The following is a 115,343-nucleotide window of genomic DNA, read 5'->3' as shown; positions in this document are numbered from 1 at the left end:
TTATTGGTGACCAACGTTCGCAATGACTTACCTGAAGACATTCACCTGATTGTGGCGCACAAAGGTGCAAAACAACTGTATTTGTTCAACAAACAAAACCAAATGGTCGGCTCATTCCCAGCAACCATTGGCAGTGCAGATACTCCATCGCCAACAGGTACTTATAAAGTGACAGGTGTTGCACCAAACCCATGGTACAGCTATTCACCAAGTAACTTTATTCAGGGCAAAAACTTAAAACCGCTGTCTTTACCACCAGGCCCTAACGGCCCTGTGGGGAATATCTGGATTGGTTTAAGTAAAAAATCATTCGGTATTCACGGCACACCAAACCCATCGACCATTTCAAAAACGGCGTCGCATGGTTGTATCCGTTTAACCAACTGGGATGCAAACGATTTAGGTCGTAAAGTACGTTCTGGCGTGACTGTAAAATTCCTTGAATAATCAGTGATCGCTTTAAACCGCAAAAGACCCACGTTTTTACGTGGGTTTTTTAATGCCGCGATAAAACTCTAAAATGTCTAGGTTCTGCAAAAAATCTACACATGTTGCAATTTTAGAACGGCATGTTGCAGTTCGCCTCTAGGTCGGCTGCGGTGAAAAGATTAAGATTAGTTCAAGTTAAAAAAATGATAGGAGCATTATCATGAATGCTTATTTACACCGTAGTGAAGATCGTGGTCATGTGAAAATGGGGTGGTTAGACACCAAACATAGTTTCTCTTTTGGTAATTGGTATAACCCGAAATATATGGGTGTTAGTGCCTTACGTGTCATTAACGATGACCGTATTGCCGCACATAATGGTTTTGGTACTCACCCACACGACAACATGGAAATTTTGACTTGTGTATTAAGTGGTACGATTTCCCACCGCGACAGCATGGGCAATGAACGCCATATTACTGCAGGTGAATGGCAGTTAATGAGCGCAGGTACAGGCGTTCAGCACAGCGAAATTAACAATGGTGATGAAGAAGTACACATGCTGCAAATTTGGATTCAGCCGAATGTACGCGATGCAGAGCCGACGTATCAGCAAATTCAACGTGACCCAAATACAGCACCCAACCAGTGGCATTTAATTGTCGGCCCGAATGACAATTCCCCAATGCACATTCGTCAACAGGCAGAAGTAAAAGCAGCTGTTTTAGAAACTGGACATCGTTTAGAAGTTACAGCAACACAAGCGGTAAACTATGTGCATGTAATTCGTGGTGAAATCACCATTGGCGAGCAAACAGTTAAAGCGGGCGATGCTTTGTTATTTGCTGATAATGCTGTGATTGAAGCAAAAGAAGACAGCCAGTTCATTTGGTTTGATTTACCAAAACAGTAAGTCCTGACTGTCACCTTATTATGATTGAGCATCTTTAATTTTTTGAGTTACCCTCTTGCCCTCTTCTACAGAGGGCTTTTTTATGGCTGAAATTGCATGATTCATTTTTTAAACACAGTTTTTGTCACGTTAATGACTTTACGCTGTTGTCTGCAAATACGCAGCAATTTGCTCTGCCACATTCCGTGCGGTTCGGGAAACACCAATTAAAGTTGCCGAGGCTGCGCCTGTCCAATCGCCATAACCAACCAACCATAAATTTTGCTGTTGTAACGCTCGATTTTCTAACACATCGACTGTGCCTTGTGCATTAACCACATTCAAACTTTGTAAATGCGACAATGCTGCCTTAAAACCTGTGCACCAAATAATGGCATCAATTTCCTGTTCGCGCCCATCTGCCCAAACTGCACTATGTTCGGTTAAATAGTCAAATGGCGGCAGACCATGTAATACATCACGTTGCCGTGCTTCTTTGACACTTGGAATCATCACAATATCGCCCAAACCACCGATCGGTTGTTCAATACTGCGACCTTCCTGCTGGGCTTTTAAGCGCTCCGTGGCACGTAAAAATAAAACCCGTCCATCTACATCGTCGGCTAAAAAACTTGGCGGTTGCTGTGTAACCCAAAAAGTTTCGGCCACTTTAGACACTTCTGCCAAAATTTGTGCGCCTGAGTTACCCCCGCCGACAATCATGACTCTTTTGCCCTGAAAAGCATTGGCATTGCGGTAATGAGCCGAATGAATTTGTGTGCCTAAAAAGCGTTCGCGTCCTGTATAAGCAGGAATAAAAGGCTGACTCCACGTTCCAGTAGCACTCACAGCGGCTTTGGCTCGCCAGCTTTGCTGTGCCGAACACACAATTAAATCATTGCCTTCCTTCAGGACTTTTTCGACCTGCACAGGACGCAGCACAGGAAATTGATAGCGTGTTTCATACGCTGTTAAATAGTCAATCACTTCTAATCGTTTCGGATATTCCTGTTCGGTTTTTGGCATTAACCAGCCGGACAAAGAACTCCATGTATTTGGAGAGAACAGCTGTAAAGAATCCCACGCATGTTGCCACGCACCGCCCGACTGCGTTTGATTATCCAAGATCAGAAAATTGATTTTTTGCCGTTTTAAAAAGTAAGCCGTGGCCAATGCTGCTTGTCCGCCACCAATAATAATTACATCGGCATCCATTATTTGATTCAAAATGGCTCTCCTGCTCGCAATACGCACCCTGTTGCTATGCCTAATCTTAGCGCATAAGTGCAACACGTGAGAGATTAAAAATTCAGTCCACCAAACTCAACTTATGGAAGCACGTAATTAGAAGCAAGCCATCTTGAAAAATGATGCTGCAAAAAAGCCAAGTCTTTCAACTTGACTTTGTTTTGTAAGATAGCTTGATGTGCAACACTGCAGAATCAGGTTCGGGCTTTAAAAAGCCCAAACCAATTTCAAAGTCGAAGAGTGTCCTTCAGGACGATGTTCCACTTCGGTTTCTTTCAAAAACTTTGCTTCCAAAGACCAATTATCACGTTTGTATTGAATCGCGGGACCAAAAGATAGAGCCTGTCCTTTATTGCCAATACTGACACCATTCACTTCATCATCTGTGGTTTGTTTAAATACATAACCTTCGAGTGCCAATTTGACTTGATCATTCAATTGATAACCGATTGCATAATCTCCAGCGAAATAATCCCCCGACTGATAATTTGTGTCGTCATTTTCACTGTTGAAGCTATAAGACATTTTGGTGGAAAACTCCCAACCTTGCGGCTGCAAATAAGAATACGCAAAGATAGGACGAATGGTGTTGTAGTTCTTACCTAAGTTGGCAACTACAGGACGTTGTGGATTGGCATCTTCATAATCGCCTGTTGCGAGCACACCTTCTAAAGCAGCTACACTGTGATGATTGCCTTTATGCCAACCCAACATGCTGCCAATAATCAAATCGCCCAAACCACTGTTAGAGTCTGACATGCCCATCACATTTAAACGCAAATCGACCAAAGGCTGTGCAGCATATAAACCCAACTGACCGCCTGCAATGTATTGGGGGGTCATCCATACCAAACGTGGAATATAGACATTCACATCGGCATGGAAATTGTCTGGGCCGTCTTTAAACTCACTGGCATGATAGTTCTGATAGTAGTTGAGTAAGTATACCCCAGCTGGTGGTAAAGCCCCTGCTGCAATGCCTTCTGCGCCTAATCCAAATGTATCTAAACCGTTTTCTGTTGCATTGACGTGTGTCGCCATGACACCCAAAAGCATGAGTGCCCAAATTTTGTTATTCATAGAACATCCTATTCAATAGAAGTTTTGATGAAGTCTGCCTGCTGCGCCTGAATCATTCATGCGCGAACAGCCGACTTTTAAGGGCAGCATCAACAAAGAACTTGCTGATGCTGTATTGGCGAACGTGTTAAAACTTTGTGTTTTAAGGTGTGGGATTAAGCACTTGCACGACGACGTTCAACTTCAGTCGATGGTGCATTTGCAGTGTCTTTGACTAATTCAAAGTTAAAGGTGATGTGCTTAAATGGTTTGTCTAAACCACGGCGCTGAATTTCTGCAGCATCGGTCACATCTACCGCTGTTGCAACCAGACCTTCACGGGTCGCAAATGCGAAGTCATCCCACAGGTATTGATCACCTTCAATGTTAAATTGCGTAGTGAGTTTGCGGTAACCTGGTGCAGAAATGAAGTAATGCACGTGAGATGGACGGTTGCCATGACGACCTAGTTTGTTTAATAAAGCTTGAGTCGTGCCGTCTGGTGGGCAGCCATAACCGACTGGCATGGTCGTTTGCGCCACATATTTACCATTGGCATCACTGAAAATAGTACGGCGTAAGTTAAAGTCAGACTGAGATTTATCAAAGAATGAATAGTTACCTAAACCGTTGGCATGCCAAACTTCGACTTTGGCATTTTCAATGATATTGCCATTGGTGTCAGTGACTGTACCTTCAATAATTAACGTATCTAAATGGTCTGATTCTGAACCATCATCCATACGCGCAAAACCGACTGATTCAGGCGCACCTGCAACATAAAGTGGCCCTTCAATGGTACGTGGTGTACCGCCTGTTACGCCTGCTTTGGCATCGGCTTCATCGGCACGTAAATCTAGATAATGTTCTAAACCCAAACCTGCTGCAAGTAAACCAAGTTCATTGGCTTTGCCTGCATCGGTAATATATTCCAGACCTTTCCACACTTCTGAAGGCTGAATGTCTAAATCTTCAATGGCTTGAAATAAATCTGCCACTAAACGCACCACTATTTGCTGCACACGCTGATCGACAGGGCGTGTAGCGGTGTCTACGTTCATTTCCTTCACTAAAGTATCAATTTGTTGACGGTCCATGTAACTCTCCTTGGCTATTTTGGCTTTGCTGGTTGTCGCATTGCTATTTTGGCTTTTGACACTGCCTTACTGTGTTGATGATGGTGTCAGTGCTGAGCTAAATGCCTCAACACTGACCGACTTCCTTGGAAACTTTTTATCTATTGCAATTCGATAGGCTCAGTACAATATTGCAGCACCTATCCACTTTTAAATATGTTTAAACAATGCTGAACGTGACTGACCACTTGCACCATCGGCAGCACTCAAGAAGCGTTCAGTGTGAATATCACGTTCAAACAAACGGCTTTGCATTAAGGTCGAAATTGCTGCATCAATCATGACTGGTGGGCCGCATAAATAGGCTTTGTGTCCACCGCAACGCTGCTCAAAATAATCGGCAACCGCTTCATGCACATAGCCTGTAAATCCTGTCCAATGGTCTTCTGCTTTAGGTGCATTTAATGCGGGAATGTAGCGGAAGTTTGGATAGTCTTTGACTAACTGCTCAAACAGTTCTCGGTTATATAATTCCGCAACATCACGCGCACCTTGGAATAGGTAAATGGTGCGGGTATCACCCGACTCTAGTAAGTCTAAAATCATAGATTGCGGGCTAGATAAACCTGAACCACCTGCAATAAAAATCGCATCCTGATCATCCGATTTACGTACAAAGAATTGTCCGTATGGCCCTGAAATTTCCAGTGCGTCGCCTGCCGCAAGCTGCTCATGCACATAGGTCGTAGCACTGCCGCCCACAACATGACGAATATGCAATTCAATAATGCCTAGTTCGCTTGGTGCATTGGCAATTGAGAAGGCACGAGTGCCTTCAATACCCGGGAATTGCACGTTAATGTATTGCCCTGCCTGAAACTCCATCGGGCGGTCTAACTGCAAGCGCACACCTTTAATGGTTGGAGATAAGTCCTTTACCTCAAGGACTTTGGCCTGATAATCCTGAACCAAATATCCCAAGAAATCTGGGTCTTCATCAACATCGGCTTCAATGGTCATGTCTGATTCAGGCTTACAGCAGCACGCCAACACTTTGTGTTCTTCACGTTCCAAATCCATCAGCGCGAAAGGTGACGCTTCGCCGACATCATAATAACCATCGGTGACTTGGACTTTACAAGTGCCGCAAGTGCCATGCCCACAAGCAAATGGCAACCACACGCCTTGACGTAACGCGGCATCTAAAATGGTTTGATCTTCTTCAACCTCAATGGTTGTGCCAATTGGCTCAATTGTGACTTGATAGCTCATCTGCGACCTCCTGTCTTGTACTTACTGACTGTGCTTTGCTGTCTTTATTTTGTTGTGATCTTACTGTTTTAAACGTGTGCGCCCTTGTACCCATTCAGTCCTGGGGTCACAAAACGCAGTAGTGATTTTTGATCGAAGCCAATTTCTGCCAAGGTCTGTTCAGGGCGTGGCTGAATTACCTGTTTGTTTAAAGTAAATTGCACTTCATCCCATTTAATGTTTTCAAAGTCAGGATGTTGATGGAAACCCGCCTGCATTTGCTGATCCAAAAATTCCTGAAAGGTTTGCTGCGGCGAAACCAACATGGCGTGTGCAGAACAATATAAAGTGTGATGATCCCAACCCACATACACCAAAATGTTGTCGCCATAGTGTTTTTGTAGGTCGCGTGGTTCAAAGTCGTAATCTGGGCGAATAGCGCGTACTGACATGGTCATTCTCCGTATTGGGGTGGTTTGAGCCGCAAATGACTCAAACCGAAATCCTTTTAAATTTGAATCTTGAAATAACTTAAATTTTAGATATTTACTTTAGATAGTGAATGCGTGTTAAGCCGCATCACCTTTCCATTTTTTCCAGCGTTGCTGGTCTGGTGAACCTTCAATATCCAAGTTATCTGCACCGACATTGAAGCGATAATATTCGCGCAGCATGTTTTCCAAATCTAAGCCACCACAGTTGCCTTGTAGAATTTGGTTCACTGGCAACCATGCCTGCACATATTTTTCAGGTTCACGTTCAAAAATATCGTGACAACCATCTGAACAGGTGTGGTAACGCTCGCCTTTATAAACAGACTCACGATACGTAAACATGGTCGGATCGCCATCCATTTCGGTGAAAGTCATTGGCACTTGGCAAATTTGGCACAATTGCGGTAAGCCTGCGCTGTAGAAACGCTTGCCTTCTGCTTCCATCTTGCGTGCTAACTCCCACTTTGGACGGTAGTATTTGTCAAAGGTGTCTGGATATTTTTCAGATAACCAATCCATTTCCTGATCGGTTGGAATCCAAGTATGGAAACCTGCTGCATGACCGAAGTTATAGAAAATCCACCACGCTTGATGCGACACGTGTTCTTTTTCTTTGGTAATTACTTCTGAATATTTCGGCATACGAATACCGTAACGGCTCAAGTCTTTAAATAACGCACCGCCCGCTTCTTCAAAGTAGGTTTCCCACGCTTCTTTCCACGACATCACTTTGTTTGGCAGCATGTAGTCCATCATCATGCCAACTATAGATAACAGACGAGTCCCACGCCAGAACCACTTATCAATCCATTCCTGTACGATTGGCACGTTATCTTCGTGTTGTTCTAACAAGAATTTCACGATTTCTAGACCTAAAGTCATGTGACGTGCTTCATCGGACTGTGCACTAAAACCAAAGGTGACCGTTGCCATATCGCCATTGTGTGCTGCACCTGACATGAACGGTACGAACAACAAGTTGGTCAATACATATTCAAAGGCAAAGCTAATGGCTAACAAGAACTCAAACGGCCCTGCTGAACGCGCATCTTCAAAGAAAGATTTTGGTACAGACAAGTACCAAACGCGGTCATGCATGTGCGACCAATCCTGAAAACCATCAAAGAATTTGTTGTAATGGCTCATGGCATGAATTTGCGTCTGCACGTGACGTAATTCATCAATCGACTGCATTTGTGATGCGATACGTGCGCCTACACCACTGAACTGACGCCCTACATGTGCATAACCTTGGAATGCCTGATATTCAAGCGGAGTTACCGCAGTTAAAAACAGTTTGATGGCATTCAAATAACGCTCATTGGTCACGTTCATTTGACCGTTGTTTTGTGCAAAAGCATCAAAAATGGCGTAAAGTTTTTTCTCTTTTTCTGCCTGATACTTCCAGTAAGCATCCATGGTTAAACGGAATGGATCTTCCCATTTAGACCAGTCTGTAATTTTAATGCCTTCAAATTCTTCGTATGGAAAGGCTTCTTTGCGGTCTGCATAAGAAAAGTCCCAATCCAAGTCACGAGTAAGTGCGCGATAACGGTCTTTGGCATTCAGTTTTTTTGCTGGGGTTTTAACTTGTGAATTCATGCTCATCATCCTTAAATTTTTTAGCGGCAATCTATGCAGCAATATGTTCTGGCGGCACTGTACTCAAATTGGCTCAGTGCACATCCTTATTCCTAGTTCCAGTGCAAACGGAAACTGTCATCATCTTCTTCGACGTTGCCGCCCAACGTAATCATGTTGAGTTGTAAAGACTGAATATCCCAATCTTGTCCAAGTTTTTCAGATACCGTTTCTGCTTTAACAATCAGACCTGTTTCGCTTTCTACCCGAATCATGGCTGGCAGATATTGAATCGTGGCATCTGGGTTGTCTTCTTCAATCGCTTCAATGATGTAGCGCGACGTGTCATTGTCCTGTAATGCGAGATAAACCTTAGACATGCTGCTTCTCCTTAAGCCTGCAAAATTTGTTCGAGTTCGATGCCAATTTTTTTACTGCGTTCCAGCAGTTTTTGTTCTGCAATGTCGACTGCATCTGCAGACAACGCCTCAGCTGCCCACGCTGCAAATGCCGCTTTCACTTCAGGTAAATATTCGGCTAACCACTGGCTCAACAATTGTTTGTTATGTGCAGATTCTGCAGCTGCGGTTTTAAATACGCTGTCTGACCATTTGCGTAAATCTGCCATGGCTTCCTGCATAAATTCCATCAGCATCGCCAAGTCACGTGCTTGATGCTGTGCCAACCATTGATCAAATTGGGTGTAAACCAATTCGCTCATAAAGCTGTCAATCACCAAGTTTTGTAATAAAAACAGTTTGAAATAGTCCTGCTCGATCAAACTGGTTTCACACAGCTTGCGCAGTCCTTGCCATGCTTCATCCTGCATCCATGCTTGTTTGGCTGGAATTAAAGATTCGCCCGTGTTGCCATCGAGTGCCAAACCAACCCGTGAGATGTACTGCGCCATCCCTAAACGATCCATCGCAGCATAAATACAGGCTTGGGTCAGCACCGTGCCATAACCATAAGCACTGCCCGACATCATGTGTAAATTGGCAGTCTGTTCGATATGACGAAACGGCAAAAACAAGGCAATCACTTTGGCTTTGACATCTTCAGAAATATGCTCTGCCAACTGACGCTTTTCAAAAAAGCTAAAGTTACTTTCGGCAATGTCCTGCAAACGCGCACGATGCTGCACATAAGTTCCGTAATAAAACTGACGCGGGTCTTTAAATGCATACCAATCCTGCATTTCAATTGCAGTATGGGTTTTATCATTTAAGGTTTTTTCAGGTTTCCACAGCGGACGATAGTGAAAGTTGGTTTCCGCCTGAATATCAAAACTGACTTCCTGATAACGGGTGGCTGGCTTGTTGCCAAAACGGCGCTCAATATAGGCATAGTTTTGACGAATTGGCTCTATACCCGCTGTTTTAATTTCTAAAGTCATCGCTTATCTCCTTAAGCATTCAGTGTTGATCTTCATGATCAATGTTGTATCGCTGTGCACCGACTAAAGTGTCGTGTTCAATGCCGTAACGCCATTTGTCTTCTTCAGCATCATTCACGGCTTGCTGTTGTTCGCTCATTTCCACCACTTGATTGGTTGCGCAGAACTCGCGGAATGCTTGCTGCGGTAACACCAACTCCACATATAAAGTGGGATCGTGAATGGCAAAGTCGAACTCGACAAATGCGGCATTAATATCGCCCGTTACCCGAATATATTTGGTTAAGGGCAATGCGCCTGTTGCATCCTTCATATTGTTCTCCTACAAGATCTGATTCATTCAGAACTTGCTTCAGTTGCTTCATGCATCTGTTGCTTACTTTTACTATTACAACAAGCGTGCCAACTTTATAAAAACATTGAAAAACAGCAACTTAAAAAATCTGAGTGTTTTTATAAGAATTTGGATTTCATGATTTGATGAATTTTGATGTTTAAAAAATTTAAGATTTCATGATTTGATGAAATACAGCCCGTACAGATACAAAAATTTACCCTTGGGCTTTATGCAATTCGCTTATGATAAAGACGGAATAAAAACAACAAAAACATATAGATACAACTAAATACCTTTAAGGTTTGGCATGATGCTGTTTAGGTATTATTGAATTTTCACGAATTTGCATAAGATGGCTAAACAGCCTCGAATTTAATGGATTAAACACGGCGCATGGTACGAGTAAAATACGACAGCAGCGGCAAATATGCAGGTCATCCTCAGGAAATTCACGACCTGCTTTCCAAACTACATTTTGACACTGAGCGTGGACAAATCTGGTTTGATGAATATCGCATGTTGCTGATGCATACCAGCATCATGGGCTATTTGCGTAAAGACCTTGCCAATATGATTGGAATGGAACGCACCAAACGCTTTTTTATTCGTTTGGGCTATCAGGCAGGTCTGAAAGATGCAGAAGTCACTACTAAAATGCGCCCAGGTTTAAATGAAGAACAGGCTTTTATGGCAGGGCCGCAAATGCACGGTATTCGTGGCATGGTGCAAGTTTCTGCCAATCAATTGATTTTAAATCAAAAGAAAAAACAGTTTTATGCAGACTTAAACTGGCATAACTCCTTCGAAGCCGATGTGCATGTTGAGCAATTTGGACTGAGTCACGAACCTTCCTGCTGGATGCTACTAGGCTATGCTTGCGGTTACAGCAGTTTTGCCACAGGCATGACCATTATTTATCAGGAAGTGGAATGTAAAGCCTGCGGGCGTGAGCATTGCCGCATTATTGGTAAACAACTCAGTGAATGGGAAAATGCCGATGAGTTGATTCAATTCATGTCGCCTGAACCGATGGAACAGGAACTCATTGCGCTACAAGCAGAACTGTATGAACTGAAAAAGTCGATTTATACCACCAGTAAAAATGACTACAGCATGTTCAGCTCAGTCGGACAATCTGCAGCTTATCAACGGGTGTGTGACTTACTCAAAAAAGCGGCAGGTGCAAAAGTGTCGATTTTGCTGCAAGGTGAAACAGGGGTCGGGAAAGAAGCCTTTGCCCGTGGTGTGCATGAACTCAGTCAACGTAAAGAACATGCTTTTGTTGCGGTCAACTGTGCGGCAATTCCGCCTGAACTGATTGAATCTGAACTGTTTGGTGTTGAAAAAGGTGCATTTACAGGTGCACATCAATCACGCTTAGGTAAATTCGAACGCGCCCATGGCGGCACTATTTTTTTAGATGAAGTGATTGAGCTTTCACCACGCGCTCAAGCGGCTTTACTGCGTGTGCTACAAGAAGGTGAAGTGGAACGTGTTGGGGATTCACAAACCCGTCATATTGATGTTCGTGTAATTGCTGCAACCAATGAAGATTTAGAACAAGCGGTTAAAGCAGGTCGTTTCCGTGCCGATTTATATTACCGTTTAAATATTTTTCCTGTGCAAATTCCACCACTGCGTGAACGCCGTGAAGATATCCCCCTTTTAGTTGAGCACTTTTTAAAACGCTTTGAAAAAATGTACGACAAACAAATTCAGGGAGTAAGCGAAAAAGCCACCGCCTTTATGCAAAGTTATGCTTGGCCGGGCAACATTCGTGAACTGGAAAATTTGTTGGAGCGTGCAGTACTACTCACCGAAGATCAACAAATGATTAAACTGAATGCGTTGTTCCCACAAAAGCATGAACACGATGCTGAAGATGTACAAGACAGCACAGATTTAGACACGCTTTTAACCGAAGGTTTTGATTTAGAACAGCATGAGCAACAACTGATTATCACCGCGATGCAAAAAGCCAAACACAATGTATCTGAAGCGGCACGCTTATTGGGAATTTCCCGCGCTGCACTGGATTATCGTTTAAAAAAATACGCCATGCGCTAGAAATTCCGCAATAAAAAAGCCCTGTTTTTCAACAAGGCTTTTGCATTTCAAGCAGCCGAATTACCAGCTCAGTGTCTGAGTGCCTGGACGGAAAATTGCTTCACCCATAGCATCTGGATTGGCATATTTCAGACCTTTCATTAAGTCACCTTCAACAACACCGTACTGCTCCATACACATTTTGCAGATATACACATCACCACCTTTGGCGATAATACTTTTCAGCATGTTCTGATGCTCTGCATATTTATGTTCAAAGCGGTTAGATGCCAACATTACGCCTTGATCGACCAAATAAATCGTCAGTGGATGACCTTTGCCAAATTGGTTATTGCTCATGCCAATTGCCATTTTGGTGCGGTGCGCATCACTGCTGGTAAGCAAGACAAAAAGTGGATCTTTTTTGCTCTCTGCCATTGCTGGAGATAGACTGGCAAAGGTCAGCAAAACCGATAAACATAACAACTGAATCAATTTCATGGCAGAACTCACACTCAATTTAAATCTGGTCAAAATATTAGCATAATAAATATACTATATTTAAATAATAAATTAAGCCGATAGTCTGTATGCAATAAAGCCAAGCACTAAACTTTTTCAAAAATCAAAAATTGATCACTGTAAAATGACCCCAGCATCAACAATCACAATTCAATACGTCCAAAAAACAAAGCGCCACCGAAAACGGCAGCGCCAAGCATGTATTTAAGAGCAATCTTTTCTAGTAGAAATGAAGGGTTAAGCCGCTAAATTTTTCTTAAGCTCATCTTCCACAATCCCAATTTCCAACTCACTGAAACGACGGATTTCCCCTTCTGCATGTTTTTCCAACATGCCGCCAATCAATGGCACTTTAACCTTAATTGTCCAGTTTAATTGAATATCAATTTTTTCATGGTTGCCTGTCACACTACGCTCGCCTTTAGCTTCTAAAGGCAAGTTTGCACCAAGCTCCACGGTAGAAGTAAGCGCCGTTAAATGGGTCACATCATTGCGTTTTAAACGAAATGCATCTTTTAATAATTTTTTAGCCATATCTGGAATATTCACATCTAAATTATAAGCACGGCGTAAAGTGTAAATATCACCGTTCTTTTTAGATTCTAAAATTTCCAAATTTTCACCAGGAATACGCTTGCAGACTGCTTCATGCAAAGCAACATCTGCCACTAAACGCTTAAATTCGTCAATTGAAACGCCATGAATGGTGGCGTTTACAGTAAATTGATGAGCCATTTGAGTTCCTTTTATTTTGTTTATTGATGGAGTAGGTCTAGCATCATCGTGCAATATAATTTGGCTGATGCTCAACGGGTATAAGCTGTTTTATATCCTAAATACAACTTTATTTTCAGGCTATTAAAATGTTTTTTCCGCCTGCTGTCATTGACTCTATTTTGTCTATTCTGTGTGAATGATGCCAAATTCAGCGGCATAGGTTTCATGGCTATAAATAGTTAAATAATGCCCATAAAATTCAATTTTGGCATAAAAATGTTCTGCGCCATCATCTAGTCCTGTGGAACACCATGTCGTCCCTTTGGGGAAATCATCTAACCACTGGGCTTGGTAAAAATCTGCAATCGAATCAAACTGTAAATAACGCTCAGGATACGCTAAAATATCCAATGCCAATAAATCAAATTGTTTAAGCTGCGCCTGTTTAAAATCAATTAAATTGCTCATCGCTACACGCCATCACACCGCAGAATGTGCCGCATGTTGTTGTCGGATTTTATGCCATTCACGCCAGCCCAAATAAGCAAGAACCACAAAACCAGCATATAACACAGCCGTTAACAGCAACTCTTTGTAAATAAACATGCCGATATACACCAGATCGACCACAATCCATAACACCCATGTAGCCAAGTATTTACGACTGGTCCAATAGATTGCCAATAGACTCATAGCTGCCAGTTGTGCATCCAATAAAGGCAGTGAAGCCTGCGTCCACCACTTTAAACTTAGCCCAAACAGTAAACCCAGTATGCTACTCAGTGCAATTTGCAGCCACATTTTAGAGAGTGGCAAGCTTTGAATGATGATATGTTGTTTTTGCTGCTGTGCAGTTTTCCACTGGAAAAAACCATAAACAGCCATGCCCATAAATAGGGTTTGTAATACCGTTTCGCCATACAATTGATATTCAAAGAACAAATAGGCATACAGCAAACAGGCAATAAAATTCACCACCCAGCAAGCTATATGTCGCTTAATGGTTAAGGTCACGCCTAAAACACTAATCAACACAGCAATGATTTCTAAAACTGACATTGATGCTGCCTATGTAAAAGAAAAAGGCATGATACCTCTTTTCGGGAAAATAGCGCAAAACTCAACATTTAACCAAACACTTAACTGACAAGAAGATGCTGCAATTAATTTTCAAGAAACCTCTGTAAAATCATAAACAGAAAATCAGGCATGAAAATCAATCTGTTTGAAACTGCTCTGAATTATTGTATTTATGCTCTTGCCCAAAGCGGTCTACATGGGTAATAAAAACTCCGTATTTGCCGACAAAATATTCAAGGGATTGCTCGTAAAAACTCCAGTAAATTGACCACTCCCCCAAGTCTAACTGACGAATTTGCGTATGTGCTTTGGCAGGCATTTTATTCAGCACTTCTTGTTGAATAGTTTCGGCATCTTCAGGGTCACGACTAGATACTTTTAAGCTTAAAAATATTTCTGCGATATCATCAAATAATTGCTGTTCGTATTCGGCAACTTCTTCCACCACCTCACGAACAGGGCGCGGTGCTTTGTGGGTAATCGGGTCTTGGACAATATTGGCAATATTGGCAATATCTTGACAGCTTTGCTGAAAAGTACGATTAATTTTTATTTTGAACCAGACTTTCCAGACTGCATATACGGCAATCAACAACAAAATCCATAACAATAGTTTTGCCATCTTGGTCTTCGCTCTTATTTCAGGCGTTTCAATAAAGTATAACCATTTCAGGGCTTAGCGTCTATTCGCTGCTGCACGCTTCAACGCTTATGCTTTAACAGATGATTCCATCCATGCATCGCTAAAAAGTGCAATGCTCAATTACACAATGATACCGATTGCCTTAAAAATAGGACTTGTGCTGCAGTATAACGCAGTAAAACACAACAATTTTCTGCTATTTCTTTAAACACTTTTCGCTTCCAATAGAGCCTTGTTTTTATCTATCACCCTAAGCCTAGATGATTAGAGCTGCACAAATTCAAGATGTCGCCAATTTGGTTGCGGTATTACACGCCAGTATTCGCTCTTGTATTCAAGATCATCAACGCAATGAAGCCAAAATTCAGGCATGGCTAGAAAATAAAAGCTATGAAAATATTTTAATGCTGCTGCATTACAACAATTGTTGGGTCTATGTCTTACAGCATGTGGTGGTTGGCTTTATTATGATGAGTGATCGCGGGCAAATTTTACAACATGCCATTGCCCCCGAAGTACAACAACGCGGTATTGGTCAAGCCTTGTTATTTGAAGCAATGAGCGATTTACAGCGCAAAAATGTATCGCATATAAGTGTATTTAGCACGCAGACTGCTTTAAGTTTTTATGAAAAAAATGGCTTTGAAATACAACCTCAAAAAATTAACTATGGACACTTCACGCCCATGCTCAAACATCTCAATAGCGAACCCTTAGATCGCACTTAAAAAACAAACTTTCCAATATAGTGAACGCACATAAGAAAACCGCTTTCAGGTGAAAGCGGTTTTTTATTGGATGTGGATTCGATTTTATAAGCGAACTAGGGCAATAATTTTTTCTGCCAGTTCTTCTGTAGCTGTCGCAGTCAACTCTGCATCTGCACCACTGTTTACATCACTAATGACCACAATGCCCGTTTCGCGGAGTAATGCAACCTGCGCAGCATCTAAACCTGCTTTGGCAATGGCAACAATACCCTGCTGAATCAGCAAGCTTTCAAGTGCTTGTGCCTGTTCAAGTGCTTGGCTTGGTACACATACCGCTGCAGGTTTTTGACCCAAACGTGCAGCACGGTCTTCGGCTGTTACAGGTGTACTGTGTGCAGTCCATTCTACGCAAGCTTCAACCATACCTGCGCCAATGGTCACGTTATTTAAACGATCAATGAAAATAAACGAACCCGTATAACGACTGTCTTGATAACGGTCAAATACCACAGGCGCATCAAATTCGATGGTGACATTGGCAATTGCATTCAGTTCAAGCTGTTCAACCTGCACCTGTTCCAAAGTATTCACATTGGTACGGTAATGAATGGCTGTGACTTTTGCAGGCACAGTTTGTGTACCCACTTTTAAGTTATACAGCTTGCCAATAGATAGTGGCTGATCAGCCATCCACACCACAGTGGCATTTACAGCACGTGAAATTTCAGGACGCACTTGATCTTCACGCACCAACACATTACCACGTGAAATATCAATTTCATCGTTCAGTGTTAGGGTAACTGCTTGACCTGCAATTGCATGTTCAAGATTGCCATCAAAAGTCACAATCTCTTTTACTGTCGAGCTTTTGCCCGATGGCAATGCCACAATGCGGTCACCCACATGAATATCGCCCAAAGCAATCGTGCCGCAGAAACCACGGAAGTCAAGGTTTGGACGGTTGACATACTGCACAGGGAAACGGAAATCATTTTGAGCCGAGTTACGGTTAATTTCTACCGACTCCAATGTTCCCATTAAAGTATCGCCTGTGTACCAAGGGGTATGCTCAGACTTGTTCACCACGTTATCGCCATTTAAGGCAGAAATTGGCGTGAAAATAATATTCGATGGTTTACGATCACCCAGTTGATTCACAAAGTTCGCATATTCCGTCTGAATTTCGTTAAATCGTGCTTCTGAATAATCCACCAAATCCATTTTATTGATAGCAACCACAATATTGTTAATGCCCAATAAACTAGAAATAAAAGTATGACGACGGGTCTGAGTTTGTACGCCATAACGCGCATCAATCAAAATAATCGCCAAGTCACAAGTCGATGCACCTGTTGCCATGTTACGTGTATATTGCTCATGCCCAGGTGTATCGGCAATGATGAACTTACGCTTTTCAGTAGAAAAATAACGATAAGCCACATCAATGGTAATGCCCTGCTCACGCTCGGCTTGCAAACCATCGACCAATAAAGCTAAATCAGGTGCATCGCCCGTAGTGCCGACTTTTTTCGAGTCACGAGTCACGGCTTGTAATTGATCTTCATAAATCAATTTTGAGTCATACAACAAACGACCAATTAATGTCGATTTACCATCGTCTACGTTACCGCAAGTTAAAAAGCGCAGTAGATCTTTGTTTTCGTGCTGTTTTAAATACGCCAAAATATCTTGGCTAATTAAATTCGATTGATGAGACATTGCTCAAAGCTCCACATATTTTTTAGAAATCGGTTTTTTAATCTTTAATCCCTCTAAATCTCCCTTTTATAAAGGGAGGCTTTGCTCCGCTTTTTATAAGTCCCTCTTTATAAAGAGGGGTTTGGGGAGATTTTTCAGGAGAGATTAGAAGTAACCTTCTTGCTTTTTCTTCTCCATCGAGCCAGCTTCATCGTGGTCAATCATACGACCCTGACGCTCTGAACTGGTTGCCAATAGCATTTCCTGAATAATTTCAGGCAAGGTATTCGCTTCTGATTCGACTGCACCCGTAAGTGGATAACAACCTAAAGTACGGAAGCGTACCGATTTCATTTGTGGAACTTCACCTTCTAGCAACGGCATGCGTTCGTCATCGACCATAATTAAAGTACCGCTACGCTCAACGACAGGACGTTCTGCAGCCAAATACAACGGTACTAATGGAATACTTTCGAGGTAAATGTATTGCCAAATATCCAATTCAGTCCAGTTAGACAATGGGAACACACGAATACTTTCGCCTTTATTGACCTTGCCATTATACAAATTCCACAATTCAGGACGCTGATTTTTCGGGTCCCAACGATGTTTTGCATCACGGAAAGAATAAACACGTTCTTTGGCACGTGATTTTTCCTCATCACGACGCGCGCCACCAAATGCCGCATCAAAACCGTATTTATCTAAAGCTTGTTTTAAGCCTTGGGTTTTCATGATGTCAGTATATTTAGAACTGCCATGATCGAATGGGTTAATGTTGGCATCTACCCCTTCTTTATTTTGATGAACAATCAAGTCAAAACCGTGCTGTTTTGCCATGTTGTCACGGAAAGTGATCATGTCTTTGAATTTCCAGCCTGTATCCACATGTAACAGTGGAAATGGCAGTTTCGCTGGATAGAATGCTTTTAAAGCCAAATGCAACATTACCGCTGAATCTTTACCAATCGAATACAACATGACTGGATTTTCAAACTCGGCTGCAACTTCACGGATAATATGAATACTCTCAGCTTCAAGCTGTTTAAGATGAGTAAGTCTTTCCTGATTTATTGACATTGATCACACCAGATGTACTTAAACTTGTGTACGAATAACACAGATAGAATTTGATTTTCATTATAGTGACTTAGTTATGCAGACTATTGCTTGTTTTATTATATTTATATGCAAAAAGCTCATATAAAAGAAAACCAATAAGCAGTATAAGTTTTATTTAATCAATAGTTTATTCCATCATATATTGAAATTTAACGTCATTCTCGCTACGTTTGATACATACAAATCGCGCTTACAAGCTGCTCATTTTTGAATAACTTCATAGATTATTCATCTAATTCAGTGCTTCAAGCATGAACAAAAAATGCTTAAAGTAAAAACATATTTTTTTATTTTTAAGATGCTCCCATGCCACAGATTGAACAGATCAAATCCAAACTTGAACAGGCGCAGCTGGCTGGTTTTTTGTATCAGCACAGCCCTGAGCTACTCGTCCTACAAGAGCCTTTAAACGATGATGCTTCAATGCTGAATGTTTTTGTGCAACATGAACTCAGTGCAGATCAGATTGGGCTGCAATTTGGTTTGCGTTGCCGTGATCAACAACTCTCCTTTTTAATAGGCGTGACGCATAGCAATCAAGACCGCAGCTATGAAATTGGTGCGGGCAATTTAAAGGCCGAACAAAAAGCCTTTAACTTAATGTATGCATTTTATAATTATCCTAAAGGTTTTTATTTGGTAGATGTGCCTTTAAATGCAACCACGGCAGAACTGCATCAAGCGATTGAAACGCAATTATTTTCGCAAGAAAAACTGGATTTCTTAAACACTGCTATTAAAACCAACCCCATGGGTACACAAGTAACTTGGATGAAAGCGCATATTTTACAGCAAGCTTTAGAGATGAAAGTACGGATTCAAACGGCGTTGTTATAAGCATCATCACTTTAAGTTTCTGCGGATTACGCAAGATGCACTTAAACCCCGCCAAAACTGGTTGATTGATTAAACTCGAAATTATCGTATACTGTACATATACACAATACACTTGAATACTAAGGCTTGATTAAGAGTTTTAAACATAAAGGTCTTCAGGCTTTTTTCCAAACTGGTTCAACAGCAGGTATTCAAGCAGCGCATTCTACAAAATTACGTTTAATACTTGCAGCACTACATGCTGCATCTACGGTGAATGATTTGCGAACTCCACCCAATTGGCGTTTACATAAATTGAGTGGAAATCTACAAGATCAATGGTCACTAACAGTAAATGGTAATTGGCGTGTAATTTTTAAATTTGAAGATGGTGATGTCTACATTGTAGATTATTTGGATTATCACATAGCTTCTAGCGCAGGAGTACAAAGATGAATATGATGTTTAATGCACCTCATCCGGGCGAAATGTTGCGCGAATATATTGGTGAAACTTCTGTGACTGAAGTGGCTCAAGCACTTGGAGTGACACGTGCAAACCTATCTCGCATTTTGAATGGTCATACTGGAATTTCTGCAGATATGGCGATTCGTTTGAGTGAAGCCTTAGAAACCTCACCAGAGTTTTGGTTGAATTTACAAATGCAGCATGATTTATGGCTTGCCAGTCAACGCCAGCGACCTATGATCAAAAAATTGGTGGCAAGTGTTTAACTTTAAGTTACAACAAAAAAACAACCTGCATTTCTGCAGGTTGTTTTTTATGTCGTCAACGATGCGCTAAAACTTAGTTTTTATGACGCATGTGTGGGAATAAAATCACATCACGGATACTCGCAGCGTTGGCAAACAACATTACCAAACGGTCAATCCCGATGCCCTCACCTGCAGTTGGTGGTAAGCCGTATTCCAAAGCTTCAACAAAGTCTGCATCGTAATGCATCGCTTCATCATCGCCTGCGTCTTTTTCTGCAACCTGTGCTTGGAAACGCTCAGCTTGGTCAATCGGGTCATTTAATTCTGAGAAACCATTCGCCAATTCACGACCACCAATAAAGAACTCAAAACGGTCAGTAATGTGTGGGTTATCGTCATTACGACGTGCCAAAGGCGACGTTTCTGCAGGATATTCTGTAATGAAAGTCGGCTGACGTAATTGAGTTTCTACGGTTTCTTCAAACACGATGGTTTGTAGTTTGCCCAAACCAAAACCAGGCTTCACCTGTTCTTTCAATTCTTCCTGCACAAATTTAGCCAAGAAATCACGGTCATTAACATTTTCTGGCGTGAATTGTGGATTATGCTCAAGAATGGCATCAAACATAGAAATTTTCTTGAATGGGCCTTTGAAGCTATACACTTCATCGCCATACGGCACATCGGTAGTACCCAAAATATCCAAAGCCAGTTTTTCTAGCATTTGCTCAGTCAATGCCATCAAATCTTTATAGTCGGCATAAGCTTGGTAGAATTCGATCATGGTAAATTCAGGGTTATGACGTGTAGACACCCCTTCATTACGGAAGTTACGGTTAATTTCAAACACACGTTCAAAACCGCCAACCACTAAACGCTTTAAATATAATTCAGGCGCAATACGCAAGAATAACGGCATATCTAAAGCATTATGATGCGTTTCAAATGGACGTGCCGATGCACCGCCAGGAATCACATGCATCATTGGCGTTTCAACTTCCATAAAACGCTGTTCAGTTAAAAATGCACGAATACCCGAAACCACTTTGGCACGAATTTCAAAGGTTTTACGGGTGTCTTCATTTACGATTAAGTCTAAATAACGCTTACGATATTTCGCTTCGGTATCGCTTAAACCATGATATTTGTCTGGTAATGGACGTAAAGATTTGGTCAACAATTCAAAATGTTGAATATGAACATATAAATCGCCTTTGCCTGAACGACCAATATAGCCTTTCACTGCGATAATATCGCCCAAATCTAGGCTCTTGATCGTCTCTAATGTTTCAGCACTAAGTTCTTTACGCGCCACATACAACTGAATACGACCTGTCATGTCTTGAATTACGATGAATGAACCGCGGTTCAACATCACACGACCTGCTACAGACACATACACTTTTTCGCCTGCTTCAATTTCTTCTTTAGAAACTTCTGCGAATTGTGCCTGCAAATCTTCTGCGTAGTTTTCACGCTTAAACGTATTTGGCCAAGGGCTAGTTCCCTTCGCCTGCGCTTGTTCTTGAATTTGCTTTAACTTGGCATGACGCTGCGCAATTAAATCGTTTTCGGAAATAGTGGGTTCAGAAGTCGATTGAGCGTTATGTTGCGTCATCTCTGCCTCGAATAATTACTAAAAAAAGAAGTTCAATAGAATAGCAGATTTAGACACGATTTCGTATGCCTTCTCTGACTCGAGCAATTTATTTTTTAAATTGCCACTTGCTTTTGTGATTTTTTGTAGACTTAGACCAAAAGCTAACTTCTTTCTCAGGCTAAGCGCACTACAATATTGTTCAGAAAATAGATGAAAAAGACCGTATTTTGCTGTTTTTAAACCTGCTGATGTATCAGTCTAAATATTTTATTTTCTATCCACTTTATCTTTAGGCTCAGTTTGACTCAAGATGTTTAACTTTGTGAATCTGGCAATGAATACATGTGCTTTAAAAGTCTTGTTTTTACATGGATTAGATTCCTCGCGGGAGTCGACTAAATTCCATGCCATAGATGCAAAACAAAAATTTTGTATCAATGTCGATTATCGCAACTTAAATTATCAAACTGTTGCCGATTTTTATCACAATATCATTCAAAAAATTAAGCCTGAAATTTTGGTGGGACATAGTCTAGGCGGCTATTGGGCACTCAAAATGTCTTTGTCGCACCATATTCCGTGTGTGGTGGCAAATCCAAGTTTAGCTCCCACGTTTCGCAATGACTATCCTGCAATTTCAGATGATGACTTGCAGCACGATATTCCACAATTGGCTTATTTAGAATTGGGCGATGAAATTTTGGATATGCATGCCGCGCAAGCATTTTTAGAAAACTATATGCAGACCTCTACTTTTGAGTCTGGGCATCATCGCTTATTGCATCCAGAAAATATTAATTCTTGTATTCAGCAAATCGAACAAGCTTATCTTGCCAAATAAAGTCAAAGCTATCCATTAAAAATAATCAATTAAACATCACCCATTAAAAAAGCCTGATCACAACTATGGAGATCAGGCTTTTTTACAGCAGTTACAATAACTTAAAAGGATTAAGCCACTGCTTGTTCTGGTTTAGATTTATTGTCCAATACGGACCAAATATCTAAACCTAAATTTTTGTGTAAATCTGGTAAGTCTAGGAAAATGCTTGCACCTAAAACTTGATGATTACATTTTTCAGCCAATTGTTTCACTGCTTTTAAAGTGCCACCTGTCGCCAATACATCATCTACAATAATGACTTTTTGCGCTTGCACATCGGCAGCCATTTCTAAACGGTCTAAACCGTATTCTAAGCTATAACCCACACCCACAACTGGTGGTGGCAATTTACCTGCTTTACGCACAAGTACCAAACCTTTGCCTGTACGCTGTGCCAAAAGGCTCGCCAATACAAAACCACGTGCTTCTACTGCAATAAAGCTTTCAACTTCAGCTAATTTTTCTGCAGGAATGCTGGCAATTAAAGCATCTGTTAATGAATCCAAATTATTCATAAACAAAGGCGTTAAATCATAAAAATCTACGCCTGGTTTTGGAAAATGAGGAACTGTACGAATATGCGACCACAAAAAAGTAGACAAATTGCTCATGGAAGATCAGAAATGTGACTAAAGAATGGTTGAATTTTACCGTTTATTTTCACATAAGGCTAGTGATCGAATCGGCAAGACTGCCATCAATCACGCATCAAAACACTACAAGGTTTTGATTTTTATAAACTTTAATATACTTAAAAATATTAATATATATTTATTCCATAATAAAATAGCAAAAATATAAGACTTTTACTGTACGACCAAGGTCTTAAATGGCATTTAAACGCATAAAAACGTGATTTTTCCTGCAGCCATTCTCTCATTACAATGCCGTATCTATATCAAAAGAGGTCTTTTCTGCGCGGTTATGTCCCATGCAGCTATTCATTCTATAAAAGCACAGATTAAAATCGCTTATTTACTTTACTTTAGCCGTATAACTGCGTAAAAATTTAATCAAATAGATATATCATACAACTAGTCGTAGATAAGTTTTTTGCTGATCTGGAAATTTAAAGATCGGTTTATGGAGAATTGAATGAAAAAGTATCAATGCATCGTTTGTGGATGGATTTATGACGAAGCAGAAGGCTGGCCTCAAGATGGTATTGTGGCAGGTACATTATGGGAAGATATTCCTGATGACTGGACTTGCCCAGACTGCGGCGTTTCAAAAGCTGATTTTGAAATGATTGAAGTTTAAGACCACGAAAAGACCATGTCCGATGGTCTTTTTTTAACGCCAATTTCTATGCCCTCATTTGGAGTTCACCTTATGCATCCTATCGTTATTATTGGTTCAGGCATGGCAGGTTATACTGTTGCACGCGAGTTTCGTAAGCTAAATGCAGAACAAGAGTTAGTCATGATTTGTGCAGATGATGCTGCCAATTATGCCAAACCAACTTTATCTAACGCATTGGCGGGCAATAAAGCCCCTGCTCAAATTGCATTGGGCGATGCAGCTAAAATGGCAAGCCAACTCAATATGCGTATTGAAACCCACACTTGGGTTAAAGCAATTGATGCAGAAGCGCATGTACTTGAATTAGAAAAAGAGGGTGTAAGCAGCCAACAACCTTATTCTAAATTGGTTTTGGCAGTGGGTGCGAATCCTGTACGTTTAGCCATTGCGGGCGATGGCAGTGATGACATTCATGTGGTAAATAATTTAAGTGATTACACCGCATTTCGCCAACAGCTTGAACAACGTCAAGACAAACGTGTGGTGATTTTAGGTGCAGGTTTAATTGGTTGTGAATTTGCCAATGACTTGCAGCAAACAGGACACCAAGTCACGGTGATTGACCTTGCACCACAACCACTAGGTCGTTTATTGCCGGATTATGTAGCCAGTGCTTTTAAACAAAACCTAGAAGAAACGGGTATCCATTTTGTATTGGGTACAACCGTTGAAAAAGTTTCGAAAATTAAAAATGACGACTATTTAGTGACCATTACCAGTGGTCAGTCTTTAATTGCCGATGTGGTACTGTCTGCCATTGGTTTACAACCAAACATTGCTTTGGCTAAAACAGCAGGCATCGAAACCAGTCGTGGGGTCTTAACCAATGCGCAACTTGAAACCAGCCAAGCTGATATCTATGCAGTAGGTGACTGTGCGGAAGTGAATGGTATTTTATTGCCGTATGTGATGCCAATCATGCAGCAAGCACGTGCCTTAGCCAAAACCTTAAATGGTGAAACTACTCAGGTACACTACCCTGCCATGCCTGTTGCAGTGAAAACACCTGCTGCACCACTGACCGTTTTACCTGCGCCACTAGGGGTAGATGTCAACTGGCATACCGAAGAATTTGACGATGGCATGATTGCCAGAGCCTATGACCAAACCGATACCTTACGTGGCTTTGTCCTATTAGGCACAACAGCGGCCAAACAACGCTTGAGTTTGACCAAATTAGTGCCAGACTTATTGCCTGTATCGGAATAAAATAAAAACAATAAAGGGCGATTGATTTCGCCCTTGCCTGACATGAGGATCACAACATGAATAGTGCACTTCAGTTCACCACATCGCCCTATACGGCATTTATGCACGAAACCAAAGTCGATTTAGGCAACGGAATTCAGCTGCATGTCGAAGTGGGCGGCAAAACTGAAGATCCACCTATTTTGCTGATTATGGGTTTAGGCGCACAAATGTTGTACTGGCCCGATTTCTTTTGTAAATCACTGATTGATCAGGGCTATCGTGTCATTCGCTATGACAACCGCGATATTGGTTTGTCATCCAAAATTCGCCACAAAGGTCCACGTCTGAACACCTATAAAATGATGGGGCGTTTTAGCTTAGGTCTGCAAAACCACGGTGCGCCTTATAACTTATTTGATATGGCGGATGATGCTGCATTGCTATTAGAGCGCTTAGGCATTGAAAAGACCGAAGTGATTGGTGCTTCTATGGGCGGCATGATTGCCCAAATTTTGGCTGCCAAATATGCAGATCGCGTGAATAATTTAGGCTTATTATTTACCAGTAATAACCAGCCTTTTTTACCACCACCATTTCCGAAACAACTGTTCAGTTTGCTAGAAAGACCAAAATCGCAAGATGAAAATGGCATTGTTGATCATAGTTTAAAACTCTTTAAGGTGATAGGCTCACCAGGCTATGTGAATCAACTCGAAGCGATGCAAACTGCACGCAAATTATATCAGCGAAGTTATTACCCTGCGGGTGTACTTCAACAGTTTTTAGCAATATTATGTACAGGCTCGTTGCTACAACTGGACAAACAAATTCAGCAACCTACCCTTGTGGTACATGGTTCGCAAGATCGTTTGCTCCCACCAGGGCATGGTAAGGCTGTTGCGAAAGCGATTCCGGGCGCTAAGTTTGAATTAATCAAAGGAATGGGGCATGATATTCCTCCACACTTTATTCCTCATCTTAGCGAACTGTTTGCTCACCACTTTAAATCATAATCATTAGGACACTATGGCTGCATTACCATCTTTAAGACAGCTGTCATACCTCGTTACACTGTCTGAAACGTTACATTTTACAGAAGCGGCTCGCCGTTCTTTTGTAACTCAGTCGACTTTGTCTGGCGGGATCATGGAACTGGAGCGCCTGCTTGGCGGCGTACTGGTAGAACGTGATCGACAGAATGTACGTTTAACCCCATTGGGTGAACAAGTCGTAGCACGCGCCCGTGTTCTGTTAGCAGATGCACAGGACTTAATGCGTTTAAGCCGTGAAATGAGTGAGCCTCTCACAGGTGATTTACACTTAGGCGTGATTCCAACCATTGCCCCATTTATTTTGGCGCAACTGTTAGATGAAGTGCATAAGCAGCTACCTAAAATTCAATTGCATTTACACGAAGCGCAAAGTGAAAAAATTGTCGAAAAACTGGAACACGGCAATTTAGATATGGTGGTGTTAGCCCTGCCATTCGATACGCGTGGTTTGAAAGTGTCTGAAATTTCTAAAGAAGATTTGTTCTTGGTTTATCACAAGGGCGATCAAAAATCGGCGCAGGCCAATTCTTTAGATGATTTGGATTTATCGCGTTTAATGCTGCTTGAAGAAGGTCATTGCTTACGTGATCACACTTTAAGTGCTTGCCCGATTGGTGAACGCAAAAACGATCATCGTTTAAAAGCCAGCTCTTTGCCGACCTTGGTTGAAATGGTGTCTGCAAATTTAGGCTTTACCCTATTGCCTGAAATTGCAATTCATAATGCCATGATCAAATCGAATCCAGATTTACAGATCAAAAGTATTGAGGCTGCACCAAGCCGTACTTTGGCTTTAGTGACGCGTAAAAGCACGCCATTACAAAGTGAATTTGACGTTTTGCTGCAGATTTTACAGAAAATCACTCAAAACGCAGTCTAAATTTAGACACACGATCCAACATTTCATTAAGGAGCCAACATGGCTCCTTTTTTATTTTTCGTTCAAAAATGCGTATTGTTTTTGCAGTTCACTATGATTTAAGTGACTTATAAATATGAATAAGTTTTAAAATGTGAGATTTATCACAAATTCAACAATTCACTCTTACCACTGAACGAAAGAACGGTATCGAGTTACATTACTCACGTTTTCAACACATTTCAAAAAAACATATTCAGCAACAATTACTTATATTTACCCTTTTTATATAAAAATCACTATATTTAAGGATATTCAGTTACAGCAATATCACGCACAATCTATTTATCAAAATTATTTATAGAACAGCACAGGAGTATTTGTCATGATTCACAGAGATCTCATTTTACCTGTGCCTGTTCTGCTGATTGATGATCAGGTAGAAGCATCACAAAATTTAAGCCACATTTTACAAAATTTTGGCTACCCTAAAGAGGTTCTACTTTGCAGCCCATCGCTCGCAAATGCAGTGCTGATGGTGCAGCAACATTTGCCTAATTTGGTATTTATCAATTTACAGTCTTGGTCAAAAGCTCAAATTGATTTTATCCAAAATCTCAAACTTTTCCGTAAAGATACCTTAATTGTGGCGGTGCTGCCTTCAAGTATGCCAAAACAATTGCTACAAGCTATTCATTTAGGCATTTCAGCCTATGTCTTTAGCGACCAATCTGCAACAGGCATGCAAAACCAGATTCGCACCATTTTACGTGGCGGCTCACCGCTAGACGGCAACTTAGCCAATGAAATCTTAGCCTGCGAACAATCCATTGTCGCACATGGTCATTCTTTGGCACTCTCTAAAACTGAACATGAAATATTGGCGCTTTCAGGACAAGGTTTACCTTCACAACAAGTTGCTGCCAACCTGAATGCTTCAGAACAACTGGTGCATGGTTATGTGAAAAGTATTTATCGCAAAATTATGAATGCGGATGATGCGATGTGCTGTTTTTCTTAAATTATTGATCAATAAATATCAATCAAAAATATAAGTCTTAAATAAATATTAGAAACAAAAAAGAGCGATGTCTGGCATCGCTCTTTTTACCTGTTATAAATGCTTTAAACTAAACAATACTATCGGTCAGTATACGCTGCGCATTGTGTGGCTCTTCACCCTCAGCTGCTTTTACACGCACCCAAGTTCCATCACCCTGCAACAACCACGCCTGTTGATTGTCTTGCATGTAGGTCAATAAACCTTGCTCATAAATACGCTTTTTCAAGGCAGGATCTTCAATTGGGAAACACGCTTCAACACGGTTAAATAAGTTACGATCCATCCAGTCAGCACTTGAACAATAAATACGTGGATTGCCATTATTAGAGAAATAATAGACACGGGTATGTTCAAGGAAACGTCCGACAATCGAACGCACACGGATATTTTCCGATAAGCCTGGCAAACCTGGGCGCAAGCAGCAAATTGAACGGATGATGAGATCAATTTGCACACCCGCCTGAGACGCCTCGTACAATTTATTGATCAATTGCATTTCAGTCAGTGCATTCACTTTCACAATAATTTGTGCGGGCTTACCTGCTTTAGCATTGGCAATTTCTTCATCAATATAATTCACCAACTGTGCGTGCAGGGTAAATGGTGCATGCAACAACTTTTTCAGTTTTGCCATTTTACCCATGCCTGTTAGCTCTTGGAAAATACGATGCACATCTTCACACAGCTCTTTGTCTGTGGTCAGTAAACCATAGTCGGTATAAATACGCGCATTGCCTGCGTGGTAGTTACCTGTGCCTAAATGTACATAACGCACCAATTTATTATTTTCACGGCGCACCACCAAAATCATTTTGGCGTGGGTTTTATACCCCACAATACCGTACACAACCACAGCGCCCGCTTCTTGCAACACGTTAGCCACAGCAATGTTAGATTCTTCATCAAAACGTGCACGCAGTTCAATCACCGCAGTCACTTCTTTACCGTTTCGTGCAGCCTCTGCAAGCACTTGTACAATTTCAGAATCTGCGCCACTACGATATAAAGTTTGTTTGATTGCCAAGACTTGTGGATCACGTGCAGCTTCACGCAGCAAGTTAATCACGGGTGCAAAAGATTCAAACGGATGGTGTAATAAAATGTCTTGCTTTTGCATCGCTGAAAAAATATTTTCAGACTTTTTTAACACCTTTGGAATGGCGGGTGTATGTGAATCATAACGTAAATGTGGACGTTTAAAATTAGACAATAAACGCGCCAAGTTCACTGGGCCATCTACTTTATAAAGTTGTTCTTCTTCAAGATCGAACTCATCTAGCAAATAATCATAAATGGCTTTCGGGCAGTTGTGCGTTACTTCTAAACGTACCGCACGACCAAAACGGCGTGAGTTTAATTCGCCTTTTAGGGCTTTGGCCAAGTCTTCTACATCTTCATTTAACGCCAAATCTGCATTACGGGTCACACGGAATTGATAGCATCCAGTCGCAGTCATGCCCGGGAATAAGTCAGACACATGCTCATGAATAATTGCTGAAAGCATGACGTGGTGCTCTTTACCGCCTGTAAGTTCATCGGGTAAACGAACTACACGTGGTAATGAACGTGGTGCAGGAACAACCGCCAAATCAATTTGACGACCAAAAGCATCTTTCCCTTCTAAAGTCACAATAAAATTCAGACTTTTATTGACCAAACGTGGAAATGGATGTGCAGGGTCTAGGCTAATTGGGGTTAATACAGGGGCAACTTGCTCTTGGAAATATTTTTTCACCCATGCCGATTGTGCAGGGGTTAATTCACCACGACGTAAGAAACAAATGTCTTCTTCACGTAATTTTGGCAAAATTTCCTGATTTAAAATACGGTACTGGCGTTCAATAGCAGCATGTGCTGTTTTAGAAATTTGATCTAACACCTGCTTAGGGGTTAAACCATCTGGACTACGGCTTTCATTGCCCAAGTCCAATTGTTCCATCATGCCCGCAACACGAATTTCAAAAAACTCATCCAAGTTACGTGAAAAAATCAGCAGGAAGTTCATGCGTTCCAACAAAGGATGCAACGGATCGACAGCTTGCTCAAGCACGCGCAAATGGAAATCTAAAATAGACAGTTCGCGGTTAATGTAGCGATCATTATATGTATATTCTGTTTGCGCAGGAGTCGCGCCTGTTGCCGTATTCATACCCACCTATGCTTTTTTAAAATGTTTGGCACTGCTACAAGTATGCTTCAATTTTGTGACATTTTCATAAAAAAAGCCTAAAAAATTAGGCTTTGTGGATATTTTCACATTTTATAGTTTGTTTTCGCTCAATTTAGGGAATTTCCGCATAACGCATATAGCGCTGCACCATCTGTTTACGGGCTTTTAATGCCCCCGCATTACGATGTTCCTGAAAATATTTTGGATTGGTTAAAATCGCAGCCAAGAAAATTGCTTGATCACGGCTTAAACTTTTTGCACTTTTGCCAAAATAATGCTGTGCCGCAGCTTCGGCACCATAAATATTATCGCCAAATTCTACCGAGTTGAGATAGACCTCTAAAATACGCTGCTTTGACCACATGCGTTCCATCATCCATGTCGCCACAACTTCTTGCCCTTTACGCAAAAAAGATCGCTTATTGTATAAAAACAAATTCTTGGCGAGCTGCTGAGAAATTGTGGAACCACCTGCAACAACCTTGCCTTCATCTTTGTTCCGTTCCAGCGCAGTTTGAATACCTTCCCAGTCAAAGCCATGATGTTGCATAAATTTGCCATCTTCGGCAGTCACCACAGCTCGCTTTAAATTATCACTGAGTTGGTCATAGTCGCGCCATTGATGTTGTATAGGCTTACTCGGTTCAGCCCAATAATCCAAACGCATCATCATGGTCGATTGCACAGGCTGCGTACGCCACCACACCAAGCTGCTAAAAATCCATAATTGAACCAAAAGCACCACACTGACAAGAATTAACAAAGTTCGTATAAAAAAAGCTTTCATCTTGGTGCATGGCTCCTGAAGCGTTATTTTTTCGTGTTAAGCTTAGATTGATCACTACGACACAATATTCAAATATATGTCCCAACATCCCCCAAACCTGCGCAACAATAAAGTTGAAATTCACCTGTGGTGGATTACCGCAGCCCTGATTGCAATAAACGTGGCTTTGTTTGCATGGCAAGTGCTCAACGGCATGAACATTAGCAATCCTAGCCCGCAAGATGCAATACGCTGGGGTGCTGATTATGCACCTTTAACCTTTTTGGCGGAACCCATTCGCCTGTTCAGCAGCATGTTTTTTCATTTCGGTTTAGTACATTTAATGTTAAATATGTGGGCCTTGTATATTTTTGGCAGCGTCAGTGAACAGTTGTTTGGGCGTGTCTATTTTATAGTGTTATATGTTTGCGCAGGTTTGATGGGTAGCCTGCTTAGTGGCTATGTCAGCATTCAAGACAGCTATACCCTGCTCGAACAAGGTGTCGCTAATCCAAAGCTGTTACCTAGCGTGGGTGCAGGTGCATCGGGTGCAGTGATGGGACTTGGAGCTGCACTGACGGTATTGGCGTTATTGCCCCAATTACCTCGCCAAAAATTTCTGTTGGATGGCAAGACTTTGGTGATGGTGATGGCACTGAACTTAGGTATGGGCTTTATGATCAGTGGCATTAATAATGCTGCACATATTGGCGGCATGCTCATGGGCGCAGCCATGACAATCATTTGGTACCTTGGACAACGCAGCAAACACAGTAACTTAGTGAACAGTTTTGCGATGCTCCTTGCACCATTGGGTTGTGCTGCATTTTACTGGTATTGCCATAAACTGCTTGCTCCAATTCAACCCCTTTGGCAAGAACTGCTTAGCATGATGCAACGCAGTCTGGGTTGAACAATCAACCTTTACAGCAAGTAAAACAACATCAACTAGAGATGAATCAGGACTGATTCATCTCCCTTAAACTTTGCAGTGGCGGAATATCGCATAAATAACTTAAACGATAACGTCCAATCAAGGCACACAGCACGGTCATAAATACAGGCAAAATCAGCCAGATTTCCCAATGTGGTTGCAGCATTAAATCCATGCGGTAACTGGCAACAGCACTAATGACTTCGGCAAATAAACACGCCACTATTCCCGCTATAAAGCCCATAAAACCGATTTCCAGACTCAACATACGTTTGAGTTTTTGTTTAGAACTACCAAAAGAACGCAGTAATGCGACTTCGCGTTTGCGCTCATCCATCAGCAAGTTTAAACACGCGATTAATACCAACAGCCCAGACACACTCACCAAAATGGCTAAAATGGTGATGATCTGCACCAACACATTCACAATGCGTTTAATTTCATCCAAAATTAGGCTGACATCAATAAACACTGTGTTGGCAAATTGCTGAATCAATTGAATTAGTTTCGGTTTATCTGCTTCAGGCACATAGAAACTGCCCAAATAACTGCCTGCATTTTCATCCATAGTGTGCGGTGAAAAAATAAAGAAAAAATTTGGACTAAAGCTTTCCCACTCCACCGTACGCAGATTAATCACTTCGGCTTCAAGTATGCCTTCAGGCAAACTAAAACTGAGTCGATCACCAATTTGAATGCCCAACTCGGCAGCCGTATCTGCTTCTACTGACACTTGTCCCACTGCACTGAAATTGGCTTGCCCATTTACAATGATATTATCGGCAGGATAACGGTCAGACTGTGTCAGGTTGAGTTCGCGTCTTAACGTATTGCTTTGCTGAATTAAGGCGTCGGCAAAAGGTTGATCATTTTTGGCGACCAAACGCCCGCGTATATTTGGATAAAGTGGCGTGCTGTGCCACTGCTGCTGCGTTAATTGTTGTTGAAACTCAGGCATATCAAACGGTGGCAAGCCGTAAACAAACTGATTGGGTGTTCCTTCGGGCAATTGCTGCTGCCAACGATCTAGCAGGTCGGTACGCAACACTGCAAGTACCGTAATTAAACTTAATCCTAAAGCCAATGCAGTAATTTGAAATGCCGTGACAGCAGGCGCACGAATATACGCTGCGAGTCTGCCTTTAGAATGACGCAATAATTTTAATAAACTCCACACCACTCCATACAGCAATACGCACAGCGCAATAATCGCACCAATCACCCATGTACTAAGCACTAAACTTTCGGTCAAGACCACACAAAATACGATTAGACTTAGCGTCCCTGTAAGCAACATCCACCACCAAGCGCGCATGCTTTTGTCTTGTTGGCGAATCACGCGAATCGGTGCGGTATTCAGCAATTGCAATAAATTAGGCAGCACAAAACCCAACAACACCACAGCACTGGTCAGCATGGCGATTGGCAATGGCCCAAGCAACATTGCCATGGCTGAAAATTGAATTTCCAGGTGCGGAATCAGTTGCAGCATGATTTGCAACAAAGCATAGCCCAACGTCACGCCCAAAATACTGCCAATGCCCATAGCGATAATTAAGACCAAAGCAAGCAAAGCCAAATAAGCGGCTAAAATTTGTCGTTTACTTGCACCAATACAACGTAATAAGGCGATATGATCCTGATTTTGTTGCACATAGCGCTGACTGGTCAAACCAATCGCAATCCCACACAATAAAATGGTCAGGATATTCGCTAACTGTAAAAAGGTATCTAAATTGGCAATGGGGCGCATTAAGCGAGTATTGCCTTCACTGGCATTGCGTAGTCTTAAACTACTTTGTTCTTCAAAGTTTTGTTCAGGGCTGGCCGTTTGCTGTGCCTGTGCAGGCTGTTGTGTATGTGTTTTAAAATACTGCTCAAAATTTTGTGTATCTTTGGCGCTGCCTGCCAACAACAAACGGTAATCTATGCGGCTACCCACTTGAATCGCGTGGGTACGTGCCACATCGGCCTGTGAAATAATTACTGTCGGCGAAAAACCTGAAAAACCGAGTTCCTGATTAGAATCATGTTCAATTTTGGCAGTCACGGTAAATGCTGCATCGGCAATATTCACCGTTTCACCAAGTTTAACGTGAAGCAAATCCATGGCACGTTGGCTGAGCCAAATTTCACCAGATTGAATCTTGTCCGCTGCAGGACTCACCCTCAATTCACCACGTAACGGAAAATTGTGCTCAATCGCTTTGACATTCACCATCACAAATTGCGCTTGAGTATGTGCCATCGAACTAAATACAGTCACATGCGACTGTTGTAACTGATGTGCAGTCGCCTGATCCTGCCAGTCTTGTGCAATGGGTTCATTGTCGCTCAGGACTAAATCACCCGCCAACATTTCTGCCGCTTGCAACGCTACCGCATTTTGAATTTGTTCATTGCTAAACTTTAAGGCCGTGGTCGCACTAATCGCTAAAGTCAGCGCAATAATCAGTAAATATACACCACTGCTTTTAAAACTCTGCTTTAACAGCGGATGAAATAATGCGTTCATTTCATCCTCCTGTTATGGCAGCAGTTGGCTTAGCTGCAAATTGCTCAACCAATTGCCCATCAATTAAGGCATAGTGACGCTGACATTGTGCCGCCAGTTTCGGGTCATGCGTGACTAACACCAAAGTTGTGCCCAACTCGCGGTTCAACTCAAATAACAATTGCTCAATTTCAGTTGCAGTTTCCCCATCCAAGTTTCCTGTCGGTTCATCGGCAAAAATAATTTTAGGTTCACGAATTAAAGCGCGTGCAATGGCGACACGTTGTTGCTCACCTCCCGAAAGCACTTTCGGCGTTTGCTGTGCTTGTCGTTCTAAACCCACACGTTTCAGCAAGTTGAGGGCTTTTTGTTCTGCCTCTGCATATTTAAATTTTTCCTGCAAACGTAGTGGCAACATCACATTTTCCAGTGCCGTCAAATGCGGCAATAACTGAAATGACTGGAACACAAAACCAATATGCTTTAAACGAACTTCTGCACGTTGTTCTTCGTTTAATTCTGCAATTGACTCACCACATACCACCAATTTTCCACTGCTGGCCTGATCTAATGTTGCCAAAATACCCAATAAGGTCGATTTTCCTGAACCCGAACGACCTGTAATGGCCACTTGTTCACCTTCCTGAATATCGAAGTTTAAATTCTCAAAAATGGTCAATTGTTTTTGTGCAAGTTGTATCTTTTGTGTCAAATTTTGGGCAGAAATAATCGTTTGTGGCATGATATTAGATTCTTTAGTGTTTTGAGTCATACGTTTCCCATTATGCAAAATCGCAATCTAACTAGTCGTGTCTTCCCGCGTGTGTTGCTGCTCGGACTATGTTTCAGCCCATTCGTGGTATCTGCAAAAACCATTATGATTGTAGGTGACAGCTTAAGTGCAGGTTACGGCATACAACCACAACAAGGTTGGGTTCACTTATTGCAAAAACGTTTAGAACAACAGTATCCGAAACAGCATAAAGTGGTCAATGCAAGTGTCAGTGGCGAAACCACCAGTGGTGCTTTGGCGCGTCTGCCTAAATTGCTGCAGACCCATCGTCCAGACGTTGTAGTCATTGAGTTAGGCGGGAATGATGGCTTACGTGGACAACCACCACAAATGATTCAAAAAAATTTAGCGAACTTAATTCAGCATAGCCAAAAAGCCAAAGCGAAAGTGGTGATTTTTGGGATGAAAATGCCGCCAAATTACGGCTCGGCGTATAGCAAAGCATTTGAAAATAACTATAAAGTGGTGAGTCAGCAATATAAAGTCAAATTACTGCCATTTTTTATGGAAGGTATTGCGGGCAATAAGCAATTGATGCAAAAAGATTTAATTCATCCAAATGCCAAAGCTCAGCCTATTTTGCTAAATAATGCTTATCCATATATCAAAGGCGCTTTATAAAGCGCCTTTGAGGAAAATCTAATTGCTGTGCGGTTCGGATTAAAAATCAAAAAAAACCACTTCACCTGTTTCCAGTGAATATTCTGCACCGACTACTTTCAACTGACCTTGTTCAATCAGGTTTTCTAAAACTGCTGAACCATGACGCAATTGATTTACCGATGCAAATACATTGGAACGTACTGCATGCTTAGACAATTTCGCCAAATCATTTTTCAGTTCAGTCTGCATTAAGGTTTCAACTGAAGGGCGAACACGGTTCACAATCGACATTAAATTTGCCGATGGTGGACAGTCTGGGCACATTAAAGTATCAATTGTCGCTTGAATTGCACCACAGTGACTGTGTCCTAAGACAACAACCACAGCACAGTCATAACGCTCTGCCGCAAATTCAACACTACCTACCTGTGATGGCGCAACCACGTTGCCCGCAACACGAATTACAAAAAGATCACCCAATCCTTGGTCAAATACCATTTCTGCAGGAACACGTGAATCTGAACATCCTAAAATAATGGCAAATGGATTTTGGTCTTCTGCCATTTCTGCACGCTGTTGGTGCGACAATTGCTTCGGATGTCTGGTATCACCAGAAACAAAACGTTGGTTTCCTTGTTTAAGACGTTCTAAAGCTTCTTGAGCTGTTAGCATTCTTGATTTACCACCGATCTTTGAAGTTGCGATATTCTAAAGCCAGTTTTTATGAATGTCACTTGCAAAAAAATATGCAGCTGCGCTTTTCTTTATTCATTTTTGTTATAAATTTTTTCACTTTTTATTGAGATAGGTCACATTTTCTACCAATTTCAAAGCTTTGATCAAAAAAGCAAGGGATGACTTTCATTTTTAAACGCCTACAATAGACAGAATACACTTGTGCAATTAGACCTAAGAGCTAGTGCCTATCATTATTGGAGCCTGTTTTGGGTTCGTCAGGGGAAGACGTTTTCATGATGAAATTTATTCGATCACGTTATCTACATACGACTTTATTGGCTTTGGGACTAAGTACATCTTGCCTTGTGCAAAGCGCTGCGCCCAATCCATATACCTTCACAAAAAACAATAACGCCAGTAACAGCAACGCAACTGAACTTAAACTATTACAAAATCATTTTCAGCAACAGCGCAAACAAGCAGGACTAAGCTCTAAAAGCATTCGTGTTGGAGATGTCGTCTGGAGCTATAACGAAGGTGGCTCGCACAGCAAACCCACAATTTTATTGATTCATGGTTTGGCAGGCACACGTGATAATTGGAACCGTGTCGCGCAATTTTTAACCCCACATTATCATGTGATTATTCCAGATTTACCCAATAGCGGTGACACCAAAACTCCAAGCAATTTTGATAATTCAGTTCCGAATGTAACTTCACAACTGCGTCAATTTATTGAAGCAATTGACTGTGAAGAAAACTTACACGTGGCAGGACATTCTTTAGGCGGCTCAATTGCAACCGTGTATGCCTCGCAATATCCTTTTGATACGCAAAGTTTATTTTTACTCAATAGTGCAGGCATTTATAAACTTGCTAATACGCCTTACACCAAAAATCCATTATCTTTAAATGACTTAATTGTGAGCAAACATGGCGATTTAGCCGACGTCGCCAAACAAATCATGCAAAGCCCGCCTGCCATGACCTCACAAATTCAACATGCGCAAGAAGAAGTCCTGATTTCTCGCTCAGAACAAACCCGTAAAGCAATTGAGCAAATTGTCAAACTCAACCGTATTTATACTCCAGACTCATTTGCACGTTTAGCAGGATCAATTGAAGCACCGACCCTGATTTTATGGGGTAAGCAAGATCGCATTATTAATGTTGAAGTGGCGAAGGAATTACAATCTTTACTCAAACGCGCCGAAACACCTGTGATTCTTAATAATGTTGGACACATGCCGTTATTGGAAGCTGAAAAACAAGTCGCACAATATTATTTGCCGTTTCTGGCTAAAACTCAGAACCTAAAAAACCCACTTGCTGATAAACTGATTCCTCTAAATTAATTATTATATAAAACCTTCATGCAGAAACATCCCATCATTGAGCAACTAATTGAAGCTCAGCTTGATTTTTTAGATCAAGAATTTAACCAAAGTGAAATGGTACAAACTGAATTTATGCAGTTTTACCAATGGTTTCGCAAACAAAGCTTACAAGATTTATGGACATCTGAAGCCATTCATCAACTGATTCAACATCAAATTTTAAATACACCTGCCAGTTCATTTTTAGTGGAACAAATTGCTGAGCATATTCGTTTTGCACTGGTACACCCTGTTAATGACAGCAGTAAAATTGCCGATGTGATACCTGTGCTGACCATCGACAAAATTGCACAATATGTTGCAAGTAAAAGTGGACATCGTCAGCGTTTGATTAAAGCCGTGGTGAATAATCCTGCCTTTGCCGCCATGATTACCCAACTCATTCAACATTCCATTCAGGATTATATGGATAATTCGGTGATCGCCAAAAGCGTGCCTGGCGTATCGCGTTTTATGAAAATGGGTAAATCGGTTTTGGAAAGCGTTACCGATACCAATTTAGACCAGACCATTCAGCATTATTTGCAAAAAAATGTGCAGAAGCTGACTCAAATGAGCGAGTCGGTGCTTAATCAACATTTTGATGAGGAAAAACTGTATCACTTCCAAGCCAATTTATGGCACAAAATTAAAGATTTGCCACTTTCCGTTTTAAAAAACTATATTGAAGTGCAAGACCTATCTCAAACTGTCAATTTAGGACATGAAATTTGGGATCATTTACGCCAAAGTGACTATTTGAAACAGCAAGTGCATGATGGTGTGTATGCGTGGTATGTACGCAATCAAGCACGACCTTTTGATTTGTTATTGCACGACTTAAATATTGATGAAGCGCTAGTCCAACATCAATTACAACAACTGTTAAATCCAGTCATTCAAAAAATGATCGCTGAAGGCTATTTAAAGCAACGTGCGCGCCATTATTTAGAGGAATTTTATTATTCTGAAAAAACACAACAAATTTTAAATCTACAAACGAATGAATAGGGTCTGTTGACAATTTCAGATAAAAAATAACCTCCTAAAATTTAGGAGGTTATTTTTAAGCGAGGCTTAGAGCTTATTTAAAATAAGCACCTTCAGATTGACTGTGGTCAGTCTGATCCACCACACGCATCAATTCAGGTACGTGTTGTTTCAAGGTTGTTTCAACACCTTGCTTTAAAGTCACATCAATCGCTGAACATCCTTGGCAACCGCCACCAAATTTCAATACTGCAGTTAAGCCGTGTTCTTCATCTTCAACCACTTCAACCAAAGCACAGTTACCACCATGCCCTGCTAAACCTGGGTTAATTTCAGACTGTAAAACATAAGTAATGCGTTCTTCTACTGAAGCATCTGGGCCTACGCGTGGCACTTTTGAGTTCGGTGCACGGAAAGTCAATTGACCACCAAAACGGTCTTTGTTGTAGTCAATTACGGCATCCAATAAATACGGAATAGACGGCGTATCAATAAATGCAGGAAAGTCTGGATATTCCTGTTTGTAGTCTGTAGGTACAACTTCATCGGGCGCACTATAAGCCATGCAACATTCAGCACGCGGTGTACCAGGATTTTCCACAAAAACACGCACACCAATACCCGGTGTATTTTGCTTTGCCAATAAATCCTTCAAATACTCTTGAGCAGTTGGCGTAATCAATAAGTTTGGAATTTCATCTACAACTGCTGTGCTGCTGTTCTCAGTCGACATAACAATAATTTCCTCAAGCTGAAGTGGCTATTTTAACTGAAGATGCGGGGGAATAAAAAAAAATCAACCAAAATTGTCGGATTTATTCCTAAAGTTCGACTCAAACTCAGTTTTGATGCATTATTACAGCAGAATTCAAGTAAAAGAATAGGCGTTTATGCTCGATTTACCTTTTAATCATACCGTGACCATTATCATTATTACGGTCATTGTGTCTATGTTGGCGTTTTCCAAACAAGAATTAATGAATCGTCTGATTTTTTGGCCGCCTGCTATGCAACGTGGTCAATATGACCGCTTCATTACCCATGGTTTTGTGCATGCCGATGGTGCGCATTTGCTGTTCAATATGATTACCCTGTTTTTCTTTGGCAGCATTATTGAAAGTTTTTATCGCCAATACGTCTATGATTTAGGCTTTGTTTTATTCTATTTGGGTGGTTTAATCGCCGCGATTATTCCAAGTTATTTAAAGCATAAAAATGACCATCGTTGGGCCAGCTTAGGCGCATCTGGTGCTGTATCTGCGGTGTTGTTTGCCTATATTTTGTTTGAGCCGTGGAAGTTGATTTTCGTGTTCTTTATTCCAGTGCCTGCCATTATTTTTGCAATACTGTATGTAGCGTATAGCATTTGGTCGGGTAAACGCGGCAATTCCAATATTAATCACAGTGCGCATTTATGGGGTGCGGCCTATGGTGTGATTGTGACTATTTTAATTGAACCACGCATCTTGCCTCACTTCCTGAATAAACTGGCGCAACTGCCGTTTTAACTTTTGAAACTATAACGACTCGGTACATCTACCACTGAGTCGTTGCTACTTTAAAGAATTTTCAAATCCGTCAATAGACTGCTTTCATAAATCCGCTTAACACCATCATTTATTGCCTCTCATCTTCAGCCTCTCTCATTGGGAAAAACGACTTTCAATCGTCATTTTATGAACTGCTGATAAGTATTTTTGATTGATGAAAGCATCTGAATGATCCAATACAGCATAAAGCACACAACAAATAACATGCAGTTACTCGACAAGCACTTATACTAAGAATATAAAGACTAAAACTATCAAGCAATCAGGAGTCAGCCATGAAAAAGTTTGCACTTCTAAGCGCCCTGTTACTCAGTCTAGGATTAAGCGCCTGTGCCGTACATACCCCTGAAGGCAGTGTGGTGATTGATCCTGACCGCACGATCTACCCGAAAGGCTATTATCCACACCAACATCCGCATGGTGATGGTGATTTTTGTCCTCCAGGTCAGGCGAAAAAAGGACGTTGTTAAGCTGTTGGTCTGAGTGAATAAAACATTGTTGATACAGCATCAGACTCATTTATGATTCGAACCTAGACATTTAAACACTAACCTTTAAATCTCAACAACATTTCATTCACATTAAAAACCTTTACACTTCGTGAAGGTTTTTTTATTCAAATTTCACTCAATTTTGGTAGTTTTTGCTACCCCATATCGCAACTTGGCATAGATAATGTATACATCTGTATATTAATTTCAATTTAGTTTGCGAGTTTTTGCATGTCCACTTCTTACGATGGCTTACAGTTTCCAATTCATCCAGAAAATCATAAACCCAGCACCTCAAGCACGGGCAAACAAATTATTGCCGAAGCCTTAGCCACAGTCGATCATCAAAGCTCAGTCGATGCTTTGGCAGAAAAAAACTGGCGTAAACACTATCCAAAATACTTTAAAGCCCTCGTGACCAATGGTATTCGTGAACAAGCTAACGCAATTCAAATTGCAGAAGATGGTTTAAGAAAAGCGCATCAAAGTTTTGAGTTTTATCGTCATGAGCAAAAATATGTGCTGAAAGATGTCATGCTCTTGCCTACTGAAACTTTACATACCTTTAAATTACAAGGCAGCAGCCAAGCAGCACCCGAATGGTATGTGCCGTATCGTGGGCAAAAGTTACAAGGTCAAGCTCTACTAGATCAAATTGCAATTTGGCTAGCAGCAGGCATTATTGAACCAAGTCATGCCGAAGCGTTAAATGCTGCAATGGCGCATCCTGAATGGTTTGATTTGTCTGACCGTAACATGGTGCTATTTGGTGCAGCTTCAGAAGCAGGGCCACTCACATGGTTAGCCAAATGGAAAGCCAATATTATTGCAGTCGATTTACCAAATAGCCGTGTGTGGAATAAAATTTTAAGCACTGTGCAACAAGGCAATGCCACCTTATATGCACCCAGTACAACACAACTCGCGGCAGATACCCCACTTGATATTTTAACAGAACAGTTGGGTGCAAATCTACTGACACAAACCCCAGAAATTGCACAATGGTTAGCTCAAAAACCTGAAACGCTAGATTTAGCAGCCATTGCCTATTTAGATGGTGAAAAACACGTGCGTGTTGCGATGGCGATGGATGCCATTATGCAATATGTCAGCGAACACAAAGCTGATAGCAGCCTTATGTTTATGTGTACCCCAACCGATGTTTATGCCGTTCCTGAAGAAGTGATTAGCGCATCGGCAGAGAAGTTTCAGCAGCGTTCACAAGGGCAAAAGCTACTCACCAAAAGTATTGAAACCATTTCACGCAGTCATTTCTTCCAAAAGAATCTGCATAATTTAATTGCTTCAGACAATGGTCAACATTATGGTATTGCCGACTGTTTGGTGGTTGAACAAGGGCCAAACTATGCTTTAGCAAAACGCATCCAGCAATGGCGTGCAATTTTAGCGCGTCATCAAGGACAGCATGTCAGCATCAATATTGCACCTTCGACCACCACACACTCTGTGACCAAAAATCCATTACTCAAAGCAGCATTTAGTGGCGCAAGTTTGTTTGATGTTGAAGCATTTAGCCCTGAAACCACCAATGCGATTATGGCGGCATTGTGGATTCATGACTTACGCAATCCAAACTCGGCAGCCAATCCTGAAGTGAAACTTGAGCATCCGCTCGAATTGATGATGGAAGGTGCGAACCATGGTGGATTGTGGCGCGTGGCGTATTTGGCACGAACGGCCCTACCTTTCGCTGCGCTCTATGGCTTTGCTGCAGATAAATTACCACTGGACAAAGTCATCCAAAAATTTAAAAAGTAATGTAAACCGCTAATCTATCTATTCAAAAACTTGCCTGCAAATATTTCTCTAGACTGATCTGCAGGTATAAAAAAAGCGCTGTATCATCACAGCGCTTTTTTCAACCACTCAAAAAAGTTGAGAATGGATTAAAACACTTTTAAGAACAACCAGAACAAGCTACCCGATAAACAAATTGTCGCAGGTAAAGTGAAAATCCAAGCCGAAAGAATTGTACGCACCATTTGGAAATTCAGACCCGATTTATTTGCCACCATGGTACCTGCCACCGCACTGTTCAGTACGTGTGTAGTTGAAACTGGCATCCCCAAACCATCTGCAGCAGCAATAGTTGACATTGCCACAAGCTCGGCAGACATACCTTGACCATAAGTCATGTGCTGCTTACCGATACGTTCACCAACAGTCACCACAATACGTTTCCAGCCGACCATCGTACCCAAGCCTAGTGCTAAGGCAACGGCAACTTTGACCCAAGTTGGAATGTATTGTAAGAATGAATCTAAATGGCTGCGGTAGCTTTTAACCACTTTTTTCTGTTCTTCCGACATTTCAGGCAAGGCATTGGCTTTGTCTAAACGCTTGAATGAAGTCGTGCTTAAATACATATCATTACGCATTTCTGCTACTTCAGCTTCAGGCACATCTTTCAAGTTGCCATATTGACCCACACGCTCACCCAAATGGTCAGTTAAGCTTGCCAAAGCAGGCACGACTTCAGGGGTAATTTCTTTGGTCTGAATATAGCTAGTGATGACCTGACGTGCTTTTTCATCTGGCATATCGACATGTTGTGCATAAATCACATCAGCTGTTTGCGTTGAAAGCTGTTGGAACGATTGAATGTGGTTTTGGTCTAACTCTTTATTTAACGAGTACGCCAACGGTACAATCCCGATCAAAATCAACATGATTAAACCCATGCCTTTTTGACCATCGTTTGAACCATGCGCAAAACTTACCCCAGTACAAGTAAAAATTAGAATGGCACGAATCAGTGGTGGTGGTGGCTTATTGCCTTCAGGTGGCTGGAACAACTCCATTTGTTTCTTGAAGATTTTTTTCACCAAGAAGAACAAAATCGCAGCAAAAGCAAAACCAATCAGTGGCGAGAACAATAAAGCCTTGCCCACTTTCATGACTTGTTCCATATCTACACCACTTGCACCCGCACCTGAGTTAATCAAGTAGTTCATAATCCCCACACCTAAAATCGAACCGATTAAAGTGTGCGAACTTGAAGCAGGAATACCGAAGTACCACGTTCCCAAGTTCCAGACAATCGCGGCAATCAACATGGCAAAAACCATGGCAAAGCCTGCGCCTGAACCGACATTCATAATTAGTTCGACTGGAAGTAAGGCAATAATACCGTAGGCAACTGCACCACTGGCGACCATCACCCCAAGGAAGTTACAGAAACCCGCCCACATTACTGCCACAGGTGCAGACAAGGCATTAGTATAAATGACCGTTGCCACTGCGTTGGCTGTGTCGTGGAAACCATTCACAAATTCAAAGCCTAAGGCAATGAATAAAGCGGTCGCCAATAAAATCACCGAGTACATACTCAGCGCAGGCACGTGGGATAAGTCCGCAGACAATTGGAAACCAATATAAATAAGGGTAGAAACGATGATCGTTAAAAACACCGGCATAAAAAATTTCGGTGTAGGCACATGAACATTGGTCGATTTAGTGGTCGACTTGTGTGCTGAATCTACAGGAGTTGGATTAGAATTCATGCAAGCAGAAAAGAGGATTTAAAATCCCCTTATTGTTCAATTAAATTGTGACAATTATATGACAAAGAGCTGTTATATAAAGCAACTTTCATACTTTATTTTCACACTTTAAGCTGTATTTTTTGTGCATAAAATTAAAATTAACTTTTAAATTTAAACACTTAGAATAAATAAACCTACTTTTCTTATGCCATTCTCTCAAATTTAGATTGTTACACCTTTGTCATATTTGCCTAAAGTGTCAGACAAAATTCACCGTGAGCCAATTTTGCCTGAGCAATATGACAAAGCGATGACGCATCAAAGTAAAATCAAAATTAGAATGTTCCTCATCACAACTTTTATTTAGGTTCAAAAGCTACAGCAAAATCCTAAAAATACTGCTTTATGCACTATTTTTACGACTTCCACTCTCTCTGGTCGCTTCAAGTGCACGAAAGCCGTGCGAACTCTGCTAAAATAGCGCTCATTTCGGATTCAGTCATAAAGGGTTTTTTATGTCCACGCTTACCACCCTGAAAGCGCTTCTTGCCCAAAGAATTTTAATTATCGATGGTGCTATGGGTACTATGATTCAACGCCATCAATTGGAAGAAGCCGATTATCGTGGTGAGCGTTTTGCAGATTGGGCACATGACCTCAAAGGCAACAATGATTTATTGGTACTGACCCAACCGCACATTATTCAGGGTATTCACGAAGCCTACTTAGATGCGGGTGCAGACATTATTGAAACCAACAGCTTTAACGGCACACGCGTTTCTATGTCTGACTATCACATGGAAGATTTGGTTCCAGAAATTAACCGCGAAGCAGCGCGTTTAGCCAAAGCTGCCTGTGAAAAATATTCAACACCAGACAAACCACGTTTTGTGGCAGGTGTACTTGGGCCAACATCGCGTACCTGTTCAATTTCACCAAATGTAAACGACCCTGCATTTCGTAACATTAGCTTTGATGCACTCAAAGAAAACTATATTGAAGCTGCGCATGCCTTAATTGAAGGTGGTGCAGATATCCTGCTCATTGAAACTGTATTTGACACCTTAAACTGTAAAGCTGCGATTTTTGCGGTCAAAGAAGTGTTTAAACAGCTCGGGCGTGAATTGCCGTTGATGATTTCAGGTACCATTACCGATGCTTCAGGACGTACCTTAACGGGTCAAACTGCAGAAGCTTTCTGGAACTCGGTACGTCATGGCGATTTACTTTCAATTGGTTTTAACTGTGCTTTGGGCGCAGATGCCATGCGTCCACACGTTAAAACCGTTTCAGACGTTGCCGATGTGTTTGTTTCTGCACACCCGAACGCGGGCTTACCCAACGCATTTGGTGGTTATGATGAAACGCCTGAAGAAACCGCAGCTTTCCTCAAAGAATTTGCTGAAAGCGGCTTGATCAATATTACAGGCGGTTGCTGTGGTACAACGCCTGATCATATCCGCGCGATTTACAATGCGGTAAAAGACATTCCACCGCGTAAAATTCCAGAGATTAAACCTGCATGCCGTTTAAGTGGTTTAGAACCATTTAACATTTATGATGACTCTTTATTTGTAAACGTGGGCGAACGTACCAACGTCACAGGTTCTAAAAAATTCCTGCGTTTAATTCGTGAAGAAAACTTTGCCGAAGCCTTAGATGTTGCTCGTCAACAGGTAGAAAGCGGTGCGCAAATCATCGACATCAACATGGATGAAGGCATGCTCGATTCAGAAGGTGCGATGGTGCACTTCCTGAACTTGGTGGCATCTGAGCCTGATATTTCTCGCGTACCTATCATGATTGACTCCTCTAAATGGGAAATCATTGAAGCAGGCTTGAAATGCGTACAAGGTAAAGCCATTGTCAACTCTATTTCCTTAAAAGAAGGTTATGACGAGTTTGTCGAAAAAGCCCGCCTCTGCCGCCAATACGGCGCAGCTGTCATTGTTATGGCCTTTGACGAAGTCGGACAAGCCGATACTGTGGCACGTAAGCGCGAAATTTGTAAACGCTCTTATGACGTTTTGGTCAATGATGTTGGCTTCCCTGCCGAAGACATTATTTTTGACCCGAACGTGTTTGCAGTTGCGACAGGTATTGAAGAACACAACAACTACGCAGTCGATTTTATTGAAGCCACAGGCTGGATTAAACAAAACCTGCCGCATGCCATGATTTCAGGCGGTGTATCGAACGTATCTTTCTCATTCCGTGGTAACGAACCTGTACGTGAAGCCATTCACGCGGTATTCCTGTACCACGCTATTCAGCAAGGCATGACCATGGGGATTGTCAACGCAGGTCAGTTGGCAATTTACGATGACATCCCGAAAGAACTGAAAGAAGCAGTTGAAGCCGTTATTCTGAACCAGAACCAAGGTGAAAGCGGTCAGGATGCCACAGAAAAACTGCTAGAAGTGGCAGAAAAATATCGTGGTCAATCAGGCGCACAAAAAGCCGAAGAAAACTTAGAATGGCGTAGTGAATCTGTCGAAAAACGTCTTGAGTACGCTTTAGTTAAAGGCATCACCACCTTTATTAATGAAGACACCGAAGAAGCGCGCCTGAAAGCCAAACGTCCATTAGATGTGATTGAAGGCCCGTTGATGGATGGCATGAACGTGGTCGGTGACTTGTTTGGTGCAGGTAAAATGTTCCTGCCACAAGTGGTGAAATCTGCCCGTGTGATGAAACAAGCCGTTGCATGGCTCAACCCGTACATCGAAGCTGAAAAAACCGAAGGTCAGTCTAAAGGTAAAGTCTTGATGGCAACGGTAAAAGGTGACGTACACGACATTGGTAAAAACATTGTTGGCGTGGTCTTGGGTTGTAATGGTTACGATATTGTCGATTTAGGCGTGATGGTGCCTGCAGAAAAAATCCTGCAAACCGCCATTGATGAAAAAGTCGATATTATTGGCTTGTCTGGTTTAATTACCCCATCTTTAGATGAAATGGTTTTTGTTGCTAAAGAAATGCAGCGTAAAGGCTTTAACATTCCATTGTTGATTGGTGGCGCAACTACATCTAAAGCACACACTGCGGTTAAAATTGATCCACAGTTCTCAAACGATGCAGTGATTTATGTTGCCGATGCTTCGCGTGCCGTTGGTGTTGCAACAACCTTACTCTCCCCTGAAATGAAACCTGCTTTTGTTGCAGAGCATCGTGCCGAATACGCTAAAATTCGTGAACGTATTGCCAACAAGCAACCGAAAGCCGCGAAATTGTCGTATGCAGAAGCCATCGACAATGGTTTAAAAATTGATTGGGACAACTATACACCTGCAGTACCAAACTTGATTGGTACACAAGTGCTAACCAATTACCCACTTGAAACCTTGTTACCATACTTTGACTGGACACCATTCTTTATTTCTTGGAGTTTGGCAGGCAAATTCCCCAAAATTCTGGAAGATGAAGTCGTGGGCGAAGCTGCAACCGACTTATATAACCAAGCGCAAGCTATGCTCAAAGATATTATTGCAAATAATCGCTTTGATGCACGTGCAGTATTTGGGATTTATCCTGCTAACCGTTCTGCGGCAGATTCGGTACAGGTGTATGATGCAGCACGTGATCAAGTAACGCATACCTTCCATCATATTCGCCAACAGTCAGACAAAGTCACAGGTAAACCAAACTTGTCTTTGGCAGACTTTGTCGCAACTACAGAGCAAGGGCAAGATTACTTGGGCGGCTTTACCGTGTCGATTTTTGGTGCGGAAGAAATGGCCAATGAGTTTAAAGCCAAAGGCGATGACTATTCTGCCATTTTGGTGCAGTCTTTGGGTGACCGTTTTGCAGAAGCGTTTGCAGAACATTTGCATGAGCGTATTCGTAAAGAATTCTGGGGCTATCAGCCGAATGAGCAACTGAGCAATGAAGAGCTAATTAAAGAGAAATATGTGGGTATTCGTCCTGCACCAGGCTACCCTGCTTGCCCTGAACACTCTGAAAAAGCGACACTGTTTAACTGGTTAGGTTCAACTGAAAAGATTGGCACACAGCTTACGAGCAGCTTTGCAATGTGGCCGCCTTCATCTGTGAGCGGCTTCTACTATGCCAACCCTGCTTCTGAGTACTTTAACGCGGGTAAAATCTCGTTAGATCAGCTTGAAGATTACGCACAGCGTAAAGGCTGGAGTTTAGATGAAGCGAAGCGTTGGTTAGCTCCAAACTTGGATGATTCGATTAATTAATTGCTTTATGCCGCATGGGTAGTTCATCTGCCCATGCGCTATACATAATGTCATTTCAAAAACCAGTGAATTGTAAAATTCACTGGTTTTTTGTTTAATGGGACAGTTCGTTACTTAATCTAAATTTGTTGAGTAATTTGACTGTTAAAGGTGTTTTCTCACCTCTATGGGAAAGGTATTCAGCTAAACGAAACCCATAGAAAGAACAAAGCGACTACTATTTAGTTGTTAGTAGCCGCTTTTCCGCCTATTTTGTCTTATGATGAATGGGAAGCGATTGCTGTATTACATCAACAACAATTAGTTGACGATACTAGGAATTAATTAATCAACTTTTTACTTACCTTGAAAAGCATTCCAACTGGAGATTGCTTAACTTGTTTATTCTGATCAACCAAATCACGAAATCTTTCAGGTATTTCTCTCAATTTAGGAGCATCAAGTAATTGATCAGCTGCTAATACTGCTAATCCCCATGTAGGTGTTCCAGTTAAAGCTGCCCCTATTTCTATTCCTCCAGAAACAATCCAAGATCCAATATCGAATCCAGCAAATTTCCAATTTTTAGCTTTCAACTCATCAAGTTTTTTACGATGTTTATCAAAACTTTGCTCAATATTTTCTAATATTTGATCTCTAGTTCTAAAACAATTAGTAGGATTAGTTTCTACTAATTCCTTGATATTATTTCCTAAAATATTGCGGATTTCTTCTAAAGCTCCTTGCTTTCTAAGCTCCAACAATGATTCTGGAGGAATATTGCCTAACCAAGGTAAATCCGTTTGAGATAAATCTGTTAGTCCTTTCATTATGTGCAAATTTTCAGAACCGTAATATTCTTGAGCCTTATCGGCATCATATTCTAATTTCCAGTTAAAATATTGCCACGATGTTTCAGCTTCAATAATTGGGGTTCCTGAAAGCTGTCGTGCTTTGAGTAATAATTCATTACTCACCGACATTCTGCCAACAGCTTGCATTTGGAGTAACAAACCTGGCTCTGTTCTATTAAGAGCTTTTAGCTCATCTCCATTTAAAGCCCTATTTATTTGTTCCTCTAAAGAACCTTTCCAATTTGTATCAAATAAGACCCTATTCTTATCTTTAATTGCTCGAATTGTTTTTTCTACAGTATTAAGGCTTAAACAAAACTCATTAAATTCCTCAATACTCTCAAAATTTTGACCGAATAATTTACTACCATGAATTAATGCATCATTTTGGGAAAAGTTATAGATAAAATCTTTACCACCCTCTTCCAAATTTGATAAATCAGGGAGTATTACAACCACTGGCATTCCATCTTCAACACATGCTAAATTTTTATATTTGAGAATATTCATAGCATGCTTTATTAAGAAAAAGACAGCTTTCTCTTTTGGATAAAATTCAAATATATGCTGTGATCGTACATAAGGATCTGGTAGAACAATTGTGTCCGTGTAAATACCACATTTTGAAGCAATATTTTCATCGTGGGTAGGAAATAAATCTCCTCCATATACACCAGTAAGATTTGAGTGATTGTCTTCTAAATGCCAATAACCTATATCACCTACTTGTTTCCAAAATGATATAATTGCATCCATAAAACCAGGAATTTGTTCAAACATATTGTCAACAAAATCGGCTTTTGTTGATAAAAATTCCGCAATATGGTGAGGCGTAGAGTTCGCCTTAAGCATTTGTTGATAGATAAAATCAAAATTATGCTCTATCAGGTCAAAATATAATTTTTGAATTTCAACTAAAGAAATTTCTTTTTTTAATTTTTCCCTTGTGTCGAAATGTTCTATAGCCAAAGCCATTGAACGAATTCGCCCATCAACAGACTCTAAAATGATCTCGCCACTTTCATCATATTTGATATTTCGAAAACTCTCTTCGAAACCTTCAGCTAGGTGTGAAGCGATTTTTACTTTATCGGCTTTTAACTGTTCTGAAAGAATTTTAAGTCTATACCTTAATCTTTCTTCATAATCTTGTTGTTCTGATTCTAAGCTCATTATTCCAAAACTTTTTACTAATATTTAAAGTTTAATAGAGCTAAAATTTTTAATTTCAATAAGGCTATGTGGTTTTATTTTTTTGCTTACTACAGGCTTACGTTGCATAAACCCCAAAAACAATAAAACCCTGACAATGTCAGGGCTTTGTTGGTAATATTTGGCGGAAGCGGTGAGATTCGAACTCACGGAGGACTCACACCCTCGTCGGTTTTCAAGACCGGTGCATTAAACCGCTCTGCCACGCTTCCAATGGCGGCTATCATATAAAGAAAAATTCAGCTTGGCAAATATTTTCTAAAAATTATGATCCAAATGTTCAAAATAAAATCAAAAATCAGTCATTTTCTGCAATTTCAGGCTTTTCATAGCGTATCGAATTAATAAACCAGCTCTTTTTGCCTAACGGCGTCTGCACTTCCACCTCATCATCTACCTGTTTAGACAACAAAGCTCTAGCCATAGGTGAATCAATCGAAATATGTTGTGGATGATGATGATAAATTTCATCCACGCCCACAATTCTCAAGGTCTTTTGCTCGCCTTGTTCATTTTCAATTTCGACCCATGCGCCAAAATATACTTTACCCTCTTGTTCTGGTGCAAAATCGACAATACGCAGCTCTTCTAAACGCTTGCCCAAATAACGTACCCGACGGTCAATTTTACGCAAAAGCTGTTTGTTATATTGGTAATCTGCGTTTTCAGAGCGATCGCCGAGACTTGCCGCCCAGTTTACTTTTTTGGTGATTTCAGGGCGTTCTTCATGCCACAAATGCTGTAACTCTGCCACGAGTTTATCGTGTCCAGAACGTGTAATTAAGTTAGATTTCATGGTGTTTTTGCAGCCGGTTTTTTACATTTGGTTAACATCAATCCTATATTTTATTGCATTTTTATACACAATAAAAATTTATAAAATTTATTTCTCAATGAAATGAATATCTTATGTTACATTTTTCAAAAAATTTATGTACAAAATTTGACATCCAAAATTTTCATCTTTATTATTCGCACATCTTTTAGTTTTGATCACTTTTTAACCTGTGTATAAATTTTACACATTTTCCCTTTAATCCCAAGTCATTTTGAATGACGTCATGACTGCCCAACCCTTATTGAATTTATCAAACTTGAAAAAGTTTAAGGTGTGTTGCCTTTGCTTTTTAGGGCATAAATTACTTGTAGCGGAGCCAACATGCACAGTAGTTCAACGTCTGGGTCTAGGCTTAGCCTTCACTCATTTTTTAATCGCCTCCCATTCAAAGTCCTCGCTTTCAGTACTGTTCTTCTCCCATTCCACAGTATTAACGCAGGCAAAGCCGTTCATCAATTTGACAGCGTCGTCAATCAGAACAAATTGACCGTTGTGTCTGTGGAAAATCCAACCACAGTGTTTAAAGATGGACAACATTTACATGGCTTTGGTTATGACCTTGTGCGTAACTATGCCGACAGCATGAATGTGAAACTCGAATTTAAAACGGTAAGCGACAATGCGACCGCTTTAAAATGGGTGTCTTCTGGTAAAGCGAACTTTGCCATGACCACGTCGAGTATCCAAAGCATCGAAAAGCAGCAACTCACGGCATTTTCTGCCAGTTGTGGCGATTTAAATACTTTAAAGCGTAATGGTTTAAATAGTGAGCTGAACTGGGTGTTTAAACACGCAGATGATCCTCTTAGCCAAACCGCAAACAACTTTGTTTGTCGTGGCAAGCAAAACGGCTCAATTACCCAATTGGCTTCATTTTATAATCGTAATGTGGTCAAACAAGAATCGTGGGATGTGATCCAGCGGGATTTGCGTAATCGTTTACCTTTATATAAGGCCAACTTTAAAAAGACTGCCACGCAGTACGATTTAGACTGGCATCTTTTGGCGGCAATTGGTTATCAGGAATCTTACCTCAAACCCAACTCGGTTTCGCCAACAGGTGTGCGCGGTATTATGATGCTGACCAATAATACAGCCAAAGCGATGGGCGTAAGCAACCGTACCGATCCTGCACAAAGTATTCAGGGTGGTGCTAAGTATTATGACCAAATGCTGAGCCGTTATGAGCATATTCCATTTCCTGATCGTAACTGGTATGCCCTAGTCGCTTATAACATGGGTCCTGGTGCAGTCAGTCAAATTCAGAAGCGTATTCGCTCACAAGGCAAAAACCCGAACAATTGGGTTAACCTATATGCGTATTTAGACCGTAACAAAGCGAGCAACGGTCGTTATCGTCAAGCAGTGCAATATGTGACTCGTATTCGCGCCTACCTTGAGCATATTAAGACCACACCGCAATTGGTGAATATCTAAAATTTACCTCGCGTGATTGAGTTGCAGTGTATATCAGCTGCAATTCAAACATGAATAATGCGCTGTTAAAGCTGCAGTGCATAAAAAAGCCTAGTTGATACTTCAGCTAGGCTTTTTTGTACTATAGCGGGAAATTCGCCTGCTACAGCGTAAATCGCTTGAATTAAGCAGATTGCTCAAGAATCTTCTTAAATAAGTCTTTTTGTTCTTGGCTTGGTTTTGCAGTTTGTAATGCCATTAATTGTGACATATCGCCCTGTACTTTGATTTTACCTGTCATAAAGGCTTGCATAGCAGCCGCCATGTCAAACTCTAGGAATACTTTACGTAAAGTTTCCGCATCCATATTTAATGTTGTTTTTGCGTTGTCCGCCAAACCTTTTTGGATTTTACCGCCATCTAAAGACAATTCTGTGTTGCCTGCAGCATCAGTCACCACTAAGTTAATTGCCAGATTTGCAAGTGCTGGAGGTAGGTTTAAATCACCAGCTTGAGCCGTTAAATTTTCTACAGTTGCAAACCAATCATCAGTTAAAAAAGCAGGCATGATTTTTCCTCAATATATTTGTGCATGTGTGTTGTCTATCCAGACACCATCATTATTAAGCTGTTTTGCTTGCTGATTGTTATAGCATGAACCTTTCGTGAAAGGCTAAGAAATTTTGTACGGGACGTTCAGTTTTTGTATTTTTAGTCGAAATGACGACTTTCTCAAATAAATCAAATTCATAAAAAAACACCAAGCTCTGGCTTGGTGTTGATTACATTTTAAAGGGATTGACAGGCTGTTATCGCTTAGTCTGCAGCGTAGCCTAAATTGACCATATTGATGCGTTTGTTTTGCTCTGCTGCGTTTTGTTCGGCCTGATCGGCAAAATCAAATACGCGCTGGCTGTCTAACGCTTCAAAGTCGAATAATTCACGGTCTGCCAACTGCGATGGCGATACATTCTGTAATGCGCCAAAAATACTGTGCAAACGCTTAGGATGTGCTTTATCCCACTCACGTAACATGTCGTTAATAATGGCACGCTGTAAGTTTTCCTGTGAACCACACAAGTTACACGGAATAATTGGGAATTTACGCATTTCTGCATATTTAATGATGTCTTTTTCTTCCACATAAGCCAGTGGACGAATCAGCATATTTTTCTTGTCTGATGACAACAACTTCGGTGGCATGGCTTTTAAGCTACCGCCATGGAACAAGTTTAAGAAAAAAGTCGCCAAAATATCATCACGGTGATGCCCAAGCGCCACTTTGGTTGCCCCTATTTCCTGCGCAAAGCCATACAAAGAACCACGACGCAAACGCGAACACACTGCACAGTAAGTTTTACCTTCAGGCGTTAAACGCTTGGTGATGCTATAGGTGTCTTTTTCTAATATGTAATATGGGATGTTATTTTCTTCTAAATAACGCGGCAATACATCTTCAGGGAAGCCTGGTTGCTTTTGGTCTAAGTTCACAGCCACCACATCAAAATTGATGGGTGCGATGCGCTTGAACTGCAACATAATGTCCAACAAGGTATAACTGTCTTTACCACCAGAAATACACACCATGACTTTATCGCCATCTTCAATCATGTTGAAGTCACGAATCGCATGCCCGACTTGACGACGCAGCTTTTTCAACAAACGATAATACGCAGAGCTGGTTGGAAGTTCTGGTTTGAAATTAAAGCCTTGATCGGACTCAACTGGTGAGAACATAGACGCGATTAACCCATGAAAAAAATTACCGCGCAATTTTAGCCGATTCAGACCAATCCCGCATCAAAAGAATGTAATTTCATCGCAATCTTCCTTTTCGTCAGAGAACTTAATTTCTGACTGCGCGTTCATTTCTGTTTGCACACTTTATTTTTGTCTGCGCAGATCGTTTTTTCTGCGGCAAGTTTGAACCCTCAGGTTCACTTTTTCGCCAAGATGCTTATCTTTTGGACTTTTCCACAGTTTTCCACAAAAGCTGTGGATAACTTTGTGGATTTAAAACAACTTGACAACGCCTCTTGCCGTTATTCTAAGGCTTCTCTTTAAATTGATCACTTTTTGATCGATTTTATTTTAATTTAAAATCATACACTTAAGTGTGTCAAGCTGATCCAATTAAAAAAAAATAAATATTTTTTTTGATTACTCTGTCAGCAATTAAGCTTGATTTTTTTCGACACTACTGTAAATGAATTTGTACAAAGCCTTTTCATCTGTGAGATTTTTGTTAAACTCCTCATAACTGTTTGGGGACAGCTTTTAGTGTATTCACAGCATGAACAATAAAATTAATGCCTTTTTACTGTATATTTTGGGGACTGCCAGCATCATGCCTTTGGCAACGACAACGCACGCAGGTCAAATTTATATGTATAAGGACAGCAATGGCAGTACCTTGCTGACCAACCGTAAAAGTGCAGATCGTTCACTGACAAAAGTAAAAGTCACATATTATCCAGACAGCAATATTCACAGTTATCGCAACTGGGGCAATTCCGAAGCGTCGGTATTGCCAAGTTATAGCCGCAATAAAAACGCCTTTGACCACATTATTCAGCAAGCAGCACAACAACACGGTGTTTCAGAAGGTCTAATTAAAGCAGTGATGCATACCGAATCAGGTTTTAATGTCAACGCCCGCTCGCCTGTCGGTGCACAAGGTCTAATGCAGCTCATGCCTGCGACAGCACGACGTTTTAATGTCAGCAACGCTTATGACCCGCATGAAAACATTATGGCGGGTGCAAAATACTTGGCTTGGTTACTCAAACGCTTTAATGGCAACACCACTTTAGCTTTGGCGGGCTATAACGCAGGCGAAGGCAATGTTGCAAAATACGGCGGCGTACCGCCTTTTCGTGAAACACAGGATTATGTACGTCGTGTGACCAGTCGCTATAGCAACCTATATGCTAGCGGCGTTAGTGCAAGTTCTGGCAGTAACGCGATTACGGCAAATAACAATAGCAATACTCAGAGTCAAAATGCACAAGTGATTGCGCAGTCAGACAATTACACTGCCAGTAATCATCAAGTGGCGGCAAACAAACGTCCACAACGTCAAATTATTATGGCTGCCGATGGTCGCTTTACCGATGCACCTGCAGGTTCTTACGCGACAGGGAATGCCACGGCTTCGGCACGTATTTTTATTTCAGAATAAAAGCTACAGCACTTCATTTGAGCTTGCGTTGCCGCAAGCTCAAATGAAGTGCTGATTGCAGTATCAGCTCAAAATATTTTTAGTACAGTTTTATTATTTTTCTTGAATTTTTAATACATACACCGCATATTTACGGCATGGTTTATTAATAAATCAGATTACATTTTTAATATAAGAGGATTTACTCAATGATGCGGATTGGTTTGTTCTTGCTAACCAACCTCGCGGTACTGGTTGTAGCTGGCATAATTTTGTCACTCTTCGGTGTCGGTAGTTACCATGGCGCGGGTGGCTTAAACCTAGGCAACCTGTTGGTCATCTGTTTTGTCTTTGGTATGGTTGGCTCTTTAATTTCACTATTCATGTCTAAATGGATGGCGAAAAAAACAACTGGGACTGAATTAATTGACCCGAATGCCCCTCGTAACCAAGCTGAAGCGTGGTTATTAAATGAAGTTGCGCAATTGTCGCAACGTGCTGGTATCAAAATGCCAGAAGTGGGTATTTTCCCTTCTTACCAATCGAATGCTTTTGCAACAGGTTGGAATAAAAACGATGCTTTAGTCGCTGTATCTACAGGGCTGCTTGAGCGTATGAACAAAGATGAATTACGTGCAGTTTTGGCACACGAAATTGGTCACGTTGCCAATGGTGACATGGTGACCTTGGCACTGATTCAAGGTGTGGTCAACGCATTCGTCATGTTCTTTGCCCGTGTTGCAGGTGACTTCATTGACCGTAACGTATTTGGTCGTGAAGATGGCGAAGCACCAGGCTTGGCTTATTTTGCAATTACCATTGTACTGGATATCGTATTTGGTATTTTGGCCTCTTCAATCGTGATGTGGTTCTCGCGTCAACGTGAATACCGTGCCGATGAAGCAGGTGCACGTTTGGCAGGTAAGCAAGCCATGATTTCTGCATTATTACGTTTACAGGCAGAATCTGAAATGCCTGATGCAATGCCAAAAGAAATGAAAGCTTTTGCGATTTCTGCAGGTAAAGAAGAAGGTTTTAGCTTGGCAGCGTTATTCCAAACTCACCCAAGCATTGAACAACGTGTTGCAGCTTTACAGCAATTAAATTTACCTTAATACTGCTAGCAAGATATTGTAACAGCGACACCAAAAAGCTTCCTCAGGGAAGCTTTTTTCATGTCTGTAAATTAGATCTGCCAGATGGTTTTGTACTTTAAACAGGTTCATTTAAACAGCAAAACTTTGTGACCAGTGCCACAACCAACTTGCACCGAGCCATGCTGCCCAAATAAAGAAAATAAGAAAAATCACACCAAGCAAATCAGGCAAATGTAGCCACAGCCATGCCACTACAGGATTACGCCAAAATGCTGACTGCTGCTGTTTACGTTCCAATCGCTCATGTAAAAAAGGATGTACCACATGATGCTCACTGTGAATCTGATATTCTTCACGGATATGCGTATGTACTACATCTAAAGCTTTACGGCTTGGACGAATAAATACATCAAATACTGTGCCGACAATTGGCACAAAACCAACTACTGCATCCATCACAGCAAGTTTAATCACGGGAGTGAGTTTGGTTTGTGGTACACCAATTTGTTTGGCTTTATAAATCGCATAACAGGTCAGTGCAAAACCTGCGACATCCCCCGCGACAGGTACAGTGCCTAATGCGGCATCTGCTCCCACGCCCTGCTTGGTAAATGGAATACGCACCACAGAATCCATCATATTGGCAAACTTGGCTAAATCGCGCTCTAAGCGAATCACCTCTTGCTGGCTAAGTTTTTTTGAAGATGCAGGTTCTGGCATAGAAAACGTATCGTTGGGTAAATGCAATCTACTTGAGAATAAAGCAGTTTTTTACTCAGGTCTGTTATGATTTTATAAACAGAATTTTGATCAATGCAAAAAGTTTAAGATGAGGTCTTGAATAAGTCATCATCACCGACAGTGTTTAAAGTAACAACTGTGAAGCAATAAATAAGTACACCACCACGCCCGTTGCATCACAAATCGAGGTTACCAAAGGCGCAGAGGCACTGGCAGGGTCTAGTTTCAGGCGATGCAAAATAAAAGGCAAACTCATGCCAATTAAACAGCCCATCAGCACAATGCCCAGCATACTCAGTGCCAATACCACAGACACCATCATATCGCCACGGTAATAGCCTAAAATTGAAACCGCAAAAGCCATAGTTCCACCCAAACATAGCGCCACCAAACTTTCACGTCCGAGTAAATGCAGCCAATCTTTAAATTGCACATCACCTGTAGCCAGTGCCCGTACCATTAAGGTCGCAGACTGAGAACCCGCATTACCACCACTACCGACCAAAAGCGGCAAGAAAAAAACCAGTACAATATGTGCTGCAATAGTGTCTTCATAATGCGCAATGCCAATTCCAGACAATAAACTGCCAAATACCAAAATCACCAACCAAAACACACGTTTGCGATATAAAAATAAAATTGGCGCAGTTTTTATACTCATGCCAGGTGAAGACGCTACCGCACTTGATTTTAAAAAGTCTTCTGTAGTTTCTGCCTGTACCACGTCCATCGCATCATCATAGGTGACAATCCCCAGTAAATGCTGTGCATCATCTACAATCGGTAAGGCCAAAAAATCATAATGGCTGAGTTTTTGCGCGATACTTTCCTGATCTTCTGTCACTAAACCAGTGACTAAATCTGTGCGCATCACATTTTTAATTTTCTGTTCAGGCGGGTTTTGAATTATTTCTCTTAAAGAAATCACCCCCAATAGTTTCATCAGTTCATCGACAATATAAATCAGGTACAAAGTTTCCCGATCTGTGGTCATTCTGCGTAATTCATCTATGGCTTGCTGCATGTTCAGTTCTGGTGAGAGCACCACGAAATCCGAACTCATAATCGCGCCCGCAGATTCTTCAGGATATCGCGCTAAAGTCTGAATCTGTGCGCGTTTTTCTTCCGTAATGTGTAAGCTGACAAAACGCTGTAAATGCGGAGAAAGTAACTTAAATAAGTCGGTGCGGTCATCTGAATGCATGGCTGAAATCAGTTTGACCAATTGCTGCGGTGCCATCGCCTCTGCAATTTGATGTTGCGAATGCAGTGGTAAAAACTCCATCACCAAGGCAGCACTGTCAATTTGTTCAATTAAACTCAGCTGTGCTTTCAGACTCAAGTGCTGCATTAAGTCGGCTAAATCGGCAGGGTTGATACCATCGATCAAGCTGCGCACTGTACTTGACTGATGTAATTGCAAGGCTTGTTCTAACTGTTCAGCGTGCAGATTGGTCATTAATCTCACCCACTCCATCATTCCAAAACGTAAAATGAAGAATGGGCAAAGTTTCTCAGCCCAAACCAACCCTTAAAAACCCGAAAATCTGTAGATTTATACAAGATTTTTAGCGTTTCATATCATAGCCTATAATTTTGCTAAGTGCCTAATAAAAAACATCTTTAGTTTATGGGTGATGAACGATTCACTTGAAATATAGAACGAACCAGCACATACATAAACGGAATAAAAACAAGCACTAAAATTGTGCCAAAAATAACTCCACCTAAAACACTCACCCCAATTTCCTGACGGCTTGCTGCACCTGCACCAAAGGCAAATACTAGCGGCAAAATACCTGCACCAAATGCCAATGAGGTCATTAAAATAGGTCTGAGCCGTAAGCTTGCACCTTCTAAAGCGGCTTGAATCACCTGTTTGCCTTGTTGCTGCGCAGCCGAAGCAAACTCCACAATTAAAATGGCATTTTTACATGACAAACCAATGGTGGTAAGCAAGGCAATTTGGAAATAAATGTCGTTCGGGAAACCTGCCAAATAGCTGAAAATAATATTTCCACCAATTCCTAAAGGAATGGCACTCATCACGGCTGTTGGAATACTCCAACTTTCATACAAGGCAGCAAGGCATAAGAAAATAAACCCGATGGAAACCAAATACAGTAACAAAGCCTGATTGCTGGACTGATTTTCTTCAAAAGACAACCCACTCCATGCCAAGTCAATGCCCTGCTGCTGTGCCACCATCTGTTCTAAATCACGCATCGCCTGCCCTGAGCTATATCCTTCGGCAGTATCGGCTTCCATTTGCACGGCGCTATACCCCATAAAACGATTGACGACTTCTGGCCCACCGCTCCAACTGAGTTGAGCAAACTGGCTAAAAGGTACCATTTGATTTTGCTGACTGCGTACCGACCATTGATTCAAATCTTCAGGTTTACCACGAAATTCGGCATCACCCTGCATAATCACACGTTTAATTCGACCACGGTCAATAAAGTCGTTGATATAACTACCGCCCCAAGCTGCCGCTAAGGTACTGTTAATAGCCGTTTGATTTAAACCTGCTGCCATCGCCTGTTTCTGATCAATCGTGACGTTTAACTCCGCTTTTTCAGGATTGGCACGTTGATCTAAATTTTTAAAGCTTTGATATTGAGCGGCTTGCTGCTGTAAATTTTGAAATTGCTGAATTAAAAAATCGCGTCCTGTACCATTCACATCGCGCATCCAGAACTCTAAGCCATCGGTTTGCCCCAAACCACGAACTGCTGCGGGCATGCCAATGGTAATTTGTGCATTGGGATGCTGTCGAAAATGCTGCATGGCACGTTCACGAATAGCTTGTGCGGTATGCTGTTGCCCTTGACGCTCATCCCAATGTTTTAGCGCAATAAAACCCTGCCCTAAATTCTGCCCTGTTCCCGAAAAATTACGTCCATAACGAATCATCACCAAATCAACATTGTGGGCTTCATGCTGCATAAAGTATTCACGTATGCTTTCGCCCACTTCACGACTTTTAGACAACGGCGCACCTTCCTGTAATTTAAATTGCACCGACAACATGCCCTGATCTTCATTCGGGATAAAACTGGTAGGTAAGGCACGGTAAAACAAGGCAAACACCGTCAATAAACCTGCAAAAATAACCAGACACACCGCTTTATGCTGAATCGTCCAGCCTGATAATTTGAGATAGTGTTGTTTTAAGCGTTCCAGTTTTTGATTAAACCAGATGGCCCATTGGGCTGGTTGTGGATTGGGTTTTAAAATCAAGGCACACAAGGCAGGCGTTAAAATTAAGGCCACACCTAAAGACAGCACCATCGCAGTCACTAAGGTGATGGAAAACTGGCGATAAATCACCCCAGTCGAACCACCAAAAAATGCCATAGGAATAAATACTGCGGTCAAAACTAAGGTAATGCCGACCAAAGCACCGCTAATTTCCTGCATAGATGCGATAGATGCCTGTTTAGCCGAGAGCTGCTGTTCGTGCATTAAACGCTCGACGTTTTCGACCACGACAATCGCATCATCCACCAACAAACCAATCGCTAAAACCAAAGCGAATAAGGTCAGCGTGTTAATACTTAGGCCAAAGAGTTGCAACACGGCCATAGTGCCTAAAATCACCACAGGCACGGTTACGGTAGGAATGAGCGTCGCGCGCCAGTTTTGTAAAAACAAGAACATCACGATGACAACTAAAATCACCGCTTCAATTAAAGTTTTCACCACTTCATTAATTGATTCCTGCACGAAAGGCGTGTTATCTCGTGGATAGACAATTTGGTAACCTTCGGGCAATTGTTGTTTTAAATGCTCAATTTGTTTTTGAATTAAGGCTGAAGTTTGTAACGCATTGGCACCAGAAGATAATGAAATCCCCATCCCTGCCGATGGAAAACCATTAATGGTATTAAAGCTTTGATAATTTTCTGCACCAAGTTCAATACGTGCCACATCTTTTAAATAAACAAAGCCACCTGCCTGATCTGCTTTTAAAATAATATTTTCAAATTCTTCTACCGTTTTTAAGCGTGAACCTGAGGTGACTTTGGCATTGAGATATTGTTCTTGTGCTGTGGGTAATTCACCAATTGCGCCTGCTGCGACTTGGGTATTTTGTGCCAATACTGCAGCACGTACATCACTTGGCATGAGTGCGTATTGTTTTAACTTTAACGGATTCAGCCAAATCCGCATTGCATATTGTGCACCAAAAACATCGACCTCACCCACACCTTCAATGCGTGCCAACTCTTGCTCTAAATGACTCATCATATAGTCAGACAAGGCAATATTGCTGCTTTTGGCTGTGGCATCGTACAGCCCAATGACCATGTGGGTATCACCCAATGATTTAAAGACATTTACCCCCTGACGCTGCACATCTTCAGGTAAGCGGTTAATTGCGCCATTAATCGCATTTTGTACCTGGACTTGTGCGGTATCGGGGTTGGTACCATTTTCAAAGCTAATGCTGATGCGACTTCGTCCTGAAGAATCACTGCTAGAACTGAAATACAGTAAGTGATCTAAGCCTTTAATTTGCTGTTCCAAAACCTGTGTGACGCTTTCTTCAACAGTTTCTGCCGAAGCTCCTGTATACGTTGCGCTGACGGTGATACGAGGTGGTGCAATGTCTGGGTAGCGTTCTACAGGTAAATTTAATACTGAAAAAATCCCGAGTGCCATCACCACAATGGCGAGCACACCTGCAAAAATAGGACGTTCAATAAAAAATTTAGACAACATAAAACTGGATCACTTATAGATGGCAATGTTGATATTTAAATATGAAATGAATCAAGTGGATGAAGATCATCAAAAAAACTTGAAACCGTTTTTCAAATTAACACAGCAAAATAGAACTTCGATGACTGCATATCAAAAAATCTAGTTTTGTCACAAAAATATTGATTGGTCTTCATTTTTTCTCACAGATTTTGTATTTGACCTCCCAATTTTGGGATAGCTCCTAGATTCATCTTATTTCTATACTTCTGACATAACAATTTGGATGACAAGGAATTCATGATGAAAAAAACCTTATTATGCTTAACTTTAGCAGGCTTACTCAGTGCATGTGGTGGTTCAGACAATGATTCTGGTAGTTCTGCTCCCCCACCATCAAACACCACAAAAACTGGCGTACTGACCGATGGGCCTGTGAGTGGTGCAACTTATACAATTAATGGTGTCTCTAAACGTACAAATGCTCAAGGGGAGTTTGAATATCAAGAGGGTGATGAAATCACTTTCTCCATCGGAAATATTGAAATTGGCACAGTGATTGGTGCTGATCGTATTACCCCTGTGGAGTTAGCTGATGATGTAACAACACGAACAAATTTACTTATTTTTTTACAATCTTTAGATTCTCAGGGGGGGCATGACGATGGTATTCAAATCCCTGACTCAGTGAGTCAACTCCCTGCAAACTCAATTGACCTCTCTAAACCAACAACTGAATTTATTACAAGCTTTCAACCTGTTCTACAAACAATAGAAGATTTTAAAGATAAAGTCGTAGTTAGCGCAACAGAAGCACAAGCTAACTTTAACCAAACACTACTCAAAGATATCGTTGGGGTTTGGTATGCGAAAAATGCTGACTCAGAAATCGTACTTCAAGTAACCTCAGACGGGAAATACCTGATTGGCGAACCTATTGTTAGCTCACCATCTGATAGTGCAAATGGCATGGAGTATGGTGAATTATCGGTAAATGCTGTTGCTGGAGATTTATGGGCGCAATCTTCAATTGATACAAATGAAGATTGGGGCTTAACTGATTCTGGAAAAACACGTGATATGAAAATATCATTTGATGGTACGCAGTTAAAAATTTCTGAAGCTCAAAACCCTAATGAAAGTGCAACATTTACTAAAGTCCCTCAAAACAATTCGAGCATTGCCGGTGCTTGGAACTCAAGTTCAGGCAAGCAACTATTTGTTTTCAATCCGGATAATAATACCTATATCATGGTTGATGCTGTTGGGGACGATCAAGTGGAAGTTGGAGAAATGCCTTGTGGTGGACCAGGTATCGAATATGGTAAATATCGTGTTCAAGATGGAAAGTTATTCGTAGATAATATCCTGATCGATACAAATGGCTGTGCAGGCTTATCTGACAATAGTGCAAACTCAAGCTCAGGTCTACCAGTCACGGTTAATTCGACATCACTTACACTCCACGAACCAAATGAAGGTACATTTATACTCACAAGACCCAATACAGAAGGTACTACCACAAGTAGCGCAAGCCAATTCTATAAAGATATTGCTGGAACTTGGGAAATTGGACGTACCAATGCATCTGCTGTTTTATTACATATTTTACCCGATGGACGTTATGCTCTGGGTGAAGCAGATGTAGCTGATGAAACAGGGAAGCCTGGTATTGAAATCGGACAATTAAATTGGAATGCTTTAACCTCAGCGCTGAACCCTGTAATTTCCATAGATACAAACGGTGACTACGGGCTTTCACATCCTGACAATGATGGTCACCACCGCCTAAGTTATAATGGCACAGATCTAGTGCTGACTGATGTAGGAAGTAATAGCACCTATATTTTAACTAAAGTAAAACAATCATCAGGTCTAGTTGGCACTTGGCAATTTAATCAAACTCACTTGTTTGCTTTCTTTGACACAGGATTCTATTTCTTGTTAGACACCGAAGGTGATTGCGATAACCCAGGAATTGAATATGGTAAATATTCAATAACATCCAATACACTTGCCGTAACAGAAGTGTTATATGACACCAACGGTTGCGGTGGATTACATGACACTTCGGATAGCGCTAAAGTTAATGCAACTTATAGCATCTCCGGAACAAGTCTAACCTTGCATCCACAAGGCGAAGACACTATTACCCTACAACGTAGTAACTAAACATATTTTAAAGCTGCCTAAGCAAAATTTAGGCAGCTTTAACCAATATGCTCAAAATGAATGGTACAGCTCATTAATAAATGCATGAGTTCAATTTGCGAGTTGCATTGGGTTTTTTCATAAATATTTTTAAAATAAGTGCGCACGGAACTGAGGGTAATCCCGCAATGTTCCGCAATTTCTTCTAACTTATAACCATTCAACAACAACTCACACAGCTCAAACTCGCGTTTAGACAATTGATAAGCTTGCTGCAAATAGGCTTGTGACAAGGCATAGTGCTGATGCATATCGGTCAGAAATACCGCAATTTGATGTTGTCTTGCATTTTGATGCTGCATATTTTTTAATTTAGAACAAGGTACGATAGTCAGCATTAATTGTTGTCCTTTCGCATCTGACAAAGACAATACACCGCCTACATCTGCGTTTAATGCCGACTGTCCCAACAACGCTGAATGTAATAATTGATCTAAACGAATTTGATCATAAGCATGGGTTTTTAAACGATTATACAAGTCCAAATCTAAACATGAATCGTGTTCCAGCATGCTTTGAGCTAAAGGGTTTGAATAAATCAAACTCAGCTGATGATCAAGCAAAATTACACCTGTTTTTAAATGATCGAGCACACTATACAAACTTAAATTTTCTTGTTTAACCAAACTAAATTGACGATGGATTTGTAAGGCACGGCGCAAATGCACACCCAAATGCTTTAAAAAATCCAACTCTTTTTGTTGATACGGCGCTACATCTGGCGCACGGTGTAATCCCAAAACCGCCCAGCGATGTGAACCCTGATCGAGCAAAACAGCCGAGATATAACTAATTCCCGTCGGATTCAAACACCGTTCATAAAAGATATATTCATCACTTTCAGGGTTTTCCCCATAATGCGATAAATCCGAGCTCGCTACTTGGCCCACACCTAAATTTTCCCACAATACTCGGTGTAACTGCATGTCAATCACACGAATCCGCTCATCACGATAGGCATGCAAAGCTTCATCTGGAATATTGTGACTAAATAAAAAATCGTAACTTGGACTAAATTGATCTAAGGCAGTAAAAATGGCGGTTTTACTGTCTGTATATTGAACAATTTTTTCAATTACTTGCGGCCATAAATTCACATCTACAGCGGCATCATAAATACTGCCTATAATTTCGTGTTCTCGGTTATCCATTTTTATCCCCTTTATGCCTACTCCAATCTGCATTACACTTATTTAATCATTTGTTTTTCTTATTATTCCAAGTAGCATAGTGGGTTTTATTCACAAAAAAAAGCAGTTTAAATACATATCACGCATTTAATAAATGAAAATGGCTAGGCAGTTTTGCTTTTTCATGTGTGCAAACTCTGAATTATAAAAACCACGCCATAAAAAAACCCCGTATCTGACGATACGAGGTTTTTGAAGTTTGGGTACGCTGATGATTACATCATGCCGCCCATACCACCCATGCCACCCATATCTGGCATTGCTGGCTTGTCTTCTGGAATTTCAGTAATCATACATTCAGTGGTTAGCATTAAGCCCGCAACAGATGCCGCATGCTCAAGTGCAGAACGAGTTACTTTTGCAGGGTCAAGAATACCCATTTCCAACATGTCGCCATATTCACCAGTCGCAGCGTTATAACCATAGTTACCTTCACCGTTCTTCACAGCATTGATTACTACAGATGGCTCATCACCAGCATTGGCTACGATTTGACGAAGCGGAGCTTCAATTGCACGACGAAGAATGTTGATACCTACGTTTTGGTCATCGTTAGCACCAGTCAGACCATCAAGTGCAGATGCAGCACGCACCAGTGCAACACCACCACCTGCAACAACACCTTCTTCAACTGCAGCGCGAGTTGCGTGAAGCGCATCATCCACACGGTCTTTCTTCTCTTTCATTTCAACTTCAGTTGCAGCACCAATTTTGATGACTGCTACACCGCCTGCTAATTTAGCAACACGTTCTTGAAGTTTTTCTTTGTCATATTCAGAAGTAGATTCTTCGATTTGCGCACGGATTTGCTGAACACGCTCAGAAATCTGATTTGCATCACCAGCACCATCCACAATCACGGTGTTTTCTTTAGAGACTGTAACTTTGTGCGCGCTACCCAAATGCTCTAGTGATGTTTGCTCCAAAGACATACCAATTTCTTCAGAAATAACCGTACCGCCTGTCAAGATTGCAATATCTTGAAGCATTGCTTTACGACGATCACCAAAACCAGGCGCTTTCACCGCACATACTTTGATGATGCCACGCATGTTGTTCACAACAAGCGTTGCCAGCGCTTCGCCTTCAACATCTTCAGCGATGATCAGAAGAGGCTTACCTGTTTTTGCAACCGCTTCTAGGACAGTAATCAGTTCACGAATGTTGCTGATTTTTTTATCAACAAGAAGAATGAACGGGTTTTCAAGTTCTGCAGTCAAAGTATCTTGTTTGTTCGCGAAGTATGGTGAGATATAACCGCGGTCAAACTGCATACCTTCTACAACGTCAAGCGCGTCTTCAAAGCCTGAACCTTCTTCAACAGTGATTACGCCTTCTTTACCAACGCGTTCCATTGCTTCTGCAATTAACTTGCCCACAGTCGTGTCCGAGTTTGCAGAAATAGAACCTACTTGCTCAATCGCTTTCGTGTCAGAAGCAGGTTTAGCCGTTGCTCTAATGTCTGCAACGACTGCCTTTACAGCAAGGTCGATACCACGTTTCAAATCCATTGGGTTCATGCCCGCAGTTACAGATTTGATGCCTTCATTTAAAATGGCTTGTGCAAGTACTGTTGCAGTGGTCGTACCGTCACCTGCGATATCATTGGTTTTGCTAGACACTTCACGTACAAGCTGAGCACCCATGTTCTCGAACTTGTCTTTCAAGGTGATTTCTTTCGCAACAGATACACCATCTTTAGTGATGTGCGGCGCACCGAAAGAACGGTCAATCACTACGTTACGACCTTTAGGGCCTAAAGTTACTTTAACTGCGTCTGCAAGTACGTTTACACCTGCGATCATTTTTGTGCGAGCTGAATCACCAAATTTTACGTCTTTAGCTGACATGTTTAACTCCAAATATTTTTAAATAATGTTCAAATTTGCTTTGAATATGAGTTCTGAACTTAGCCTTCAAGTACCGCTAAAATATCAGACTCTTTCATAATTAGAAGTTCTTCACCGTCTACTTTAACTGTGGTGCCTGCATAAGTACCAAACAAGACTTTGTCGCCCACTTTTACGTCTAAAGCGCGTACGCCATTGTCTGTAATTTGACCATTACCTACTGCAATCACTTCACCTTGGGCTGGTTTTTCTGCAGCAGAACCTGGAAGCAAGATACCGCCAGCTGTTTTTGTTTCTTCTTCAACACGACGAATAACTACGCGGTCATGTAATGGACGAATGTTGCTCATAAATAACTCCATTAGACTAAGTCAATGTATAGATTCCTGATGACGACTTAATTATTCCTTTGGTCATCATCAAAATAAATTTTAGATGACACAGTTGTGGGGATGGAAAAAAACGCTTCAAGGGGAAAAGCTAAAAATTTTTCAATTTTTGTTGTTTTTTTAGACAAGTTGGCTAGATCGGTGATTTATTCTGCATTTTGTTGCCACAACACAAATTGCTTTTGTGCGGCATCGAACAGGTAATGCTGCACATCCCCATGGTTACTCAATATATTTAAGCTATTGGGTATGCCCTGATGCAAACGATACGAAATTGCAGTACCTGCATGAATATCCAGCACAGGATGCGCTACACCTAAGGCATAAATTTGATTTAAGTCATACACGGCTGGTTGATGTAAATGCCCATGCAGCAAGGCATACAAACCATTTTTGCTCCACTGCTCTAAAGCAATTCGTCCCAACACTGGGCAATCTTTAATACCGTGACGATCATCTGGTGGTGTATAAAATGGTTGATGCGCCACCAAAATTTTTAACTTATTTGTGGGCGCAGCTTGCAGCAAAGTATCTATTTCCTGAATTTGATTCAAAGAAATATGCCCACGAGTATGAAAACGTCGCCGAATACTGTTCACCCCTATCACATAAAAATGGGCGGTTTCCAAAATTGTTTCCATACGCCCAAAAAACAACTGATACCGCGCAAACGGACTAAAAAAACGATTCCAAAGATGATATAGCGGAATATCGTGATTTCCTGGCACAACCAAATACGGTAAATTCAAACTGTCTAAAAAATGCTTACAAGCATAAAACTGTGCATAGCGTGCACGTTGGGTTAAATCACCACTGACCACAACCGCTTCCGGTCGCATACTTGCACACAGTTGTTGTACTGCCTGCATACAAGCCACATTTTCAGTGCCAAAGTGCAAATCAGACAGATGCAGCAGCATGCGGCACCTTAATCTTCAATGCATTTTTCAATACAGAAATACGCAGTGGTGGGCGCATTTTGACAATTTCTCCATCAAGCGCCACGGTCAGTTGTTGGCGTTTACTATGAATGACCACCTGCTCTGCTGCAAAACTGTACATATCATTGGCTTGCTCAGCCTTCCCCTGAATTAATTGCCACAGAATTTTAAATAAAGTCAATTTATCGGACTTTGCCACTGCAACACCTGCGACTTTGCCTGCTGCAGCAGCTTTGGCAATACGTAAATTCATTTCAGACAGTTGTAATTGATTATTCCCAAAGAAAATGAGCGGCGTTTTCAGCGGATAGCGCTTTGTATCGACCTCTATTTCTAATTTTAATTCTTTACGGTCACGAATCAGCACATCCAAACCTGAAGTATAGGCATGTAAAGGCAAACGCCCTAAATATTGGTTATAACGCTCGCGTTTTTGAATAAATAAAGGGTACAAACCCAAACTGGCATTGTTTAAATAAATATGTTGATTGATTTGTGCCACATGCACAGCACGCGTACTGCCAGTTGCGATGACATGCGCTGCTTCAATTAAATCTAGCGGAATATTCAGTAAGCGCGCCACATAATTAAACGTGCCCAAAGGCAAAATACCCATGGGGATAGATGTCCCTTTTAACTTTGCAGCAACCGCATTTAAAGTACCATCTCCACCCGCTGCAACCACAACACCGCTTAACTGCGCTGCTTGATGCCGTGCTAACACCTGTTGCATCAGTTGATCAAAATTGGCGATTTCACCCATTTCAAACAATTGGATTTCAAAACCATGCTGTGACAAAACATGCAACAGTTCTTCATAGACACCTTCTTGCTGTGTGGCATGAAATCCAGATTTTTGATTATAAATAAGCGATAAAGGCTGTAATGTTGTCGACATTTTCTTCAATCATTTTAAAGCTTTTGCTCTAATTTCGACCAATTGATGCAGAATGAAAAGCAGCTTTATGTAAAAATCGAATGATGACCATTCATTAAATCAATAATCATTCTTTATAAAATTTAAGCTATAAATATATGTTTTAATTAAAAATAATTAAAATAAATAATGCCCATATTTTTTTTAAATAATGATAAATAGAACACAAAAAAGTTGTAAGCCCATGTTTCATATATGTTATTCATTATTTATATGGGTATTTTTCACATAAAGCTAAATCAAGCCTATGTCTTATTTTTTTTATGTTTTTGTGCTTTAATACAGCCACTTTTTTTTCATATTTCATCTGAACCATGTACCCCATCGTTCAGATTGTACTTTGTACACGACTTGTACACATTTAAGATAGGCCTCACCATGACCCAAGTGAACGCACCAGAATTCGTTCGTCACCCTAAGCTTATTGCATGGGTTGAAGAAATTGCAAAGTTAACGAAACCAGCAAAAATTGAATGGTGTGACGGTAGCGCAGAAGAATATCAACGTCTAATCGACTTGATGATCGCTAACGGCACCATGCAAGCATTAAACCAAGAAAAACACCCTGGTTCGTACCTTGCAAATTCAGATCCTTCTGACGTTGCTCGTGTTGAAGACCGTACTTACATCTGCTCTGAAAACAAAGAAGATGCTGGTGCGACGAACAACTGGGAAGCGCCAGCTGAAATGCGCGCTAAATTAAACGGTTTATTCGACGGTTCAATGGCTGGTCGTACCATGTATGTGGTTCCATTCTCTATGGGCCCATTAGGTAGCCACATTGCTCACATCGGTATTGAATTAACTGACTCTCCTTATGTTGCTGTCAGCATGTCTAAAATGGCTCGTATGGGTAAAGCTGTTTATGACGTATTGGGCACAGATGGCGAATTTGTTCCTTGCGTACACACTGTGGGCGCACCATTGGCTGAAGGCGAAAAAGACGTTGCTTGGCCATGTAACAAAGAAAAATACATTGTACATTATCCAGAAACTCGTGAAATCTGGTCGTATGGTTCTGGTTACGGCGGTAACGCATTATTGGGTAAAAAATGCTTAGCGCTTCGTATTGCTTCTGCAATGGGTCGTGAACAAGGCTGGTTAGCAGAACACATGCTAATTTTAGGCGTGACCAACCCACAAGGCGAAAAACACTACATCGCAGCAGCATTCCCTTCTGCATGTGGTAAAACCAACTTTGCGATGTTAATTCCACCTGCAGGTTATGAAGGCTGGAAAATTGAAACTGTAGGTGACGATATTGCTTGGATCAAACCAGGTGAAGATGGTCGCTTATATGCAATTAACCCTGAAGCTGGTTTCTTCGGTGTTGCTCCTGGTACAAACACCAAGACTAACCCGAACTGTATGGCAACTCTGCACAAAGACGTGATTTATACCAACGTTGCTGTGACTGACAACGGCGAAGTATGGTGGGAAGGTCTATCTAAAGAAGTTCCTGCAAACTTAACCAACTGGAAAGGTCAACCACATACTGGCGCAGAAAAAGCAGCTCATCCAAATGCGCGCTTCACTGTTGCAGCAGGTCAATGCCCTTCTATCGATGCTGACTGGGAAAATCCAGCAGGTGTTCCAATTTCAGCGTTCATCTTCGGTGGTCGTCGTGCAGACACAGTGCCTCTAATTTCAGAAGCATTTGACTGGGTAGATGGCGTATATAAAGCAGCAACGATGGGTTCTGAAACTACTGCAGCAGCCGTTGGTCAACAAGGTATTGTACGCCGCGACCCATTTGCAATGCTTCCATTTGCTGGTTACAACATGGCAGACTACTTCTCTCACTGGTTAGAAATGGGTGAGAAAGTTGGCGAAAAAGCAAAAGCTGCAGGCAACAAATTACCAGGTATTTACAACGTAAACTGGTTCCGTCGTGATGCAGAAGGCAACTTCGTATGGCCTGGTTTTGGTCAAAACATGCGTGTACTTGAGTGGATCATTGATCGTTGCGAAGGTCGTGCAGAAGCTGTTGAAACTCCAATTGGTTTTGTTCCAACGTATGAGCAATTGAACTGGACTGGTTTAGATTTCTCTAAAGAGCAATTTGAAACTGTAACAGCGCAAGACAAAGAACAATGGATCAAAGAGTTAGAAAGCCACACTGAGTTATTCAACAAACTTGGTGAGCGCCTACCTGCTGCATTGAAAGCACGTCAAGCTGCTTTACTTGAAGCGGTTAAATCTGCGTAATTCAACGCTGATTGCTAAGAAAAGGTCACTTCGGTGACCTTTTTTTATTGCCCTAATATTTTATGTGTTAAAAGCACCGAAATCCGCTCTTCAACAATCCCACCTGATGTGTAAATACTAAATAATACGAAGATTCAAGGTAAAAACATGACATCACAAGCACACGCTTATCAGCTCAAATATAGACAGCCTACCACATCACCAACAAAGCCATGCTTTGTCCACTCAGCTATGGCATACTTAAAACAAGAATGAAATGACATCAAAACATGAGACATGATCATGAATAAAACCATGAAGAATACAATGATTATTTTGGCTATGACGGGACTTGGGTTAGGTTTATCCGCTTGTCAAAGTTTGCCTGAGCAAAACGAGAATAGTTTTATTGGCTATAAAGTCGAAAGCAAAACTGATCGCAACGCAGTATTAGCCTACACTCTTGCAGGACGTCAAAACCAACAGCGCGATGAAAGTAAATTACAGCGTGCCTGCCAAAAAGAACTTGGTGCGCATAAAACTTATCAATTGCGGATTTTAAGTATTAATGAAGTGGTGAATCCTGCAGCCAACCAACAAGACCCGTATGGTCGCCAACTTGGGCAAAGCCGCACCTCTATTGGCTTATCGAACACACCTGAGCTACATAGCAGTGAAAACTATGCTACACGTCAGGCCTTAGATGCTCGCCCAAGCACACTGCGCATTGTGCGTTATAGCTGCAATTAATTCGCGCCACAAAACTGGCTTCCTATAAGACGTGATGAGTTATCGCGTCTTATAAAAACTCACATTACGGAACTCTTTGGCTTCATCCAAATCTGGCCATGTGGTCGCGCTGCGTTCATCTATTTTTATATATTGTGGATGACTAAAGTTTTTCACTCGGCTGTCTGCCACCCAAACCTCTGGGGCAAACTTTAAGAACTCATCTAAAAAGAAGCGATTGCATTGATCATAAAGTACATCGGCAGCCAGCAATACATCCACTTGTTCTGCCTTGTATAGATCATCTAAATATTCAAGCGCTACATCATTCAATTCAGCATTGGCACGACAGGCTGCAAGGCTAATAGGATCAATATCACAACAAATTACCCGTTTGGCACCTGCCATTTTTGCAGCAATCGCCACCACGCCTGAACCCGCACCGAAGTCTAAAACAACCTTATCTTTTACTTGCTGCGGTTCTGCCAATAACCATTGCGCCATTGCAAGTCCTGAAGCCCAACAGAAAATCCAGTACGGCGTATCATTCCAAATACGACGAATCACTTCATCATCTAGCTTGTCGGTAGGAAATACTGGTGGAATAAGCCAAAGTGAAATAGGCGTTTCAGGCAATTGCTGTGCCAGTAATTCACAATTTGGAATTACATCATGTAAAGCATCTAAAAGATGTTCAGGGGCTTTAGGAAATTGAAAGGTACAGCTCATTGGATTTTTATTCGTTCTAATTTAAAAAGTTCCCTCTGCTTTTTTAAAGGAGAGGGAGCATTCATTATTTTTACAATGAATTCCCCACTCTTTTTTAGGAGAGTTAGGGAGAGAATTTTTAAGCCCTCATCCCAGCCTTCTCCCTGAGCCGTATACGGCGCAAGAGAAGGAGCATCCATTATTTTCACAATGAATTTCCCCTCTCCTGAGCAAAATTTAAAGCACTGCTTTTAAATTGAAGCGCAAGAGAGGGTTAGGGAGAGGTCTTCATCAACCTAACGCTTTCTCAGCCGCTTCAACCGTTTGACGAATCAAAGTTGTAATCGTCATTGGGCCAACGCCACCTGGTACAGGCGTATATGCAGAAGCAATCTCTTCAATGCCTTGCAATTGGATATCTCCAACACCACCGCCATCACGTGGATGGAAGCCTGCATCAACAACCACAGCGCCTGGTTTGATCCAGTCTTTTTGAATCAATTCAGCTTTACCAACCGCACCAACAATAATGTCCGCTTGTTTCACAAAACTTGCAAGATCTTGGGTACGTGAATGGCAAATGGTTACTGTTGCATTGGCTTCAAGAAGCATCGCAGCCATTGGTTTACCTAAAATTGCCGAACGCCCCACAACAACGGCATGTTTGCCTGCAATTTCAATGTTTTTTTCTTTAAGAATGGTCATAATGCCTGCAGGTGTTGCAGAACCATATGCAGCTTCGCCCATTGCCATACGACCATAACCTAAACAGGTCACACCATCTACGTCTTTTGCAAGTGAAATCGCATCAAAACAAGCACGCTCATCAATTTGCGCAGGAACTGGGTGTTGCAACAAAATACCATGCACATCAGGATTGGCATTCAATTTTTCAATTTCTGCCAATAATTGTTCTGTGGTGGTTTCTGTTGGCAATTCTACTTTTAAAGAATCCATGCCCACACGACGGCAAGCATTGCCCTTCATGCGTACATAAGTTGCAGATGCACCGTCATCACCGACCAAAATAGTCGCTAGAATTGGGGTACGACCTGATTTTGCTTTTAACGCTTCTACACGTGTTAACAGATCAGCTTCAATTTGTTTTGCCAATGCACGACCGTCTAAAATTAATGCCACGGCACATCTCCAAATGTTGATATGAATCAATTTTGCAAATAATACATGATTATTTAGACTATTTTATTCTATATGTCGAATTAATGTGCATCTGCTCATTTAATAGTATTGTTTTTTTTTCAGAGCTTGCTAATATACGCATCACAAGACGCGGCGGGGTGGCAGAGTGGTCATGCAGCGGACTGCAACTCCGTGGACGCCGGTTCGATTCCGACCTCCGCCTCCAATCTTGTAAAACTATGCCCGAGTGGTGAAATCGGTAGACACAGGGGATTTAAAATCCCCCGCCCTCAAAGCGTGCCAGTTCGAGTCTGGCCTCGGGCACCATTTTAAAATAGATTAAAATGGTGCAAATAAAGAACCCAGCATTAAGCTGGTTTTTTTATGCCTAAATTTTAGGTTTTCCCCTCTTTATTCAATATTCAATGATGCCTCTATGAACCCTAAACAAGCGCTTCTTGATTTGCAGCAATTGCAACAACAATACCCTGCTGCATTTAAAAGAAATATTTTGTTTTATGGTTTTATTCAAAGCAAAGGCATGCTGGATGATTGGAAAGAAATGATTCCATGGGTCTTGGCCTGCCTGATTTTTATTCCTATTTCAATCAGTCTGGCGCACGGGATTCAAAACTTTGCACCGCAATACGATGCCTTTCAAGCCAAGGCATTGGCGATTTTAGCCATCATGTTAGGTTTTATGCTGCTTCTACCTTATGTGTTGTATCAAATTAAACACAGTTCGGCATCGTGGTATCAACTACAGCAACATGCCACCATAAAAATAGCAGTATTGATTCTGCTACAAGCGGTAAATTTCGCCTATTTTCAGAGTGCAATTCTGCAAGGGATTTTATTCTTTTTCTGCATCAGTTTTGGTTTTGTACGTTTCTATAAAGAGAATATGTTCCGTGACCACATAAGCCTTGAACAAAAATATTGCTTAACGCAATTTCGCCGTGCTGCGTATTGGTCATATCGTCAAGCTGCTAAAATTCAATATCGGATGTATTTTTCCAATAAAAATAGCCCTCGTTTTGCCCAATTGAATCAGCAATATCAACATGCAATTCAGTTACATCAACAACTGATGCAGGTTGAACACAATTTATGTAAAAGCATTAAATACATAGATTTAGACAGTTATATTCAAGATAAACTCGATTAAAAACCTCCGCTTAATCATCAAAAAAAACCGAGCAACTTAGACTCGGTTTTCTGTAAATATCACACCAATTTTAAGCAGTTTTAGCGACATCAATGATTGGTTTTAAGTCTACACCATACTTCTGTTGATGACCACGCGTATCATCGAGTTTGTATTCACGTGCCTTAACCGTATCTATAAACTTCCAATCTGCAACCACTTGCGCACGATCAAAAGTCACCGTTAAATAACCACGTTGATTTAAGTTGCAATAATCCAGTTCATCAATCAGTTCTTGAAAGGCATATTCCAACGCTGCCATTTCGTCTGCAGGCACATTTAAGTAATACTCAATTCCGGGCGATGATACCGAGCTGGTCGCGAATTCCAACCCAACCTCATGATTTGTTTCATGTGTATGCAAGGTTGCAGCCCAAGCATTGTGAGTATCACCTGCCAACACCACTGCTTTTTTCCCAAGTTGCTGCAATGTCCCATACACAACTTCTCGCTCGTAGGCATAACCATCCCAAGCATCGAGGTTATAAGGTGCAACCGCATACAAACGTGCCTTATCTACTGCTGTCAAAGTTGGATCATTCGCTTTTAAACGCAATTTCAGCGTGACCAATTCTGTAATTTTCTGCTTCATTTGTGCAAGTGTTTCAGGTTGCTGATCACCATTGGTGATTTTCGCTAAAGGCAATAACAGTTCTTGTGGAATCAGCATTTTCGCCATCAACACTTGTTGAGCCAAAACATTCCAAGTAGCCTTAGACTGCCCCAACTGCTTTTGCAACCATTCTCGTTGAACTCCACCCATCAATGTGCGTTGATCACTAAATAAATCTGCCTGAAATTTAGCAGCATCAATACCTTCTGCCGTCATATAGTTAGCATAATCTAATTGCTTATGACGCGCCAAAATACGCGTATCCAGCATCATCAAATTCACCAAACCACCAAAATCAAACTGGCGATAAATATTCAAATGATCATTTTCTGCAACTGGACGAATTGGCATCCACTCGAAATAAGCCTGTAATGCCGCAATTTTACGTTCTATAAAGCTGCCTTCACCTTCTTGATGATTATCTGCACCCGCTTCCCAAGTATCATTACTGAGTTCATGGTCATCCCAAATGACAATAAATGGATGGCGTTGGTGAGCAGTCTGCAAATCAGCATCGGTACGATATAAAGCATAACGTTTACGATAATCATCTAACTTGATAATTTCTTTATCATTGTCTGCAGCAAAGGTACGTCCTAACTGTTTTGCATCGTCAGTCGCGTAGCCACCTTGTCCATATTCATAAATATAATCACCCAAGTGAATAATCACATCCAGATTGTTTTCCTGTGCCATTTCTTTATACACATGAAAATAACCTGCGGGATAGTTCGAGCAAGAACAGACCGCAAATTTCACTTGATCGCTGCGTTGTGGCAAGGTTTTGGTCTGTCCTATAGCAGAAACCGTATTACCAAAGCGGAAACGGTAATAATATTTAGTCCCTGCCTGTAAACGATCTGCGTCCACTTTAACAGTAAAATCTTGCGCTGCGCTGGTTTGTACTTTGCCAGTATTTACCAATTGCTTAAACGCCTCATCGCTGGCAATTTCCCAAACCACTTCAATGCATGCTGCCATGTCACTTGGCGTTACACGTGTCCATAAAATGATACGATCATGCAGCGGATCACCACTGGCGACACCATGCAAAAACTGCACCTTTAATGCATTTTCTGCTGTATTTTCATTGTCATCACCACATGCAGTTAATGCGACTGGCAATGACAACGCCCCAAAACCAGCCAAACTTTTTTGAATCAGCTCTCGGCGAGTTAAGCGAATGTTCATGAATATTCCTTTTATTTTTCTTGAGCGCTCAACATAGAAATTTATGATTTCGCTTTGATCTCAAACTCATGAAATATTGATGACAAACAGCAGAAATATACTGCAAACCGAACTTTTTTCAAGCTAATAAGTTGAATTGATTGAAAAGAAAGCAATTGTAAATAAATTTACTTGCCAAGATTTATTTCGTCCTCTATTATTGCGCACATGCCCGAGTGGTGAAATCGGTAGACACAGGGGATTTAAAATCCCCCGCCCTCAAAGCGTGCCAGTTCGAGTCTGGCCTCGGGCACCATTTTAATGAATCAAATCATTCAAATGGTGCAAATAAAGAACTCCAGCATTAAGCTGGTTTTTTTATGCCTAAAAAATATAATATTGAAAACGATAACACTTATGTGCCGATGATTTGAAATGTCTCTACAACGCTTTATCTTCTCTTTCAAATGGATGATCTGTTTATGCTGCTTGCTCAGTTTTGCAAGCCATGCACAAAATCCCAGCCTTGAGTCAGCAACCGAATCCGTAAACCCAATTGAAACTGATGCAGAATTTTATGATGTTTTTGCAGGAACAGTGCAATATAAAAATCAAGAATTACAATTACGTCGTTGCAGCTTAGGCAACAATTTATATTTATTAAATTTCCAAAATCCTGAAGAAGAAAAGCAACTCAAAACTTTGCTGCAACAAAATACAAAGTTTTGGGTCAATTTAATTGCACAGCCGAATGAACATAATGGGCTATATACGTTGAATGTTCGGGAAATTGCAGAACTACATACACAGCAAAGTTGCCATTTGGATGATGTTTTAGATGATTTATTGAATCACCCATAAATTAAAGCTGAAAGAGAGTGACCTATCACCACTCTCTCGTTGCAATCAACTCTTCCATTTCAATCTCGAAATAGCCTTGATCTTGCAGCACCATCATCATCGCCTCAGCAATATAATCTGCTGCGGTATCGTCCAAATCTGAATCCAAATCTTCAAATTGTGGTTTCATTTTATTAATGGCTTGCACGGTCTGATCAGCAAAATGATAAATATCCGTTTCAGATAAATTGGATTTAGACACGTGTTTTGCAAACTGTTGAATCAGTTGTTTTAACTCAGCAACTAAAATATCAGGATAAAACTCATCATCAAACATCGGGAGAAGTAAATCTGCAAACATACAAGCACTCAAAAATACAGAGATTCAAGCGTGCCTATATAGCATAAGCAAGGCTTTAATTCTAGCTTCGCCCCAATTTGCATACTGCGATTAATTTGCCAACTGCATTGCTTGCCAGACTTTAATGGCGTCAGACATGGCTTTCACATCATGCGCACGCACCATACAAGCACCTTGCTGAATACTGAGTAAATGTGCCGCTACAGAACCAACTGCACGCTGTGTTGGCTCTGCCCCACCCAAAGCTTCACCAATAAAGCGTTTACGGGACAATGCCGATAAAATTGGATACCCCATACCATTAAGTTGATGCAACTCATTTAACAATTTCAGATTCTGTTGTGCATTTTTCGCAAAACCAAAACCCGGATCAATCATGATATTTTCAGGCTTGACCCCTACCGCCAAAGCATCAGCGACACGTTGCTGCAATTCTGCAATCACATCTGCAGTGACATCATCATATTGATCTAAATTGTTCATGGTGGTCGGTTCACCACGCATGTGCATAATAATCACGGGGATATTTAACTCAGCAGCTGTTTGCAACGCATTTGGACGGGTCAGCGCACGTACATCATTCCAGATATGCGCCCCCGCAGCTACGGCAGCACGAATCACTTCAGGCTGTGACGTATCAATCGAAAGCACTACATCATAAGTAGATAAGGCTTCCGCCACAGGAACCACACGACGAATTTCTTCTTCTACACTCACAGGACTTGCCCCCGGACGTGTAGACTCACCGCCAATATCAATCACGGTTGCACCTTCGGCTATCATTTCCAAAGCACGCGCCACAGCAGCATCTTTTTCATTATGTCGCCCACCATCACTAAACGAGTCTGGTGTCACATTTAGAATTCCCATCACATGCGGCTGAGATAAATCTAAACGCAAACGTCCACATTGCAATACACGTTTGGGTAATGGCATTAGCTGCATGCTGGTCTTCCTTTCAATTTGAAAAGCTTATTTTAACAAGGCTAATTTTAAAGATGTGGAATTCTTTTCGATGAGCGTCAACAGACCTCAATATTCCGGTCACAACTGCACATAAACCACACGAATAAAAAAAAGAGCCTTTATACAAAGACTCTTTTTTAACATCATGTGAGCTGATTAGCTCGCTGGTAATGGTGGCGGTGTGCTTGGACCATCGGTTGGTGTTACATCAATCACAGGATTGTCTGCAATATACACCTTCGGTGGCTGTGGCTCACGACCTTCCATAATGTCACGGATTTGGTCACGATCAATGGTTTCCCATTCCAACAATGCTTTTACCATTGCGTGGGCAATGTCTTGGTTATTTTCCAAAATATCGCGGGCAACTTTATATTGCTCATCAATAATACGACGAACTTCAGCATCCACTTGTTGCTGGGTGGCTTCAGAAATCGTACGGCTGCCTAAACTACCCATGAATGATTGTTGTGTATCGTCTTCATAGACCATTACGCCTAACTTGTCAGACATACCGTATTTGGTCACCATCGCACGTGCTAATTTAGTCGCACGCTCAAAGTCATTCGATGCACCTGTTGACATTTGATTAATAAAGACTTCTTCTGCAATACGACCACCAAACAAGATAGACAAGTCGTTCAGCATTTTGTCTTTATAATGGCTAGTTTGGTCATGTTCAGGCAATTGCCATGTCACACCCAATGCCCAACCACGCGGCATAATCGTCACTTTATGCACAGGGTCTGTACCCGGCAGCATTTCAGCAACAATCGCATGACCTGCTTCATGATAAGCCGTTGCACGACGTTCTTCTTCACGCAGCACCATCGACTTACGTTCAGGGCCCATATACAACTTATCTTTAGCATCTTCAAAGTCGTGCATATCCACCGTATTTTTATTACGACGGGCAGCAAACAATGCAGCTTCATTCACAAGGTTCGCCAATTGCGCACCAGAGAAGCCTGGTGTACCACGTGCCAAGACTTTGACATCTACACCTGTAACTGAAGGCAGTTTTTTCAAGTGAACATTCAGAATTTGCTCACGACCTTTAATGTCTGGCAAGCCAACCATTACTTGACGGTCAAAACGACCTGGACGCAATAAAGCTTTATCCAGTACATCGGCACGGTTTGTCGCAGCGATGACAATAATGCCTTCATTGCCTTCAAAACCATCCATTTCAACAAGCATTTGGTTAAGTGTTTGCTCACGTTCATCGTGACCACCACCTGTACCTGAACCACGGTGACGACCTACCGCATCAATCTCATCAATAAAGATGATACATGGTGCATGGCGTTTAGCTTGCTCAAACATATCACGAACACGAGAAGCACCTACACCCACGAACATTTCAACGAAGTCAGAACCAGAAATGCTGAAGAATGGAACTTTGGCTTCGCCTGCAATGGCTTTGGCCAATAAGGTTTTACCTGTACCCGGTGGACCTACCATCAACACACCTTTAGGAATAGTTGCACCTAAACGCTTGAATTTAGCAGGGTCTTTTAAGAAATCTACAATTTCAACCACTTCTTGTTTTGCTTCGTCACAACCTGCTACATCGGCAAATGTGACTTTAATTTGGTCTTCAGACAACATTTTGGCTTTAGATTTACCAAAGCTCATCGGGCCGTTTTTACCACCTGCACCGCCACCCATGTTGCGCATAAAGAACATGAATAACAAAATGATTAAAAGTACAGGGAAACTTGCGATCAATAGTTGCATTAACAAACCTTGACGTTGAGGTGCAGTACCTTCAACAACAACGTTGTTTTTAATCAGATTCGGCATCAGTTCAGGGTCTTGAACTGCTGGACGAATGCTTTCAAAGGACGAGCCGTTGACTTTTTCGCCACTAATTCTTTCGCCATCAATTGTGACTTGCTTAATTTGACCAGCATTCACCGCTGTAACGAACTCTGAATAGTTCATTGCAGTTGGCTTTTCACTGTTATTGATGTTGCTGAAAATTAGAATCAGCACACCAAGTATAATCAGCCACAATACGGCATTCTTGAAGAGATCGCTCAAAGCTTTATTCCCATATCAATCTAATTTGATCATGCCCGTTACTGGGTGACCTTTCATTCAAAAAGCTGAAGATCAGCTAGACAATTCATTAAAAACGTACAAAATGCACAATTTTTAACGGCTTGGCAAGTAAACTTTATTTAGACGCTTTTTTACGTCCTTGTCCAATAAGGAATACTTCTTTGGAACGCGCCCGTGAAGCAGCGGGTTTTGCTGTCTTTAGAACATCAAAACTGTCCACAACCTGTTTACGAAATTCGTCAAACCCCGAACCTTGGAACACTTTGACCACAAACTGGCCATTGGGTCCCAATACACGGTTGGCAAAATCGAGCGCCAACTCGCATAAGTAAATTTGACGCGGTTGATCTACAGCTTTATTACCTGATGTATTGGGGGCCATATCGGAAATTACAACGTCTACCGTGCGTCCGTTTAAAATATTTAACAATTTTTCGAAAACTTCTTCTTCGCGGAAGTCACCTTGTAAAAAGGTCACATCTGGTAGTGCGTCCATTTCCAAAATATCGGAAGCGATCACCAAACCTTTGTCGCCGACAAGTTTCCCTGCGATTTGCGACCAACTACCCGGTGCTGCACCTAAGTCCACCACCGTCATACCGGGTTTGATCAGTTTATATTTTTCTTGAATCTCAAGTAGTTTGTATGCAGCACGTGCACGATACCCTTCTTTTTGCGCTCTTTTCACAAAGGGATCATCTAGGTGCTCTCTCATCCACGCACGACTACTTTTGGATAACTTTTGGTTGGTAATGCGTGTTGCCATAACTCTCTTAGTAACGAATAGCCATCTAAATTGCGATTGTACGTGAAAATTAGCAAGCTTGCAGTAGACATCTGTATCTAAATAGCAAGAACTAACCTATTTTTTCTATTAAATCCATCGCTTATTTCTGTACTGAGGCTTAAAAAAGTCACTTTGACTGTTACAGATAAATATCAGCAAGTATTCAGATTCAATATTTTTACAAGGCAGCAAGATCACAGATTATTTGCATAGAATTTACAGCGTTTCAAACTGGCTTTTGTTATACTAAGCCGTTTTTAAAATTAGGTTATCTTTATGGCGGCTCTATCTATTCAGGAACGCAAGCGTTTACGTCAAATTGGTCATGCACTCAACCCTGTAGTGATGATTGGCGGTCAAGGTTTGACTGAAAATGTGATTGAAGAAACCAACCGTGCTTTAAACGATCACGAATTGATTAAAGTCAAAATTGGCGGTGAAGACCGTGAGGTACGTGCAGCTGTGATTACTGAAATTGCAGCAGCAACAGGTTCTGAAGTGGTACAAAGCATTGGTAAAATTGTCTTACTCTACAAAAAAGCAGCCAAACAAAATGCTAAATTATCTAATTTAGTTCGCCACGCTCACTTGTCTAACTAATCTCCCTCAATGGCAAGTTACGAACTCAGTGCTTTTAATCGTCAATTTCAGGCCATTTCTTTGGTCGGTGCAATTGAACAACAAAGCCCATTTACGTTAAATGTGGGCTTTTGGCTGCGCGATCCAAATCAGTGGGTCGAATGGCCTGCTTTGGTAGCGTCACATCCACGTCAGGATTTTTTGTGGGAACACACCTGCTTTGAAATTTTCATTGGGGTTCAGGGCGAAGATTTTTATCGTGAAATCAATTTATCCCCTTCTCAAGCTTGGCAAGCCTACGCCTTTGAAGAATATCGTTATCCTGAGCAAATGCCGCCCGTGGCTGCTTACGATATTGAACTGAATCAGCTGAAACGCACACATTATGGTTTGAATGTGAGTCTGGATTTAACCGAATTTATGCTGAAACATAAACTAAAATGGACGGATTTGTTTATAGGTCTGACGGCAGTGCTAAAAACCAGTCAGGGCGAACAGTTTTATGCCATGCAACACAGCAGTCCTGCAGCCGATTTTCATAATAAACGAGATTGGTTACATCAGTTCTAATCTTGTCTAGTTTCAAAATGCGTAATCAGATTTTCATTTTGTACTTGAGCAGAAATTTGAATAAAAAAAGTGAGGCCGAACCTCACTTTTTTTATGGCTGATTAGATTAAGCTTGATCAGTTTCGTCATTCGTTTCTGTTTTTTGTGGATTAACTTTTTTCCAAGCTTCTAAAGTGTGCTCTTTAGAACGCTGAAACGTTTCAACCAATTGGTCTTTATGTTTCACTGAAATACTGCTGACATCTTCTTTCAACTCTTTACCTAGTTTAGAAAGGTCATCAATAATTGCGCTAAATTCAGTTTTCACAAATTCTTTTAACTCACCTAAGTCTTTAGGTGAACCACCAAACTGTGCTTTCAATGCTTCAATTTTTTGCAATACATCTTGCTTTAATTGACCCAATTGCTCTTGCACGCTAGCATTGAGTTGTTTCGCTTCGGCTTGAAGTTTTTCTTGTGTTTCTGCAACCACATCAAGCACCTGCTCTTTGGCATCATGCGTTACTTTTTCAAGCTTTTCAGCGCCTTCACTTACTGCTTTGATTGCACTGTTTTGTGGTTCAGTGGCTGATTTATCTTGTTCAGTCATTCGCTTTTACCCAAGGTCGTTGTTGTTTATAAATTAAGCATAAGGCAATTTAGACTAAAATGGGTTTTGGATTGTCTAACAATCGTAGATTGCTTACATTTGGACTACACGCTAAAACATAAACCTAGCAAAAAAAGCAAGTCTTTTATCTTACATATTCGTCAGATTCACAATGGACTTTTGGCGAGCTCATGCGTATAATGCAATGTTAAGTTCAAGCGAGCAGACATAGGAGGGTAGGTTTAAACATTGACCTTCCTTTTTTTTCGTCTACTCGCTTTTTTACAGCCCTATTTTTGTGGTTTTAGTTCAGGAGCTTTGGTTTGAGCACCCCCGCCATTTTAGCCCTTGCCGACGGTACAATCTTTAAAGGTACGTCTATCGGTGCAACGGGAAGTACGACTGGTGAAGTCGTTTTTAACACTGCCATGACTGGCTATCAAGAAATTTTGACCGACCCGAGTTATGCACAGCAACTTGTGACTTTAACTTACCCGCACATTGGGAACACAGGTTGTAATGATGAAGATGTCGAGTCTGGTCGTATTCATAAAGTATGGGCAAACGGTTTAATTATCCGTGATTTGCCTTTACTACACAGTAACTTCCGTTCTAATCAATCTTTAGCAGAATATTTGCAAGCACACAACGTGGTTGCGATTGCAGATATTGATACCCGTAAATTGACCCGTATTTTACGTGCCAAAGGTGCGCAAAACGGCTGTATTCTTGCTGGTGAAAATATCACTGAAGAAGAAGCAATTGCGAAAGCACGTGCATTTGGCGGCTTAAACGGCTTAGATCTTGCAAAAGTATGCTGCGACCCTGAAGGTTTTGAATGGACTGAAGGTTCATGGGAACTTGGCAAAGGCTTTACTCAACCTGAACTTAAATATCATGTGGTTGCATACGATTACGGTGTCAAAACCAACATCCTGCGTATGCTCGCAGACCGCGGTTGCAAATTAACCGTTGTTCCTGCACAAACCCCTGCTGAAAAAGTCCTTGCGTTAAACCCAGATGGCATTTTCTTGTCAAATGGCCCTGGCGATCCTGCTGCATGTGACTACGCAATTGAAGCTGTAAAAACAATTGTAGAAACCACGAATACTCCTGTATTTGGTATCTGTTTAGGTCACCAAATTCTTGCACTTGCATCAGGTGCAAAAACAATGAAAATGCCGCACGGTCACCACGGCGCAAACCATCCTGTACAGAACTTAGAAACTGGTACAGTGATGATTACTTCTCAGAACCACGGCTTCGCGGTAGATGAAAGCACCTTACCAAGCAATGTATGTTCAACGCATCGTTCATTGTTCGATGGCACAAACCAAGGTATTCATCGTACAGACAAGCCTGCATTTAGCTTCCAAGGTCACCCAGAAGCAAGTTCAGGTCCACATGACTGCGCACTCTTGTTCGATCATTTCATCGAACTTATTGAAGCCGCTAAGAAGTAATTAAGGAGCGAAATAATGCCTAAACGTACGGATATTAAAAGCATCTTAATTATTGGTGCTGGTCCTATTGTTATTGGTCAGGCTTGTGAGTTTGACTATTCTGGTGCTCAAGCATGTAAAGCGCTGCGTGAAGAAGGTTACCGCGTTATTTTGGTAAACTCGAACCCTGCGACCATCATGACTGACCCTGCAATGGCAGATGCAACTTATATCGAGCCAATCACTTGGCAGACTGTTGCAGCAATCATTGAAAAAGAACGTCCAGATGCAGTACTTCCGACCATGGGTGGTCAAACTGCATTGAACTGTGCGCTTGCATTAGATGCCAACGGTATTTTAGCCAAATACAATGTTGAATTAATTGGTGCAACCAAAGACGCGATTGAAAAAGCCGAAGACCGTAAATTGTTTGATGAAGCAATGCGCAAAATTGGTCTTGAGTGTCCAAAAGCAGCAATTGCTGAATCTATGGAAGAAGCACTTGAGATTCAATCTCGCTTTGGCTTCCCTGTGATTATTCGTCCATCATTCACCATGGGTGGTTCTGGTGGCGGTATCGCATATAACAAAGAAGAATTCCTTGAAATCTGTGAACGCGGTTTCGATCTTTCTCCAACCAAACAATTATTGATTGATGAATCACTTATTGGTTGGAAAGAATATGAGATGGAAGTTGTACGTGATAAAAACGACAACTGTATCATCGTATGTTCAATCGAAAACTTTGACCCAATGGGCGTGCACACTGGTGACTCAATCACCGTTGCTCCTGCGCAAACTTTGACGGACAAAGAATACCAATTGATGCGTAATGCATCTTTAGCGGTACTTCGTGAAATTGGTGTAGAAACAGGTGGTTCTAACGTTCAGTTCGGTATTTGCCCGAATACTGGTCGTATGGTTGTGATTGAGATGAACCCACGTGTATCTCGTTCATCTGCACTTGCATCTAAAGCCACTGGTTTCCCAATTGCAAAAGTTGCAGCGAAATTGGCTGTGGGTTATACCCTTGATGAACTGAAAAATGACATCACAGGCGGTACCACTCCTGCGGCATTTGAACCATCAATTGACTACGTTGTCACTAAAGTTCCACGTTTCAACTTTGAAAAGTTCCCGCAAGCAGACGCGACTTTAACCACACAGATGAAATCTGTAGGTGAAGTCATGGCAATTGGCCGTAATTTCCAAGAGTCTGTAAATAAAGCGCTTCGTGGTTTAGAAACTGGTGCGTGTGGTTTTGACGAACAAATTGAAGTGGGTGCTGAAGGCGCACGCGACAAAATTTTAGTTGAATTAAAAGTTCCAGGCCCTGAACGTATTTGGTACGTGGCAGACGCATTCCGTCACGGCTTTAGCTTGGACGAAGTTTTTGAAGCGACCAAAATTGACCGTTGGTTCTTGATTCAAATTCAAGACATCGTGAACACTGAAAACGAAATCAAAACTTTAGGTTTTGGCGATCTAAACGCTGACAACATCCGTTCGTTCAAACGTAAAGGTTTATCTGACTTGCGTATTGCGAACTTGATGGGAATTTCACAAAAGCAATTCCGTAAACACCGTTGGAACTTGGGCGTAACCCCAGTTTACAAACGTGTGGATACCTGTGCTGCAGAGTTTGAATCTGACACAGCATATATGTATTCAACTTACGATGAAGAGTGTGAATCAAATCCTTCAGCGAAAGACAAGATCATGGTGATTGGCGGTGGTCCAAACCGTATTGGTCAAGGTATCGAATTCGATTACTGCTGTGTACACGCTGCGCTTGCAATGCGTGAAGATGGTTTTGAGACCATCATGGTGAACTGTAACCCTGAAACAGTATCTACCGATTACGACACTTCAGACCGTTTGTACTTTGAACCAATTACTTTGGAAGATGTGCTTGAAATCGTACGTACTGAAAAGCCAAAAGGCATTATCGTACAGTACGGTGGTCAAACTCCACTTAAATTGGCACGCGCTTTAGAAGAAGCAGGTGCGCCAATTATTGGTACATCACCAGATGCAATTGACCGCGCAGAAGACCGTGAGCGTTTCCAGCAAATGATTCAACGTCTGCAATTGCGTCAGCCAAACAACAGCATTGTAAAATCTGCTGAAGAAGGTATCGCAGAAGCAGCGAAAGTGGGTTACCCGCTCGTTGTTCGTCCATCTTATGTATTGGGTGGTCGTGCAATGGAAATCGTGTATAACGAAGAAGAATTGAAACGCTACTTGCGTGATGCAGTTCAAGCATCTAACGATGCACCTGTACTGTTAGACCGTTTCTTGGATGATGCGATTGAAGTTGACGTAGACTGCGTATCTGACGGTAAAGATGTGGTGATTGGCGGTATTATGCAGCACATCGAACAAGCAGGTATTCACTCTGGCGACTCAGCATGTTCAATTCCACCTTATTCATTGTCAGATGAAGTACAGGACGAAATGCGTCGTCAAACTGTTGCCATGGCAAAAGAGTTGGGCGTTATTGGTCTAATGAACGTACAGTTTGCAGTGAAAGGCAATGACGTTTATATCTTGGAAGTGAACCCACGTGCATCACGTACTGTTCCATTTGTTTCTAAGTGTATTGGCGAATCATTGGCTAAAGTTGCAGCACGTTGTATGGCGGGTCAATCTTTAGAAGCTCAAGGCTTTACTAAAGAAATTATTCCGCAACACTTCTCTGTGAAAGAAGCTGTGTTCCCATTCAACAAGTTCCCTGGTGTAGACCCAGTGCTTGGGCCTGAGATGAAATCTACAGGTGAAGTCATGGGCGTAGGTAAAACTTTTGGTGAAGCATTCTATAAAGCTGTGTTAGGCTCGAATGATCGCTTACCAGGAATCCCAACTGAAGGCGAAGTGAAACATGCATTCTTATCTGTACGTGAGTCAGATAAACCGCATGTGGCGCGTATTGCAAAACAATTGGCTGATTTTGGCTTCAAACTTGTTGCAACGGGTGGTACGCATAAAGTCATCACCGATGCAGGTATTGAGTGTGAACGTGTGAATAAAGTGACTGAAGGTCGCCCACACATTGTAGACCGCTTGAAAAATGGTGAGATTCACCTCATCATCAATACTTCTGAAGGCAAACAAGCTCAGCAGGATTCATTCTCAATCCGTCGTTCTGCACTGCAAGGTAAAGTGTATTACACCACGACCTTGAATGGCGCAGATGCTGTATGCCAAGCCTTAGCGATTAAATTACCAATGGATGTATATCGCCTGCAAGATCTTACTGTAGGTTAATACATTTCAATAAAGTCCCGTCACCTTTCGGGTGGCGGGCTTTTTTCATTTATAGACTTCAATATTTTTAAAGAGGGACAACATGCAACGTTATCCTATGACGCCTGAAGGTAAACACGCTTTAGAGCAAGAATTACAACAACTTAAATCGGTTGAACGTCCACGTATTACTGCAGCGATTGCAGAAGCGCGTGAACATGGCGATTTAAAAGAAAATGCTGAATACCATGCCGCACGTGAACAGCAAGGTTTCTGCGAAGGTCGTATCCAAGACATCGAAGGTAAATTAGGCGCTTGCCAAGTAATTGATGTTAAAGAATTGGAACAAAACGGACGTGTGGTTTTTGGTGTGACTGTGACCATTGAAAACCTAGACACCGAAGAGCAAAAAACCTACAAAATTGTAGGTGATGATGAAGCTGATTTTAAAATCAATAAAATTTCAGTGAATTCGCCTATTGCACGCGGTTTGTTGGGCAAAAATGAAGGCGATGAAGCCAAAATTGTCACTCCGCAAGGCGAAGTGGAATATGAAATTGTGAATGTAGAATATCTTTAAGTTTTAATAAAGATGACTACACGCGATGCCCCTCTTTGAGGGGTTTTTTATTGCCTATAAATCATACAGCCGAGCTTATAGATTATACTGCGATAAAAATAGAGGAAAATAAGATGGAAAATCGCATCATTCATGCATTTGTTTATGCGCTTTCTGGGGCTGTGTTAGGACTGATTTTAATTCCAGTCTGGGGACTCTTTATCAATACACAAACCAGTCCTGTCAGTATCGTATTGGCATCATCACTCTTTTTTGCTATTTGGGGATTCTTATTTCCAAACAGTGTTAAAAATGTTTTTATGTATTTGTGGAATTTTTTAAGATAGATACTTTAAGCTTTAAATCACTAAAGCAACCTCTTTTGAAGAATTATTATTTATCAATTAAAGTTGCCTTTTGGTGGTTGAACTATCTAGACTGACTAAACGTTAGTCAATTGATTTTACGGTGTTGATTTAAAAACAGAAGATATGGAATTAAAAATACAAAGATTAATGCAGGTATAATAGTAAAAAAGATCAGATACCACACATAGCGTTGATTGGTTTTATATAATGCAACGTGATAATCAATTCCTCTATAAAAGTCGGGTGATTTGATTTTGAAGATCAAATATCTATATTTCAATGGATATTTCAAATCATCAATATATTGAATATCAAAACCTTGATCCATCATATAACCGTATTGGCATTTATCTTTTAAGATTAGATTACAAACAGGGGTTGCCTCTATATCAGCATTATTAACATCCATTACTGGGAAAACACCAGTTCCTGAAAACCTATTTAAATTAGCTTTTACTCCCCCCTTCATAATCACTTTTGCTTGTTTGAGTTCACTGACATAACCCTCTATATCCAAAAAAAGAATAGCGACCTTTTTATTTAAACCTGTTGACATGGCAATGACCATAACCAATATGACACCTAATTGGATATGTCCCCAAAGATAGCCCTTCTTTTCAGCCTTAAGCTCTTCTATTGGTGTCGTACTAAGCACATGTCCAGACCAAAAACCAAAAAATAAAGTACTGCTAAAGAACCAAATGGTTAACCATTTCATGCCATCAAAATTGGCATCGGCAAAAACCCAGTACAGCATCCCACAGGCGTAAACAATAATAGCCGTAAGCGCTAGTGTGTAACGGTTAGTGTTAAAAGCACTCATAAGTTACGATTATCCTTAAAATTTATTTGAGCAATTTTTTTTGGCTGCACTTCCTCCACATCAGCAAACAAACTAAATGTTTGATTCACATAATTCACAACACCTGAAATTTGATCCATGTAACCCCTAAATACAGGTGTTTTCATGCAGAATCTCTAGCTTGTATCTTAAGGGAAAATTCTACTTTTAAATCCTATTATTTTTTTAGGGGGGATTACCAAAGTAAAGGTATGAATGATTCTTTTTATTTCATCTGCTATTTTTTCCTCAAACTCATTTTAGACAAACATTAACTTCTCTGCCCACCAAGCTTCTGTCAGGATGAATATTATAAGAAATCAAAAGTAACTCATATATAATTCTATTTCATTAATTTTTTACACATACACCATGTCCGAAACGCTGATTAATTCCCCTGTTAAACACTGGTGCGAATTTGAGTTCATCTCCAAAACTGTGAAAAACCCCAACATCCACATCAAAGGCAATTACTCTTATTATTCAAAAAAGTAAACATTACCTAAAAATATGGAATTTTTACAACACAATGTTTTTTAATAATTTTTTAAGATTAAATATTTTTCCATAAAATTCCATATTTTTTTAAAGGCTTTGACTTGTATTTCTTTGTAGCAAACCCAATAACTACAAAAACAAAACAGGAATACAACAATGACTAACCCCCAGAAACAATATCAAACATTCCATTCAAATATCCGCTTGGGACGTTATGAAGAAGAAAGTACATTGCGTGACAAGCGTGACCTTTTGATTAGCACCTTAAAAGATGAACTTAAAAAAGACTCAAATGGTCCTCAATTTGTAGAATACTTTAATCAAGGTAGTTATGCTTTAGGCACAGGGATAAAGCCTAAAAATGGAGATTATGATATTGATGTAGGAGTTTTATTAGATTGTGATAAAGAAGAATATGGTTCAGTAGAAATTAAAAAAATTGTTAGAGATGCTTTAACTCATACAAATAGAACTGTAACAATTAAACGACCTTGTGTAACTGTTACTTATCTTAAAAATGGAACTCCCGATTATCATGTAGATCTTCCCATTTATACTGAAGATGACAAAGGCAATATGTATCTAGCTCGAGGTAAGGAATTCTCCTCTGAAGACCTTAAGACTTGGGAGATTTCAAATCCTACTGAACTTACCGATACAATTTTGGGCAAATTTGAAGATGATTCAAATTTACGTCATCAGTTTAGACGATGTACTCGTTACTTGAAACAATGGAGAAATGAGAAGAGTCTAGATTTTTTCAAGAGTGTTGCTATCACTACAGCTGTATATGAGCATATAACAGCTGAAGATTATGAGAATGATAATAAAACATTACTTTCTGTAGTAAATAAAGTATTAGGTCAATTCACTACCTTTAGTATTGATCCAGAAACTACCGAACCTTATTTCAGACTTGTAATTAATTTACCTGCACATGAAGGAGTAGACTTGTTAGAAAAATTAAATAGAAATCAAATAGATAACTTAAAATCAAAACTTAAAGATTTGAAGTCTTCTTTAGAAGCAGTAAATGAAGAAACAGATACAGTAGAAGCTTGCAAAATTTTAAATAAAACTTTTGGTAGTCAATTCCCTATTCCTGAAATACAAGAAGTTTCAGAGGCAACACCTCAACCTTTTTATATTCAAGATGGCAAATCTGCATAGGAATAATAGATGTTTTTTGACGAAGAAAAGTTAGAAAAAATTAAACAAGTACTAAATGGATATGGTGCTAATAATATCCATCTCATAAGCACATCTAAAAATACGGTTAGTTTAAAATTTGACATTTCTTTAGATAAAACCCAAGTATGTTTAGGTTTAGCTTTCCAAAATAATTTCTTGTGGACCAGCCCTCCAAGTTTCACTATCTTGACTAGACCTTTACCTGCATTAGATCATGTCGGCCATAATGGTCTAATTTGTACTACGGACCATCAGGGTGAAAACTTTAATGGCAATAACCATGAAGAGTTAATTGCATTCTTTTTAAAAAAGACAATCGAAATATTAGACCAATCTTTTTCAAATTTAGCATCAAATAATCGCATTAGTTTATATAATGAACTAGAAGGCTATTTAAACAATATTTCAAGTGTGACTTCTAACGTGATCTTACATTGTGATCCGGTATCAACAACAGAAATGTATGGATGGATTCGAAAAACAGGAAAACAAAATCCTTCTGTAGAACATATTGATGATGGTAAAAATGCTTATATAAATCGAGCTCATTTAACCAAAGTTCAGATAAAGAGAGTTCTACTTGATGATTCTTCAATTTTCCCAATTCCAAAGATTGATACAGACTTTACAGAAAATGATTTTTTAAAAGTTATTGAAAGCCTTCCTTCTTATATCAATAAAGACTTACTCAAAACAGGCAATCATAATGTGTTAATAGGAATTCCTAATGAGCATGGATTTGCATATTTATTATTCACTTATTCTATTTGGTATAAATTTAATAAACAAATTTTATTTCAAAATTTTAAAATTTCATTAACTCAAAGAGCTTGGCAAGCTTACTTATTAAATAGAACTGGTCAAGAAAAAATCGAAAGACATGTAGCAATTCTTGGCTGTGGTGCTTTAGGTTCAAAGATAGCTGAAATTTTAGCTCAGACTGGTATAAGTAAGTTTTCATTTATAGATCCCGATAAATTAACAACAGATAATATTTATCGGCATTCTTTAGGTCTACCAAAAGTAAATAATGCTAAATCTATAGCTTTAGCAGAAAAACTAAAATTAGAACGACCAGGCTTAGCTATTTTTCCCTTTTGCAATAATGCAGAAGAGTGGATTAAGACATCCAATATAGAAGATGTAGACACTATAATTATAGCTATAGGTCATACTCCTACTGAGATTTCCTTAGTAAGGTATATTTATGGTTTAAATAAAAATTTTCATGTGATAGTAGCTTGGGTTGAACCTTACAACCTAGGGGGACACTTTATATCATTTAATAATAAGCAATTAGGTTGTTTGAATTGTTTATACTTTGATGAAAAATCAAATAAAAGTCTCTTGCCAAAATATAAATATGTAACTTCAGGTCAGTTATTAGCTAAAAATATAACTGGTTGTGCTGGTGCTTTTACTCCTTTTAGCTCATTAAATTGTGTGAAACTAGCAAGCTATGTTGGCGAATATACATTAAGTAATCTAACTGGTTTTGTTTCTCTATCCGGTGATGATATTAATTCAAAAAAAAATGGGGTATCTACTACTCAGTTCTATAATGATGTAAGTATTTCAAATGGATTTAAGATTTTAAGTTTAAGTGAAATATATGAAGAAGTATGTCCATGCTGCAATACATAACTAATGGTCGGCTAAAATGTGAATCTCCTACCGGTCAGATTTTTATTATTCAAGCAAGCGTTTTAAACAACTTGAAATATTTCATGCAATTAAAATCATCTTCTCCTGAGTCAGGTGGAATTTTAATTGGTAGAACCGATATAAATACAAAAAGTAAAATTATAGAAACTTTTACACAGCCAATGGAAGGTGATCGACAAACACGTACTACATTTTATAGATCAAAATCACATCAACATGCTTTAAAAAGAATTTGGATTGAATCTGAACAATCTTTCAATTTTCAAGGTTTATGGCATACACATCCTGAAGATACTCCCTCCCCTTCCCCCACAGATTTAATAGACATAAGTAATGTTATAAATTCCATCTCCGACCTTGAAGATCCAGTTTTATATTTGATATTAGGCAGAATAAAACTTGGAATATGGATTAGTTTTAAAAATCATAAAATTATGCACTTAGGCTACATCAATATAGAGAAATAAAATGCAACTAGATCCATCCCTTAGCTTACAAACTTGTCTACCTGCAATAGATGATTTGGTAAATGCTCAAAAATATATTGAGGAAATTTTAGGTTTAATCTCAGTTGATGCATTAGGTATCATTGTCGATGAAAAATGTAAAAATAGAATTTTTCTTCTTTTAAATACTAAAGTGCCAGTAGCTTTTTTCCGCATTAATCTAAATCAAAATGATACATTAATTCTTATTCGTGATTTGCTTTCTAGAAATTTATCTTTTTATGGACATCCTCTTGAAGGTTCTAATATTGATCTTGATACTCTCTCTGATTTTAATAAATTACAAGAAATATGGAATCTAACATCTGATCAAGAAAGTGAAATTAAAGATGAAAATTTTGTCCCTAAAAAAGAGGCACAACCTATAAATCAATTAGAAAATTTTATAGATAGAATTTTTGATTTTCAATTATTGAAAGGAAGAGGTGATGATTTAGATACTAAAAGTAAGAATCAAGTTCTAAATACAAGTCATGGAAGATGTATGTTTCAAGGATGTGGGGCGAAACTAAATATAGATGAAATAACAGGTACACAGGGAACATATGGTGTTTTAGCACATAATGTAGCAGCATCTGAAAGCTCTACTCGTGGTATCCCCTTTTTTTCGTATCAGCTTTCAAATGATCCAACCAATATTTTATTATTGTGTGAAAAACACCATCGATTAATTGATAAAGTTGCTGGGGCAGAATATACAGCATCTAAACTTTCTCAGATGCGCCAAAATTTTATAGCCGAATGTGAAGAGCTACTAGATTCTCTTAGTTTTAGCCCAATGCCAGTTTATCTATTTTTTTGGCCTGTAAACCAAAATATTCCTCAATCGCCTTCTAAACTTGATGTAGCCAATTGTCTTCGCCCTTTAAAAGCAATCCTATATAAAGACAAAGATTTAATTCATGAGGCATCACAAGCCCAATTAAGAGCTACTCCTGATGATTTTTATAAATATCATTTCTTAGAGGATTTTGAATGTCAGACCTCTCAATTACTTAGACAGGCTAAATCTCATGATAAGAAAATAGCAATTTTCGGCTTTGGACCTATGCCTTGCTTGATAGCCTTAGGAAGCAAATTAGGAAATAAAGGGAAATTTATACCAATGCTAATGTACAGGGATGGTAGTTGCTGGATGTGGCCGAATCCTCAATGTACTGAAAAAACCTATGAAATCGATAGTATTAAAGAGGTGAACAGCTCAACCCAAGTTACTATTAGATTAAATTTAACTGCTGAACCTGAACCATCGAAAATTAAAGCAGAAGAATTAAATTTTCCAATTATTAATATCACTGCTAAACCTGAATATCTTGGAAATGGCGCTATAAGAAATCCTGAAAGAGGATTAAGCTTTATGCAAGATATTCATAAGTTATTACATGAGCTAAAGGGTAAGGGCGTAGAAAAAATACACGTATTACCATGTGCTTCAAATGCAGCATGTATATGGTTTGGTCAGGCTTTTGATTTAAATCATCCTGAAATGGTTGTTTATGATTACTTAAATAATTCAATGGTTCCAAGACTTCAGATTCGAAATAATGGCGCCAAGAATGAAGTCTTTGTAATTTAAATAGTATCGCTAATAGAGCCTAGATACCATTAGGTCTAAATATGACATTTATCAATTGAAATTTAGGCCTAGTGGTAACGATTCCTCGTTATAAAACAATACAAATTCTATTTTTTTTCAAATGTCCCACATATCTTTTTAAATAGCATATAGAAAGCTGATGCTGTAAGATTTCACCCAAACATTAGAATTATGTTATTTCAAAGAGCAAGATGAAAATTCCTAGTCATTTGATAAGTCGGGAAAGTGAAATTGACCCACTTTCTGAAAAAGAGTTATCTCAGATATATGAATTTAGACGAAGGATTGAAAGCTATGACAAAACAATGAAGCGTTACCATATTATGGCTATATCTAAGCATGCAATATCTGATGATATAGAAGTAAGAAAAGCAACATTTGAAGCCAATACACCAGATATTGATCATATTCAAAACATCGCCCTGAAATTTCGTTTCTTTTATGCAGACAAAGAACCGACAAAGCTTGAATCGATTATCAATCTTTTAAGAAGAAAAGCAAAAGATGAATGGGCATGTAATTATCTTGATTTAGTCCGTAAGCAATACAATGACCTTATGAATAGTTGTCACATCAGTAATCAAATGGGACATTCTGTAAGTAATCGAGACATAATTAATCTTTGGTTTAATTCTGACTTTTTTCATTCAGATGTTGATAAACGTAAAAAGTTAAGTGCTATTAATCAGTCTATTTCAGAGCAAGCCTCCCTGTTTCAGTTATATGTGGCTATTACTAATGTCTCAGTACAGTTAAAGTCAGTGTATGCGATCACTCATAAAATTAGCTCAGATATGCATATAATTTGTACACCCAATCATCACTTTAAACGAAAGTCACAGGCAAATTGAAAGCAAAGGCATCAAAGAAATGTTTATTGAGCATCTGACTATTCGGGGCACTTTAGAAATATCACAACTTTATGTACCACCGTTCAACCCAATATTATGAATGGGATTGATGGTGTGTTTAGTGATGATGCAGATGCTAAGCCTAGAAAGCTTTCAAATCATGCCAGCCAAATTTGGCCATTTATTCATACGATGAAGATTGGCGATCGGATTGTTCTACCTTCAAAACTACAGCCTGTTATTTATATAGGTTCCATTACTTCTGAATATTCCTATGACCCAAAGCTATTGATCCTTTCAAACATTCACGTTCAGTGAAGTGGTTAGCTACTGGTATTCCAAGATCTCATTTTTCACAGGATATTCTTTATAGCTTTGGGGCTTTCATGACTATTTGCAAAATACAGCGAAATAATGCTGAAGAACGTTTACTTGAAATGGAAAAAACTCATGGAAACCGGAAAATTTACATCAGGTAATTAAACTAAAAGGAGTTCAAAAAGATATCGAAATTGAAGATGCCTCGGACGAATCTAGTTCAGTCGATCTGGAATTTATAGAGCAGGATCAAATTAGAAAAGTAATAGAATCAAAATTTAAAGGTCACAGATTAACCTTATTAGTCTAAGCCGTACTAGAAGCCCAAGGATATACTTGCTGGCAAAGCCCTGAGGGAGCAGATGGTGGTGTAGACATCTTTGCTGGTGATGGCCCTATGGGGTTTGGGCAACAGCAAATTTGTGTAGAAGTAAAATCTGGAGATAGTCAAGTAGATCGACCAACTGTAGATAGGTTAATTGGTGCGATGACAAAATTTAATACTAAGCAAGGTTTATTTGTTGCTTGGGGTGGCTTTAAATCTAATGTAAAATAAAAATTAGCCTCCAGTTTCTTTAGAGTGAGGCTTTGGACACAAAATAATTTGTTAAACCAAATTTTTCTTAATTATGAAAAATTGAATGATGACATCAAAGCTGAATTACCATTAAAGCGTATTTGGATAATCTCAAATGCTGAAGGATAAATGCAATAATATATCTTAATTTAAGAACATTGAATTATGAAAAATATCGATAAGAATAAAGACCTAAAAGACTATACTCTCACTCATGAGAGTATAGTCTTAAAGCTAGATACCAAAGCAAAAGAATTGTTGGAATATTTTTTTGATGCTTTAAATTATATTTATTCTGAAATTACGAAAAATAATAATATTCAAAATATTAATTTTTTCTTACTAAGTTTAAAGCCAAAAATCGATAGCATTATAGGAGGAAAAAATAAAGCCGTAGTTTATCATTTGCTTAATATTGCTATAGCACAATGGTTTGAAGAAGATATAGGATCTGCCTACTTAAAAATTGATAAACCATGCAAAATTTTAAAAAACAATAAAATATCCTTACCTTTCCCACATTGTTCAAATGTAGAGTTTATTAGTCCTGATCTTTATAAAAAACATATATATTCTTATTATGAACCACATATTAAAATATTGAAAGTAAAAAACATTTTCATAGCTCAGATTGCCTTTTATACAGCGCCATTACGTAAAAAAAAGGTTTATGTTGTAAGTAATAAAGAAACTATCCAAGTTGCGGGAAATTATGAACGTATTAAGTATTTAAAGCAGAAAAATACCCTAAGCATGCACTTGCAGCATCAGGAGGATCGACACAAAGAAGATTATAAGAATTATTTAGTAAGATTTAAGCAAGAATCTAGTAGGCATAAACCCAAAATTAATCGCCTAAATGAACAACATATTGATCAAAATTTATCCAATTGCACTAAGCAACAAGATGTAATTGAGAAATATAAAGACAGCAGTGAATCCAAAAATCATTCAGCATGGAAAAAATATCTTAACCGCTCTAAGAATACAAATAAGATTGATGTGGATACAGCCTTAGAAATCTTAGAGGCATTTAAAGAAGTTGATGCTAGAAGGTCTGAAAGTAATCGAAAATATTTACAAGAATATTATAAGAATGGAAGTTTTGGTAAGTTCGGTTTGCCGCAGGCTAAATGGAGACATGGCACATATGGAATAAATTCAAAAGAGCCAGATTTTTTTAGTAAAATAAAAGAATAGGCTACTATTTAATTTCGCAAATTGTTTGGGCATTTTTATAGAGAAATCCATAAAGTTCAAACTCAATGAGTAAATCTCATAGTAAGGAGTTTTTTATGAAATCAATAAAATTTATAGAGATGGAGAACCTATGAGGAAGCCCAAAGGTAAATTCCGTTGTATATCACAAACTTCTATTTGTCCTACATGCAAAGAAGCACTGCTAGGCAATCTCATTGTCTTAGGTGAACATTACCAAATCATACATGGCCGATTACCGACTGATGGGGAAATATATCAATTTAGAACATACAAAAAGAAAGAAATTCCTTTAGATAAATATGCTGAATATTCAGGAGCATATTGCAAAAATAGTTTTAATGAAGTTAGTGGTGGATTACCCTCATTAGGAAAAAAAAGGCGATGAGAATAAAACACCAATAAGTAATTAGTCAAAGGTTGTTAGATAAGCAAAAAATCACTTTACCAAATTATTTACAGGCTCTTCTAGAAAGTATTTTTCTAAAGCATCAATATCATTTGATTGAAACAAATGACGTAAGCTTAATAATTTTTTTTCATCCAAGGCATAAATATTTAATCTTAATAATCTATCGATTTGCTCTGGAGAAAATCGAGTTTTTATAATTTTAGCAGGCACTCCCCCAACTATTGTATACGGAGGCACATCTTTAGTAACAACAGCACCTGTTGCAACCACAGCACCTTCACCAAGTGTGACACCTTGCATAATCATTGCACGAGAGCCAATCCAGCAACCATCTCCAATGACTGTATCGCCAGCAGGTACAAAACTGCGTGTATCAAACGGAAACGATGAAATCCAGTCGGTACGATGTAACTGGTTACCACCCATCATAATCACGCACTCTGCGCCAAAACAGACGAAATTACCGATATAAAGCTGGTCAATAGGCTTTTCTGGTGTAGCAGGCTTGTCATGCAGATATCGAACAACACAACGCTCAAAGCCAGAATCCCAATAAGCACTATAGTAACTATAATTACCTTTAATATGGATATTAGGATTTTTAACTGTTTTGGATATGAACTCAAATTCACACCAATGTTTTACTGGACTGTCACACAAGCTTCTATTCATAAAATCAAAAGTAAGTCGTCAATAGAAAGCTATATACCATTAAGGCAATAATTCTTTTACAGGAATGTCTAAACTTTAGCGATCACATAGAGTGAACCGTACCGGGTTTGTCGGAGACTTTTTATTTAAGTTAGGCCACCTGACCTAACGGGTTAATCTTATCATAGTAAATTGCTTCAAACTCAAAAGGCGACTTGTAACCCAATGCACTGTGTACACGCTTTTTATTGAACGGCTTTGTTGCATAAATATGTAAGCATCTGATTTATATGAATTTAATTTTGGATCAAAAAATAATCAAAACTTTTAAAATCATATAGTTATGAAATCTTTGTGCAACAAAGCCTGTAAAAGAGGATTATAGTCCGTGGATATATAGTCCTCAATTGGTGATATTTCTGTTTTTTGAGCAGTTAGTTTCAAATGTCAGAATTATCCAACGTAATTGGTCAATTAATTCGCAATAGAAGAACACAAAGAAGCATCACGCAAGAAGCTCTTGCATTACAGTGTGGTATTGATCGTAGTTATATGGGGCGCATTGAACGTGGAGAAGTAAACATTACAGTTGAAAAACTGTATGAAATTGCCGTCGTTTTAGAGATAAATGCAAAAGAATTATTACCCTAAACCCTTACGACCTTACTTGTCGTTAATTATTAAATTTCTATATGTTTATCTGGAAATTTAAGATAAATTTTCTCTACAAAATATAGAGAATTCTAAAATGAATACAAAATTTAGTGGGGATTTAGATTTTCCAGACTTAGATGATGTACGCCAAAAGCTTATCGTTTCTGAACTCATTCTAAGAGAAGAGGAAATCGCTTTTTCAATGAAATGGTCATATGCCTCTGGGAATTCTGATATTTGGCTTTTTGACGGTATTGCAGTAAAAAAGGAAGGTATCTTCATCGCTGAAAATGTCATTGGAAAAAAGTATCACGGATCATCTGGTGACGATGATGGGAACACCATTATTTTTAAGCAATTAAAGTTTGATCATGAGTATGGTGAGCTTGATGTGTTTGGTACGATTAAATACAAAGCCCAAGTTTTTGACTTCGAGGGCTTGCTTGAGCAAAGTGATTTTTCTTCACCAGCGATTCAAAACAGAATGGAAGAAACTAGGAAAAAACGAAATTTAGACGCGTCTTTTGCAAGAGGCTCACGAAGAAATAATCGATTATTTTTTATTACAACTGAATTAGAGCAATTGCCGATCTATTTCAAATCCTATATTAAAGAAAATCGCATTTTTTTAGCAGAAGCAAAAAAATATGAAGACGTTTTAGGTAAATTGAACCTAGCAAAAAATATTTTGCATTGGGTTCAAGATAGTAAAAAGTGCATTAGTTATTTTGAAAAGAAAATAAATGACATTCAGGATAATTCTGAAAAACTTCACCTATTTTTTGATGATGAAAAACTAGACTTTGCCAATCAGCTGAAGGAAATCTTAGATCAAGAACCGGATACCTACATCATGGACTTTGATTTATTGGATCAGGAACAACAAGAGTACTTCAAAGATACAGAGACTTACTTTGAAGATATTTATACGGAACTTAAGGATCTTGGCTACGAAGTTTATCACGCTTGGATTGATGCAAAATAAAATGATTTGATGCCAATATCTCAAAATATAGGCAATTTTTTGCGACACAAGTTGTCTCATCTTTCTAATTTATCATAGCTTTTTCATCTAAAATTCAACACAATACTCTCAAAGAAATTTGAGAGTCATCTACGTGATTACAGGCGAAATTAAAAGCAAAATTGACCAGATTTGGAATGCATTTTGGAGTGGCGGTATTTCCAATCCTTTAGAAGTCATGGAGCAAATGACTTATTTGCTATTTATTCGCCGACTCGATGAAATTCAGATTACGAAAGAAAAGAAAGCTAACCGCTTAAAAACTGCTGTAGAACATCCAATTTTTACGCCTGAGCAAGACCATCTTCGTTGGTCAAAGTTTATTACTTTAGGCGATGCTGCAACTTTATATAATACTGTTGCCAATGAAGTTTTTCCTTTCATTAAAAACTTAGGTGCAGAAGACGAAACCACCTACAGCCATCACATGAAGGATGCGCGTTTTACCATTCCTACGCCTGCGCTTTTAACCAAAGTGGTGGATTTGGTTGCCGATGTGCCAATGGATGATAAAGACACCAAAGGCGATATTTACGAATACATGCTCGGTAAGATTGCCTCAGCAGGTCAAAATGGTCAGTTCCGTACGCCTCGCCATATCATCAAGATGATTGTGGAGCTGATGCAACCTAAGCCAACAGATACCATTTGTGACCCTGCGTGTGGTACAGCTGGCTTCCTTGTTGCTGCAAGTGAATATTTAAATGATCATTACAGCACTGAAATTTTTGCCAATCCTGAAGCGGCTAAGCGTTTTAGTGAAGAAACTTTCTTTGGTTATGATTTTGATAGCACTATGCTTCGTATTGGTTCGATGAACATGATGCTGCATGGTGTAGAAAACCCACGTATTGAAAACCGTGATTCTTTGAGTGAAGCACATTCACATATTGCTGAAAAATACAGTTTGATTTTAGCCAATCCGCCATTTGCAGGCAGTTTGGATAATGAAAGTTGTGCTAAAAACCTTCAAGCGATTGTTAAAACTAAAAAGACTGAATTACTGTTTTTAGCCTTGTTCTTACGGTTGTTAAAAACAGGTGGTCGTGCTGCGGTGATTGTGCCTGATGGTGTGTTATTTGGTTCATCTAAAGCGCATAAAGATTTGCGTCAAAAGATTGTGGAAGAGCAAAAACTTGAAGCAATTATTTCCATGCCGTCTGGTGTGTTTAAGCCTTATGCAGGGGTTTCGACTGCGATTATGATTTTCACCAAAACCATGTCGGGCGGTACGGACAAAGTTTGGTTTTATGATATGCAGGCGGATGGTTATTCGCTTGATGATAAGCGTAACGAGCTAGATGCATCTAAGCATGAAAATAACAACATTCCTGACATCATTGCGCGTTTTAAAAATTTAGATGCGGAAGTTGAGCGTAAAGCGACTGAACAAAGTTTTATGGTAGATAAAGCGGATATTGCGGCAAATGGCTATGATTTGTCGATTAACCGCTATAAGGAAGTGGTCTATGAGCAAGTGGAATATGAACACCAAGCAAGATTTTGGCGGATTTAGAAGTGCTTGAGCAGGATATTTTAAAAGGAATGGCTACGCTTAAGGAGATGCTTAAGTGAGTTTGGAATATCAAAAATTAGGTGATGTTGCGGATTTTATTCGGGGTATTACATACAAGCCGAACGATTTAGTTGATAACTTTTCTGAGGGATCAACTGTATGTATGCGTACCGCAAATGTTCAGGTTCAACTAAAACAGGATGATCTGTTATCTGTTCCTGCTAATTTAGTTAAAAATAAAGATAAGTTTTTAATCGAGGGCGATATTCTTGTTTCAACAGCGAATAGTTGGAATCTTGTAGGAAAATGTTGTTGGATTCCAAAGCTTGAATATTCTGCAACAGCGGGCGGATTTATCTCAATTTTGAGAGCTAATCAGGAAAAATTAGATCAACGTTATTTATATCATTGGTTTAATTCACCTAATACTCAGTTATTGGCTCGTAATTGTGGACGACAAACGACGAATATTTCTAATATGGATTTAGATCGTTGTTTATCAATTAAAATCCCACTCCCACCACTTTCCGAACAACGCCGAATTGCGTCTATTTTAGATCAAGCGGATGAGTTACGCCAAAAACGTCTGCAAGCGATTGAAAAGTTAGATCAGCTTTTACAAGCGACCTTTATTGATATGTTTGGTGATCCTGTCAGTAATCCTAAAGGTTGGGTATCTTCAACATTAGGTGAGCAATGTGAAGTAGGAACAGGATCAACCCCATCAAGACAAAATGCAGATTACTTTGAGGGTAATATTCCTTGGGTTAAATCAACTGAAGTTGATTGGGGAACAATTACCTATACCAGTGAAACGATTAGTGAAGATGGAAAAAATAGTGCTCGTTTAAAAATTTATCCTAAAGGTTCTATTATTTTAGCTCTTTATGGTCAAGGTATCACCAGAGGGAAATCCGCTTTATTAGGAATAGAAGCAACATTAAACCAAGCTTGTGCTGCTTTAATACCTAAAGAACCTATTAGTAATTATTTTGTTTTTAGTTTTCTGAGATTTTCTTACGAAAATTTAAGGAATCAAGCTCGTGGTGGAAATCAGGAAAACTTAAATCTAAATATTGTTAAAAGTTTCCCAATTTATTTGCCACCAAATGAATTACAGGAAAAATGGTCTAAAATTGCATTAGGCATTGAAGATCAAAAGCAAAATCTTTATAAACAACTAAATATGCAAAATCAGTTGTTTAGTTCATTACAAACCCAAGCATTTAACGGCAGTTTATAAAATTTAATTAAAAATATGAGGGAATATATACATGAGCAATTTTCAGTTTTTAGAACCTGAATTTAAAAGTTTAGCAGCCACTGCCAAAGAAGCCGAAAAGCTCGTGTATATCTCCCCACAATTTGCCCTTGCTGCGGCTCGTACATCACTCGAAAACCTTGTACTGTGGCTGTATCAATACGACAAAAAACTGACTCAGCCTTATGATGCTTCACTACATAACTTACTCAACGACCTCAAATTTAAAGACCTGATTCCACCCTATATTTGGGACAAAATGGACAACATCCGCATGGTCGGCAACAGTGCCGTGCATGGGAAAAAGTTCAAGCAGCTCACCACCGAAGAAACTGTAAAACACATCAGCCATTTATTTCTGATGTATGTCTGGTTTGAACGTAACTATGGTTCACCTTCAAAAGACCGTTCACAGTCGATTTTATTTAACCCAAAACTAATACCAAATGCTGACAATACTCAGCAAATCACCGCTAACCAAGAACAACTGCAAAAAGAAACAGAAGCTAAAGAAAAACAGTTTGCAGAACAACATAAAGCCCTACGTGAATTAGAACAACGCCTGTTTGAACAATCAGCAAACCTAGAAGAACGTGAAAAGCTACTCGCTCAAGCCGATGCCGAGCGAGCGCAGATCCGCCAGCAAGTCGAACAAGCCAAGATTGCCAACAGCAAAATCGAAGACCCTACCGACTATAAAGAAGACGAAACTCGAAAACTTAAAATTGACCTCATGCTTGAAGAAGCAGGTTGGGAAATTGGCACATCGGTTCGAGAGGAAGTTGCTGTTACAGGCATGCCGAGCCCATCGGGTAAAGGTGCAGTGGATTATGTGCTATATGATGCCAATGGCTTGCCTTTGGCTGTGGTTGAAGCAAAACGCACATCAACCGACCCTGATATTGGACAACAACAAGCCAAGCTCTATGCAGACTGCCTAGAACAACAAACAGGACAACGGCCTGTCATATTCTATACCAATGGTTACAAAACCCGAATTTGGAATGATGTGCAAGGTGGTCCACCACGCTTAGTTCACGGCTTTTATACGCAAGCAGAACTCAAGCGTCTGATTGAACGACGTAAAAACAACCCTGATTTAAGCAGCTTCCCGATCAATGCAGACATTGTCGAGCGTTACTACCAAACTCGTGCCATCAAAGCCATGCTTGCAGCCTATCAACGTAAAGAACGTGCAGGCTTACTGATTATGGCAACAGGCACAGGTAAAACACGTACTGCCATTGCACTGGTCGATGTGCTAATGAAAGCAAATGTGGTACAAAAGGCGTTATTCCTTGCTGATCGTACATCTTTGGTCAATCAGGCGCACAATGCCTTTAAAGCCAATTTAAAAGATGCTTCATTCGTCAATTTACTTGAGGATAAAAATCAAGTTGGTCGAGTGTATTTCTCGACCTATCAAACCATGATGGGTTTGATTGATGAAATGAATGCCGATGGCACACGTAAATTCGGTACAGGCATGTTTGACCTGATTATTGTCGATGAAGCACACCGCAGCGTTTACCAAAAATTTGGCGAGATTTTTAAATACTTCGATAGTTTGCTTGTTGGTTTAACCGCAACGCCACGAGATGAAGTAGATCGTGATACATACGCACTGTTTGGCTTAGAAAGCGGTGTACCGACTGATTACTACGACCTCGATCAAGCCATTGCCGATGGCTATCTTGTGCCACCAAAAGCTTATTCTGTTCCGCTTAAATTTATGCGTGAAGGCGTAAAATATGACGAACTCTCAGAAGAGGAAAAACAACACTGGGACAGTCTAAATTGGGGCGATGAAGATGCACCTGAAGAAGTTTCAGCATTCAAAATCAATAAAGAGCTGTTTAATACAGGCACGATTGATTTAATGCTCAAGCACTTGATGGAAAATGGTATTAAAACTGAAGGTGGAGATCGTTTGGGTAAAACTATTATCTTTGCCGTCAATCAAAAACATGCCCAGTTTATTGCTGATCGCTTCAATGAAAACTATCCGCAATATGATGGCAAGTTTGCCCGTGTCATTACCCATGCCACTAAGTATCCACAAAGCTTAATTGATGACTTTAGCAAGAAAGATTTACCTGAGCCACAGATTGCGATTTCAGTGGATATGCTTGATACAGGCATTGATGTACCTGAAGTGGTCAACTTAGTATTCTTTAAAGCTGTACGTTCTAAAGTGAAGTTTATGCAGATGATTGGGCGTGGTACACGCCTCTGCAAAGAATTGTTTAGCCCTGAAAAAGATAAAAAAGAATTCTTTATTTTCGACTATTGCTCTAACTTTGAATACTTCAATGAAAACCCTGATGGTGCACCTGTATCGACCACAGAGCCACTCGGACAACGCTTGTTTAAAGCACGTTTAAATATCCTGAGTTTACTGAATGCGAAGGACGATGCCACCGAAGAATTAAAAGCTGTACAGCAAGATATGCGTCAGAGTTTACAGACTGAAGTGAAGTCCATGAACAATGACAACTTCATTGTGAAATCTGAACTTGAGCATGTTGAACATTTCAAAAATGATGATGCTTGGAACAATTTAGATGACCTTGCGATTGGTACATTACGAGAACACATCTCTAAACTACCAAATCAACTTGAACCTGAAACCTTAGAAGCTAAACTCTTCGATATGTTGTGCTACAACTTAGAACTTGCCGTATTAGAAAAGAACAATAAGGCAATTGAGAACTATGCCAATCGAGTGATCGAAATTGCTTCTAAATTAGAAGGTAAAGAAAATATTCCTGTGGTTGCAGAACAGATTACGTTGATTCAAGAAATCCAATCCTTAGACTATTGGAAAGGCATCACTTTGCCAATGCTTGAAGCAATGCGTAAACGTATTCGTGGTTTGGTCAAACTCATAGAGAAATCAACCTCAACGATTGTCTACTCCATGCTTAATGATGAAATTGGACAGATGGAAGCAGTCGACATTCCAGTGGTATCAAGTGGCGTAAATCTAGCCCAGTACCGTAAGCGAGTAGAAAGTTTCATCAAAGCGAATGAAAACCATATTACCATCGCAAAGTTAAAGCGTGGTTTAGCCTTAACACCAACCGATCTAAGTGAGTTAGAACGCTTTGTTTTTGAAGCGCAAGAAGTAGAAAGCCGAGATAAATTTGAAGAATGTTTTGGAACAGAGAAATCCTTACCGTTATTTATTCGATCTTTAGTTGGGTTGGATCGTCAGGCTGTACAACAAGCATTCTCAAAATATCTGCAAGGGTCAACCTATAACGAGAAGCAGATTCGTTTTGTGGAAATGCTAATTGATCATTTAACTCAAAATGGGGTGCTAGAAGCAGCGCAGTTATATGAACCACCGTTTAATCAGATCCACTATGAAGGGATTGATGGTGTGTTTGGTGATGCCGATGCTGACAACATATTTGGGGTTGTTGAAGCGTTTAATGAAGCGGTGGCTTAGATTATTAAATAGGTAATAATATGACTAATAAATATTATAATTCATTAAAGCAGGTTTGGGTTTCTGCTGATAAAGATGACGGAATTGAGAACGAAACTTTTGAGTCTGATATTAAAGGGAAATTAAAATCAGCTCTTCAGATGCCTAATATTATGGTGTTGGCGGGAAGTGGAACATCATTAGGTGATGTTGTAATCAGTCGGTACGACTGGTGATTCATACGATAATGCTCTAGCTGAAACGGTGAATGGCTTATACAAAACAGAGGTGATTGAATATTTGGAAGCAGATTGGCGCGGTTCAGCAGATGTACAACTTGCGACACTAAAGTGGGTAGATTGGTTCAATAAAAAGCGTGTACACAGTGCACTGGGTTATGTATCGCCTTTTGAGTTTGAAGCAATGTACTATGATAAGATTAACCCGTTAGGTCAGGTGGCCTAACTTAAATAAAAAAAGTCTCCGACGAACCCGGTACGGTTCACTTTCCAATTTGTAACGATAACTCTGCCATTTGAAACTAACTGTTCAAAAAACAAAAATATCAACAATTGAGGACTATATATACACGGATTATAATCCTCATTGATTGAAATTCTGATAAGAGTAAAACTTCTTGGCTAAATTAACTTTACATTTTTATGCACAATTCTTTGAGTTATTGGAACACTCTGAGATTGTTGACTGGCCAGCAAAAATGTTTATTGAGAAAATTTTTTATCCATTTTTTAGAACCACAAAGAATAAAGCAAAAATTTATAGAGGATTAGAGGCACTAGTACGAAGTGGATATTTGGATCGAAAAAAAAGCCCCAACAATACAAGGATTTACTTATATACAGCAACTAAAAAAGCAATTGAGTGTCATGAAAAAAATTTAGCAGAGAACTTTATAACTGTGATTAAAAATAAAATTAGCGTTATACAGATGCATATAGATGAAAAACAGATTGAGATTGAGCTTATTGATGAATTAATTAGTGAAAACCCTCAAATTAAACAAAAACTAGAAAGTTTAAAAGAAGAGAATATTTCTGATCTTCATACACTTGATTTTAAAAAAAGAGTTTTATTAAAATATACTAGCTCAAACCTGATCTGACAGTTACCCATTTTTTATTGTGCCTGTCAGGTTAAATTTGAGCTAAATTCTTCTCAGCCCAAATCCGTTTTCCATCAAGTAAAGTTTCAAGTGGTGTACGACCACAGCACATTTTTCCTTGATGAGTCCGTTCAGTATTATAGAATTTCAGCCAATCGTCTAGATCAACTTGCAATTCTTCCAATGAGCTATAAAGCTTCTTCCTAAACGTAATTTGATAGAACTCCTGCAAAATCGTCTTATGGAAACGCTCACATATACCATTTGTTTGCGGGGAAGCTGCTTTTGTCTTCGTGTGATCAATATCATTGACTGCCAGATACAACTCATAGTCATGTTGTTCTACCTTACCGCAATACTCAGTACCTCTGTCTGTGAGGATGCGAAGCATTGGTAAGTCCTGAGATTGATAGAATGGCAACACACGATCATTGAGTAAATCAGCCGCTGTAATCGGTGTTTTTGTTGTATAGAGCTTGCAATGAACGACCTTGCTATAGGTGTCGATGAATGTTTGTTGATAGATTCGTCCAACACCTTTGAGATTCCCGACATAAAAGGTGTCTTGCGCGCCTAAATAGCCTGGATGAGCTGTTTCGATTTCACCACAAGCAACGTCATCCTCATGCTTACGTTCAAGTGCCGCAATCTGCTGATCATTTAATTCAATACCATCCTGTGCCACTTTAGCCTCAAGTGCTTTTAAACGCTTCTTAAAGTTTTCTAAATCATGACGAAGCCATATAGAGCGAACCCCACTCCCTGAAACGAATACACCCTTCTTGCGTAATTCATTACTAGTACGGTGCTGACCATTTGCGGGATATTGAATTGCGAAATCAATAACAGCCTGTTCAGTAGCATCATCTACACGGTTTTTTAAATTTGGTACTCGACGGGATTTATTGATCAGTGCGTCAATGTCACCAGACTTCACTAATTCCTGATAGCGATAAAATGTATCTCTTGAAACACCCATCACTTTGCATGCTCTGGATACATTCTGAAGCTCTTCAGCTAAATTAAGCAGACCTACTTTGTGTTTAATGATTTGATTGTTAGTATGCAACATAAGAAAGTTACCTTTGTTTGATTAAGATTTCGACACCTTTATCAAAACGGGTAACTTTCTCTTTTTCAAGAAGAATGTACGATCAAGTCTGAACGAATACAGGTAATAGTATTCACAAATCATTCTTCAAAATAAAGTTAATGATATTATCATCATCTTTATCTGAAGATCTTAGCTTATGATTTTCTCTTATTAATTGATTTAGTTGTAAGAGTTGAGAATCGTATCTTTCTTTTAATTCAGCATATGCTACAGCCAAATTACTAAATTTCTCGTAAATATCAGTATCATGCTTTTTTTTCTGCCTTTGCTCATCTACAGCAAAGGTTAATCTTTTTTCTTCAGCATGCTTAATATCTAAAATCAATTCAGCTAATTCGGGTCTCGATTGCTTAATAGCACCGCGCTTTCTACCAGCTTCTATTGCCACGGTGTCATTGTTAATTTTATAAGGGAATTGCACGATTATGGGTTTGTTTTTTACCAACCTCTCCAGAGCTAAATAATAATTGTTAATCATTTTTGACATATTTTTTATCCTAGAAATTAACTTTACTTAATAATTTATCAATTGAAGTTATTTCTGCTGTAATTTGATTATAAAAAATTGAGCTGTATTCATACTTCTGCAATTGCATTTGCAAATGATCTTTTAACTTATGAAGTTTATCTATTGTTTTACTATCAAATATGGCGTCAGCACATGTAATGCAACTAGCTATATGAAATATACCTAACTTATTACAACCATTGATGCTAGAACAACCACCTAAAGGCGTTTCTTTATAAGAAATTTGTCCTTCATTAACCATTTTTATCAGCTCATTATTATCTTTGAAAAAAGAAGGTAAATTATTAGAATCTTTAATATTTTGAATGCGCGTGCCTTCCCCACCAAATAATATTTCATTATTATCAATAACTTGCTTTTGATACATCCAAGCTCTAGCATTGGTTAACTCTATTCGAAATTCTTTACAAAACTCTTCTTCAAAATTCATCCCATTTGCATAGCTATAATCATTAGCATAATAAAAAGTCATATCCAAACTAATATGTTTAAGTTGTTGTTTAAGAGAAGGAATTTTAACAATTCCACTTCTTGCACTATAAACAGCTAAAGATCTTCTAAATTGATGATAAACAAATTTCCAAGGACTTCCTAATTGGATAGAATATTTATTTTCCCAATCAATGAGAGGATTAAACTCATAAAGTTCAGCTATATCATCCTCATTGACAATGATTTCTTCAATAGTTTGATAAATAATTTCACCAATATAACTCTTATATAAAGTAGGAATTTTATAAATTTCATTTTCTAGAACTTTGGAATTTCCGAAAATATTAAATAGCGGTAACAATGGATATTTAGAGATTTCTAAGTTATTAATTAATTTTGAAATACTATTCTTAGATGACCATATTTTATGTATTCGAGCTATAGATTGTAAAACTAAATTTACTTCAACCATGCTCTTAGAAGTTATCCAATTACACCTTACAACACCAACTTTAGATAATTTTTTAGTAAAACCTTGGAATACGTATACCTCTTTATTATCAACATTGATTAATTGTAATGAATCATATGGCAAAATTTCTAATTCACTCTTCCTCATTCCACTGAAGCAAGAAATTAAGCAGGAGGCTATTGATTGTAGTTCCCCTAAATGTTTGATCAAATTTGATCTAATTTGAATGCCATTTTTTTTAAAATATCCTTTCAAAGCTTCACTAGAAGGAATATTTTTAAATAAAACATTAGTTCGATTATTAATATCGTTCCTTTGAAAGTATTGATCTGTATTAAAAAAATTTTCCATTTCATCTAAAACGCAATGATATTCATTTATCTTTTGAGTACATAACATGATGAATTCACTTAAAATTCTTGTAGGTATGAGTGCTGTCTGCTTTACATCATCATTTATTTTTTTTACATTTTTTCTGATTAGTTTTAAATCTTTTTTATCTAAGCCATAATTTAAATTAAACTCTTCTCCAGCAAGACCAATAGTATTAATACAAGACAAATAACTTTTAGCAGTATACTTTTCTAAATCATTAATTTTATTAACCAAAAAATTAAATAAAATTCGATTAGAACTCATGCTTATAAAACTATTATTAAATTTTTCGCATAATTTAGCTAAAACATTAAGAACATTAAAGAAATTTTTAATGGTTCTTAGTCCTGGTGAACCTTTTCTAATATAGACAAAATAATATAAAATATGTTTTATCTGCTTATTTAATTCATCATCAAAATTAAAATATATTTTTGGATTTCCTCGGGAAATTCTATACGAAGTAAAATCCCAAACATCATCTTTAAAACGACTTAATATATTGTTATCAACATCATAAGTAACAGGAGTCTCATCATCCGGATATTTATTTTTAATTCTTGTAATCTCATTAAGTAGTACAGCCATAATTTACTCACTAATATTTATGAAAAAATTTAAATAATTTTCTTCCCAGTATTCATCTAAGCATCCTTCTTCAACCTCTTTACCTATAGATAAAATTTTAGATTTATTCTTAATATTAAGCTTTATTATCGCATCTAATATTTCTTTAATCCTAAATTTTATATGAGCTAAATCATTGAAATTCTTATCAAAATACCTTGTAATATATAGTAATGATAAAATTTTTCTTATATCTGTATCATCTGATTTTATTACATAATTTTCACAAAATAGACACGTTACTGGGTTACTACAGGTTGGTATTATTTCATTTCTAAAACCTTTTTTTATACTTGGATCAGCTAATTCACACGCCCCCATGGGGGTATTAACACAATTATCATTGTCAATTTTAACATCAATATCTTTTGTATTTATTCTATTGGAATATACAGCTTTATTATATATTTTTTCAAAAAAATCGTTAAATTGTTTTTCTACTTGCCCTTCTACTATATCACTGTAGTTTATATTAATAACATTAGGTGTATTTCCTAGTTTATTTGAAGCTATAATATTACTATTAGTTTTTTCAAGAAAAATATTTGATACAGATAACCTTATTAAGCTCGGCTTTATCCAATTAACATTGATATCTCTAGTTGCTATAAATTTCAAAAACCACCTTCTATATACAATAAGTGAATTGTGAGAAAAATTTACTACTTCATTATGATTATTATCATTTACATTCCAGCTAAAGAATAAACCATAATTTTCAATTTCATATTTATCAACTAAATATTTTCTAAACTCAACATATTTCTTCAAATCAGTAATAAATTTTTTTGTTATATTAACTTTTATAACTTTATTGCCCGCTCTGTTTTTAACCTTTAAAACTTTCATATTTTTTACTGAATTATCTAACAACTCTAAATCTTTTATATTTAAATCATAAATTATAGATGGATTACAACCTGTATTACATATGAAAGCCATCGCAAAAGATGCTATAGCAAAGTTTATAGCTGTTTTTCTCTCATAGTTTAATGATTCACTATTAATTTTTTTTATTATAAGATCATAATCATTAAATGTATCATGAATAAAATCTGATATCTTTCTTGTTCCATACTGCTTATTAATATCTTTATTCTTTAAAAAATAAAATTTAAGTTTATTAATATTTTCTTTATTTTTAATAATTCCATTTCTTTTAAAAACATAACTACAACCAATACCTTTGAATTCTTTCAAAAAATAAGTGTAAATGCATTTTTTTTCATTAAGTTCAATTCTTACTGGAAATAAATCTTCCTGCATTAAGAATACTTTCAATGAATTATAGATATTCATATTTAATTTAAAAAAATTACTTATTTCATTTTTACTTACAGCTTTAATTCGTTGATTCCTATTACTCTTATAAGTAATATCTGAAGAACAACTTTTCACCTTACTTATTTCTATATCATAGTAACTACTTATTAATTCAGCCAAAATATGTTGTTTTCTACTTAATATTGCATTACTTTCTCTTTCAGTGTCTCTAAAAATCCTTTTTTCTTCTTCCCTCAAATAATTACTGTAAATAATATAAAGCTCTTTAGCCTTTTCTTCTGTCGAAAAATCAAAACTTAAGCCAATTTTTTCTATATCCTTAATTAAACAATTCAATAAAGAATAATTAGTTCTTAATGTATCTGGATTTTGATTTCTATGATAATTATTATCAAAATACTTTAGTAAAATTTGGTCAATTAGTGATTCATATGAATTCTTGTCAACTTTAGCTTGATGTTCATATTTATTTACTTTAGTTTTTCTCAAATAACAGAGTGATCCGATATCTAAATATGTATCACTTTTATTTACGATTGTTTTAATTACAAGATTTTTTAGACTATTAAATTGTGCAGGAATAAATTTTTCCAACTCAATTATTTCAACTATCCTATATTCCATAAATAGTCCTTATCTTACCGAATACAATATTTCATCATAATAATTCTCAACATTCTCAAAAACTTGATTTACTCTATAATTCCTAAAGTATTGATCTGTAGTTTTATAGCTTGAATGTCCCATTCTTGTGCTAACATAATGATATGAAAAATCATAATTAATATTATTTCTTAGAAAAAATTTAAGTAAGTTCATCCCAAAAGTTGCTCTTAAATCATGAATTGAAAACACCCTTATCTTTTCTTTATTTTTAATCATAATATTGATGATATCTTTTAAATTTTTCCTTATTGTCCCACCCTTTTGAACTTCAAAATTACTTTCAATTAAACTTTTAGATCTATCATTAATTTCATTTTTACTTGTATAATATGCATTATGTTTTTTACTAATAAATATGTAATTCTCATCATTTAATCCATAATAACTTCCTATAAGTTGACAAAAATAACTAATCATGCGAAAAAGTTTTTTTAGTTAACAGATGTTCACACATGCCTCGAATTGTTTCTGTACCACTTAGTTTAGAACAGCGAGAACGACTCATTTTTCTGGCCAAGC

The 115,343-nt window shown here is 39.5% G+C and carries 100 protein-coding genes, 4 tRNA genes and 6 pseudogenes (1 of these 110 running past the window's edge); 56 read left to right on the top strand and 54 right to left on the bottom strand.

From position 1 onward, the window contains the following. Both FTU09_RS01950 and FTU09_RS01945 read left to right on the top strand, forming a co-directional pair. Positions 1-447: the end of a L,D-transpeptidase family protein gene (locus FTU09_RS01950; RefSeq protein WP_004971948.1), read on the top strand. It extends 798 nt beyond the left edge of the window; only the last 447 of its 1,245 coding nucleotides appear in the window; its start codon lies beyond the left edge, outside the window; its stop codon occupies positions 445-447. Positions 448-649: 202 nt separating this feature from the next. Beyond that, positions 650-1,342: a pirin family protein gene (locus FTU09_RS01945; protein WP_180079459.1), complete on the top strand. Its 693-nt coding sequence runs from the start codon at positions 650-652 to the stop codon at positions 1,340-1,342. A 138-nt stretch (positions 1,343-1,480) separates the two neighbouring features. Here the strand turns inward: FTU09_RS01945 and FTU09_RS01940 are convergent, their stop codons facing one another. The 9 genes from FTU09_RS01940 to FTU09_RS01900 form a co-directional block, all read right to left on the bottom strand. Further along, positions 1,481-2,536, bottom strand: a complete 1,056-nt coding sequence (locus FTU09_RS01940) for an ArsO family NAD(P)H-dependent flavin-containing monooxygenase (protein WP_373424807.1) — start codon at positions 2,534-2,536, stop codon at positions 1,481-1,483. Positions 2,537-2,776: 240 nt separating this feature from the next. Continuing rightward, a complete protein-coding gene (locus tag FTU09_RS01935; RefSeq protein ID WP_179993561.1) occupies positions 2,777-3,649 on the bottom strand; it encodes a transporter in 873 nt (290 codons plus the stop codon). Between the two features lie 155 nt (positions 3,650-3,804). After that, positions 3,805-4,725: a catechol 1,2-dioxygenase gene (gene catA / locus FTU09_RS01930; protein WP_004971957.1), complete on the bottom strand. Its 921-nt coding sequence runs from the start codon at positions 4,723-4,725 to the stop codon at positions 3,805-3,807. A 189-nt stretch (positions 4,726-4,914) separates the two neighbouring features. Then, positions 4,915-5,976 carry an NADH:ubiquinone reductase (Na(+)-transporting) subunit F gene (locus tag FTU09_RS01925; protein ID WP_004971960.1) on the bottom strand — a complete coding sequence of 354 codons (1,062 nt, stop codon included), beginning with the start codon at positions 5,974-5,976 and terminating at the stop codon, positions 4,915-4,917. A 68-nt stretch (positions 5,977-6,044) separates the two neighbouring features. Continuing rightward, the gene (locus FTU09_RS01920) at positions 6,045-6,407 is read right to left on the bottom strand and encodes a phenol hydroxylase subunit P4 (protein WP_104853300.1); all 363 of its coding nucleotides are present in this window, start codon (positions 6,405-6,407) and stop codon (positions 6,045-6,047) included. A 117-nt stretch (positions 6,408-6,524) separates the two neighbouring features. Next, on the bottom strand, positions 6,525-8,051 hold the full coding sequence (locus tag FTU09_RS01915; protein ID WP_004971966.1) for an aromatic/alkene/methane monooxygenase hydroxylase/oxygenase subunit alpha: 1,527 nt from the start codon (positions 8,049-8,051) through the stop codon (positions 6,525-6,527). Between the two features lie 92 nt (positions 8,052-8,143). Continuing rightward, a complete protein-coding gene (locus tag FTU09_RS01910; protein ID WP_004971969.1) occupies positions 8,144-8,410 on the bottom strand; it encodes an MmoB/DmpM family protein in 267 nt (88 codons plus the stop codon). 11 nt (positions 8,411-8,421) lie between these two features. Then, complete coding sequence (locus FTU09_RS01905) at positions 8,422-9,426, bottom strand: aromatic/alkene monooxygenase hydroxylase subunit beta (protein ID WP_004971970.1); 1,005 nt, start codon at positions 9,424-9,426, stop codon at positions 8,422-8,424. A gap of 19 nt (positions 9,427-9,445) precedes the next feature. Further along, positions 9,446-9,739 (bottom strand): phenol hydroxylase subunit, encoded by a 294-nt coding sequence (locus FTU09_RS01900; protein WP_004971972.1) that lies wholly within the window; start codon positions 9,737-9,739, stop codon positions 9,446-9,448. A gap of 417 nt (positions 9,740-10,156) precedes the next feature. Here FTU09_RS01900 and mobR point away from each other — a divergent pair, with 417 nt between their 5' ends. After that, on the top strand, positions 10,157-11,830 hold the full coding sequence (gene mobR, locus FTU09_RS01895; protein WP_180079458.1) for a phenol degradation transcriptional regulator MobR: 1,674 nt from the start codon (positions 10,157-10,159) through the stop codon (positions 11,828-11,830). Between the two features lie 60 nt (positions 11,831-11,890). Here the strand turns inward: mobR and FTU09_RS01890 are convergent, their stop codons facing one another. The 5 genes from FTU09_RS01890 to FTU09_RS01870 form a co-directional block, all read right to left on the bottom strand. Then, the gene (locus FTU09_RS01890; RefSeq protein WP_004971976.1) at positions 11,891-12,310 is read right to left on the bottom strand and encodes a DsrE family protein; all 420 of its coding nucleotides are present in this window, start codon (positions 12,308-12,310) and stop codon (positions 11,891-11,893) included. Between the two features lie 258 nt (positions 12,311-12,568). Continuing rightward, a complete protein-coding gene (locus tag FTU09_RS01885) occupies positions 12,569-13,066 on the bottom strand; it encodes a DUF2505 family protein (protein WP_004971978.1) in 498 nt (165 codons plus the stop codon). A 165-nt stretch (positions 13,067-13,231) separates the two neighbouring features. Then, positions 13,232-13,516, bottom strand: a complete 285-nt coding sequence (locus tag FTU09_RS01880) for a hypothetical protein (protein WP_096900962.1) — start codon at positions 13,514-13,516, stop codon at positions 13,232-13,234. Between the two features lie 12 nt (positions 13,517-13,528). Further along, positions 13,529-14,107, bottom strand: coding sequence for a nicotinamide riboside transporter PnuC (pnuC, locus tag FTU09_RS01875; protein ID WP_179996145.1), 579 nt, complete (start codon positions 14,105-14,107; stop codon positions 13,529-13,531). 157 nt (positions 14,108-14,264) lie between these two features. Further along, on the bottom strand, positions 14,265-14,750 hold the full coding sequence (locus tag FTU09_RS01870; RefSeq protein ID WP_180051629.1) for a hypothetical protein: 486 nt from the start codon (positions 14,748-14,750) through the stop codon (positions 14,265-14,267). 281 nt (positions 14,751-15,031) lie between these two features. Here FTU09_RS01870 and FTU09_RS01865 point away from each other — a divergent pair, with 281 nt between their 5' ends. Further along, complete coding sequence (locus FTU09_RS01865; protein ID WP_167845868.1) at positions 15,032-15,499, top strand: GNAT family N-acetyltransferase; 468 nt, start codon at positions 15,032-15,034, stop codon at positions 15,497-15,499. Positions 15,500-15,583: 84 nt separating this feature from the next. Here the strand turns inward: FTU09_RS01865 and cysN are convergent, their stop codons facing one another. Next, entirely contained in the window at positions 15,584-17,200 is a 1,617-nt protein-coding gene (gene cysN, locus FTU09_RS01860) for a sulfate adenylyltransferase subunit CysN (RefSeq protein ID WP_096900965.1), read from the bottom strand. Positions 17,201-17,344: 144 nt separating this feature from the next. Further along, on the bottom strand, positions 17,345-18,253 hold the full coding sequence (gene cysD, locus FTU09_RS01855; protein WP_026438300.1) for a sulfate adenylyltransferase subunit CysD: 909 nt from the start codon (positions 18,251-18,253) through the stop codon (positions 17,345-17,347). A 354-nt stretch (positions 18,254-18,607) separates the two neighbouring features. Here cysD and FTU09_RS01850 point away from each other — a divergent pair, with 354 nt between their 5' ends. From FTU09_RS01850 to FTU09_RS01840, 3 genes are all read left to right on the top strand, one after another. Continuing rightward, positions 18,608-19,138, top strand: coding sequence for a hypothetical protein (locus tag FTU09_RS01850; protein WP_096900966.1), 531 nt, complete (start codon positions 18,608-18,610; stop codon positions 19,136-19,138). A 126-nt stretch (positions 19,139-19,264) separates the two neighbouring features. Further along, positions 19,265-19,573, top strand: coding sequence for a type II toxin-antitoxin system RelE/ParE family toxin (locus FTU09_RS01845; RefSeq protein WP_096900967.1), 309 nt, complete (start codon positions 19,265-19,267; stop codon positions 19,571-19,573). Then, positions 19,570-19,851 (top strand): HigA family addiction module antitoxin, encoded by a 282-nt coding sequence (locus tag FTU09_RS01840; protein WP_004971994.1) that lies wholly within the window; start codon positions 19,570-19,572, stop codon positions 19,849-19,851. Before FTU09_RS01845 ends, FTU09_RS01840 begins: the two co-directional genes overlap by 4 nt. Before the next feature lie 73 nt (positions 19,852-19,924). Here the strand turns inward: FTU09_RS01840 and lysS are convergent, their stop codons facing one another. Then, positions 19,925-21,451: a lysine--tRNA ligase gene (gene lysS / locus FTU09_RS01835; RefSeq protein WP_096900968.1), complete on the bottom strand. Its 1,527-nt coding sequence runs from the start codon at positions 21,449-21,451 to the stop codon at positions 19,925-19,927. Between the two features lie 316 nt (positions 21,452-21,767). Between lysS and FTU09_RS01830 the strand changes: the two genes are divergently transcribed. Then, complete coding sequence (locus FTU09_RS01830; protein WP_026438299.1) at positions 21,768-22,274, top strand: YqiA/YcfP family alpha/beta fold hydrolase; 507 nt, start codon at positions 21,768-21,770, stop codon at positions 22,272-22,274. 110 nt (positions 22,275-22,384) lie between these two features. Here FTU09_RS01830 and FTU09_RS01825 read toward each other — a convergent pair whose 3' ends face one another. Then, positions 22,385-22,927 (bottom strand): adenine phosphoribosyltransferase, encoded by a 543-nt coding sequence (locus FTU09_RS01825; protein ID WP_004972003.1) that lies wholly within the window; start codon positions 22,925-22,927, stop codon positions 22,385-22,387. Between the two features lie 484 nt (positions 22,928-23,411). Between FTU09_RS01825 and rubA the strand changes: the two genes are divergently transcribed. The 5 genes from rubA (at position 23,412) to FTU09_RS01800 (ending at position 27,741) form a co-directional block, all read left to right on the top strand. Next, positions 23,412-23,576: a rubredoxin RubA gene (gene rubA, locus FTU09_RS01820; RefSeq protein ID WP_004972007.1), complete on the top strand. Its 165-nt coding sequence runs from the start codon at positions 23,412-23,414 to the stop codon at positions 23,574-23,576. 72 nt (positions 23,577-23,648) lie between these two features. Next, positions 23,649-24,827 carry an FAD-dependent oxidoreductase gene (locus FTU09_RS01815; RefSeq protein WP_154320941.1) on the top strand — a complete coding sequence of 393 codons (1,179 nt, stop codon included), beginning with the start codon at positions 23,649-23,651 and terminating at the stop codon, positions 24,825-24,827. Between the two features lie 56 nt (positions 24,828-24,883). Then, positions 24,884-25,822: an alpha/beta fold hydrolase gene (locus FTU09_RS01810; RefSeq protein WP_154320942.1), complete on the top strand. Its 939-nt coding sequence runs from the start codon at positions 24,884-24,886 to the stop codon at positions 25,820-25,822. Between the two features lie 13 nt (positions 25,823-25,835). Next, on the top strand, positions 25,836-26,741 hold the full coding sequence (gene oxyR / locus FTU09_RS01805) for a LysR family transcriptional regulator OxyR (RefSeq protein WP_179990801.1): 906 nt from the start codon (positions 25,836-25,838) through the stop codon (positions 26,739-26,741). A gap of 364 nt (positions 26,742-27,105) precedes the next feature. Further along, complete coding sequence (locus tag FTU09_RS01800) at positions 27,106-27,741, top strand: LuxR C-terminal-related transcriptional regulator (RefSeq protein ID WP_004972014.1); 636 nt, start codon at positions 27,106-27,108, stop codon at positions 27,739-27,741. A gap of 109 nt (positions 27,742-27,850) precedes the next feature. On the opposite strand, the gene ppk1 is transcribed toward FTU09_RS01800, so the two are convergent. Further along, positions 27,851-29,932, bottom strand: coding sequence for a polyphosphate kinase 1 (ppk1, locus tag FTU09_RS01795; protein WP_096900973.1), 2,082 nt, complete (start codon positions 29,930-29,932; stop codon positions 27,851-27,853). A 133-nt stretch (positions 29,933-30,065) separates the two neighbouring features. Beyond that, the gene (gene mtgA / locus FTU09_RS01790; protein ID WP_004972019.1) at positions 30,066-30,740 is read right to left on the bottom strand and encodes a monofunctional biosynthetic peptidoglycan transglycosylase; all 675 of its coding nucleotides are present in this window, start codon (positions 30,738-30,740) and stop codon (positions 30,066-30,068) included. Between the two features lie 76 nt (positions 30,741-30,816). Between mtgA and FTU09_RS01785 the strand changes: the two genes are divergently transcribed. Next, positions 30,817-31,632, top strand: a complete 816-nt coding sequence (locus FTU09_RS01785; RefSeq protein ID WP_096900974.1) for a rhomboid family intramembrane serine protease — start codon at positions 30,817-30,819, stop codon at positions 31,630-31,632. A gap of 46 nt (positions 31,633-31,678) precedes the next feature. Here the strand turns inward: FTU09_RS01785 and FTU09_RS01780 are convergent, their stop codons facing one another. Then, positions 31,679-34,168: an ABC transporter permease gene (locus tag FTU09_RS01780; protein WP_004972024.1), complete on the bottom strand. Its 2,490-nt coding sequence runs from the start codon at positions 34,166-34,168 to the stop codon at positions 31,679-31,681. Position 34,169: 1 nt separating this feature from the next. Further along, positions 34,170-34,919: an ABC transporter ATP-binding protein gene (locus tag FTU09_RS01775; RefSeq protein ID WP_004972026.1), complete on the bottom strand. Its 750-nt coding sequence runs from the start codon at positions 34,917-34,919 to the stop codon at positions 34,170-34,172. 12 nt (positions 34,920-34,931) lie between these two features. Here FTU09_RS01775 and FTU09_RS01770 point away from each other — a divergent pair, with 12 nt between their 5' ends. Next, on the top strand, positions 34,932-35,561 hold the full coding sequence (locus FTU09_RS01770; protein WP_004972029.1) for an arylesterase: 630 nt from the start codon (positions 34,932-34,934) through the stop codon (positions 35,559-35,561). Positions 35,562-35,600: 39 nt separating this feature from the next. Here FTU09_RS01770 and FTU09_RS01765 read toward each other — a convergent pair whose 3' ends face one another. Beyond that, positions 35,601-36,215, bottom strand: a complete 615-nt coding sequence (locus FTU09_RS01765) for a carbonic anhydrase (RefSeq protein ID WP_004972031.1) — start codon at positions 36,213-36,215, stop codon at positions 35,601-35,603. 299 nt (positions 36,216-36,514) lie between these two features. Between FTU09_RS01765 and FTU09_RS01760 the strand changes: the two genes are divergently transcribed. Further along, positions 36,515-37,576: an alpha/beta fold hydrolase gene (locus FTU09_RS01760; protein ID WP_026438298.1), complete on the top strand. Its 1,062-nt coding sequence runs from the start codon at positions 36,515-36,517 to the stop codon at positions 37,574-37,576. Positions 37,577-37,594: 18 nt separating this feature from the next. After that, positions 37,595-38,608, top strand: coding sequence for a hypothetical protein (locus tag FTU09_RS01755; protein WP_179990800.1), 1,014 nt, complete (start codon positions 37,595-37,597; stop codon positions 38,606-38,608). Positions 38,609-38,681: 73 nt separating this feature from the next. Here the strand turns inward: FTU09_RS01755 and nfuA are convergent, their stop codons facing one another. Further along, positions 38,682-39,320: a Fe-S biogenesis protein NfuA gene (gene nfuA / locus FTU09_RS01750; RefSeq protein WP_096900978.1), complete on the bottom strand. Its 639-nt coding sequence runs from the start codon at positions 39,318-39,320 to the stop codon at positions 38,682-38,684. 157 nt (positions 39,321-39,477) lie between these two features. Here nfuA and FTU09_RS01745 point away from each other — a divergent pair, with 157 nt between their 5' ends. From FTU09_RS01745 to FTU09_RS01735, 3 genes are all read left to right on the top strand, one after another. Continuing rightward, the gene (locus FTU09_RS01745) at positions 39,478-40,095 is read left to right on the top strand and encodes a rhomboid family intramembrane serine protease (protein ID WP_004972041.1); all 618 of its coding nucleotides are present in this window, start codon (positions 39,478-39,480) and stop codon (positions 40,093-40,095) included. Between the two features lie 317 nt (positions 40,096-40,412). Next, positions 40,413-40,607 (top strand): hypothetical protein, encoded by a 195-nt coding sequence (locus FTU09_RS01740; RefSeq protein ID WP_004972042.1) that lies wholly within the window; start codon positions 40,413-40,415, stop codon positions 40,605-40,607. Between the two features lie 252 nt (positions 40,608-40,859). Beyond that, positions 40,860-42,407, top strand: a complete 1,548-nt coding sequence (locus FTU09_RS01735) for a hypothetical protein (protein ID WP_004972044.1) — start codon at positions 40,860-40,862, stop codon at positions 42,405-42,407. Positions 42,408-42,535: 128 nt separating this feature from the next. Here FTU09_RS01735 and FTU09_RS01730 read toward each other — a convergent pair whose 3' ends face one another. After that, positions 42,536-44,152: an inorganic phosphate transporter gene (locus FTU09_RS01730; RefSeq protein ID WP_154320948.1), complete on the bottom strand. Its 1,617-nt coding sequence runs from the start codon at positions 44,150-44,152 to the stop codon at positions 42,536-42,538. A 497-nt stretch (positions 44,153-44,649) separates the two neighbouring features. Here FTU09_RS01730 and metH point away from each other — a divergent pair, with 497 nt between their 5' ends. Next, the gene (metH, locus tag FTU09_RS01725) at positions 44,650-48,339 is read left to right on the top strand and encodes a methionine synthase (protein WP_180079457.1); all 3,690 of its coding nucleotides are present in this window, start codon (positions 44,650-44,652) and stop codon (positions 48,337-48,339) included. Between the two features lie 320 nt (positions 48,340-48,659). Here metH and FTU09_RS01720 read toward each other — a convergent pair whose 3' ends face one another. The 3 genes from FTU09_RS01720 to greB all read right to left on the bottom strand — a co-directional run bounded on the left by FTU09_RS01720 (position 48,660) and on the right by greB (position 51,180). Continuing rightward, positions 48,660-50,345, bottom strand: a complete 1,686-nt coding sequence (locus FTU09_RS01720) for a hypothetical protein (RefSeq protein WP_154320950.1) — start codon at positions 50,343-50,345, stop codon at positions 48,660-48,662. 161 nt (positions 50,346-50,506) lie between these two features. Then, positions 50,507-50,596 (bottom strand) — tRNA-Ser (locus FTU09_RS01715). Positions 50,597-50,682: 86 nt separating this feature from the next. Further along, positions 50,683-51,180 (bottom strand): transcription elongation factor GreB, encoded by a 498-nt coding sequence (gene greB, locus FTU09_RS01710; RefSeq protein ID WP_180079456.1) that lies wholly within the window; start codon positions 51,178-51,180, stop codon positions 50,683-50,685. Between the two features lie 363 nt (positions 51,181-51,543). Here greB and FTU09_RS01705 point away from each other — a divergent pair, with 363 nt between their 5' ends. Next, positions 51,544-52,659, top strand: coding sequence for a transglycosylase SLT domain-containing protein (locus FTU09_RS01705; RefSeq protein ID WP_179991135.1), 1,116 nt, complete (start codon positions 51,544-51,546; stop codon positions 52,657-52,659). Positions 52,660-52,822: 163 nt separating this feature from the next. Here FTU09_RS01705 and FTU09_RS01700 read toward each other — a convergent pair whose 3' ends face one another. Together FTU09_RS01700 and ttcA are read right to left on the bottom strand one after the other, a co-directional pair. Beyond that, complete coding sequence (locus FTU09_RS01700) at positions 52,823-53,206, bottom strand: SCP2 sterol-binding domain-containing protein (protein WP_004972111.1); 384 nt, start codon at positions 53,204-53,206, stop codon at positions 52,823-52,825. A 248-nt stretch (positions 53,207-53,454) separates the two neighbouring features. Then, a complete protein-coding gene (gene ttcA, locus FTU09_RS01695; protein WP_104853169.1) occupies positions 53,455-54,375 on the bottom strand; it encodes a tRNA 2-thiocytidine(32) synthetase TtcA in 921 nt (306 codons plus the stop codon). A 556-nt stretch (positions 54,376-54,931) separates the two neighbouring features. On the opposite strand from ttcA, the gene FTU09_RS01690 reads away from it, so the two are divergent. Both FTU09_RS01690 and htpX read left to right on the top strand, forming a co-directional pair. After that, the gene (locus tag FTU09_RS01690) at positions 54,932-55,819 is read left to right on the top strand and encodes a lytic transglycosylase domain-containing protein (RefSeq protein WP_004972115.1); all 888 of its coding nucleotides are present in this window, start codon (positions 54,932-54,934) and stop codon (positions 55,817-55,819) included. Positions 55,820-56,007: 188 nt separating this feature from the next. Next, the gene (gene htpX, locus FTU09_RS01685; RefSeq protein ID WP_004972117.1) at positions 56,008-56,913 is read left to right on the top strand and encodes a protease HtpX; all 906 of its coding nucleotides are present in this window, start codon (positions 56,008-56,010) and stop codon (positions 56,911-56,913) included. 111 nt (positions 56,914-57,024) lie between these two features. Here the strand turns inward: htpX and FTU09_RS01680 are convergent, their stop codons facing one another. The 3 genes from FTU09_RS01680 to FTU09_RS01670 form a co-directional block, all read right to left on the bottom strand. After that, complete coding sequence (locus tag FTU09_RS01680) at positions 57,025-57,615, bottom strand: DUF4112 domain-containing protein (protein WP_004972119.1); 591 nt, start codon at positions 57,613-57,615, stop codon at positions 57,025-57,027. Between the two features lie 145 nt (positions 57,616-57,760). Then, on the bottom strand, positions 57,761-59,095 hold the full coding sequence (gene mgtE, locus FTU09_RS01675; protein ID WP_179988559.1) for a magnesium transporter: 1,335 nt from the start codon (positions 59,093-59,095) through the stop codon (positions 57,761-57,763). Between the two features lie 164 nt (positions 59,096-59,259). Further along, complete coding sequence (locus FTU09_RS01670) at positions 59,260-62,364, bottom strand: multidrug efflux RND transporter permease subunit (protein WP_154320956.1); 3,105 nt, start codon at positions 62,362-62,364, stop codon at positions 59,260-59,262. Positions 62,365-62,646: 282 nt separating this feature from the next. Here FTU09_RS01670 and FTU09_RS13830 point away from each other — a divergent pair, with 282 nt between their 5' ends. Continuing rightward, a complete protein-coding gene (locus FTU09_RS13830; protein WP_257221874.1) occupies positions 62,647-64,515 on the top strand; it encodes a hypothetical protein in 1,869 nt (622 codons plus the stop codon). A 38-nt stretch (positions 64,516-64,553) separates the two neighbouring features. Here the strand turns inward: FTU09_RS13830 and FTU09_RS01660 are convergent, their stop codons facing one another. From FTU09_RS01660 to FTU09_RS01640, 5 genes are all read right to left on the bottom strand, one after another. Further along, complete coding sequence (locus FTU09_RS01660) at positions 64,554-65,705, bottom strand: helix-turn-helix transcriptional regulator (protein ID WP_180052219.1); 1,152 nt, start codon at positions 65,703-65,705, stop codon at positions 64,554-64,556. 254 nt (positions 65,706-65,959) lie between these two features. Beyond that, positions 65,960-67,594 (bottom strand): chaperonin GroEL, encoded by a 1,635-nt coding sequence (gene groL, locus FTU09_RS01655; RefSeq protein WP_096900991.1) that lies wholly within the window; start codon positions 67,592-67,594, stop codon positions 65,960-65,962. A gap of 59 nt (positions 67,595-67,653) precedes the next feature. Next, positions 67,654-67,944, bottom strand: coding sequence for a co-chaperone GroES (gene groES, locus FTU09_RS01650; protein ID WP_004972131.1), 291 nt, complete (start codon positions 67,942-67,944; stop codon positions 67,654-67,656). A 185-nt stretch (positions 67,945-68,129) separates the two neighbouring features. Then, entirely contained in the window at positions 68,130-68,903 is a 774-nt protein-coding gene (locus FTU09_RS01645; RefSeq protein ID WP_131260664.1) for a metallophosphoesterase, read from the bottom strand. Next, positions 68,884-69,822: a diacylglycerol kinase family protein gene (locus FTU09_RS01640; RefSeq protein ID WP_180079455.1), complete on the bottom strand. Its 939-nt coding sequence runs from the start codon at positions 69,820-69,822 to the stop codon at positions 68,884-68,886. Before FTU09_RS01640 ends, FTU09_RS01645 begins: the two co-directional genes overlap by 20 nt. 417 nt (positions 69,823-70,239) lie before the next feature. On the opposite strand from FTU09_RS01640, the gene FTU09_RS01635 reads away from it, so the two are divergent. After that, positions 70,240-72,069: a phosphoenolpyruvate carboxykinase (GTP) gene (locus FTU09_RS01635; RefSeq protein WP_004972137.1), complete on the top strand. Its 1,830-nt coding sequence runs from the start codon at positions 70,240-70,242 to the stop codon at positions 72,067-72,069. 294 nt (positions 72,070-72,363) lie between these two features. Then, positions 72,364-72,798, top strand: a complete 435-nt coding sequence (locus tag FTU09_RS01630) for a hypothetical protein (protein ID WP_131260784.1) — start codon at positions 72,364-72,366, stop codon at positions 72,796-72,798. Positions 72,799-72,837: 39 nt separating this feature from the next. On the opposite strand, the gene FTU09_RS01625 is transcribed toward FTU09_RS01630, so the two are convergent. After that, positions 72,838-73,506 (bottom strand): methyltransferase, encoded by a 669-nt coding sequence (locus tag FTU09_RS01625; RefSeq protein ID WP_180079454.1) that lies wholly within the window; start codon positions 73,504-73,506, stop codon positions 72,838-72,840. A gap of 270 nt (positions 73,507-73,776) precedes the next feature. After that, the gene (gene folD, locus FTU09_RS01620) at positions 73,777-74,625 is read right to left on the bottom strand and encodes a bifunctional methylenetetrahydrofolate dehydrogenase/methenyltetrahydrofolate cyclohydrolase FolD (protein ID WP_004972142.1); all 849 of its coding nucleotides are present in this window, start codon (positions 74,623-74,625) and stop codon (positions 73,777-73,779) included. A 152-nt stretch (positions 74,626-74,777) separates the two neighbouring features. Between folD and FTU09_RS01615 the strand changes: the two genes are divergently transcribed. The 3 genes from FTU09_RS01615 (at position 74,778) to FTU09_RS01605 (ending at position 75,793) form a co-directional block, all read left to right on the top strand. Continuing rightward, a tRNA-Cys gene (locus FTU09_RS01615) sits at positions 74,778-74,851 on the top strand. A 15-nt stretch (positions 74,852-74,866) separates the two neighbouring features. Beyond that, a tRNA-Leu gene (locus FTU09_RS01610) sits at positions 74,867-74,952 on the top strand. A 109-nt stretch (positions 74,953-75,061) separates the two neighbouring features. Further along, complete coding sequence (locus FTU09_RS01605; RefSeq protein WP_096900995.1) at positions 75,062-75,793, top strand: hypothetical protein; 732 nt, start codon at positions 75,062-75,064, stop codon at positions 75,791-75,793. A 70-nt stretch (positions 75,794-75,863) separates the two neighbouring features. Here FTU09_RS01605 and FTU09_RS01600 read toward each other — a convergent pair whose 3' ends face one another. Further along, positions 75,864-77,636: an alkaline phosphatase gene (locus FTU09_RS01600; protein ID WP_154320964.1), complete on the bottom strand. Its 1,773-nt coding sequence runs from the start codon at positions 77,634-77,636 to the stop codon at positions 75,864-75,866. Positions 77,637-77,845: 209 nt separating this feature from the next. Here FTU09_RS01600 and FTU09_RS01595 point away from each other — a divergent pair. Then, positions 77,846-77,931 (top strand) — tRNA-Leu (locus FTU09_RS01595). A gap of 119 nt (positions 77,932-78,050) precedes the next feature. Then, entirely contained in the window at positions 78,051-78,476 is a 426-nt protein-coding gene (locus FTU09_RS01590) for a hypothetical protein (protein WP_180037568.1), read from the top strand. A gap of 25 nt (positions 78,477-78,501) precedes the next feature. Here the strand turns inward: FTU09_RS01590 and FTU09_RS01585 are convergent, their stop codons facing one another. The 4 genes from FTU09_RS01585 to rlmE form a co-directional block, all read right to left on the bottom strand. Continuing rightward, on the bottom strand, positions 78,502-78,816 hold the full coding sequence (locus tag FTU09_RS01585) for a DUF5713 family protein (protein WP_131260668.1): 315 nt from the start codon (positions 78,814-78,816) through the stop codon (positions 78,502-78,504). A gap of 90 nt (positions 78,817-78,906) precedes the next feature. Continuing rightward, complete coding sequence (gene folP / locus FTU09_RS01580; RefSeq protein WP_096900999.1) at positions 78,907-79,761, bottom strand: dihydropteroate synthase; 855 nt, start codon at positions 79,759-79,761, stop codon at positions 78,907-78,909. Between the two features lie 177 nt (positions 79,762-79,938). Beyond that, on the bottom strand, positions 79,939-81,828 hold the full coding sequence (gene ftsH, locus FTU09_RS01575) for an ATP-dependent zinc metalloprotease FtsH (RefSeq protein ID WP_004972155.1): 1,890 nt from the start codon (positions 81,826-81,828) through the stop codon (positions 79,939-79,941). Between the two features lie 136 nt (positions 81,829-81,964). Continuing rightward, positions 81,965-82,615, bottom strand: coding sequence for a 23S rRNA (uridine(2552)-2'-O)-methyltransferase RlmE (gene rlmE / locus FTU09_RS01570; protein ID WP_004972157.1), 651 nt, complete (start codon positions 82,613-82,615; stop codon positions 81,965-81,967). A 297-nt stretch (positions 82,616-82,912) separates the two neighbouring features. Between rlmE and yhbY the strand changes: the two genes are divergently transcribed. Both yhbY and FTU09_RS01560 read left to right on the top strand, forming a co-directional pair. Beyond that, on the top strand, positions 82,913-83,236 hold the full coding sequence (gene yhbY / locus FTU09_RS01565; protein ID WP_168418845.1) for a ribosome assembly RNA-binding protein YhbY: 324 nt from the start codon (positions 82,913-82,915) through the stop codon (positions 83,234-83,236). 9 nt (positions 83,237-83,245) lie between these two features. Further along, entirely contained in the window at positions 83,246-83,785 is a 540-nt protein-coding gene (locus FTU09_RS01560) for a DOMON-like domain-containing protein (RefSeq protein WP_070153929.1), read from the top strand. A 106-nt stretch (positions 83,786-83,891) separates the two neighbouring features. Here FTU09_RS01560 and FTU09_RS01555 read toward each other — a convergent pair whose 3' ends face one another. Beyond that, positions 83,892-84,374 carry a hypothetical protein gene (locus FTU09_RS01555; protein ID WP_180079453.1) on the bottom strand — a complete coding sequence of 161 codons (483 nt, stop codon included), beginning with the start codon at positions 84,372-84,374 and terminating at the stop codon, positions 83,892-83,894. 323 nt (positions 84,375-84,697) lie between these two features. On the opposite strand from FTU09_RS01555, the gene carA reads away from it, so the two are divergent. From carA to FTU09_RS01535, 4 genes are all read left to right on the top strand, one after another. Next, positions 84,698-85,837, top strand: coding sequence for a glutamine-hydrolyzing carbamoyl-phosphate synthase small subunit (gene carA / locus FTU09_RS01550; protein ID WP_179989246.1), 1,140 nt, complete (start codon positions 84,698-84,700; stop codon positions 85,835-85,837). A 15-nt stretch (positions 85,838-85,852) separates the two neighbouring features. Then, positions 85,853-89,083, top strand: coding sequence for a carbamoyl-phosphate synthase large subunit (gene carB / locus FTU09_RS01545; RefSeq protein ID WP_004972166.1), 3,231 nt, complete (start codon positions 85,853-85,855; stop codon positions 89,081-89,083). Between the two features lie 82 nt (positions 89,084-89,165). After that, positions 89,166-89,642, top strand: coding sequence for a transcription elongation factor GreA (gene greA / locus FTU09_RS01540; protein WP_004972169.1), 477 nt, complete (start codon positions 89,166-89,168; stop codon positions 89,640-89,642). A 113-nt stretch (positions 89,643-89,755) separates the two neighbouring features. Continuing rightward, entirely contained in the window at positions 89,756-89,968 is a 213-nt protein-coding gene (locus FTU09_RS01535; RefSeq protein ID WP_004972171.1) for a hypothetical protein, read from the top strand. A 106-nt stretch (positions 89,969-90,074) separates the two neighbouring features. Here the strand turns inward: FTU09_RS01535 and FTU09_RS01530 are convergent, their stop codons facing one another. After that, the gene (locus FTU09_RS01530; RefSeq protein WP_179996274.1) at positions 90,075-90,812 is read right to left on the bottom strand and encodes a hypothetical protein; all 738 of its coding nucleotides are present in this window, start codon (positions 90,810-90,812) and stop codon (positions 90,075-90,077) included. Next, complete coding sequence (locus FTU09_RS01525; protein WP_171486376.1) at positions 90,809-90,958, bottom strand: hypothetical protein; 150 nt, start codon at positions 90,956-90,958, stop codon at positions 90,809-90,811. Before FTU09_RS01525 ends, FTU09_RS01530 begins: the two co-directional genes overlap by 4 nt. Before the next feature lie 244 nt (positions 90,959-91,202). On the opposite strand from FTU09_RS01525, the pseudogene FTU09_RS01520 reads away from it, so the two are divergent. The 9 genes and pseudogenes from FTU09_RS01520 to FTU09_RS01480 all read left to right on the top strand — a co-directional run. Next, positions 91,203-91,316, top strand: a pseudogene (locus tag FTU09_RS01520) (antibiotic acetyltransferase); the annotation flags it as partial. 168 nt (positions 91,317-91,484) lie between these two features. Continuing rightward, complete coding sequence (locus tag FTU09_RS01515) at positions 91,485-92,498, top strand: nucleotidyltransferase (RefSeq protein ID WP_180079452.1); 1,014 nt, start codon at positions 91,485-91,487, stop codon at positions 92,496-92,498. Positions 92,499-92,507: 9 nt separating this feature from the next. Continuing rightward, positions 92,508-94,163 carry a ThiF family adenylyltransferase gene (locus FTU09_RS01510; protein WP_180079451.1) on the top strand — a complete coding sequence of 552 codons (1,656 nt, stop codon included), beginning with the start codon at positions 92,508-92,510 and terminating at the stop codon, positions 94,161-94,163. Continuing rightward, complete coding sequence (locus tag FTU09_RS01505; RefSeq protein WP_180079450.1) at positions 94,148-94,651, top strand: Mov34/MPN/PAD-1 family protein; 504 nt, start codon at positions 94,148-94,150, stop codon at positions 94,649-94,651. Before FTU09_RS01510 ends, FTU09_RS01505 begins: the two co-directional genes overlap by 16 nt. 1 nt (position 94,652) lies before the next feature. Next, positions 94,653-96,266, top strand: a complete 1,614-nt coding sequence (locus FTU09_RS01500; RefSeq protein ID WP_180079449.1) for an SAVED domain-containing protein — start codon at positions 94,653-94,655, stop codon at positions 96,264-96,266. Between the two features lie 212 nt (positions 96,267-96,478). Continuing rightward, the gene (locus FTU09_RS01495; RefSeq protein WP_180079448.1) at positions 96,479-97,138 is read left to right on the top strand and encodes a hypothetical protein; all 660 of its coding nucleotides are present in this window, start codon (positions 96,479-96,481) and stop codon (positions 97,136-97,138) included. Positions 97,139-97,781: 643 nt separating this feature from the next. Further along, positions 97,782-98,012, top strand: a pseudogene (locus tag FTU09_RS01490) (restriction endonuclease); the annotation flags it as partial. 186 nt (positions 98,013-98,198) lie between these two features. After that, positions 98,199-99,233 (top strand): hypothetical protein, encoded by a 1,035-nt coding sequence (locus FTU09_RS01485; RefSeq protein ID WP_180079447.1) that lies wholly within the window; start codon positions 98,199-98,201, stop codon positions 99,231-99,233. A gap of 130 nt (positions 99,234-99,363) precedes the next feature. Continuing rightward, on the top strand, positions 99,364-99,639 hold the full coding sequence (locus tag FTU09_RS01480) for a hypothetical protein (protein ID WP_180079446.1): 276 nt from the start codon (positions 99,364-99,366) through the stop codon (positions 99,637-99,639). A gap of 51 nt (positions 99,640-99,690) precedes the next feature. Here FTU09_RS01480 and FTU09_RS01475 read toward each other — a convergent pair whose 3' ends face one another. Continuing rightward, positions 99,691-100,335: a CatB-related O-acetyltransferase gene (locus FTU09_RS01475; RefSeq protein WP_180079445.1), complete on the bottom strand. Its 645-nt coding sequence runs from the start codon at positions 100,333-100,335 to the stop codon at positions 99,691-99,693. Positions 100,336-100,758: 423 nt separating this feature from the next. On the opposite strand from FTU09_RS01475, the gene FTU09_RS01470 reads away from it, so the two are divergent. The 8 genes and pseudogenes from FTU09_RS01470 to FTU09_RS01435 all read left to right on the top strand — a co-directional run bounded on the left by FTU09_RS01470 (position 100,759) and on the right by FTU09_RS01435 (position 109,325). Then, the gene (locus tag FTU09_RS01470; protein WP_180079444.1) at positions 100,759-100,965 is read left to right on the top strand and encodes a helix-turn-helix domain-containing protein; all 207 of its coding nucleotides are present in this window, start codon (positions 100,759-100,761) and stop codon (positions 100,963-100,965) included. Between the two features lie 97 nt (positions 100,966-101,062). Then, positions 101,063-101,953, top strand: coding sequence for a hypothetical protein (locus FTU09_RS01465; RefSeq protein ID WP_180079443.1), 891 nt, complete (start codon positions 101,063-101,065; stop codon positions 101,951-101,953). A 133-nt stretch (positions 101,954-102,086) separates the two neighbouring features. After that, positions 102,087-103,567, top strand: a pseudogene (locus FTU09_RS01460) (N-6 DNA methylase). Next, entirely contained in the window at positions 103,564-104,751 is a 1,188-nt protein-coding gene (locus FTU09_RS01455; RefSeq protein ID WP_180079442.1) for a restriction endonuclease subunit S, read from the top strand. Before FTU09_RS01460 ends, FTU09_RS01455 begins: the two are co-directional and overlap by 4 nt. 31 nt (positions 104,752-104,782) lie before the next feature. Continuing rightward, positions 104,783-108,223 carry a DEAD/DEAH box helicase family protein gene (locus FTU09_RS01450; RefSeq protein WP_180079441.1) on the top strand — a complete coding sequence of 1,147 codons (3,441 nt, stop codon included), beginning with the start codon at positions 104,783-104,785 and terminating at the stop codon, positions 108,221-108,223. A 20-nt stretch (positions 108,224-108,243) separates the two neighbouring features. Next, positions 108,244-108,417 (top strand): annotated as a pseudogene (locus FTU09_RS01445) (SIR2 family protein); the annotation flags it as partial. Between the two features lies 1 nt (position 108,418). Further along, positions 108,419-108,667 (top strand): annotated as a pseudogene (locus tag FTU09_RS01440) (integrase core domain-containing protein); the annotation flags it as partial. 172 nt (positions 108,668-108,839) lie between these two features. After that, the gene (locus FTU09_RS01435; RefSeq protein WP_180079440.1) at positions 108,840-109,325 is read left to right on the top strand and encodes a hypothetical protein; all 486 of its coding nucleotides are present in this window, start codon (positions 108,840-108,842) and stop codon (positions 109,323-109,325) included. 31 nt (positions 109,326-109,356) lie between these two features. Here the strand turns inward: FTU09_RS01435 and FTU09_RS01430 are convergent, their stop codons facing one another. The 5 genes from FTU09_RS01430 to FTU09_RS01410 form a co-directional block, all read right to left on the bottom strand. Then, positions 109,357-110,397: an IS481 family transposase gene (locus FTU09_RS01430; RefSeq protein WP_180079439.1), complete on the bottom strand. Its 1,041-nt coding sequence runs from the start codon at positions 110,395-110,397 to the stop codon at positions 109,357-109,359. Positions 110,398-110,509: 112 nt separating this feature from the next. Continuing rightward, on the bottom strand, positions 110,510-110,926 hold the full coding sequence (locus FTU09_RS01425) for a hypothetical protein (RefSeq protein ID WP_180079438.1): 417 nt from the start codon (positions 110,924-110,926) through the stop codon (positions 110,510-110,512). Between the two features lie 10 nt (positions 110,927-110,936). Further along, positions 110,937-112,835, bottom strand: coding sequence for a hypothetical protein (locus tag FTU09_RS01420; protein WP_180079437.1), 1,899 nt, complete (start codon positions 112,833-112,835; stop codon positions 110,937-110,939). Positions 112,836-112,838: 3 nt separating this feature from the next. Continuing rightward, positions 112,839-114,782, bottom strand: a complete 1,944-nt coding sequence (locus tag FTU09_RS01415; protein WP_180079436.1) for a hypothetical protein — start codon at positions 114,780-114,782, stop codon at positions 112,839-112,841. A 9-nt stretch (positions 114,783-114,791) separates the two neighbouring features. Then, on the bottom strand, positions 114,792-115,241 hold the full coding sequence (locus tag FTU09_RS01410) for a site-specific integrase (RefSeq protein WP_180079435.1): 450 nt from the start codon (positions 115,239-115,241) through the stop codon (positions 114,792-114,794). 35 nt (positions 115,242-115,276) lie between these two features. On the opposite strand from FTU09_RS01410, the pseudogene FTU09_RS13895 reads away from it, so the two are divergent. Continuing rightward, positions 115,277-115,343 (top strand): annotated as a pseudogene (locus tag FTU09_RS13895) (helix-turn-helix domain-containing protein); the annotation flags it as partial.

Origin of the sequence: Acinetobacter sp. YH12058 (assembly GCF_013419805.1) — a bacterium.
Taxonomy (GTDB): Bacteria; Pseudomonadota; Gammaproteobacteria; order Pseudomonadales; family Moraxellaceae; genus Acinetobacter; species Acinetobacter towneri.
The sequence above is the reverse complement of the archived record's forward strand: the minus strand, read 5'-3'. Positions and strand labels throughout refer to the sequence as shown.

Coding starts and splice junctions, on each gene's coding strand:
- FTU09_RS01945 (WP_180079459.1), top strand. CDS start 650: ATGAATGCTTATTTACACCGTAGTGAAGATCGTGGTCATGTGAAAATG.
- FTU09_RS01940 (WP_373424807.1), bottom strand. CDS start 2,536: ATGGATGCCGATGTAATTATTATTGGTGGCGGACAAGCAGCATTGGCC.
- FTU09_RS01935 (WP_179993561.1), bottom strand. CDS start 3,649: ATGAATAACAAAATTTGGGCACTCATGCTTTTGGGTGTCATGGCGACA.
- catA (WP_004971957.1), bottom strand. CDS start 4,725: ATGGACCGTCAACAAATTGATACTTTAGTGAAGGAAATGAACGTAGAC.
- FTU09_RS01925 (WP_004971960.1), bottom strand. CDS start 5,976: ATGAGCTATCAAGTCACAATTGAGCCAATTGGCACAACCATTGAGGTT.
- FTU09_RS01920 (WP_104853300.1), bottom strand. CDS start 6,407: ATGTCAGTACGCGCTATTCGCCCAGATTACGACTTTGAACCACGCGAC.
- FTU09_RS01915 (WP_004971966.1), bottom strand. CDS start 8,051: ATGAATTCACAAGTTAAAACCCCAGCAAAAAAACTGAATGCCAAAGAC.
- FTU09_RS01910 (WP_004971969.1), bottom strand. CDS start 8,410: ATGTCTAAGGTTTATCTCGCATTACAGGACAATGACACGTCGCGCTAC.
- FTU09_RS01905 (WP_004971970.1), bottom strand. CDS start 9,426: ATGACTTTAGAAATTAAAACAGCGGGTATAGAGCCAATTCGTCAAAAC.
- FTU09_RS01900 (WP_004971972.1), bottom strand. CDS start 9,739: ATGAAGGATGCAACAGGCGCATTGCCCTTAACCAAATATATTCGGGTA.
- mobR (WP_180079458.1), top strand. CDS start 10,157: ATGGTACGAGTAAAATACGACAGCAGCGGCAAATATGCAGGTCATCCT.
- FTU09_RS01890 (WP_004971976.1), bottom strand. CDS start 12,310: ATGAAATTGATTCAGTTGTTATGTTTATCGGTTTTGCTGACCTTTGCC.
- FTU09_RS01885 (WP_004971978.1), bottom strand. CDS start 13,066: ATGGCTCATCAATTTACTGTAAACGCCACCATTCATGGCGTTTCAATT.
- FTU09_RS01880 (WP_096900962.1), bottom strand. CDS start 13,516: ATGAGCAATTTAATTGATTTTAAACAGGCGCAGCTTAAACAATTTGAT.
- pnuC (WP_179996145.1), bottom strand. CDS start 14,107: ATGTCAGTTTTAGAAATCATTGCTGTGTTGATTAGTGTTTTAGGCGTG.
- FTU09_RS01870 (WP_180051629.1), bottom strand. CDS start 14,750: ATGGCAAAACTATTGTTATGGATTTTGTTGTTGATTGCCGTATATGCA.
- FTU09_RS01865 (WP_167845868.1), top strand. CDS start 15,032: ATGATTAGAGCTGCACAAATTCAAGATGTCGCCAATTTGGTTGCGGTA.
- cysN (WP_096900965.1), bottom strand. CDS start 17,200: ATGTCTCATCAATCGAATTTAATTAGCCAAGATATTTTGGCGTATTTA.
- FTU09_RS01850 (WP_096900966.1), top strand. CDS start 18,608: ATGCCACAGATTGAACAGATCAAATCCAAACTTGAACAGGCGCAGCTG.
- FTU09_RS01840 (WP_004971994.1), top strand. CDS start 19,570: ATGAATATGATGTTTAATGCACCTCATCCGGGCGAAATGTTGCGCGAA.
- lysS (WP_096900968.1), bottom strand. CDS start 21,451: ATGACGCAACATAACGCTCAATCGACTTCTGAACCCACTATTTCCGAA.
- FTU09_RS01830 (WP_026438299.1), top strand. CDS start 21,768: ATGAATACATGTGCTTTAAAAGTCTTGTTTTTACATGGATTAGATTCC.
- FTU09_RS01825 (WP_004972003.1), bottom strand. CDS start 22,927: ATGAGCAATTTGTCTACTTTTTTGTGGTCGCATATTCGTACAGTTCCT.
- rubA (WP_004972007.1), top strand. CDS start 23,412: ATGAAAAAGTATCAATGCATCGTTTGTGGATGGATTTATGACGAAGCA.
- FTU09_RS01815 (WP_154320941.1), top strand. CDS start 23,649: ATGCATCCTATCGTTATTATTGGTTCAGGCATGGCAGGTTATACTGTT.
- FTU09_RS01810 (WP_154320942.1), top strand. CDS start 24,884: ATGAATAGTGCACTTCAGTTCACCACATCGCCCTATACGGCATTTATG.
- oxyR (WP_179990801.1), top strand. CDS start 25,836: ATGGCTGCATTACCATCTTTAAGACAGCTGTCATACCTCGTTACACTG.
- FTU09_RS01800 (WP_004972014.1), top strand. CDS start 27,106: ATGATTCACAGAGATCTCATTTTACCTGTGCCTGTTCTGCTGATTGAT.
- ppk1 (WP_096900973.1), bottom strand. CDS start 29,932: ATGAATACGGCAACAGGCGCGACTCCTGCGCAAACAGAATATACATAT.
- mtgA (WP_004972019.1), bottom strand. CDS start 30,740: ATGAAAGCTTTTTTTATACGAACTTTGTTAATTCTTGTCAGTGTGGTG.
- FTU09_RS01785 (WP_096900974.1), top strand. CDS start 30,817: ATGTCCCAACATCCCCCAAACCTGCGCAACAATAAAGTTGAAATTCAC.
- FTU09_RS01780 (WP_004972024.1), bottom strand. CDS start 34,168: ATGAACGCATTATTTCATCCGCTGTTAAAGCAGAGTTTTAAAAGCAGT.
- FTU09_RS01775 (WP_004972026.1), bottom strand. CDS start 34,919: ATGACTCAAAACACTAAAGAATCTAATATCATGCCACAAACGATTATT.
- FTU09_RS01770 (WP_004972029.1), top strand. CDS start 34,932: ATGCAAAATCGCAATCTAACTAGTCGTGTCTTCCCGCGTGTGTTGCTG.
- FTU09_RS01765 (WP_004972031.1), bottom strand. CDS start 36,215: ATGCTAACAGCTCAAGAAGCTTTAGAACGTCTTAAACAAGGAAACCAA.
- FTU09_RS01760 (WP_026438298.1), top strand. CDS start 36,515: ATGATGAAATTTATTCGATCACGTTATCTACATACGACTTTATTGGCT.
- FTU09_RS01755 (WP_179990800.1), top strand. CDS start 37,595: ATGCAGAAACATCCCATCATTGAGCAACTAATTGAAGCTCAGCTTGAT.
- nfuA (WP_096900978.1), bottom strand. CDS start 39,320: ATGTCGACTGAGAACAGCAGCACAGCAGTTGTAGATGAAATTCCAAAC.
- FTU09_RS01745 (WP_004972041.1), top strand. CDS start 39,478: ATGCTCGATTTACCTTTTAATCATACCGTGACCATTATCATTATTACG.
- FTU09_RS01740 (WP_004972042.1), top strand. CDS start 40,413: ATGAAAAAGTTTGCACTTCTAAGCGCCCTGTTACTCAGTCTAGGATTA.
- FTU09_RS01735 (WP_004972044.1), top strand. CDS start 40,860: ATGTCCACTTCTTACGATGGCTTACAGTTTCCAATTCATCCAGAAAAT.
- FTU09_RS01730 (WP_154320948.1), bottom strand. CDS start 44,152: ATGAATTCTAATCCAACTCCTGTAGATTCAGCACACAAGTCGACCACT.
- metH (WP_180079457.1), top strand. CDS start 44,650: ATGTCCACGCTTACCACCCTGAAAGCGCTTCTTGCCCAAAGAATTTTA.
- FTU09_RS01720 (WP_154320950.1), bottom strand. CDS start 50,345: ATGAGCTTAGAATCAGAACAACAAGATTATGAAGAAAGATTAAGGTAT.
- greB (WP_180079456.1), bottom strand. CDS start 51,180: ATGAAATCTAACTTAATTACACGTTCTGGACACGATAAACTCGTGGCA.
- FTU09_RS01705 (WP_179991135.1), top strand. CDS start 51,544: ATGCACAGTAGTTCAACGTCTGGGTCTAGGCTTAGCCTTCACTCATTT.
- FTU09_RS01700 (WP_004972111.1), bottom strand. CDS start 53,206: ATGCCTGCTTTTTTAACTGATGATTGGTTTGCAACTGTAGAAAATTTA.
- ttcA (WP_104853169.1), bottom strand. CDS start 54,375: ATGTTCTCACCAGTTGAGTCCGATCAAGGCTTTAATTTCAAACCAGAA.
- FTU09_RS01690 (WP_004972115.1), top strand. CDS start 54,932: ATGAACAATAAAATTAATGCCTTTTTACTGTATATTTTGGGGACTGCC.
- htpX (WP_004972117.1), top strand. CDS start 56,008: ATGATGCGGATTGGTTTGTTCTTGCTAACCAACCTCGCGGTACTGGTT.
- FTU09_RS01680 (WP_004972119.1), bottom strand. CDS start 57,615: ATGCCAGAACCTGCATCTTCAAAAAAACTTAGCCAGCAAGAGGTGATT.
- mgtE (WP_179988559.1), bottom strand. CDS start 59,095: ATGACCAATCTGCACGCTGAACAGTTAGAACAAGCCTTGCAATTACAT.
- FTU09_RS01670 (WP_154320956.1), bottom strand. CDS start 62,364: ATGTTGTCTAAATTTTTTATTGAACGTCCTATTTTTGCAGGTGTGCTC.
- FTU09_RS13830 (WP_257221874.1), top strand. CDS start 62,647: ATGAAAAAAACCTTATTATGCTTAACTTTAGCAGGCTTACTCAGTGCA.
- FTU09_RS01660 (WP_180052219.1), bottom strand. CDS start 65,705: ATGGATAACCGAGAACACGAAATTATAGGCAGTATTTATGATGCCGCT.
- groL (WP_096900991.1), bottom strand. CDS start 67,594: ATGTCAGCTAAAGACGTAAAATTTGGTGATTCAGCTCGCACAAAAATG.
- groES (WP_004972131.1), bottom strand. CDS start 67,944: ATGAGCAACATTCGTCCATTACATGACCGCGTAGTTATTCGTCGTGTT.
- FTU09_RS01645 (WP_131260664.1), bottom strand. CDS start 68,903: ATGCTGCTGCATCTGTCTGATTTGCACTTTGGCACTGAAAATGTGGCT.
- FTU09_RS01640 (WP_180079455.1), bottom strand. CDS start 69,822: ATGTCGACAACATTACAGCCTTTATCGCTTATTTATAATCAAAAATCT.
- FTU09_RS01635 (WP_004972137.1), top strand. CDS start 70,240: ATGACCCAAGTGAACGCACCAGAATTCGTTCGTCACCCTAAGCTTATT.
- FTU09_RS01630 (WP_131260784.1), top strand. CDS start 72,364: ATGAAGAATACAATGATTATTTTGGCTATGACGGGACTTGGGTTAGGT.
- FTU09_RS01625 (WP_180079454.1), bottom strand. CDS start 73,506: ATGAGCTGTACCTTTCAATTTCCTAAAGCCCCTGAACATCTTTTAGAT.
- FTU09_RS01605 (WP_096900995.1), top strand. CDS start 75,062: ATGAACCCTAAACAAGCGCTTCTTGATTTGCAGCAATTGCAACAACAA.
- FTU09_RS01600 (WP_154320964.1), bottom strand. CDS start 77,636: ATGAACATTCGCTTAACTCGCCGAGAGCTGATTCAAAAAAGTTTGGCT.
- FTU09_RS01590 (WP_180037568.1), top strand. CDS start 78,051: ATGTCTCTACAACGCTTTATCTTCTCTTTCAAATGGATGATCTGTTTA.
- FTU09_RS01585 (WP_131260668.1), bottom strand. CDS start 78,816: ATGTTTGCAGATTTACTTCTCCCGATGTTTGATGATGAGTTTTATCCT.
- folP (WP_096900999.1), bottom strand. CDS start 79,761: ATGCAGCTAATGCCATTACCCAAACGTGTATTGCAATGTGGACGTTTG.
- rlmE (WP_004972157.1), bottom strand. CDS start 82,615: ATGGCAACACGCATTACCAACCAAAAGTTATCCAAAAGTAGTCGTGCG.
- yhbY (WP_168418845.1), top strand. CDS start 82,913: ATGGCGGCTCTATCTATTCAGGAACGCAAGCGTTTACGTCAAATTGGT.
- FTU09_RS01560 (WP_070153929.1), top strand. CDS start 83,246: ATGGCAAGTTACGAACTCAGTGCTTTTAATCGTCAATTTCAGGCCATT.
- FTU09_RS01555 (WP_180079453.1), bottom strand. CDS start 84,374: ATGACTGAACAAGATAAATCAGCCACTGAACCACAAAACAGTGCAATC.
- carB (WP_004972166.1), top strand. CDS start 85,853: ATGCCTAAACGTACGGATATTAAAAGCATCTTAATTATTGGTGCTGGT.
- greA (WP_004972169.1), top strand. CDS start 89,166: ATGCAACGTTATCCTATGACGCCTGAAGGTAAACACGCTTTAGAGCAA.
- FTU09_RS01535 (WP_004972171.1), top strand. CDS start 89,756: ATGGAAAATCGCATCATTCATGCATTTGTTTATGCGCTTTCTGGGGCT.
- FTU09_RS01530 (WP_179996274.1), bottom strand. CDS start 90,812: ATGAGTGCTTTTAACACTAACCGTTACACACTAGCGCTTACGGCTATT.
- FTU09_RS01525 (WP_171486376.1), bottom strand. CDS start 90,958: ATGAAAACACCTGTATTTAGGGGTTACATGGATCAAATTTCAGGTGTT.
- FTU09_RS01515 (WP_180079452.1), top strand. CDS start 91,485: ATGACTAACCCCCAGAAACAATATCAAACATTCCATTCAAATATCCGC.
- FTU09_RS01510 (WP_180079451.1), top strand. CDS start 92,508: ATGTTTTTTGACGAAGAAAAGTTAGAAAAAATTAAACAAGTACTAAAT.
- FTU09_RS01505 (WP_180079450.1), top strand. CDS start 94,148: ATGCTGCAATACATAACTAATGGTCGGCTAAAATGTGAATCTCCTACC.
- FTU09_RS01500 (WP_180079449.1), top strand. CDS start 94,653: ATGCAACTAGATCCATCCCTTAGCTTACAAACTTGTCTACCTGCAATA.
- FTU09_RS01495 (WP_180079448.1), top strand. CDS start 96,479: ATGAAAATTCCTAGTCATTTGATAAGTCGGGAAAGTGAAATTGACCCA.
- FTU09_RS01485 (WP_180079447.1), top strand. CDS start 98,199: ATGAAAAATATCGATAAGAATAAAGACCTAAAAGACTATACTCTCACT.
- FTU09_RS01480 (WP_180079446.1), top strand. CDS start 99,364: ATGAGGAAGCCCAAAGGTAAATTCCGTTGTATATCACAAACTTCTATT.
- FTU09_RS01475 (WP_180079445.1), bottom strand. CDS start 100,335: ATGAATAGAAGCTTGTGTGACAGTCCAGTAAAACATTGGTGTGAATTT.
- FTU09_RS01470 (WP_180079444.1), top strand. CDS start 100,759: ATGTCAGAATTATCCAACGTAATTGGTCAATTAATTCGCAATAGAAGA.
- FTU09_RS01465 (WP_180079443.1), top strand. CDS start 101,063: ATGAATACAAAATTTAGTGGGGATTTAGATTTTCCAGACTTAGATGAT.
- FTU09_RS01450 (WP_180079441.1), top strand. CDS start 104,783: ATGAGCAATTTTCAGTTTTTAGAACCTGAATTTAAAAGTTTAGCAGCC.
- FTU09_RS01430 (WP_180079439.1), bottom strand. CDS start 110,397: ATGTTGCATACTAACAATCAAATCATTAAACACAAAGTAGGTCTGCTT.
- FTU09_RS01425 (WP_180079438.1), bottom strand. CDS start 110,926: ATGTCAAAAATGATTAACAATTATTATTTAGCTCTGGAGAGGTTGGTA.
- FTU09_RS01420 (WP_180079437.1), bottom strand. CDS start 112,835: ATGGCTGTACTACTTAATGAGATTACAAGAATTAAAAATAAATATCCG.
- FTU09_RS01415 (WP_180079436.1), bottom strand. CDS start 114,782: ATGGAATATAGGATAGTTGAAATAATTGAGTTGGAAAAATTTATTCCT.
- FTU09_RS01410 (WP_180079435.1), bottom strand. CDS start 115,241: ATGATTAGTTATTTTTGTCAACTTATAGGAAGTTATTATGGATTAAAT.